This is a genomic window from Mesorhizobium sp. M1027 (assembly GCF_040318745.1).
Lineage (GTDB): Bacteria > Pseudomonadota > Alphaproteobacteria > Rhizobiales > Rhizobiaceae > Mesorhizobium.
Genome location: NZ_JAMYMW010000012.1, coordinates 1 through 113,249 on the forward strand (window position 1 = coordinate 1; position 113,249 = coordinate 113,249).

Genomic DNA, 113,249 nt, shown 5'->3' on the forward strand with positions numbered 1-113,249 from the left:
AAGCGCGGTAAAGCTGCCGGGGGTGACGTCGTGAGACGGTTCACCATCACAGGCCGCGTTCTGTCGCGCCCCCCTCTGTCCTGCCGGACATCTCCCCCTCCAGGGGGGAGATTGGCTGTCGTCTCGGCTTTCGCCAATCTCCAGCGTTGCAGGACTGAGCGAGGCGCCGAAGCTGCCAATCTCCCCACTAGAGGGGGAGATGTCCGGCAGGACAGAGGGGGGCGCTGTCCCGCCAACCTCAGCCCGGCAACACCGAAACTTTCAAATCCAGAAACAAAAAACCCGCCTCAAAGGCGGGTCGTCGGGCCGAATCAGCACCATACCGAATTTACTAGCATAGCTGCCGGCACAAAGCAAGAACAAAATGCGTTGCGAGCGATAAAAACCGAAGTCGGTGTTCAAGGACGATTGCAAAGTCGCGCTCCTTCGCGCGGAGACTTCCGATGACCTCACCCTCCTGGCTCACCGTCACCCAAGGCACAGCACCCCTGCTGGTTTCGATCCCGCATACCGGCATCGATCTCGCCGGCCTCGACAGCCGGCTGGTCTCGCCCTGGCTCGGCCGCCGTGACGCCGACTGGTGGATCGACAAGCTTTATGACTTCGCCGAGAGCCTCGGCGCGACGGTCGTGCATACGGCGATTTCGCGCACCGTTATCGACGTCAACCGCGATCCGTCCGGCGTTTCGCTCTATCCCGGCCAGACGACGACCGGGCTCTGCCCGACAGAGACCTTTGACGGCGATCAGCTCTACCTCAAGGGCGGAGAGCCGGAACCGTCTGAGATCGACGAACGCCGCGAGAAGTTCTTCGTACCCTATCATGCGGCTCTGCAGGCCGAGATCGACAGGCTGCGCGCTTTGCACGGAAAAATCGTCGTCTATGACTGCCATTCGATCCGCTCGGTGCTGCCGCGCCTTTTCGAAGGCAAATTGCCGGTCTTCAATCTCGGCACCAATGACGGCAAGAGCGCCGATCCGACGCTGCAAGCGACAGTTGGCCAGATCCTCGCCGAAACCGGCAAGAGCTACGTCGTCAACGGCCGCTTCAAGGGCGGCTGGATCACGCGCCATTTCGGCCAGCCGCAAGCCGGCGTCCACGCGCTGCAGATGGAACTCTCCAACCGCGGCTATATGCGCGAGCCCGAAGGCAAGGGCGAACCGGCTAACTGGCCGGTGCCTTACGAGGCCGAATTCGCGGCGCCGACCCGCGTCACGCTGAAGAAGATCCTGGAAACCGCGATCGCCTGGGCCGAACGCTGACGCGCGGTGCACCTCACTCGAAAGGGACAATCATGACCGATCCTCGCCACAACATCCGTGAAGTGCGCAGCCCGCGCGGCAGCGAGCTCAACGCCCGCACCTGGCTGACGGAAGCGCCGTTGCGCATGCTGATGAACAATCTCGACCCAGACGTCGCCGAAAACCCCAACGAACTGGTCGTCTATGGCGGCATCGGCCGGGCGGCGCGCACCTGGAACGATTTCGACCGCATCGTTGCCTCGCTGAAGACGCTTGGCGACGACGAGACGTTGTTGGTGCAATCGGGCAAGCCGGTCGGCGTGTTCCGCACTCATCCTGACGCCCCGCGTGTGCTGATCGCCAACTCGAATCTCGTGCCGCACTGGGCGACATGGGAGAAATTCAACGAGCTCGATAGAAAGGGCCTGATGATGTACGGCCAGATGACGGCCGGCTCGTGGATCTACATCGGCACGCAAGGCATCGTGCAGGGCACCTACGAGACCTTCGTCGAGGCCGGCCGCCAGCATTATGGCGGCAATCTCAGGGGCAAATGGATCCTGACCGGCGGCCTCGGCGGCATGGGCGGTGCCCAGCCGCTCGCCGCGGTGATGGCCGGCGCCTGCTGCCTGGCCGTCGAATGCGATCCCGATCGCATCGATTTCCGGCTGCGCACCCGCTATGTCGATGAGCGCGCCGACACGCTCGACGAGGCTCTGGAAAAGATCGAGCGCTGGACCAAAGCCGGTGAGGCGAAATCGGTTGGCCTGGTCGGCAACGCCGCCGACATCCTGCCGGAACTGGTGCGGCGCGGCGTGCGCCCCGACATCGTCACCGACCAGACCTCGGCGCATGACCCGCTCAACGGCTATCTGCCCAAGGTCTGGTCGCTGGCCGAGTGGCGCGAGAAACGCACCTCCGACCCGAAGGCCGTCGAAAAAGCTGCCCGCGCGTCGATGCGCGAGCATGTCGAGGCGATGGTGGCGTTCTGGAACGCCGGCGTGCCGACGCTCGACTACGGCAACAACATCCGCCAGGTGGCGAAGGAGGAGGGGTTCGAGAATGCTTTTGCCTTCCCGGGTTTCGTGCCGGCTTACATCCGTCCGCTGTTTTGCCGCGGCATCGGCCCGTTCCGCTGGGCAGCGCTTTCCGGCGATCCCGAGGATATCTACAAGACCGACGCCAAGGTGCGCGAGCTGACCCCCGGCAACACCCATCTGCACAACTGGCTCGACATGGCGCGTGAGCGCATCGCCTTCCAGGGCCTGCCGGCGCGCATCTGCTGGGTTGGGCTTGGCGATCGCCACCGGCTCGGCCTCGCCTTCAACAAGATGGTCGCCAGGGGCGAACTGAAAGCGCCGGTGGTCATCGGCCGCGATCACCTCGATTCCGGCTCGGTCGCCTCGCCGAACCGCGAGACGGAGGCGATGAAGGACGGCTCCGATGCCGTTTCCGACTGGCCGTTGCTCAATGCCTTGCTCAACACCGCGTCCGGCGCCACCTGGGTGTCGCTGCACCATGGCGGCGGCGTCGGCATGGGCTTTTCGCAGCATGCCGGCATGGTCATCGTCGCCGACGGCACGCCCGAGGCGGCCAAGCGCCTGGAGCGGGTTCTGTGGAACGATCCGGCGACCGGCGTCATGCGCCACGCCGATGCCGGCTATGAGATCGCGATAGAGTGCGCCCGGGAGAACCAGCTCAACCTGCCCGGCATTTTGGGCTGAGCCGCGCCTTGCACATCCTTCGGGCAGCCGAATACCGCTCGATGCCGTGGAAGAACGGCGGCGGGATGACGACGGAGATTGCCGTCTCGCCGCCAGGTGCCGGGCTCGACGATTTCGACTGGCGCGTCTCGATGGCGCGCGTCGAGAGCAGCGGCCCATTTTCCGGATTTGCCGGCGTCGACCGGACCTTGGCGTTGCTGGAAGGCGAGGGCATGGTCCTCGATATAGCCGGCCGGCCGCCGGTCGAAATCACCAAGGCTTCCGGCCCGCTTGCCTTTCCGGGCGACGTGCCGACGCAAGCCACGCTGATCGCCGGCCCGATCATCGACCTCAACGTCATGACCCGCCGCGCCCGGGCGACCCACACGGTCGAGCGCCTGCTGATTTCGGCTCCGACGGAGATCCAGGCCGAAGCCGATGAAACATTTATTCTGTGCGTCGACGGCGAACTCAGCGTGGCGGGCGCGGCGCCCATGCAACTTGGGCCGCTCGACGCGCTGTTGCTCGGGGCGCAAGCGCCGGAACTGCGCCTGGATGCGGTCCGGCCGGCGATGCTGTTCGTGATCCGCATCGACCGCACTGCCGGCAACGATTAACGTCTGTTTCCAAACATGATCGTGACGCCGGCCAAATATCGCGTAAGCTGGTGGCTGCATCACGAAAAAGCCTGAATCTTCCGCCGATCAGAAGCCGAAACGATGCTCATAGTGCTCGCCTGGAAGTTGTCGAGAGACGGCATCTTGTCGTGGTGCGGAAACAAACTTTCGGCCAAGTGTTGCGATGCAACCAATTGCATTTGGACCGGTTTTAGGGACATTGCCGTGGCGGTGACGCCGCACTGCGTCCCCAACACGGAACCTTAGATGAATATCCAGACCAATCTCGCACAGATCGAAAAGACGAGCGCCAGCTTCCCGGCTGTCACCGACGAGCCGATACGCTCCCATTTCCTGCCGGAAGATCGGCTCCGAGCGTTGGGCGCAGCCCTTGCCAATGGCGATGCCAAGGATTTGTTCGGTCTGACGCCTTTCGATTTTCAGGCGCGCATCCGTGACAGCGCCAGGAAGATTCTCGATGTCTACCGTTCCACCAACGCTGCCCAGGCGAGGGGCGAAACGATCACGCCCGCGGCGCAGTGGCTGCTCGACAACAATTATCTGGTCGAGGAGACCATTTTTCAGGTCAAGCGCGACCTGCCGCGCCGCTTCTATCGCCAGTTGCCGACGCTGAAACTGTCGGATGGATCCAGCGTGCCGCGCGCACTGGCGGTCGCGTGGACCTATGTCGCGCATTCCGACAGTTCCGTCTCGTCGGCCATGTTCAAGGCGATCGTCGAAGGCTTCCAGTCCGTCGAGCCGCTGAAGATCGGCGAATTATGGGCGCTGCCGTCGCTGCTGCGCTTCGTCCTGATCGAGAACCTTCGCCGCATCGCGGTCCGCGTCAATCGCACGCGGGAACTGCGCCAGATCGCCAACGAGGTCGCCGACCGTGTGCTGGCGACGGACGACAGCGCCGACCGGCAGGCGATACTTTCCCACTACAGCGCCCATGCGCAGGACACCACCTTCGCCACCCAATTGCTCTACCGGCTGCGTGACGGCTCGCAAAATGCCGGCAGGGCGCTGGAATGGCTGGAGGGCGAGCTGGAAAGGACCGGCTCCGACGCCGAGGAGATCATCCTCAGCGAGCACCACACGCTGTCCAGCGGCAACGTGACCACCGGCAACATCATCCGCGGCCTGCGCCTGATCAACGACGTCGACTGGACGGTGTGGTTCGAGGGCGTCAGCCGCATCGACACCTTGCTGCGCGAACGCACCGATTTCGCCGCCCTCGATTTCTTTTCGCGCGACCAATACCGGACTGCGATCGAGGAGCTGGCGCGCCGTTCCGACCTCTCCGAATTTCGCGTTGCCGAAAGGGCGATCGAGCTCGCCGGCCATGCTGCCGATGCACCGGGCTCCGAAAGCGGTCCGATCGCTCACACCGACGTCGGCTTCTTTCTGGTCGGCCCGCGCCGGCAGGAGCTCGAGCGGTCGATCGGCTACCGGCCGACCATCGGCAAGACGCTGAACCGGACGTTCCGCAAGACCGGATGGCTGGGCATCGTCGTGCCGGTGTTTGCGCTGACGGTCCTGCTTCTGGTCGTTTCCGGCAATGCGCTTGCCAATCTCGGCCTGTCGGTGCCGTCGATCGTCCTGATGCTGGCCCTGTTCGCGGTGCCGGCCAGCGAAGGCGCGCTCGCATTCTTCAACACCGTCGTCTCGCTGTTTTTGAAACCGACGCGTCTCGTCGGCTATGATTTCAGGCACGGTGTGCCGCCCGAGGCGCGCACGCTGGTGGTGGTGCCGTCGCTGATCGGCTCGCGCGACGATGTCGAGGAGAACATCCGCAACATCGAGGTGCATCACCTCGCCAATACGGCGGGTGAGGTCTATTTCGCGCTGCTTTCCGACTGGCCGGACTCGAAGACCGAGATCGATACGGCGGATGTCGAAATCCTCGAATTCGCCCGCGCCGAAATCGCCAGGCTGAACGCCCGCTATCCCTCGGAAGGCGCGCCGCGCTTTTATCTGCTGCATCGGCGCCGGCTCTACAACGCATCGCAAGGCGTCTGGATGGGCTGGGAGCGCAAGCGCGGCAAGCTGCACGAATTGAACCTTCTGCTGCGCGGCGACAGCGACACCACCTTCCTGCCGTTGGAAGTGCCATTGCCGGAGAGCGTCGTCCACGTGATGACGCTCGACGCCGACACCCGCACCACCCGCGACGCCGTCGCTGCGCTGGCCGGCAAGCTTTGCCACCCGCTCAACCGTCCGCATTTCGATGTCGCACGGCGCGAGGTTACTGCAGGTTATTCCATCCTGCAGCCGCGCATCACCGCGTCGCTGACCAGCGGCGACGAGGCATCGTTCTTTCAGCGTGTCTTTTCCGCCAATCGCGGGCTCGATCCATACGTCTTTGCGGTGTCGGACCTCTACCAGGACATCTTCGGCGACGGTTCCTTCACCGGCAAAGGTCTCTACCATGTCGACGCCTTCGAGGCGGCGCTGAAGGGCCGCATCGAGGAAAACACCATCCTCAGCCATGATCTGCTCGAAGGCGCCCTGGCGCGCTCGGCCTTGGTCACCGACGTCGAACTGGTCGAGGACTATCCGACCCGCTATTCGGTCGATGCGTCGCGCCACCATCGCTGGGCACGCGGCGACTGGCAGCTTCTGGGCTTCATCCTCGGCCCGCGCTCAAATGTGCCGGCGCTGTCGCGCTGGAAGATGGTGGACAATCTGCGCCGCTCGGTGACGCCGATCTTCTGGGTGATGGCCGCGATCGCCGGCTGGACGCTGCTGCCCTTCACGCAGGCGGCGCAATGGCAGGCGCTGCTGATCCTCACGCTGTTCATGGCGCCCACTTTCGATATCGTCAACGCCATCCTGCCGAAGAGCGGCGATCAGACGCCACGCGGCCATTTCTCGGCGCTGGCACGCGATGTTGCCTTCGGTACCGCCCTGGTGGCGCTGAAGATTGTCCTGATGGCACACCTAGCCTGGATGATGGGCGACGCAATCATCCGCACGCTCTACCGCCTGTTCGTCAGCCGCCAGAACCTGCTCGAATGGCGCACCGCCTCGCAGGCACACAAGGGCAGCGACAACGATCTCGGCTCCTACTACAGCATCATGTACGGCGCCGTGATCATCGGCGTCGTCGGCCTCGCCGTCCCGGTGCTGGCCGATTCCACCGGCGCCTTCGTCGCCTTCTTCTTTGCCTTGTTCTGGATCGGCTCGCCCGCCATCGCCTGCTGGATCAGCCGTTCGGCCGAAACCGAGGACCGCCTGCGCATATCGGCCGCCGACATCCACGCGCTGCGCACCGTGGCGCGGCGTACATGGCACTATTTCGAGACCTTCGTGACGTCCGAGCATCACCATCTGCCGCCGGATAATTTCCAGGAAAGCCCGGCCCCCGTGGTGGCGCCCCGCACCTCGCCGACCAATATCGGCGTCTACCTGCTGTCGGTGATTTCGGCACGCGATTTCGGCTGGATCAGCCTCTCCGACGCCGTCAACCGCATCGACGCGACCATGTCGACCATCGAGAGCATGCCGCGCGATCGCGGTCATCTCTTCAACTGGTACGACACCACGACGTTGAAGCCGCTCTATCCGCTTTACATTTCTGCAGTCGACAGCGGCAATCTCGCCGGCCATCTGGTGGCTGTGGCCGCAGCCTGCGCCGAATGGGCCGAAGCGCCGTCGGTGCATGTGCAGGGCGACTTCGAAGGCATCCTCGATACTGTCACCATCCTCGACGAAAGCCTTGAGGAACTGCCCGACGACCGGCGTCAATTGCGGCCCTTGCGCCAGCGGCTCGCCGACCGTCTCGATGGCATGCGGCGGGCGGTCGAATTGATCAAGGCGCAGCCGGAGATGGCGTCGATCCGTACCATCAACCTGGCCGTCCTGGCCGGCGAGATACGCAAGCTCGCGACAGCCATCCACACCGAGGCCGCGTCGACCCAGAGCGACACCATCGCCGATTGGGCGGCCAGGCTCGAAGCCACCTGCGAGGCGCATGTGCACGACGCGCACAGCGACGAAAACGCCGTCGCGGCATTGCGGGCCAAGCTTCTGACGTTGCGCGAGCGCACGCGCCGTTTCGCCTTCGAGATGGATTTCTCGTTCCTGATGCGGCCCGAACGCAAGCTCCTGTCGATCGGTTACCGGGTCGAGGAGCATCAGCTCGACGAAAGCTGCTACGATCTTTTGGCCTCCGAGGCGCGGCTGACCAGCCTGTTCGCCATCGCCAAGGGCGATTTGCCGACCGAGCACTGGTTCCGGCTCGGCCGGCCGATCGTCGAGATCGGCTTCCAGGGCGCACTGATGTCCTGGTCCGGCTCGATGTTCGAATATCTGATGCCGCCCCTGGTGATGAAGGAACCGCAAGGCAGCATTCTCAACCAGACCAGCAAGCTCATCATCAAGCGCCAGATCCAGTATGGCCGTTCGAAGAACGTTCCCTGGGGGATTTCGGAAGCGGCCTACAACGCCCGCGACCGTGAACTGACCTATCAGTACACCAATTTCGGCGTGCCCGGGCTCGGCCTGAAGCGCGGCCTTGGCCAAAATACGGTAATCGCGCCTTACGCGACCGTGCTGGCAGCGCAGTTCACGCCGCATGAATCCGTGCAGAACCTGGCCAGGCTGAGGCGGCTGGGCGCGCTGGGCCGGCACGGCTTTTACGACGCGGTGGATTTCACGCCGCAACGCGTCCCCGAGGGCACCGACCACGCCGTCGTGCTCAACTACATGGCCCACCACTCCGGCATGTCGATTGCCGCAGTTGCCGATGCGATCTTCGAAGGGCGCCTGCGCGATCGCTTCCACAGCGATCCGGTGATCGAGTCGGCCGAATTGCTGCTGCAGGAAAGGGCGCCGCGCGACATCCCGACTGCGACCGTCAGAACCGAGGCCGACGAGCGCTCGAAGGACGAGACCGAGCTGGAAAGCCCGGACACCCGCATCGTGCTCGATCCGCTCAGGGCGCTGCGCTCGACCAGTGTCATGTCCAATGGCCGCTACTCGGTCATGGTCACCGCCACCGGCTCCGGCTACAGCCGCTGGGGCGACCTTGCCGTCACGCGCTGGCAGCCGGATCCGACCGAGGACCGCCTTGGTTCCTATATTTTCCTGCGCGACGCCAGCAACGGCGACTGGTGGTCGGCCACCGCCGAGCCGAAGCGCGCCGCCGGCGAGCGGGCGCAGACGCTGTTTTCTGACGACAAGGCGAGCTTCGTCAAATCGGTTGGATCGCTGCGTTCGGAAGTCGAGTGCATCGTCATCTCGGAAGGCAATGGTGAGGGCCGACGGGTGACGCTCCACAATGATGGCCCCGCCGACCGGCATATCGAAGTAACCTCGTTTGCCGAACTGGTGCTGGGCTCCGAGCCCTCCGATAATGCCCATCCGGCTTTTTCGAAGATGTTCGTGGAAACCGAGATCGCGCCGAACAACGGCGCGATCTTCGCCACCAGGCGCAAGCGCGAAAAGGATGAACCCGACGTCACCATGGTGCACTTCGTCACCGACCCGTCTGGATCGGCGCGCGACGCCGAGGCGGAAACCGACAGGCGCGCCTTCATCGGCCGTGGCCGCACTATCACCGAGGCGGCTGCCTTTGATCCCGGCGCCAAGCTTGGCGGCCATTCCGGCTTCACCCTGGATCCGATCGCCTCGCTTCGCCGGCAGGTGCGCGTGCCGGCCAACAAGAAGATTTCGCTGACCTTCTGGACCGTCGTCGGTACCCATCGCGCCGAATTGGATGCCGCCATCGCCCGGCTCGACCATCCCGAAAGCTTCGCCCGCCAGGCGATGCTCGCCTGGACGCGCTCGCAGGTGCAGACCCGGCACCTTGGCCTCAGTCTGTCGGACGCCGCCAATGTGCAGAAGCTGGCGCGCTATCTGATCTATCCCGACCCGTTCCTGCGCCTTCCCGGCGAATCCATCGTCTCCGGGCTCGGCAGGCAGTCCAGCCTGTGGCCGACCAGCATATCCGGCGATTTTCCGATTTTCCTGGTCAGGATCGCCGATGTCGCCGATCTGGAGATCGTCGCCCAGGCGCTTCGCTTCCAGGAATACATGCGCGCCCGCGGCATGATGATCGATTTTGTCGTCGTCAACGAGCAGGCGTCATCCTACGTGCAGGACCTGCAGCGCGCGGTGGAGACGCTGTGCGAAAACAGCCGGTTGCGCGGCAAGGAACTCGGACCCCGCCAGCACATCTTCGCGGTGCGACGCGATCTGATGGAGGAAACGACCTACAGGACCTTGCTCGCCGTCGCTCGGGTGGTGCTGCATACGCGCAACGGCACCATCTTCGACCAGATCGAGCGCGCCGAGGCTGCGGCACTGCAGGCGCGGGACGCCGCCCTCCAGCCGGCAGACCTTGCAGCGCTTCGCGAGCCGTCCTTGCCGGTGCCGACGTCGCAAGCATCTGCCGCCCAGGCACTGATCGAGGGCCGCGTCGACGGCAGCGGGCTCGACCAATGGAACGGTTTCGGCGGCTTCGACGGCGACGGACGCCACTACGTCGTGCGTCTTGCCGGCCGGCGCACGACGCCGCAGCCGTGGATCAACGTGATCTCCAACCCATCGTTCGGGTTCCACATTTCGGCTGAAGGCGCTGCCTTCACCTGGAGCCGCAACAGCCGCGACTATCAGTTGACGCCATGGTCGAACGATCCGGTCACCAACCGGCCGGGCGAGGGCATCTATATCTACGATCATGCCAGTGGCAGGGCGTTCTCGCCAATGGCTGCCGTGGTGCGTGACCCGACAATGACCTACGAAACCTGGCACGGGCAGGGTTTTTCGACGTTCCGCTCACAACGCGGGCCGCTGACGATGGACCTGACCCATGTCGTCGATCCCGTTGATCCGGTGAAGATATCGCGGCTGCGCATCCAGAATTCGGGTTCGGTGCCGATGCGGCTGCGCGTCTACGCCTATGCGGAATGGGTTCTTGGCGGCCATCGCTCGCGCACCGCTGCAAGCATCGTTCCGTCGAGGGATGCCGCAACCGGCGCATTGCTGGCGCAAAATCCCTATGGACTCGATTTCGGCGAGCGAATCGCCTTTCTGGCCGCCGACGGTGCGGTGCATTCCGTCACCGCCGACCGCGGCGAATTCATCGGCAGGCAAGGCACGAGCGAGTTTCCGCATGCGGTGCTGAGCGGCGCCGACCTGTCGGGCCGCGTAGAGGCCGGCGACGATCCCTGCGCGGCCATCGCACGCGACATCGACATTGCTGCCGGTGGCGATGTCACGCTGCTCTGGCTGCTCGGCGACGCGGCCTCGCCCGACGAGGCCAGCGCGCTGGTGCAGACCCATCGCTCCAGGGATTTCGATCAGCGGCTGGCCGACAACGAGCGCACATGGCGCGGTTTTCTCGACACCATCCAGGTCGAGACGCCGGACAAAGCCCTCGACGCCATGGTCAATCACTGGCTGCCCTATCAGAGCCTGGCCTGCCGCATCCGTGCCCGCTCTGCGTTCTATCAGGCGAGCGGTGCCTTCGGCTTCCGCGATCAGTTGCAGGACACCTTGGCCTTGCTGGCGCATAACCCCAAGCTGGCGCGCGATCAGATCCTCAACGCGGCGCGGCGGCAATTCCCCGAAGGCGACGTACAGCATTGGTGGCTGCCGCGCACCGAGGCCGGCGTCCGCACCATGATCTCTGACGACGTGGTCTGGCTGGCCCACGCTACCGCGCGCTACCTGCTGGTGACCGGTGACACCGCGATCCTGAAGGAGCAACTGCCCTTCATCGAAGGGCAGGCGCTGAGCGAAGGCGAGCACGATGCGTTCTTCATCCCGGAAATCTCGAAAAAGACAGCCTCGCTCTACGACCACTGCGCAAGGGCGCTCGATCTTGCCGTCAAGCGCAGCAGCCCGGCCGGGCTGCCGCTGATCCTCGGCGGCGACTGGAACGACGGCATGAACCGCGTCGGCGAGCACGGCAAGGGCGAGAGCGTATGGCTGGGCTGGTTCCTGCTGAAGACGCTGGGCGAATTTGCCGCTGTCGCCAAGGCAGAGCGCGATGCCAAGCGCGTGCAAGCCTGGACGAAGCACGCCGAGTTGCTGAAGCGGGCGCTGGAAAGCACCGCGTGGGATGGCGAGTGGTATCGGCGCGGCAGCTTCGACGACGGCACGCCGCTCGGCTCGCGCAAGTCGGACGAGTGCAAGATCGACTCGATCGCCCAGTCCTGGAGCGTGCTTTCGGGCGAGGGCGACCCGGCGCGGTCGACCACGGCAATGGGGCAGGCGATGAAAGCGCTCGTCGACGACGAGCTCAAGATCGTCAAACTGTTCACTCCGCCCTTCTCGAAGACGGAAAAGGACCCGGGCTACATCAAGAGCTATCCGCCGGGGGTCCGTGAAAACGGCGGCCAATACACGCACGCCGCGACATGGTTCGTTATTGCGCTCGCCGAGATGGGTCGCACCGACGATGCCTACCGCTGCCTTTCGATGCTAAATCCGGTCAACCATGCGCACGATGAAGCCGCGGCAGAGCGCTACCGCGTGGAACCTTATGTCGTCGCGGCCGATGTTTATTCCGGGCAAGACAAGGGCGGCCGAGGCGGCTGGACCTGGTATACCGGGTCGGCGGGCTGGCTTTATCGTGCTGCGGTCGAGAGCATTCTCGGCATAGAGCGCCGCGGACAGCGCCTCCAGTTCACGCCGAGACTTCCCAGCCATTGGGACGGCTATTCGGCAACCCTGAAGATGCTGGGCGCCGAGATCAAGGTATGCGTCGTCCGCGACAAAAAGGCCCGGGCCATCTCACTTGAAGTGAATGGCACGAAGACCAAATCTTCGTCCTTCGAGCCAAAAGCCGGCGACAATGCCGAGGTGGTCGTTAGAATACCGACCTAGATTCAAGGACTTGGAGCGTCGCTCAGGGCTCCCCAGGGCACGCGCGGGCGCTCCAAGTGCCTCCACCGGTTATATTTGCGTTTGACCTTGCTGAATGCCTGCACACGACTTTAGACGTCGTGCCTGGGGTCTTGCTGATTAAAAATGTGGCAGTGCTTTCCAGTTGCCATGATTTTGCCGCAACGCTGACATTTCACCTTTTATCTCAAACTGTTAGACGATCACGGCAAATTTCGAAGCGTCGTCATCTTTTGTTCGCGGAATGGGAACGGAAGAGGTAGACGAGCATTGTTTTGCGACGCGTCAACCGATACGAGTCAAAAAATGACGCACTGCACCATAAATAATTGGCGGAGTAGCTGAAGTGTCACTTCTGCAAATCTACTGGCGAGCCCTTGGTTATCTCGCTGCCGACAGGAAACGCGTTGCGTTTATCTGCGGGGCGAATGTCGCGCTTGCCATTATCGCCATTCTCGAGCCGATTATGTTCGGCCGGGTGATCGATGCCATTTCGGACCGCGGCTCGGTATTCGCGACACTGGCAATGTGGGCCGGCCTCGGCGCGTTCAATATCATCGCCTTCGTTCTGGTAGCGCGCGGCGCCGACCGCTTTGCCCACCAGCGGCGCAGCGAGGTTCTCTGCCAGTCGTTCGAGCGCGTGATCACCATGCCGCTTGCTTGGCATCATCAGCGTGGCACCTCCAATTCCCTGCACACGCTCCTGCGCGCGGTCGAGACCCTGTTCAGCCTCTGGCTCGAATTCATGCGGCAGCATCTGTCGACCGCGGTTGCGCTGGTTCTGCTGGTGCCCACCGCGCTCAGCATGGATATCCGCATGTCGATGGTGCTGCTGGCGCTTGGCGCGCTCTATGTCGGCATCGGACGGCTGGTGATGCGGCGCACCAAGGAAGGCCAGGCGGCCGTAGAGCGGCACTACCACAAGGTGTTTGCGCATGTGACGGACTCGGTCAGCAACGTCGCCGTCCTGCAGAGCTACAACCGCATCGGCCATGAGACCGAGGCGCTGAAGCGCTACGTCAAGAACCTGCTCGACGCACAGAATCCGGTGCTCGACTGGTGGGCGATGGCCAACGCGCTGCACCGCCTGTCGTCGACGATTTCGATGATGGTGGTGCTCTTGATTGGCGCCTATCTGGTGACGCACGGCCAGTTGCGGATCGGCGACGTCATCGCCTTTACCGGCTTTGCCACGCTGCTGATTGCCCGGCTCGACCAGATGTCAGCGTTCGCCAACCAGATTTCCGAGGCGCGCGCCAAGCTCGAGGAATTCTATCATCTCGAGGACTCTGCATCCGACGCCGCCGAACCCGATGGGCTGCGCGAGCTCGTGAACGTCACGGGGCACGTCCGTTTCGAGAATGTCTGCTTCGAGTTCGGCAACTCCGGGCAGGGCGTCGACGACGCGTCGTTCGAGGTCCAGGCCGGCCAGACTGTCGCTATCGTCGGCCCCACGGGCGCCGGCAAGACAACGCTCATCAACCTTCTGCAGCGCGTCTTTACCCCGTCCAGCGGCCGTATCCTGATCGACGGCATCGACACCCGCACGGTGACCCGCAAGTCGCTGCGCCATTCGATCGCTACCGTGTTCCAGGATGCCGGCCTGCTCAACCGCTCGATCGAGGACAACATCCGCGTCGGCCGTGCGGAGGCGACCTATGACGAGGTCCATGCCGCGGCCAATGCCGCCGCCGCGCAGGATTTCATCCTGTCGAAGAGCGAGGGCTACGACACCGTCGTCGGCGAACGCGGCGGACAGCTGTCCGGTGGCGAGCGCCAGCGCATCGCGATCGCCCGCGCCGTGCTGAAGGACGCGCCCATCCTGGTTCTCGACGAGGCGACCAGCGCGCTCGACGTCGAGACGGAAGACCGCGTCAAGGACGCCATCGACGAGTTGCGGCGCGGCCGCACCACCTTCATCATCGCCCACCGCCTGACCACCGTTCGCGACGCCGATCTGGTCGTGTTCATGGACAAGGGCCGGGTGGTCGAGATGGGCGGGTTCACCGAACTGTCGCTGCGCAACGGTCGCTTCGCCAGCCTGCTGCGCGCCGGCGGTCTGCTCAACGACGAGGAAGTTCGCCGCCTCAGCCGCCCGGTGAACGAGGCCGCCTGAGCAGCGCGGTTTGCCTTCTCCCTGTGCGGGAGAAGGTGGCCTCGCGAAGCGAGGTCGGATGAGGGGTGCTCCGGCTTGGCTCAAATCTTCATCCAAAATCCAGACTTCGGCGCACGGCGATCATTGGCGCCTCACTCCGTCCAGCACCTCTCGTCCGGCTCGACGCTACGCGCCGATCCACCTTCTCACGCAAGGGGAGAAGAGAAGACGTACCGCCGCTGTGGTTGCCGCAACTCCGCCGGCGGTCTATGTAAGGCCGCATGAGCGACACGACCTCACGCCCCTCCGGCTGGATGGATATTGCCAACCCGACGCGGTTCGTCGGGCTTGCCGACAAGGTCGTGCCGTGGCTGGCGAGCGTCGCCGCCGTCGTCCTCGCTGTCGGTCTCTATATGAGCTTCACGGCGCCTGAGGACTTCCAGCAGGGCATCACCGTTCGCATTATGTATATCCACGTGCCTTTCGCCTGGCTTGCCATGATGTGCTACACGCTGATGGCGGTCTCGGCACTGGGCACGCTGGTCTGGCGCCATCCGCTGGCCGACGTGGCGCTGAAATCGGCGGCACCCATCGGCGCCGTGTTCACCGCCCTTGCGCTGATCACCGGTTCGATCTGGGGCAAGCCGATGTGGGGCACCTGGTGGGTGTGGGACGCCCGGCTGACCTCGGTTTTCATCCTGTTCCTGATGTATCTCGGCATTATCGCGCTGACCCGCGCGCTAGACGATGCCGGGCGTGCCGCCTGGGCCGCGGCCATCATAACGCTGGTAGGCTTTATCAACATCCCGATCATCAAATTCTCGGTCGACTGGTGGAACACGCTGCATCAGCCGGCGTCGGTGTTCCGGCTCGGCGGCCCGACCATCGACCCCAGTTTGTTGTGGCCGTTGCTGGTGATGGCGCTCGGCTTCACAGTATTGTTCTTCGCCCTGCATCTGATGGCGATGCGCACCGAGATCCGACGCCGCCGCGTCATTTCGATGCGCCGGGTTGCCGCGAGGCAGGCTGAACGGTAGCCAACCGATAGGATCAAGCCATACGCCCGCGTGCTGCCACCGGCAGCGTCTCGATCACCTTGTCGCCTTCGATCAGATGCACCTCGTCGAACAGGTTGGTGACGACGCAGCAATGGTCGGGTACGACGCGCACGCGCTCGCCGATGCGAAGCTCTGCGCCGCCCGAAAGCGTGACGTTGCCGTGCTCTTCGCTGAGGCTGGTCACTCTTGCGCCTGAAATGCCCAGCAGCTCGCCGAAATCGGCGAGCCCCAGCGTGTCGCTGGAGAGCGCCTTGCTGCCGGCGTCAAGGATGGCGCGTGTCGGCGTTGGACGGCTGACCACCGTCGACAGTACGGTCAGCGCACAATCGTCGAGGCTGCCGACGCCTTTGGCGATCTGGTAGCGGTCGAGATAGATGTAGGTGCCGGGCCGGTATTCGGTAACGACGCTATGCTCGCCGGAACGCCACATGTCGGGTGTGCCGCCGCTGGAGATGCGCTCGCAAGCAAGGCCGGCTGCGGCAAGTGCTTGCTGCGCATCGGCGAGCCACGCCTCGGTCTCGGCAGCGCGGCCAGCCCCCGGGTAGGTCATCAGGCCGCCGAACACGAGCCCTCGGACCTTGTCGATCTCGCTCGCCAGCGCGACTGCCTCGCCGGCCGACTGCACACCGCAGCGGCCCATGCCGGTGTCGCATTCGACCAGCACCGGCAGGCGGTGGCCGGGATCGGTAAAGGTGGCGGCAAGTCCCATCAGCGTGTCCATACTGTCCGTTGTCACCGACAGGGTTACGCGGCCGTGCAGCGCCTTGAGGCGTTCCAGCTTGGCCCGCCCGAGGATATTGTACGGCAGAAAGATGTCGGTCAGTCCGGCATCGGCCATGATTTCGGCCTCGCCGATCTTCTGGCAGGTGATGCCGATGGCCCCGGCCGCGACCTGCTTTTTCGCCCAGTAGGGCAGCTTATGGGTCTTGATGTGCGGCCGGAGCTTCAGCCCGTGCCGGTCGGCATGGGCCTGCGCCCGCGCGATGTTGGCTTCTGCGCGGCGAGCGTCGATCAGGATCGCCGGCGTATCGAGGTCGTCTATGCTGCGCATGGAATGTCACCTTTGGGAATTTGTCGGGACTTATGGCCCCGATCGTCGCCGATGTCATGAGGCCAGAATGCGGTTTACGTCGACACCGGATCGGTGTTCGGTTATGCGCTGTAGGCGCCGCCTGAAGAAGGGATCATGATCATGAAACGCTCCGCCATCAACGACATCATCCGCGACGCCGACGCCTTCATCCGTTCGTTCGGCTACATCATGCCGCCCTTCGCCTACTGGACCCCGGAAGAGATGAAGGCGCACCGGCAGGATTCGGCGGCCATCTTCTCGTCGCGGCTCGGCTGGGACATCACCGATTACGGCCAGGGCAAGTTCGACGAGCTCGGCCTGTTCTTGTTCACTGTTCGCAACGGCCGCTACGAGGACATGAAGAAGGGCATGGGCATGCTCTATGCCGAAAAGATCATGATCTCGCGCAAGGATCAGCTGTCGCCGATGCACCGCCACAACATCAAGGCCGAGGACATCATCAACCGTGGCGGCGGCAAACTGGTGCTGGAGCTGTTCATGCATGACCGCGATGGCGGCATCGATCCGAAGGCCGAAGTATCTGTGCCTGTCGACGGAACCATCCACAGACTGCCTGCGGGTGGATTGCTGAAGCTCGACCCAGGCCAGAGCGTGACGCTGCTGCCGGGCGTCTGGCACGCCTTCTGGGCCGAGGGCAAGGACGTGCTGATCGGCGAGGTCTCGACCGTCAATGACGATCTCACCGACAACGTTTTTCGCGAGCCGATCGGCCGCTTCGCGGACATCGACGAGGACACAGCACCGCTGCACCTCTTGGTATCCGATTACGAGAAGTGGGTGGGTTAAGGCAGGGTGGCGAGGAACACTTATGCTTGAGAGTGAAGGTTCTCGGCAATCAGCCGCTTCTGTCGCAAGTCGACCCGAGTCGTTGTGCACAGCTGATCCAGCGGCATTTTGACGTGGGCTTCGTCAAGCGGGATTAGCGCGTAGTAATTGCCCTCGCCCGGCTGTGGGATTGGCGCCGGGGCCGACTTGTCATCGTCGGGATCGACTCGTGAGGCGGCAATGATGACCCCTCGGGAATCGTATACCGCGTGAAGCGCTATTGGCATGTCTTGGCTCCTCAGGGAGAACTTATCGCCGCGAATCTTATTTGCATATCGTCTGATACGTTCGTCTGGATTACCTCGGTCTGGCCTGTCTCGTCGATGTAGGTATACAGGCTTTCCCAGCGCAAAGTGGCCGTGCGAAGGACAACCGCCGCACGTACCGAGTACCCCCAGTAGGCATCGCCTGTTCCGAGCTTCCAAAACCACACCATTTGGCTGCCAGCTCGTTGGAAAGTGGATTGAGTGACGAAAGTGGCCAAGGAAGTCTCCTTGAGGCTTGATTTCCGTAGAACCTGGAACTCTCGAGGAGTCTTCTTGCAACATCCGCTTGCGACTGCCAGAGGATAGGGAACACGAGCACCCTCGGACGGATAGGCATTTCAACCCCCGCGAGACTGAATTTGCGGGAGAAGATGGCACTGGTCAAGCGTCAATCTTCGGTGGCAATGGGCGGCTGCGCACGCTTTTCGTGCATTTCCACTCCTGGTCTAACGCGCATGCTTGTCGGCCCTGCGGTTGCCCAGCAGAAGCTTGCGCTCGAGATGCGCCCGCAATTCCCCGTAATACGCCGTCAGGAACGCGCGTGCGTCATGGGCTTGGGGTGCCGCGCCGATCTTGCGTCCGATCGTTTCGGCCACCGTCCGCAGGGCGAAATAGTCGTCGCGGCGCAGCACCTCCTCCAGCTTGTGGAGTTCGGCAATCCCGTAGGCATCGAGTTGGGCGTGGCTGAACCGGAAGGCGCCGGCCGCCGGATCCTGCCGTGCCGACAGGTCTTCAAGCAAGGCACGCTTCGGCGCCTCGACCACCCAGGTCCCCGCCAACAGGTCGCCGATCCGCATGCGGTCTCGATTGAACAGCGGGAACAAGGCAAACAGCAGCGTCCACACCAGGCCGAACACCGTCGTCAGCGTGTCGGCGAGGTCGGTCCCGCTGCGTCCAACGATGATCGACAGCGGCAGGAACACCTCGATCTCGCGCATCAGGTTGCGGGCAATGACCTGGTCGATCGACAGGCCGTCTCCGCTGCGCGACGCGACCCGGATGCCGACGATCCGCTTGCCGGGCGTAGCCGCGCGCCGGCCCGCTTCGAAGACGATGAAGTAGGCGTTGCGCAGAAAGAAGATCAGGATGATCCAGACGACGAAGAGCGGCTGAAATCCCTCGCTGCCAAGGCCTCCCACCCCGAATAGCGCGACGATCGTGATCACGATTGCCGCCACGGCGATGAACACGATGTCGAGCAGGAAGGCGGAGGCCCGCGTGCCGGCGTCGGCCAATTTTATCCGGAGATCGACGCCTTCGGGCGTGATCAGCGGCCGTATAGCCGCGAAGGCGGCGCGTTTAACGATCGCCATGCCGCACCGCCCGGAACAGATAGAAATAACCGATCCACAGCACCAGCATGCCACCGCCAATGCCGTAGCGCGTGACGTCGCTGGTGATGGTCTGCCTGCCAATGCCCTCGAGCAGCCCGGCAAACAGCAGCATGACCGAGACCCCGACCATGGCGTTCGCGGCAATGCGTCCGGCACGAGCCGCTGCCGCCATGCGTGTCAATTCGCCGGGAAAGGCGATGCTGGTGCCGATGCGCATGCCCGCCGCGCCGGCCAAAGAGATTGCGAACAATTCGGTGGTGCCGTGGATGGCCAGCCAGCCGCCGAGCTCCATGCCAAGCCCCTTGGACCAATAGACTTGGAACAACGCCCCGATCATGCAGCCGTTGAACAGCATCAGCAGCACCGTCGGCACCGCGAAGGCGAAGCCAAGGGCGAAGGCCAGGATTGCGACCTGGACGTTGTGCGTGAACAGATAGGCGGCAAAGCCTGAGAGAAAGCCATTGTCGCCATCATGAAGCATGCCTCGCAGCAGTTCGGCCGAGGTGTCGGGGCCGCGGCCTCCTGCCAGGCCGGGCGGGATGATCGCGTCGAACCAGCTCTTGTCGGATGCCACCAGCCAGGCGCCTGCACCAATGCCGATCACCATCAGCGCGACCGACGCCAATGTCTCGCGCCACAGGTCGCGAATGGCTTCGGGCCAGTCATGCAGGAAGAAATCGGCGAGGCGCTGCCGCAGCCCGCGGCGCGCGCCGTAGAGATAGAAATAACCGCGCAGCGACAACGCTTCGAGATAGCCGACCAGCGCATTATCGAGCGATGTCGCGCGCGCCACCGACAGGGAAGACAGCGCCGATCGATAGAGCAGCGGCAGCGACAGCAGCTCCTCTTCGGACAGCGTCCGCGGCGCACGCTTTTCGACACGCGCCAGCAGCGCCTCGAATGCCTTCCAGTCGGCCTCGCGCTCGCGGCGGAAGCTGGCCAGCGACTGGCGTACCGCGTCGCCGCACACCGCATTGCCGCGTACCGGCGCCGTCACAGCAAATCCTCCTGCTTGAACTGCAGATAGCGCTCGACCAGCGCCGGACCGAGCCGGTTGTGGTCGGCTTCGATCACATGCGCCCCGAGCAGGCGCAGCCGGCCGATGACGACCTGCCTTTCGCGCAAAAGCCCTCCGGCGACGACCGCGCGGGCAACGTCCTCGCCAGAGCGTGGCGGCATATCGGCCAGGCCCTCCAGTTCGGTGTCCTTCATCAGCATGAACAGCACGAGATGCCGTTCGGTGAGCCGGCTCACGGTGCGCAGCATCAATTCCGCGCTGATCGGATCGACAAAATCGGTGAAGATGATGACGAGCGAGCGGCGGTCGAGCCGCGCCGCGAGCGTCGTCAGCGCCAGCGTGAAATTGGTCTCCTCGCTGGAATAGTCGATCTCCGCCGCTCGTTTCTGGATCATCGCAAAGTTGGCGGGGCCGCGTACCGCGCCGCTCGAAACGCGCGGCCTTGCATCGAAGCCAAACAGGCTGACCATATCGCCGCCCTTCAGCGCGATGAACGCCGACAGCAAGGCGGCCGTCACGGCGCGGTCCACCTTAGGCACACCGTCGACCGGCTCGCACATCAGGCGTCCGCTATCGATGGCCAGCACGATGTTGTTGTTCTCCTCGATGCGGAACTCGCGCGCCAACAGCTTGCCGTGGCGGGCGCTGCGCTTCCAGTCGATCATCCGCCGGCCCATGCCCGGCTGGTAATCCTTGAGCGCGTCGAACTCGCGGCCTTGACCGGCGCGGCGCTGCGCATGGCCTTCGGCAAGCGCCGCATGTTGCAGAAGCGTGATCGCTTCGCCGCGAGCGCTGCTGACGTCGGGCAGCACCGCAATCTTGCTTTCCACCGGCAGCACGACCTGGTTCCAGACCAGCCCAAACGGCCCGCGCCAGCGCACCCAGAGACGGTCGAAGCTGGCGATGCCGCGCCGCAGCGCCTGGAAGCGGAGGTTGAGCGACCCGCCTCTGGCGGTCGGCTGCAAGGCCCCGCCGCTGCCGCTCACCGGCGCCAGACGCGCATCGTGGCCGACGCGAGCCTCGGCGGCGCGCGGCCCCGAGTGACGAGCGGTGATTTGCACGCCGAATTCCCCACCGACACCGACCTGCTGCGGCGCATCGATGCTGGCATTCAGCGATGCCCGTCCGCGTCCCGCCGCGGCATCCACCGCCAGGAAGGCAAGCGGCTCGACAAGGAGCTTGGCCAGATCATACTTCCGCCCCGCGCCGTGCAGCGTCAGATCGAACATCACCGGGCCGTCATCGGGCTGGAGCACGGCAATCAGCCCGAGCGCGGCTGCTGCCTTTTCGGGATCCTTGAGGGCGGCGTTGTTGATCAGGTCGGGGTCAGTCAGGATATAGAACGGCTTGTCGTCCAGTTCGGTAAGCACAGCCTTGTCATTGCCGGCTGCGATGAGAGGGTACTTGTCGGCCACCCACTGCAATTCTTCGGGTGCGGCAACCATGTTGCCTTCGATGTCGAGTTGCTTTGCCGTGCTCTGGCCGGCACCGATCTTCGCATCGGCGATGCGGCCAAGCCATTCGTTCACCACCGAACCGGGCAATCGCCCGAATTTCATGTTCCAGCCTTCATGCCCCTGCAGCGGCAGGATCTGCCATTTGGGAAGCACGAAGAGCGTGTTCTGGTCCTGGCGAAGATTGAGGATGCGGCGAAGCGCCTCCTGGTCGCTGTCGGGCGAGATGGTGACGATCAGCAGTATATCTCTGGCAAGATCGTCTTCGGTCCGCGCCATCAAGGGCGCTTCGCCGGTGAGCCGCAGCCATTCCACCAGACCGGCGTAGCCGACGCCGCTTTTCGACAGCGGCGTGGCGCCGCCATTGCCGGGTTGCCGGAAATCGGGAGCATAGGTGGACAGCAGGAAGAAACCGGCGGCCGCAAGCAGGCTGGCGAAAATCCCCCAAAACAGTGTCTTTCGATTGAACGGCTCCTGCGCCTCGACCGCCGGTGCGCTCACGTCCAGGCATCCCGGAAGGCGAAACGTTCATAGGCGCCGCGTGCTTGCCGCCAGCCTTCCGCGCCAACCGGCCGGCGCGCGAACAGCGCCGCCTCGACGATGCGGGCGATCTCGGTAAACGCATGGCGTGCCCTTCCCGGCAGGGAAGGGGCATTGGCGATGTCGCGCGCGGTGAGCGACGGGCGCAGGAAGTCCGGCAGCCGGCCGGCAATATCGGCGACGCTGCGCCGAAGCAAAAGGTGAACCGCCTCGTCATAGTCGCCGCGTGCGGCCAACGCATCCGCTTGCAACAACAGGATCTGCGCGGCGCCGGCGTCGGGGCGCCAGGCTTCTTCGTCTTCGACTTCGGGCCGCGCGCGCTGCCACGGCAGCCGCCAGGCGATGCCTTTCACCTCGAGGAAGACCAAAAGCAGGATGATTGCGACGCCCGATATCACCGCCCCCCAGAACAGATAGATCATGTAGGGGCCGAGCCACGACAAAAAATCCTGCAGCGGCTTCAGCCACTCGGGTGGCTTTGGCGGCATATAGGCCGGCAGGTCGAACTGGATCGACTCATCGGCGATCAGCTGCTTGTGAAGATTGGTCAGCCGTTCGGCTTCCGCTGTGCCTGGCTGTGCCACCGCCACCCGCTCCCCTGCAACCTGTGGTTCCCAGCCGACACTGACAATGCAGCACAAGAATTGCAAGTGGGCTGGACGGCGACCGTCAATCTTGGCAGAATTACTGTTAGGGCGCCGTGATACTGTTACGGCGAAACACGGGGGGAAATCATGGCTTCAACGACACTGGAACGGCCTGAGAAATTCGAGATCGGCAGGGTGTTCAACAACAGCTTCGCCGTAATCGGCCGCAACATCGGCTTGTGCGTTGGGCTCGCGCTGCTGTTTTCAGGCTTGCCGGCGATTATTCTTCGGCTGTGGAGCCAACCGCAAATAGATGCGGTTCTGCATGGCGACCCCGGCGCCGCGGCCGATCCCTCTATGGTGTTTCAGAATTCATGGATTACGGTTATTACGGGATTGCTATCGTTCGTTTTCGCGCTGCTGCTCCAGTCGGCGCTGGTGCGGGCGACGATCGAGGACTTGAATGGCAAGCGGCCGACGTTTGGCGACTGCATTCAGATAGCCATCCGCAATTTGCTGCCGACCCTTGGTATTGGCCTGCTCGTCGGCCTGGGTGTGGGCCTGGCGTCGATAGCCTTGCTGGTTCCCGGCATCATCTTATGGCTCGGATGGTGCGTGGCAGTGCCGGTTCTGATTCAGGAGCGGCTTGGCGTGTTCGGTTCGATGTCGCGCAGCCGTGTGCTGACCAAGGGCAACCGCTGGCCGCTATTTGGCCTCTTCCTGATCCTGATGGTCATCGCGATGGTCATCCAGTGGGTGATGCTGGCAGTCATCGTCATGTTTGGCGGGATCATTGCAGATGTGTTGGCAGCCTTGGTGTCGACCGTACTGTCGATGGTGCTGTCGGTGGCCACGGCGGTCAGCTATGTCGAGCTGCGTCAGGTCAAGGAAGGCACCAGCGTCGAAGAACTGTCGCAAATCTTCTCGTAGCGATCGTTCGCTCCGGCTTTTCACCGACGGCTCGGCTCTCGCGTTGCGCTCGAGCAGCCGAGCTTGGTCACAAGGCCTTTGTCTGCTGCGCCGGCAACGCTGCGGCCAGGCGGTGCGCCCATTCTTCGATGCTAGTGCGGCTCGCCAGCAGTTCGCCTGATCTCGATGAGGACAGCCGGAATGCAGCGATCGTCGCCATGGACCGGTATGGCCTAGTCGCCGTCGCGGCTGATCACGTAGGGCTCGTTTGCCGCGACATTGAGCTCAATGTCGGCGCGCAGGCCGGCAAGCGCTGTCTGGCCGAACTCGATTGCCTGGTCGTAAAGCACGCCGGCGTGCCAAGGCCGCGCAATGCGGAGAAAGTCCGGCGTGAAGGAGTGGATCGTCGCGATCCGCGTCGCTCTGCCCTGCTTCGCCCGGTCGTCGAGATGAGCGGCCACGCGGTCATGAAACGGTGCGAACATGATCTCGGCGCGCCGGTTCCGTTCCGCCGGGTCGAGGGCGATATTACGGGGGATTTCAATGTCCTCCGACAGCGCCGGAATGCTGCCGCTGGAACCAAGCGGCCGTCTTGGTCAGGCTCTGGATGATGGTGTGGATCACCTCGACGCCATTGGCCCGCGCCGCCGCCAGCAGGCGCTCCTGGTTGGGGATCGTCTGCGACGCCGTCTGCCGGTAGAAGTAGTGGTCGGGACCGCGCTCCGGATGCGCCGGATCGGCGCCGGGCTCGAGCCAGACACGTTGCATGTCGACCAGCAACAGCGCGGTTTCGCCGGCCCGGAACGGCTCGTTTCGTTTCGGCAGTGATGGCGTCATGCTTGGTCCTGTGTTGCTGATCACAATCCGGCTGATTTAGCTGATTTTGGTCCGCGCGTCCTGCGTGGCGGACACACTTATTGGGAGTATTCGAAGTCGCTAATTTGAGTTAAACTTTGTTTTCGGGCGTGGAGACGGGGGTCTCTGTCATGATCGATTCAGACGTGTTCGACTTTGTCGAACGCTGCAGGAAACACACAGCTACCGGGCCGCTGCTGAGCGACCTTCTTGATACCGTGAGGAATCTCGGTTTCGAGCACCTTATCCTGAGCGGTGTGCCCCTCAGCGGTCAGAAACTTGCGCCGATGGTTGAACTGAATGGCTGGCCGGCCGGCTGGTTCGAACGCTATGTCGAGGCCGAGCACGCCGCCGTCGATGGTGTTTGCATCTACTCGGCAAAAACCCTGAAGCCGTTCCTTTGGTCCGAAGTTCCGGCAAAGTGGTCGGATACGGAAGGTTCCCGACGCGTCGCCGGCGAGGCGACGGAGTTCGGCATCTGGAGCGGCTTCGCCGTGCCGATGCTCAGCATTCACCATTGGCAATCCGTGCTGTCGTTTGCGTCTTCCGCGAAATCCTGCACCCTGTCGCCGCGCCATCAAGTCCAACTGGTGACCATGGCGGTCTATGCCGGCATGTCGATCCAGGCGTTGTCGAATGGCGATGATGACGATGAAGGCGTGCTGACCGACCGCGAAAAAGAGGTGCTGCTCTGGGCCGCAGCCGGCAAGACCTCGTCGGAGACATCCCAAATCCTCGGCCTGACCGAGCGAACGGTCAAATGGCATTCGACAAGAGCCCGTGAGGCTTTTGGCGTCGCTACGACCACGCAGGCGGTCGTCGAAGCGGTGCGCCGGCGCCTGATCCACCCCTGAACGCGTCAACTGTCCCATCGGACAGGTGACGTATATTAGCGCGACTGCGAGTATCCCGTTGAGAACGATCGGGGGATCGCGCCATGATAACGGCCCACGTAGTCAACGCGCATAACAAGCATCTTTACGAAAACGAATTCGACGAATTTCTGCGCCGACGGCACGATTTCTTCGTGCATCAAAAACGTTGGCGCCCTCCGAGCCCGGACGGTCGCGAGCTAGACCAATTCGATACCGACGCGGCGACTTACCTGCTTGGTATTGAAGATGGTCGCGTGGTGACCTCGGCTCGATTGATCCCAACGAGCGAGCCGCACATGGTCTCGGAGGTTTTTTCTCACATGTGCGAAAAATCGGGCGTCCCGAGGCGTCCCGATTGGGCCGAATGGACCCGCACCTTCGTCGTTCCCGATAAACGAACTGCCGGACTGAGGGGCACGCTGACGCAGCTGTGCTGCGCGGTGATGGAGTACGCTCTCGACGAAGGCCTCAGCGCCATCGGCGGCATCCAGGAAACTTACTTCATGCCCCACCACGGCGCGCTCAAATGGCGGGCCGAGCCGATGGGCATGGCCAGGGAAGAAAACGGCGAGTGGTACATCGTCGCGTATATCGATGTGAACGAGGCGGCGCTGGCGAGTGTTCGGAAGATACTTGGGATTGAGCAGAGTTTGTTGGTGAGGCGGGGGAGGCAAGTGCCATTCATAAACGACAACCAGATGCCTGAGCGTGCCCTGATGTCAGGAACGCGGTAGTTAGCAGGAGTTCATCTGGTAGGAGTTCCGGGAGAACGGTGGATCGTTCTATGAATAAAATTCAAAACATGGGAGGACGAAATGAGGATGAAATACGTTGCTGCGCTGGTTTATTTGATCGTGTGCTCACCAGCGACCGCGCAAGATCAAAAGATGGAAGAAGCTGTGCCGAACAATACGGCTGTGACCGGAATGGGAGTTGTTATTGCCACGTCTGGACCATCGACAGGACCATGGACAAATGGCAATAGCACCGGATTGAGCCAAAGCGCTTGTCAGCCAGGCGAATACGCGGTCGGTGTTGAAGTGGATGGCGCGGATTCCAACATTCGATACTGCGTTGGATGCGTAGCGCGTCTGAGAGTCATCTGTCAGAGAATGCCATGAAGAAAGGGTGGCGGTTCTGCAGCCCGCTTGGACCGCCCCTTACCTGATTGGCTGTGCGCGTCTTGCATGATCGAGCTTGTCGACGCCCTGGCAGCTGTCAAGCCGTGCGCTTTTTCTGGCGAGATCGAAAATGATGAGATCATCACGGCCCTCGGCGATGATTGCGCTGTTTCCTTCGCCCCTTCCTCGTTTTTGGGGTTTCACGGCTTTGCCGATTTGCCGGCGATGCTCTCGGCACACGGGCGCATCGAAAGCCGCAACATTGGCGACGCGCCGATACTCGATGAGTAGTTCTTGTGAAACACCTAGTCTTCGGACGTGAGAAACACATTGCATAGAAGGAACCAGTTGGTTGCGCAAACTGGGGGTGGGTGGGATGAGGGGCGCCACGGTTCTTTGCTCAGTAGTATTGAGCTTATTGCAAGGCTGCGCATCTACGCAGTTTCAGAGCGACCCAAAGGCCACGCCAGTTGTGCCTCTTCACGAAGTTGTCGGTTCGATAAAGTGTGGACTTGCGAAGGCGATATATCGAGACAAGAGCGGTCGAACAGGCCTCTTGTCCGGTGTTGCCAAGGTTACTCTGAAGGTTAACGTCGTTGAGGGGAAAACTATAGGGGGAGGTGCCAGCGTAGGCATTCCTGTAGCCACTGCTGGAAGCCTTACGCCCGGCTTTACGGCATCGAATGACAGAACCCTTACAAACAATAGCGAAATTCACTTCAACGTCGATATGAGCGCCGCGAACCTGGATGTCTGCAACACTCCATGGGCTGTGGGCCATGATGCAGGATTCTCTGGTTGGATAGGGCAAGTAGTTGCGAGCCTGGATACCGCTGTAGCAGGCGCACCGAAAGTCTCGATGCAGAGCTACGAATACGATAGCGATTTCGTGGTCGTTCAAAAGGCTGGACTCAAAATTGGGTTCGACATCGTTCCTGTAAAGGGTAACGCGTCTTATGATTCTTCGCGGTCCGACATCCAACACCTGAACGTCAAGATTGACGCGGTTCATATTATCGGGGGAAAGGTCATTAGGACTGGAGGGGCTCCCTTTGGCGTCATTCCGAGCAAGCCGGAAAAACGCTCGCAAACACCCGAACAAACTCCCGATGTTCCGAACCAAGGATGCGTCACCCTTAGGGGCGGTAAAACGGGTCCGGGGGGCAAAATATTCCAGCTTCCGTCGGAATGCCTCTGAGCCAGCTTGTCGGCACTTTTTGGTGCTAGGATATGAGCTCGTTAAGGTGTGATTATGTGCCAAAACGTTGCGAGGCCCGTAAAGTAAGTTATCCGCAGGGCATCCGGTTGCTGGTACCAGCGATTACGGTGACAGTGCACTATTTTCTTTTCGCCGCCTGCCTCGTTTTCCGAATTTCACGGCTTTGCCGATTTGCCCGGCGATGCTCTTGGCCCACGGGTGCGTCGAAAACCGCGACATCGGCGACGCGGCAATACTCGATGAGCAGTTCTTGTGGAACACATAGTCTTCGGACGTGAAAACACTTTGGCTCGCCCGGACGGTGCTGGGGGATGCGGCGGACCGGGAACGCGGGCAAGGTGCACCATGCGGCGGCGGCGACATGGTAAAAAGTGCACTCACCGTAATTCTGATCTATACTCCGGACACCAGCCCGAACGCCTACGGCAAGGCGGATGAAGCGCTTGATAGAGTTCTCTTTTTAGTCATGTGGCGATGTTAAGATGTTAGCCTCCGACCTAACGAAATTCATCGAGCAGGATCATCTGGCTCTGGATGCCTTCGTAAAGGGCGATCCTGAGCCCTTGAAAAACCTCTACTCGCGACAGGACGACGTCATTATTGCCAATCCCTTTGGCCCGCCGGCGAAGGGATGGAGAAAGGCCGCTGAGACCATGGAACGGGCCGCCACCAATTACCGGCACGGCAAGGCCATCGGATTTGAGCGCATCTCCGAGTATGCGACAGCCGACTTAGGATACATCATCGAGGTCGAGCGGTTCCAATCCAAGGTCGGTGGTGGCAACAAGCTGGTGCCGATTGCGCTTCGAGTCACCACCATATTCCGGCGCGAGGAAGGCGCGTGGAGGATCGTCCTTCGTCATGCCGATCCGATAACCTCGGCACGCCCGCCGACGTCCATTGTCGGGGAGTAGAAGGGTTGCCGGAGAGGTTTTAGGAATTACGGTGACAGTCCGCTATTTTCTTTTCGCCGCGCGCCTCGTTCCGGGTTCTCACGGCTTTGCCGATTTGCCCGGCGATGCTCTCGGCCCACGGGTGCATCGAAAACCGCGACATCGGCGACGCGGCAATATTCGATGAGCAGTTCTTGTGGAACACATAGTCTTCGGACGTGAAAACACTTTGGTTCGCCGGTACGGTGCTGGGGGTGCGGCAGACCGGAAACGCCGGCAAGGTGCACCATGCGGCGGCGGCGGCATGGTAAAAAGTGCACTCACCGTAATTCTGATCTATACTCCGGACACCAGCGCGAACGCCTACGGCAAGGCGAAGGGCGGATGAAGCGCGTGATAGAGTTCTCTTTTCAGTCATGTGGCGATGTTAAGATGTTAGCCTCCGACCTGACGAAATTTATCGAGCAGGATCATCTGGCTCTGGATGCCTTCGTAAAGGGCGATCCTGAGCCCTTGAAAAATCTCTACTCGCGACAGGACGACGTCACTATTGCCAATCCCTTTGGCCCGCCGGCGAAGGGATGGAGAAAGGCCGCTGAGACCATGGAACGGGCCGCCACCAATTACCGGCACGGCAAGGCCATCGGCTTTGAGCGCATCTCCGAGTATGCGACAGCCGACTTGGGATACATCATCGAGGTCGAGCGGTTCCAATCCAAGGTCGGTGGTGGCAACAAGCTGGTGCCGATTGCGCTTCGAGTCACCACCATATTCCGGCGCGAGGAAGGCGCGTGGAGGATCGTCCTTCGTCATGCCGATTCTATAACCTCGGCACGCCCGCCGACGTCCATTGTCGGGGAGTAGAAGGGTTGTCGAAGAGGTTTTGGGAATTACGGTGACGGCGCAACATTTCTTTTTCGCCGCCTGCCTCGTTTTCCGGGGCTCACGGCTTTGCCGATTTCCTCGGCGATGCTCTCGGCCCACGGGTGCAAAAGCGCGACATCGGCGACGCGGCAATACTGGATGAGCAGGCGGGCGACACGGGAAAACGTGCACTGTCGCCGTAATTCCCGCCTTGAGCGGGGTTTCCGTTTCAGCTGGCGGACTTCAACACAGCTTCCGCCGCTTGCCGCCTAACGATCTGATCTTGGTATCTCTGAAAATTCAAGTACCACAACCACCCGCCGACAAATGCTACAATGAGCCCGAACCAAAAGCCGAACGTGAATATGGAAGCAGACATTAGGGCCGTTTTGACACTGGCCACACCTGCGCGTTGTTCGTTCAATACCTTTGTCCACTCAGTGAGGATCGCCTCGGACTCATTTCGAGCTTCGTCTAGACGCCGACGCGCATCAGCTGCGTCGACATTGGGTTGTCCAAGCTGTCGATCCATTTCATCGAGCCGTGTCATTAAATTATGCGCGCGCATATTCAGCGCGTCCTCGCCCGCGTGGATTGATGCAATGGTGGCTTGAGCATCACCGACATTGGTCATCATGGTCCACATCGAGAAAGCGCAAAGCAAGATGCCAAGTGTCGTCATGAATTTGTACAGATTGTCTGTTGGCAAAGCAGGTATTGGCATTTCGAATCCCACCAGTTGATTGGCGATTTTAGCATCACTCTATACAGCCACCGAAAGGAAGGTTGGGGATACGGGGCTTTTGCTATTTCGCCATGTTGCTATTCGCAGCCTCCGCCCGTTGCCCACGCCTGACAAATCAATCGCTTATGTTGCTATGGTTTCAGGCGTAGCAACATGGTTTTGGGCGGTTTGGTACTAAGTGCTTGATTTTGTGTGGCTGGGGAACCTGGATTCGAACCAGGACTAACGGAGTCAGAGTCCGTGGGTCTACCGTTAACCTATTCCCCAGCAGGCGCTTGTCGCGCAGGTGGGCCGCCAGGCAGCCGCGCGGCCCTTGTAGCCGCCGCCGGAAAATAGTCAACCCTGCCGTAGGCATTTCAATCGGCACACGATTGCTGCAGGTTTTTAATTCGCCTCCCATCCGTACACATTTCGGGGCGAGACAGTGAAATCATTGGATCGCTGCGCGCTTCGGCTACTGTAACGGCATGGATCCTAGGGGTCTCCGCGACGTCGCTTCGCTCCTGCTCCGCCCTAGGATGACGAACGGAGTGTTATTTCGGCCAATCTCCAGGATTGTGACTTGCGCCAGTTTCCAGACACTTGCGACTGTCCCAGTGCCAATTTCCAACAGCTGCGATTAGCCAAAAGCCAACACGCCCTCGTCATCCTAGGGCGGAGCAGGAGCGAAGCGACGTCGCGGAGACCCTAGGATCCATCCCGTGACCTTCGAGCTTCGCAGCAGGCCGCGCCTGGCCTTGCGACCCTCTGCCCATTCTTCACGCGCAGTCTGGAGCGCTTGCCCCCTGATGTCTCAATTCTCGCTGCGGCTGTATTGCGAGTGCTCGAAGAACAGCACGACGCCGAGCGCGATCAGCAGCGGGATAATCAGGTAGAACAGACGGAACACCAGCAGCGCCGCCAGTACGCCGACCTGGTCCATGTGCGACAAGCCGGCAAGGAACACCACCTCGAACACCCCGAGCCCGCCTGGCGCATGCGAGATCTGCGCGATCGAGAACGACACCAGGAACACGCCGAGCACGACGAAATAGCCGGGATTGCCTGATACGGGCAGGGCGAAGAAGATGATCGCCGCCGCCGCCAGCAGCTCGATCGGGCCGACCAGCAATTGCCGCGCCACGATCGGCAGCGCCGGGTAGTGCAGCTGAAAGCTGCCGATCCTCAGCGGCCTCAGATGCAGCCAGCTGCCGAAGACATAGGCCGCCACCGCGAGCAGCATGGCGAGCCCTCCCGCCTGCGCCAGCCGGTGATGCGGCGTGCCGGAAAACCGGTCGATCACCTCGGGCTCGAGCAGCAGGACGATGCTTGAGACGAACAGCGTCGACAGCACGAAGGTGATCCAGCAGATCGCCACCAGAATGCCGACGTCCTGCCCGGTCAGGCCCCTGGTGCCGTAGGCGCGGTAGCGGATCACCGCACCGGAAAACACCGAGCCGCCGATATTGTGCGACAGCGCGTAGGTGGTGAACGAGCAGAAGGTGACGAACAGCCACGAGACTTTTTTGCCGATGTGCAGCAGCGCGATGTGGTCGTAGCCGGCGAGCGAGGCATAGGCGATGACCGAGCTCAGCGCCGCCAGCACCCAGCCGCGCGCCGGGATGGCGATTATGCCGGCCCAGACATCGTCGAGCGAGATGCCGCGCAATTCGTGCAGCAACAGCCACAGCGAGAACACCACCGCGGCGACGCCGATGACGGGCCAGAAATAGCGGCTCCAGTTCATTACCTGACGATCATGCGTTGCAGCCCGTACCCGTTTTCCGGTTCGCAGCAGGAAAACCGCCGGCGGTCCCGAATGGTTCATTTCAGAAATGCCTCATTGAAGCCGGCTATTCAACCGGGAAGGCGCGCTGTGGCGCTGGCGTCTTTCCTTCTCCCACAAGAAGGGGAGAAGGGATCACCAACGTCGCCGCCTTCATGCCGTCGGCAAAATTCGGCCCTTGCACTCTTGGTGATCCGGCCCGGCGCTGATAGTCTGGCCGCAACTTGAACATGTAAAAGCGCCTGCTGCGTCCGGTCTCCGGTTCGCGCGGCGCCGGAAGGAACGACAGTGGAAGACCACGAAGCCGGCGCTGGCGCGCCGGAAGTGGGCGTGTCCAGGGGTTCGCCGCCGCCATCCGGCCAGGCAAACCCAGCCGCCGGACGCTACGGCCGTCAGGTGCAGCCCCGGTCCGGCAATGGACAGGCTGGCGACACGTCCCACGATCACAGGGGTCAGAACGGCCCGCATCAGAACGGCAAACCCAAGAAGCGGCGCAAGCGGCGGCGCGGGCGCAAGGTTTTCGCACGCGACGAGGCTCGTCCGGTGATAACAGGCGCTTCGGTGCCCGCCGCCGGCGGGGCCCCGGCCGCTCGCCAGCCCCAGCCAGCGGCTTCGATCGCGCCCCAGTCCTCGATCGCGCAATCGGCTTCAATCGCGCAATTGCCTCCAGCCTTGCCAAGGCCGGGGCAAGGTGCCCGCACACCGCCACCGCTGCAGGAATTGCCGGTGTTTGCCGCGCTCGACCTCGGCACCAACAATTGCCGTCTGCTGGTCGCGGTGCCGACGCGCCATGGCCAGTTCCGCGTCATCGATGCCTTCTCGCGCATCGTCAGGCTGGGCGAGGGCCTTACCGCCAATGGTCGGCTTGGCGAGGCTGCAATGGACCGCGCGGTCGAAGCGCTGAAGATCTGCAGCGACAAATTGCGCAACCGCAAGGTCAGGAAAGCAAGGCTGATCGCCACCGAGGCCTGCCGCACCGCCGCCAACGGCGTCGAGTTCCTCGAGCGCGTCGAGCGCGAGGCCGGCCTGAAGCTCGAGATCATCGACCGCCAGACCGAGGCGCGGCTGGCGGTTTCGGGCTGCGGCTCGCTGGTCGAGCGCGACACGCAAGGCGTCGTGCTGTTCGACATCGGCGGCGGCTCGTCCGAAATCGCGCTGATCGACCTCTCCGGCCACCGCTCGCCAAGGCTCGCCAACCACATCGTGTCGTGGACGTCGCTGCCGGTCGGCGTCGTCTCGCTGGCCGAGCGTTTTGGCGGCCGCACGGTGACGCGCGAGATCTTTGGCGCCATGGTCGACGATGTCGCAATGCGGCTGCGCGCCTTCGACGGGCGCGACCGGCTGAGCCACCTCCTGTCCAGCCCGAAATTCCATCTGCTCGGCACCTCGGGCACAGTGACGACGCTGGCCGGCGTCCACCTCGATCTCGAACGTTACGACCGCCGCCGCGTCGACGGGTTGTGGATGGATCGCGACAGCGTCGACCGCATGGTCGAAAAGCTGGTCGGCTGGGATTTCCAGCAGCGCGTCGCCAACCCTTGCATCGGCGCCGACCGCGCCGACCTGGTTCTGGCCGGCTGCGCCATATTGGAGGCGATCCGCGCCGTCTGGCCGTCCGAACGGCTGCGTGTCGCCGACCGCGGCCTGCGCGAGGGCATACTGAGCGAGTTGATTGCCGATGACGGCGTCTGGCGCAACAGCGGGCGAGGCAGAGCATGATCCCGAAAAGTGGCTGCCGGTTTTCGGACAAGATCATGCTCAAACAAGTAATCAAGCAATGACCAAAAAACCGGAAAGACCGAGCTCCGCCGGCATTCGCGTGCTGAAGACGAAGATCAAGAAGAAAAGCGGCTTGAAGGAATCGTCGCGCCGTTGGTTGCAGCGCCACATCAACGATCCCTATGTCCAGCGCTCGAAGGCCGACGGCTATCGCTCGCGCGCCGCCTACAAGCTGATCGAGATCGACGACAAGCACCATTTGCTCAAGCCCGGCATGAAGGTGATCGACCTTGGTGCGGCACCCGGCGGCTGGTGCCAGGTCGCCGCCGCACGTACCAAATCTACCGCGGAACACCCGAACGTCGTCGGCATCGATTGCCTGGAGATGGACGCGGTGCCGGGCGCGCCGGTGCTGCTGATGGATTTCCTCGATCCGCAGGCGCCTGAGAAGCTGGCCGAGACGCTGGGCGGTCAGCCGGACATCGTGCTCTCCGATATGGCCGCACCCACCACCGGCCACAAGCGGACCGACCACATCCGCACCATGCATCTGTGCGAGGTGGCGGCCGATTTCGCGCTGTCGGTATTGAAGCCGGGCGGACATTTCCTTGCCAAGACGTTTCAGGGCGGCGCCGAGAACGAATTGCTGGCGAGACTCAAGCGGAATTTCCGCTCGGTCCATCACGTCAAGCCGCCGGCCTCGCGCGACGAATCGGTTGAGCTCTATCTCTTGGCGAAAGATTTTAAAGGCGGAAACGGCACGGCGTGAAAGTCGCTCTGTAGCGATCCTTCGCACCCCCCTCTGTCCTGCCGGACATCTCCCCCTCAAGGGGGGAGATCGGATGTCATCGCGGCCTTCGCAAACCTTCGACCGTGAAGAGTGAGTGCAGTGCCGAAGCTGCCAATCTCCCTCCTTGAGGGGGAGATGGCCGGCAGGCCAGAGGGGGGTGCCGTCCCGCCGGCGGTGGAGGGCGCCACTCCTCAACTCCCCGGCGGGCTCACCGGCTCCAGCGTCTTCGGCGGCGTCAACCGGCCATGTCCAGACACGGCATTGCCGGCGTCCGGCGCCAGCCGCATGAACGACAGCGAGGCTGCCGCCGACACCGCCGCTACGATGAAGAAGGCGGTGTGGAAGTCGCTCAGCGTCAGCGGGCCGCCATGGATATTGGTCGACACTTCCAGGATGCCGCCGGCCAGCGCCACGCCGAGTGCGATCGCCAACTGCTGGAACACCGCCGTGATCGGCGTGGCCTTGCTGGTGTCGGCGGCCGAAATCTCGGCGTAGGCAAGCGCATTGATGCCGGTGAAGAACATCGACCGGATGAAGCCCCCGGCGAGCAGCATGGCGAGGATCAGCCCATAGGGCGTGTCGGGTGTGAACAGGCCGTTGATGGCGATGGACGCGGCTGCGATGAGCGAGCCTGAAATCAGCACCCGGCGGAAGCCGGCGACCCTGAAGATCAGGGCAGTGACGAATTTCATGCCTATCGCGCCGATCGCCGAGACGAAGGTGATCATGCCGGACTGGAACGGCGTCAGCCCGAAACCGATCTGGAACATCAGCGGCAACAGGAAAGGTACGGCACCAATGCCGATGCGGAACAGTCCGCCGCCGAGCACCGACGAGCGGAACACCCGATTGCGAAACAGCTCGAGCGCCAGCAGCGGATTCTTGGCGCGGCGCGCGTGCAGCAGGTAAAGCACCGCCGATGTCAGCCCGACGGCAACGGTGATAAAGCCGGCAACGGGCGGCAGAGCCGGCAGGCTGACCACCGACAGGCCGAACACAATGCCCGATGCCGCCAGCCCGCTCAGCACGAAACCGATGAGATCGAGCGGCGGCGTCTGCGCGGCGTCGGTCTTCGGCAGGAAACGCGTGGCCAACCAGATGCCGATCAGCCCGATCGGCACATTGATCAGAAAAATCCAGTGCCAGGAGAAATAGGTCGTGATGAAGCCGCCGACCGGCGGGCCGACCAGCGGGCCAACCAGAGCCGGGACAGTCAGCCACGACATGGCGGCGACGAGCTCGCTTTTCGGCGTCGCGCGTACCAGCACCAGGCGTCCGACCGGCGTCATCATGGCGCCGCCAATGCCTTGCAGGAAACGTGACACCACGAAAGCCGGCAGCGAATTGGAAATGGCGCACGCGACCGAACCGACGATGAACACGGCGATCGCGGCACGGAAGACATTCTTGGCGCCGAAGCGGTCGGCCATCCAGCCGCTGATCGGAATGAAAATCGCCAGCGATACAAGATAGGCGGTCAGCGCCAGCTTGAGTGCGATCGGGCTGGTGTGGATGTCGATGGCGATCGCCGGCAACGATGTCGCAATGACGGTCGAATCCATGTTTTCCATGAATAGAGCGACCGCCAGGATAAGCGGAATGGTGCGGTTCACGATGGATCCGGCCTTGAAATGTGCGTCGCGATTGCTTGCTGGCCCTGGGGGCCAAACCGACAGGTAGGGCGGTTATCATGGCTTGGCCCGGATGTCGCATTAATTTGCTGTCACGTTTGTGCGACCGCAAGTCCCGCAGCCCCTGAGGCAAAATGCAGCTTCGCCACTACACAACCATCGGCTTTTCAACGGCCACGGGACGTGTTACGAGCCAGCGCCAATCCTGAAAGGGAAGAAGACGAGTCGGCGCTGTCCATCAGGGCGAGCGCCTTTCCTGCATTCCGAGGGCTGGCCATGGCAAAAATCATCGAGACGTCCACCGGCGCATTGGCGCTGACCTTTGACGACGTGCTGCTGCAGCCGGGTCATTCCGAGATCATGCCCGGCGAGACCGACATCCGCACCCGCATCGCCGGCGACATCGACCTCAACGTGCCGATCCTGTCGGCCGCCATGGACACGGTCACCGAGGCGCGACTCGCCATCGCCATGGCCCAGGCCGGCGGCATAGGCGTCATCCACCGCAATTTCTCGCCGGCCGAACAGGCCGAGCAGGTGCGGCAGGTGAAGAAATTCGAATCCGGCATGGTGGTCAACCCTGTCACCATCGGTCCCGAGGCGACGCTTGCCGATGCGCTGGGTCTGATGCGCACCTACAGCATTTCGGGCATTCCGGTGGTCGAGAACGGCGGCACCGGCGGCCACACGGTCGGCCGGCTCGTCGGCATCCTGACCAACCGCGACGTCCGCTTCGCGTCCGATCCGGCGCAAAAGGTCTATGAGCTGATGACCCGCGAGAACCTGATCACGGTCAAGGAGAACGTCGATCAGGACGAGGCCAAGCGGCTGCTCCATCAGCACCGCATCGAGAAGCTGGTTGTGGTCGATCGGGACGGCAATTGCGTCGGGCTGATCACGGTCAAGGACATCGAGAAGTCGCAGCTCAACCCGCACGCCACCAAGGATGCGCAGGGGCGCTTGCGCGCCGCCGCCGCCACCAGTGTCGGCGATGACGGTTTCGAGCGGGCCGAGCGCCTCATCGACGCCGGCGTCGACCTTCTGGTGATCGACACCGCGCACGGTCATTCGCAGCGCGTTCTGGATGCCGTGACGCGGGCCAAGAAGCTGTCCAACTCGGTTCGCATCCTGGCCGGCAACGTCGCCACCGCGGAAGGCACCTTGGCGCTGATCGATGCCGGCGCCGACGCGGTCAAGGTCGGCATCGGACCAGGCTCCATCTGCACCACCCGCATCGTCGCCGGCGTCGGCGTGCCGCAGCTCTCGGCAATCATGTCGGCAGTCGAGACGGCACAGAAATCGGGCGTTTCGGTTATTGCCGATGGCGGCATCAAATATTCGGGCGATCTCGCCAAGGCGCTGGCCGCCGGGGCCAGCGCGGCGATGATTGGCTCGCTGCTGGCCGGCACCGACGAGAGCCCCGGCGAGGTCTATCTGCATCAGGGCCGCTCCTTCAAAGCCTATCGCGGCATGGGTTCGGTCGGCGCGATGGCGCGCGGCTCCGCCGATCGGTATTTCCAGGCCGAGGTGCGCGACACGCTGAAACTGGTCCCCGAAGGCATCGAAGGGCAGGTGCCGTACAAAGGACCTGTGTCTGGCGTGCTGCACCAGCTTGCAGGCGGCCTGAAAGCCGCTATGGGTTATGTCGGTGGCCGCGACCTTGCCGATTTCCGCGAGCGCGCCACTTTTGTGCGGATATCCAATGCCGGACTTCGTGAAAGCCACGCCCATGACGTCACGATTACCCGCGAAAGCCCGAATTATCCTGGCGGAGCCTGATCGCCATGCGTCTTGGCGCAATCTGGCGGCAATGATCCTGCGGCTGTCGCGCCACGCGGCCGCACTCAGTGTCGCCACAGTGGCGGTTTTCATCATCATGACGGCGATGGAGTTCCTCTATTTTCGCCGATTGAGCGGCGGTCTGCCGTCGCTCGACATGCGCTATGCCGGTTTCACCCCGGATGAGGGCATGGCCTGGCTAACGGCTCTCGGCCGGCGCGGCAGCGAGATTATCCTCGTCTGGCATTACCTGACCTTCGACCTGCTGTTTCCGGCGCTGCTGTCGCTGACGATGGTCAGCCTGATCCTGGCCACGGGCCGGCGGCTGAAGAATTTCCATGCACTGCCTGCGCAAACGCAGGCGGCATTTGCAGCTGTGCTGGTGCTGCCGTACACGCTTGCCGACTATGCCCAGAACATCGCCGTGGCTCGTCTTTTGTCCGATTTTCTGTCGGCCAATCCGGATTCGCTATCCTTCGCCTCGGCGCTGATCGTCACCAAATTCGCCCTGCTGGCGATACCAGTGACCGTCATTGCGGCTTTCATTCTGATGGCTCAGAAACGGCCTTGAAGGCTGGGTGACAACGACAGGGGGCGTCTTGAACCAGACCGCGATCTTCTGGCCGATGCTGGCGCAGGTGCTGCTGGTCTATATCGTCTATGTCGTAATGGGCCGGCGCCGCCATGGCGCGGTCAGATCGGGCGAAGCCAAGACCGGCCAGTTCAAGACGCGCTCGACGGAGCCTGGGTCCAGTATCACCGTCGCCAACAATCTGAGCAACCAGTTCGAACTGCCGGTGCTTTTCTACGTCTTATGCTTGACGCTGCACGTGACCAATGGCGTCAATTATCTGACTTTGGCACTGATGTGGATCTTTGTCGTCTCCCGCTATCTTCACGCATCGGTCCACTTGACCAGCAATCGGCTAATCCTGCGCAGCAGGGCATTCTACCTGGGCGCGGTCGTTCTCGCACTTGGCTGGATATGGCTGGCGCTGCATCTGCTCGGCTTAGTCTGAGCAAGCTCAAGGCTACAAATCGAACACCGCGATCTTGCGCTTGTCGAACCTGATGGCGAGTTCGCCGCGCACCAGCTTGAGCGCGGCCTCGCCGAAGACGGCACGCCGCCAGCCTTGCAATGCCGGCACGTCGGCTTCCTCGCCCTCGGCAGCGATGCGGTCGATGTCGTCACTGGAGGCGAGTACCTTGGATGCGACGCCCTCCTTTTCGGCGACGATCCGCAGCAGCACCTTCAGCAACTCCGCAGCGGCGCTCGACCCCTCCGGCGGCTGGAAGCTCTTCGGCAGCTTCGGCATCTCTTCCCTGGGCAGGGCAAGGGCAGCGTTTACCGCGCCAAGCAGTGCCGTCGCCGTCGACGAGCGCTCCCAGCCCTTCGGCGTGGTACGCAGCTTGCTCAGCGCCGCAGCGTCGCGCGGCGCCTGCTGCGCCACTTCGTAGATCGCGTCGTCCTTGAGCACCCGGCCGCGCGGCACGTCGCGCTCGCGCGCTTCGCGTTCGCGCCAGGCGGCCACCGCCTGCACGATCGCCAGTTCCTGGGGCTTGCGCAGCCGCATCTTGAGCCGCTTCCAGGCATCCTCGGGATGCGGATCGTAGGTCTCGCGCGAGGTCAGCACGTCCATCTCCTCGTTCAGCCAGTGGGCGCGGTTTTCCCGCACCAGCTCGGCGCTGAGATGCTTGTAGACCTCGATCAGGTGGGTGACGTCGGCGAGCGCGTAGTCGAGCTGCTTTTCGGACAGCGGACGGTGGCGCCAGTCGGTGAAGCGCGAGGACTTGTCGAGCCGCGCGCCGGTGATGCGCTGCACCAACTGGTCGTAGGAAACGCTGTCGCCGAAGCCGCAGACCATTGCCGCGACCTGGGTGTCGAACACCGGATGCGGCACAAGATCGCCGAGATGCACGATGATTTCGATGTCCTGCCGCGCCGCGTGGAAGACTTTGACGATCGCCTCGTTGGCCATCAGCCTGAAGAACGGTTTCAGGTCGATGTCGGGCGACAGCGGATCAATCAGCGCCGTCACCCCGGGCGCTGCCATCTGGATCAGGCACAGGATCGGCCAGAAGGTCGTTTCGCGAATGAATTCGGTATCGACGGTGACGAATTCCGCCTTTTCGAAAGCGGCAATAACGGTCTCGAGTTCTTTCTGAGTGGTGATGACGTGCATCAAATCGCTTTTGGCAAGGGATAGGGTCTCTTTCAATTTCAGCCGCGCGCGCTTTCGTCAAGCGCAAGCACCTCTATCCAGGCTTTGCGGGTTCATCGGGATCGGCATTCCGCTTCGCCAACCGGGCAAAAACCGTAGACGTGCGCAACAGCGCCGTAAAACGGCTGCGATGGGTGGCCGGCACGGCGGAGCGCGCCTGCATCCGGTAAAGGATGACGGCCACGAAGATCGCATAGACGGTGGCGCTGAACACGAACAGCGCGCTCGGCCCGAAAAATTGCATCACCGTCGAGGCTGCAAACGGCCCGCCGATGGCGCCGAAGGAATAAAACAGCATCAAGGCAGCGTTGATCAGCACGAACTCGCCCTTGTCGGCGCGGTCGTTGGAATGCGCCGCCGACAGCGAATAGAGCGGCATGGCGAAGCAGCCGAAGATGAAGACGAGCAGGAAGTTGAGGAACGGGCTGCCGCCTGCCACGAATGCCAGGGCCAGTGCCGCCACCATCGCACAGCACGTCGTCATCAGCAGCACCGAGCGCCGGTCCCAGCGGTCGGAGAGATAGCCGAGCGGGTATTGGATTATAGCGCCGCCGAAAATGCCGACGCTGACGAAGGTGACGACGTCGGCGACCGACATGCCGATCTGCTCGGCATAGACCGGCGACAGGGTGCGGAAGGCGCTGTTTGTGACGCCGACGGCGATACAGCCGAAGCAGCCGAGCGGCGAGATCCGCCAGACGCGCGCCAAATCGAGCTTGACGTCGTCCGGCGGCGTCGGATTGGAGCGGTCGCCGAGCGACACCGGCACCAGCGAAACGGTGATCATCATCGACATGATGGCGAAGATGGCAAAGCCGCCGGCGCCGAAGATCGGGATCAGGAACTGGGCGCCCGTCACCGAGCCGATGTCGACCATCCGGTAGATGGCAAGCACCCGCGCCCGGTCGGTGTTGGTGACGCCGGAATTCAGCCAGGCTTCCATGATTGTGAACAAGCCGGCGAAGCAGAACCCGCCAGCAAAGCGCACGGCGCACCACATCACCGGATCGATGACCAGCACCAGAAGCAGCGTCCCCGCCGAGGCGATCGCCGCCAGTGCCGAAAAGGCGCGCACATGGCCGACGGACTTCATGATGCGGGTAACGGCAAGGCAGCCAAGCAAGAAGCCGGCGAAATAGAACGTGCCCATCAGGCCGATCGACGAAGCGGGAAAACCCTCCTGCGCACCACGCAGCGCAATCAACGTGCTCTGCAGGCCGTTGCCGCCGAGCAGGATGCCGGCGGCGATCAGGAGGGGGATCAGCGGGCGGATGGAAGACATGAAGGAAAAGCCTGTCGTTGATCCCTTCTTGAACCATCGCCTTCGCCAATGCCAGCGGCAATTCCCGGCGGCGTTGGGGCCAGCCGGGGGCTGCCGCGTGGCCCCGGACCCTCCGTGTTGGAACCAAGGCGTATTTTTGTAGTTCAGTGCTGGTGGGCGAATACGCGTCTTGTGAGCTGCCGGTGTGCGGAGACGGTGTTGGGCATCGACGTGGTTTCTGATGCCCGGCCTGAAGCTCCAAAGGGAGGTGCGCCATCATGAAATTTCATTCCGCATTTGCGGCATTTGCCGTGGCCGCAGTTCTGGCGGCCGGGCCGGCGCGGGCTGTCGACCTCGCCATGGTGTCCGGCGATACCGGCAACGGCCAGAGAATCCTTCGCGAGATCCTCGATCAATACGAGACGAAGACCGGCAACAAGGTTAGCGTCGTTCCGCTGCCTCCGTCGGCGACGGACCAGTTTGGCCAATACCGGCTCTGGCTCGCCGCCGGAAGCAGCGACGTCGACGTCTATCAAACGGACATCATCTGGGCCCCCCAGCTTGCAAGGCAGTTCATCGACCTGACCGAAGCGACCAAGGATGTCGTTGGCACCCATTTCCCATCGATCATCAAATCGCAGACCGTGGACGGCAAGCTGGTCGCCTTGCCGATATTCACCGACGCTCCGGCGCTCTACTACCGCAAGGATCTCCTCGACAAATACGGCGCCAGGGTCCCGGCCAACTGGGCTGAACTTGCCGATACCGCCAAGCTTGTCATGGACAAGGAGCGCGCGGCCGGCAACAAGGACATGTGGGGTTTCGTTTTCCAGGGCAACGCCTATGAGGGGCTGACCTGCGATGCACTCGAATGGGTGAAGTCGAACGGCGGCGGCCAGATTATCGAGCCGGACGGCATGATCTCCATCAACAATCCGCAAGCAGTTGCGGCGCTGGAAATGGCGAGGAGCTGGGTGGGAACCATCTCGCCGCCCGGCGTTCTGGCCTATCAGGAAGAAGAGTCGCGCGGAGTCTGGCAGACCGGCAACGCCGTCTTCATGCGCAACTGGCCCTATGCCTACGCGCTTGGCAACAGCGAAAGCTCCCCCATCAAAGGCAAGTTCGAGGTGACCACGCTGCCGCCGGGGTCGGGCGAGGGCGCCCGCCCGGCAGCAACGCTTGGCGGCTGGAATCTCGCGGTTTCCAAATATTCGAAGAACCCGGATGCAGCGATCGGGCTGGTCAAATGGATCGCCTCGCCTCAGATGCAGAAGTACCGCGCCTTGAAGGGGGCATATCTGCCGACCATCCAGGCACTCTATGACGATGCCGACATCGCCAGCGCCCAGCCGGTGATTCCGCGCTGGAAGGAAGTCGTCCTCAACGCGTTGCCGCGTCCCTCGGCCCAAGCCAAGAGCAGGTACAATGAGGCATCGAGCGAGTTCTGGACCGCCGTCCACAACACCATTTCCGGCGAGGGCACGGCCGCCGACAACCTTGCCGATCTGGAGTTCTCCTTGACCAGGCTCAAAGGCACCGCCTGGTGACCTCGCCGCGCTCAGGCTCGATGCTGGCGCGTCAGCGTGCGCGCTCGGCATGGCTGCTGCTTGCCCCGATGCTCATCGTGCTCGCCGCCGTTGCCGGCTGGCCGTTGATGCGCACGATCTATTTCGGCTTCACCGATGCCTCGCTCGCCGACCTCGAAGCCCGCCGCTGGGTTGGCTTCGCCAACTATTTCTCCGTCGTGCAAATGCCGAGCGACCGCGTCATCTACGACGGGCTGCTCGCCGATCCGGTCTGGTGGCGCGCCGTCTGGAACACCGTGCGCTTCGCGGTGATTTCGGTGACCTGCGAGACGGTGCTCGGCATGATCGTTGCGCTGGTGCTCAACACGAGGTTTCGCGGCCGCGGTATCATACGCGCCGCGATTCTCATCCCTTGGGCCATCCCGACGATTGTGTCGGCTAAGATGTGGCAGTGGATGCTCAACGACCAGTTCGGCATCATCAACGACGTCCTGCTCAAGCTCGGCCTGATCAGCACAAAAATCGCCTGGACGGCAAGCGCCGACACGGCGATGGTCGCCGTCCTCGTTGTCGACATCTGGAAAGCGACCCCCTTCATGGCGCTTCTCATTCTCGCCGCCCTCCAGATGCTTCCACAAGAAATCTACGAGGTCGCCAAGCTCGACGGCGTCGGCGCGTGGAGAGTTTTCTGGAAGATCACCTTGCCGCTCATCCGACCGGCGTTGATGGTGGCCATGATCTTTCGCGGTCTCGATGCCCTGCGCATCTTCGATCTGATCTACGTGCTTACGCCAAACAACATACACACCAAGTCGATGTCGGTGTTTGCCCGCGAGAGCCTGTTTGAGTTCGACAAGTTTGCCTACGGTTCCGCCGCCTCGACGTTGCTCTTCCTTATCCTCGCTCTGCTGACCATGCTCGTTCTTTGGCTCGGCCAGATAAGGCTGGACAAGGATTATTGATCATGTGGGACCACTGACCATGTGGATCGTCAAGCGCACGGCTTTCTACCTCCTCGTCGCCGTTATCGTCGTCGTCGCGGTGTTCCCGTTCTACTACGCCATCATCACCAGCCTGAAATCTGGGACCGCGCTCTTCCAGGTCGACTATTGGCCGACGACGATTACCTTCATCAACTACAGGACCGTATTCACCGAGGGGACCTTCCTGCGCAATCTCGTGAACTCGCTGTTCATCTCGAGCGCGGTTGTCTTCATTTCGCTGTTCCTCGGCGTCACCGCCGCCTATGCACTGGCGCGCATCCGCTTCAGAGGCCGTTCGGCGCTGCTCCTCATCATCCTGTCCGTCTCGATGTTCCCGCAATTGGCGGTGCTTGCCGGGCTTTTCGAGCTAATCCGCATCTTCGGCCTCTACAATTCGCCGTTCGCGCTGATCTTGTCCTACATGATCTTCACCTTGCCGTTCACCGTCTGGGTGCTCACCGCCTTCCTTCGCGACCTGCCGATCGAACTGGAGGAAGCGGCGATCCTCGATGGCGCCACGCCCTGGATCATCATCAGCCGCGTCTTCCTGCCGCTGATGTGGCCGGCGCTGGCGACCACCGGGCTTCTCGCCTTCATCGGTGCTTGGAACGAGTTCCTGTTCGCCCTGACGTTTACCTCCAGCAACGAGCAGCGAACCGTGCCGGTGGCGATAGCGCTGCTCTCCGGCAGCTCGCAGTTCGAGATCCCGTGGGGCAACATCATGGCCGCATCGGTGATCGTCACCGTGCCGCTTGTCGTCCTCGTTCTCATCTTCCAGCGCAAGATCGTCTCCGGCCTCACGGCGGGCGGGGTGAAGGGATGAGTGCATAGTTGAACTGCCGGCACAGAGCAGCGAACTCAGATTGACGCCTCTGGCATAAATTGATGCCGGTGGGATAGGGGCGGGAAGAACGCGAACTCGACCCAGCCGCCGCTTGCCTTGACAAATGCACCCTCTCATGTGCTTTTCGCGCAAATTTTCAGGCTGGGCCATCATGCCTTGGCCACAACCCAACATCCGGACCTTAAGAATGACAATGCATCGTTACCGCAGCCATACCTGTGCCCAATTGAGGAAGGCCGACGTCGGCTCGACCGTTCGCCTGTCGGGTTGGGTACATCGCGTGCGCGACCATGGCGGCCTGCTGTTCATCGATTTGCGCGACCATTACGGTCTGACCCAGATCGTCGCCGATCCGGATTCGCCTGCCTTCAAGATCGCGGAGACCTTGCGTGGCGAATGGGTCGTCCGCGTCGACGGCGAGGTCAAGGCGCGCCTCGCCGACACCGTGAACCCCAATTTGCCGACCGGCGAGATCGAGATTTTCGCGCGCGAGATCGAAGTGCTGTCGGCCGCCAGGGAATTGCCGCTGCCGGTCTTCGGCGAGCCGGACTATCCGGAGGACATCCGCCTCAAATACCGCTTCCTCGACCTGCGCCGCGACACGCTGCACAAGAACATCGTGGCGCGGACGAAAATCATCGCCGAGATGCGCAAGCTGATGGGCGAGGTCGGCTTCACCGAATTCTCGACGCCGATCCTGACCGCCTCATCGCCGGAAGGCGCGCGCGACTTCCTGGTGCCGTCGCGCATCCACCCCGGCACTTTCTATGCGCTGCCGCAGGCGCCGCAGCAGTATAAGCAGCTGATCATGGTGTCCGGCTTCGACCGCTACTTCCAGATTGCGCCGTGCTTCCGTGACGAGGACCCGCGCGCCGACCGTCTGCCGGGTGAATTCTACCAGCTCGACGTGGAGATGAGCTTCGTCGAGCAGGAGGATGTGTTTACCACCATGGAGCCGGTAATGCGGGGGGTGTTCGAGACCTTTGCCGCCGGCAAGCCGGTGACGGAGAAGTTTCCGCGCATCGCCTATGATGTCGCCATGCGCAAATACGGCACCGACAAGCCGGACCTGCGCAACCCGATCGAGATGCAGGCCGTCTCGGATCATTTTCGCGATTCCGGCTTCAAGGTATTTGCCAACATCCTTGCCAACGATCCGAAGGCCGAGGTCTGGGCCATTCCGGCCAAGACCGGCGGGTCTCGCGCCTTTTGCGACCGCATGAACTCATGGGCGCAAGGCGAGGGCCAGCCCGGCCTCGGCTACATCTTCTGGCGCAAGGAGGGCGAGAAGCTCGAAGGCGCCGGGCCGCTGGCCAAGAATATCGGCGAGGAGCGCACCGAGGCGATTCGACAACAACTCGGCCTTGCCGATGGCGATGCCGCCTTCTTCGTCGCCGGCGATCCGAAGAAGTTCGTCTCCTTCGCGGGAGCGGCGCGCAGCCGCGCCGGCGAGGAGCTCAATCTTGTCGACCGTGATCGCTTCGAATTGTGCTGGATCGTCGACTTCCCGTTCTTCGAATGGAACGAGGAGGAGAAGAAGATCGACTTCGCGCACAATCCGTTCTCGATGCCGCAAGGTGGCATCGATGCGCTGAACGGCGAGGATCTGCTCGGAATCAAGGCGTTCCAGTACGACATGGTCTGTAATGGTTTCGAGATCGCCTCAGGCGGCATCCGCAACCATCTGCCCGAAACCATGGTCAAGGCGTTCGAGACGGTCGGGCTTGACCGCGAGACGGTCGAGGAGCGCTTCGGTGGCCTCTACCGCGCCTTCCAGTATGGCGCGCCGCCGCATGGCGGCATGGCGGCAGGCATCGACCGCGTCGTCATGCTTCTGGTCGGCGCGAGGAACCTGCGCGAAGTGACGATGTTCCCGATGAACCAGCAGGCCTATGACCTGTTGATGAACGCGCCGTCGGAGGCCAGCCCGCAGCAGCTTCGCGAATTGTCGCTGCGCGTCGTGGCGACGAAGAAAGAGGTTTAGGAAACGCTCCGAACCGATGCTGTTGATTCATAAAAAAGCCCGGCATCGCTGCCGGGCTTTTGCTTTGGGATCTCGGTCAGTCTTCGTTTGCCGTAACCGTCACGCCAAGCGTTTTCGGCAGGTCGAGCGGGTTGGACATGGCGCCCGCCATGATCAGCGCGAACGGCACCGCCGCCGGCGGCTCGGCCGAGACCTCGATGCTTTGCGGATCGTCGAGGAATTTGTTGACCGCGGCCGAAACCTGCGCCGTCAGTTCCGGATTGTTGAGCTGCGCCATGCCGAAGGGCACGATCGCCTTGGCCTGGTTGGCAATGTCCTTGCCGGACATGCCTTGCTGCTTGCCGGCATAATCGAGCACCTTTTTGGTCAGCGAATCATCATCGAAGCGGATCGAGGCGCTGTTGAACGAAAGCTGCTGCAGCAGCCCGAGCATGGCCATGCCTTGCGCCGAATTGTCGGCGCCTTCGGGCTGCGCCGCCATCTTCTTCTGTATCTCCTGCAGTGATTTGATGACGTCCAGCGTGTAGCCGCCGAGATCGAAGGTCATGCCGAGCGTGCCGGCATTGTCGACCGATATTTCGTATTTCGACAAGTCCATCCTGCCGTCGGTAGGCTGCCAGGTGCCTTCCATCTCAAGATTGCCCGATATGTTCTGGTAGCCGAGCGCGTTGATGACTTCCTTGGACTTCGGATCTTCGACCAGTGTCAGGTCGGCAGTGAATTTTTCCGTGGTGCCGGAAAACGCCAAGGCCTTGCCGTCGGCCGGCGGCGTGATTGCGATGGCAAGCCCGTCCATCGAGAAAGCGGTCTTGTCGGCCACCTTGACGGTCATGTTGTCGAGCTCGGCCGATTTGTAAATCATCAGCGAGCCCAGCGGGCCGCTTGCGCCTTCGGCCGGAACCGTCATGTCGTGGATGACGAAGGGGCTGAGATTGAGCGTGACGCCATCCTCGCTATGTTCGAACGGCGACGTCGACACGGTCGCGATTTGATAGCCACCATTGGCTTCGGTCACCCCTTCGAGCTTGACGTCGCCGATCTTGAGCGCCTCCTTTTCGGCCGCCGGTTTGACCGCCACGCCTTGCAGAACCATGCTGGAGGTGTCGCCGGTTACTCCGGTCCAGGAGAGGTCGACACCCTGGGCGGCGAGGGCAGCCTTCAGCCGGTCGGCGACCGCGGTATCCTGCGCGAATGCCGCATTCAGCGGCAGCGTCAGCAAAAAGGTCGAAAAAGCCAGTCTTTTAATAAGTGTCGAGTGCCTGATCGTCATCGAGAGCTCCCCTGAGAGTGTCCTGAAATTCTTTTCAAATCGTCGCGTCGTCACCATTCGGCGACGAACTGGACCGGAAAAAGGCGGGCCTCGGCACAATGATCGAAAATCGCGGCTAAAGGCAAACCCGATCCATCAGGCTTGCGATAGAAGCAGGATGTAACGGGTTGATGTTGGCCGGCGTCGCGACGCTCCCAATTCCCGTTGCATAATGGATGTCGCGCAAAGTGTGCAGCGGTTTTGCGATGACGACATGCATCAAAACAAGGACCTAAAGCGTCGCATGAGGCCGGTCGAACGCGACGCGCTTTAGGAGGAGGCATACTGGTGCCTCTTGCCGCGAATCACCCGCTCGGCTAGTGCCAGCCCATGGGAAAAAGGCTTTTGCCGCCCGAGAGTGGCGGCGGCGACAATATCGAGCCGGTCGATCTGAAGAAGGCGCTGGAAGAGCGCTATCTCGCCTACGCGCTGTCGACCATCATGCATCGGGCGCTGCCGGACGTGCGCGACGGATTGAAGCCGGTGCATCGTCGCATCATGCATGCTATGCGCTTGTTGCGGCTCAACCCCGACCAGGGTTTTGCCAAATGCGCCCGCATCGTCGGCGAGGTGATGGGCAAATTCCATCCGCATGGCGACCAGTCGATCTACGACGCGTTGGTGCGGTTGGCGCAGGATTTTTCGATGCGCTACCCGCTGGTCGACGGGCAGGGTAATTTTGGCAATATCGACGGCGATAACGCCGCCGCCATGCGCTACACCGAAGCGCGCATGACCGAAGTGTCGACGCTGCTTTTGGAAGGCATCACCGAGGATGCGGTCGATTTCCGCCCGACCTACAACGAGGAAGACGAGGAGGCGGCGGTGCTGCCCGGCGCCTTCCCGAATCTGCTTGCCAACGGCTCGTCCGGCATTGCCGTCGGTATGGCGACCTCGATTCCGCCGCACAATGCGGCCGAGCTTTGCGACGCCGCGCTTCACCTGATCGATCATCCGGATGCGCCCGTCACCAAGCTGATGGACTTCGTCCAGGGGCCGGATTTCCCGACCGGCGGCATCATCGTCGACAGTCGAGCCTCGATCCTCGAAGCCTACGAAACGGGTCGCGGTGGCTTTCGCGTCAGGGCGAAATGGAGCCAGGAGGATCAGGGCAGGGGCACCTGGAACATTGTCGTCACCGAAATTCCCTATGGCGTCCAGAAGGCCAGGCTGATCGAAAAGATCGCCGAGCTCTTGATGGCACGCAAGCTGCCGCTGCTCGAGGATATCCGCGACGAGAGCGCCGAGGACATCCGCGTCGTGCTGGTGCCGAAGAGCCGCTCGGTCGATCCCGGCATCATGATGGAATCGCTGTTCAAGCTGACCGAGCTCGAAAGCCGCTTTCCGCTCAACATGAACGTGTTGTCGCGCGGCAAGGTGCCGAACGTGCTGTCGCTGAAAGGTGTGCTCAAGGAATGGCTGGAGCACCGCCGCGACGTCTTGATCCGCCGCTCCAAGCACCGCCTCGGCGAGATCGAGAGGCGGCTGGAGATCCTCGCCGGCTATTTGATTGCCTACCTCAACATCGACGAGGTGATCAGGATCATCCGCGAGGAGGACGAGCCCAAGCAAGTGATGATGGCCCGCTGGTCACTCACCGACACCCAGGCTGAAGCCATCCTCAACATGCGTCTGAGGGCGCTGCGCAAGCTCGAGGAATTCGAAATCCGCGAGGAATTCAATGGTCTGACCGGCGAGAAGAAGCAGATCGAGGCACTGCTTGCGTCCGACGCCAAGCAGTGGGCGACGATCAAGTGGGAAGTCGCCAATGTTCGCCAGAAATACGGGCCCGAGACCGACATCGGCAAACGCCGCACCGAGTTCGCCGACGCACCCGAGCATGACCTGACCGATATCGCCCATGCCATGATCGAGCGCGAGCCGGTCACTGTGGTCGTTTCGGAAAAGGGCTGGCTGAGGGCCATGAAAGGTCATCTGACCGACCATTCGGCCCTGACCTTCAAGGAAGGCGACAGCCTCAAGCTCGCCTTCCATGCCCAGACCACCGACAAGGTGCTGGTCTTCACCACCGGCGGCAAGTTCTACACGATCGGCGCCGACCGGCTGCCCGGCGGGCGTGGCCATGGTGAGCCGATCCGCATCATCGTCGACATGGACAACGACCAGGATATCGTCACCGCCTTCGTCCATGATCCCAAGCGCAAGCTGCTGCTGGTGTCGCATGACGGCAACGGTTTCATCGTGCCGGAAGAAGAAGTCGTCGCCAACACCCGCAAGGGCAAGCAGGTGATGAACGTCAAGGCGCCAGACGAAGCCCAGCGCTGCGTGAGCGTCGCGGGCGACCATCTCGCCATCGTCGGCGAGAACCGCAAGATGCTGGTGTTCCCGCTGGCCGAGATCCCGGAGATGGGGCGCGGCAAGGGCGTGCGCCTGCAGAAGTACAAGGACGGCGGCGTCCTCGACCTCAAGACCTTCACGCTCGCAAGCGGCCTGTCCTGGCAGGATTCGGCAGACCGCACCTTTACCAAATCGCGTGACGAGCTTGCCGAATGGATTGGCGCCCGCGCCTCGGCCGGCCGCATGGTGCCGAAGGGGTTCCCGCGCACGGGGAAGTTCGGGTGAAGCGGTATCTCCCCCCTTGAGGGGGAGATGTCGCCGAAGGCGACAGAGGGGGTCGGAACGTCCAGACACGACCCTTATCGCAGACGGAGGGGACTGGCGCCTCACGTATCGCAGACAGAGGAGGCTGGCGTCTCACGCTCGGCGACCCCCCTGGCCTGCCGGCCATCTCCTCCTCAAGCGGGGAGATTAGCAGCTCTACCCAAACATTTGGAATGTCGTCACGATTGCTGCACTATATCAGTGCATAAGCGACGCTATGGGCCAGGGAGAATTGGGCGCTTGAAGGAAGTCAGGATACAGAAGCCGGAGCGGCAGCAGCGCCTGTTTGGCCTGTCGACGCCGCTCAGGGCCGCTGTCATTCCGCCGCTGTCGGCGGCGCGCTGGCTCCTGGTGCTGATCGTTGCCGCTGGCGTTTACTTCTTCCACGGCTTCCTGTTTCCGGTCCTTGCCGCCCTGGTGATCGCCTTCGCCAGCTGGCCGCTCTACCGACGGCTGCTCGCCGGCGTCGGCGGCAACCGCACCATCGCGGCGACGCTTGCGATCTTGTTCATCCTGACCTTCCTGGTGGTGCCGATCGCGCTTGCCGGCACCTACGCCATCAATGAGGTGCGCGAATGGGTCAACTGGTCGATCGAGACCAACCGCTACGGTGCGCCGACGCCGCACTGGATTGCCACCATGCCGGTGGTGGGCGAATGGCTCAATGAACAATGGACGGTCAACGTTGGCCACCCTGGCGGTATCGGCGAACTGATCCAGCTGATCAGCGGCGCCAATATCGGCAGCATCTACCGCGGCGTGCTTGCCGCGGGCGGCAGCGCCTTCGGCCTTTTGCTGACGCTGCTGTTCATGATGATCGCGCTGTTCTTCGCCTATCGTGACGGCGAGCATTTCGCCGGACAGGTCGATCGCCTCGGCGAACGCATCCTGCCGGCCAGATGGGAACGGATCTCACGCGTGGTGCCGGCGACGATCTCCTCGACGGTGACCGGCATGACCGTTATCGCCATCGGCGAAGGGCTGGTGCTGGGCATCGCTTACTGGTTGGCCGGCGTGCCTTCGCCGGTGACGCTCGGCGCGCTGACCGGCATCATGGCGCTGATCCCCGGCGGCGCGCCCCTGTCCTTCACGCTGGTCTCGATCTATCTCGCCGCCAGCGGCTCGCCGATGGCTGGGCTGGCACTGTTCGTCTGGGGCGCGGTCGAACTCTTCGTCGTCGACAAGACATTGCGCCCAAAGCTGGTCGGCGGGCCGATAAAGCTGCCCTTCCTGCCAACCTTTTTCGGCCTGATCGGCGGCGTCAAGACAATGGGCTTTCTCGGCCTGTTCATCGGCCCGGTGCTGATGGCCCTGCTCGTCGCAATCTGGCGCGAATGGCTGCGCGAAGTGGAACTGACCGATGAACTCGCTGCCGCCGAACCGGCGGAGCACGATGACGCGCCGCCGCAGATCGAAATTGTTGCCGAGCGCGCGGCCGCGAAAAAGAATCAGGCCGGGTGACTGACGGCGAACGTGGCGCGGCGTTTGCGCCCCTCGTGCAACTGCCAGAGCGAATGGCCGATCAAAGTCATGATTAGGATCGCGCCGCCGATCAGGCTGTTGCGCGACGGTGTTTCGGCGAAGATCATCCACACCCAGACCGGCGCCAGCACGGTTTCTAACAGGTAGAACATCGCCACTTCCGGCCCGGAGATGTATTTCGGGCCGTTGGCGAGGCAGAAGAAAGAGATCGGCATGATGACGGCACCGTTGAAGACGATCCACCACGGCGCGTTGACGTGGAAACCCACCTTGGAAACCATCAGGGTGGCGACGGCCAGCGGCAGGACCACTCCGATCAGCGCCGTGAAACCCATATCCTTGCCGCTTGCGCGCGAGATAGTGATGGCCGCTGCGATCATGAAAGCCGAGCATAGCGCCATCAGGTCGCCGAAGAGATGTCCGGTTCCAACGGAATCGCCGACAATGATCGTCACGCCGACGATCATCAGTGCCAGCGCTGCAAGCGTCAGGGGCCGTGGCCTCTCCTTCAGGAACAGCCATGACAAAAGGGCCGCGAACATGGTTGTGAAGGCCAGGATGAAAACGAGGTTGGCGGTCGAGGTGCTGTAGACGCCGGTGATGAAGGCGATCGAGCCGAGCCCGTAGAGGGCGGCAACGCTGAGCCCTGACCAGCCCGGGATAAGCTGCGGCGCCTTTGCGCTCAGCGAGCGCCAGACGGCCCAGACGATGAGCGTGGCGACGAAGGTTGTGCCGGTGCGCAACAGCAGGATCGTCCATGCCTCGCCATCGGCGAGCCGGATCAGCGGAATGTCGACGGTTAGCGTCAGGCCGCCGATGGCGGTGATCAGAAGGCCTCTCTGGTGGTCGTTGTGGGAAGACATGCGGCAATTCTCGCGTAGGCTTGGAGGCGCAAAATTGACCCGCCCGGTTTTCCAGCCGATCGGCCGGAAGCCCAGCGGCATCCTCCTCGAAACAATTTAAGAGCGAATACCGAAAGCGAAGATCAGCGCGAAACCGCTTCGTGATTGTAGCGTTCCCAACCTTTCGGGCCGAGATGCTCCTGCGGCTGGAAGCGCATCTTATAATTCATCTTGCGCGAGCCGTTGACCCAGTAACCCAGGTAGACATGGGGCAGGCCCATCGCCCTGGCGCGGGCGATGTGGTCGAGGATCATGAAGGTGCCGAGCGAGCGGTCCTCGAAGTCCGGGTTGAAGTAGGAATAGACCATCGACAGGCCATCGGCCATCTTGTCGGTGAGCGCCACAGCGATCAACTCGCCCTGGCCCTTGCCGGTGATGAAGCTGTCGGGTCCGCGGCGACGGTATTCGATGACCTTGGTGTCGACATGGGTATCCTCGACCATCATGGCGTAGTCGAGCACGGTCATGTCGGACATGCCGCCACGGCGGTGGCGGGCGTCGAGATAGCTGCGGAACAGCGAATACTGCTCGGTGGAGGGCTCGGCGTCGTGCATGGCGCCGACCAGATCCGAATTATGCTGTATGACGCGTTTCATGTTTCGGCTGGCGGTGAATTCCTGCGCCAGGATGCGTACCGACACACAGGCGCGGCAGGTCTCGCAAGCCGGCCTGTAGGCGATGTTCTGCGACCGCCTGAATCCACCCTGCGTCAACAGATCGTTCATTTCCGGGGCCTTGTCGCCGACCAGGTGTGTGAACACCTTGCGCTCGAACTGGCCCTCGAGATAGGGACATGGCGAGGGCGCGGTCAGAAAGAACTGCGGCGACTGGGTCGGGTGCTGCGTCATCGAGCCTTGGAAACACTCCTGCGAATCGCTCTACCTTTGGCGCGGACGCCGAAAAATTCAACAGGATTGTGAAAGCCTGGTTGATTGGACGTCTTCACATTTGTGCGCAAAGGCTGCGGCCGCGCTTCAAAAGTCTGCTCAGCGGCCGCTGCGGCTGACGACAGTGCCGAGCAGCAGGTCGTGCAGCGTGCGCTTGCGATCAGAAAACAGGCTCACCAGCAGGACCAGCGGCGAAAGGATGACATTGCCGGCCCAAAACAGCACCGAATGCACGACGGCGGTCAGCCCGTCGATGGGGCTGCCGTCGAGTCGGTCGAGCCGGATGCCCATTATCTTCATGCCGGTGGTGGCCTGGTCTTTACTGCCGAGCGTGTTCCAGATGTAGAGGATGGCGACGGCCGGCACGAGAATGGAAAACAGCATCCAGCCGAGGCCGAGCGTCAACAGCCCGAACAAGAACACCAGGATCGCGAATGGAATGGTGAGCAGCGCCACGATGAAATAATCGATGACGAAGGCGAGAATGCGCCGCGTGCGCACGCCCTCATAGGCGCTGATATCTTCGAGCCTGCTAGTGATGATTTCGCCGTCGAGAACGCGAGCGTTCATGTCATTTCCTCGTAATCGAACCCGGGTTAATGCACGGGGCCGCTTGTTGATGAAATGGTGAAGGTTCGCGGCGGAATCAAGATCGAGCCGTCCACCATGTAGATGGTGACGGAGCACTTGGCGCCGTCTGTGACTTGTTGAATTTGTGGCGCGGATAGCGTTAGCTTGCTGCGGCGCAACAAAAAGCGCCAAGCCGAGGGGACGGGGCGACATGGACTACGACATGCTGGTCATCGGCAGCGGCCCATCCGGGCGCCGCGCCGCGGTGCAGTCGGCCAAGTTCGGCAAGTCGGTGCTGGTGGTCGACAGAGGCCGGCGCCTCGGCGGCGTGTCGGTGCATACCGGCACCATCCCGTCGAAAACGTTGCGCGAGACGGTGCTCAACCTCTCAGGCTGGCGCGAGCGCGGCTTTTACGGTCGCGGCTACCGGGTCAAGCAGGACATTTCAGTTGGCGATCTGGTCGAGCGCCTGCATAAGACGCTCGACCATGAGGTCGAGGTGCTGCAGCACCAGTTCATGCGCAACACGGTCAAGAGTGCGCGCGCCGCGGCAAAATTCCTCGGCCCCAACAAGGTCAGCCTGACCACCGACACCGGCGACTACAGCGAGGTTGGCTTCGCCCATGCGCTGATCGCGGTCGGCACCCGGCCGCACCGGCCCCGCGACGTGCCGTTCGACAAGACACGGATCTTCGACAGCGACGAGATGCTGGAACTCGACCGCCTGCCGCGCACGCTGACGGTGATCGGCGCCGGCGTCATCGGGGTCGAATATGCGACGATCTTTTCGGCGCTCGACGTGCCGGTGACGCTGGTCGAGCCGCGCAATACCATGTTGGATTTCGTCGACCGCGAGATCGTCGACGACTTCATCCATCAGATGCGCGACCGCGGCATGACCATCCGCTTGGGCAGCGCCGTCAAGGAGATCGCCTCCAAACCCGATCATGCCGAGGTGATGCTGGCCGACGGCCGCACCATACGTTCCGAGATGGTGCTTTATGCTGCAGGGCGTACCGGCAATGTCGGCAGCCTGGGCTTGGAAGCGGTCGGCATTGAGGCCGATCCCAGGGGCCGCATCAAGGTCGATCCGCAGACGTTCCAGACAAGCGCGCCCAACATCTATGCCGCCGGCGACGTCATTGGTTTTCCGAGCCTGGCCTCGACTTCGATGGAGCAGGGCAGGGTGGCCGCCTGCCACGCGTTCGGCGTGCCGTTGCCGCCGCCGCCCGAAACCTTTCCCTATGGCATATATGCCGTGCCGGAAATCTCCACTGTCGGCCAGTCCGAGGAGCAGGTGCGCGAGAGTGGTGCAGCCTATGAGGTCGGCGTGGCGCGGTTTCGCGAGACCTCGCGCGGCCACATCATGGGCGTCAACACCGGCTTTCTGAAGCTTCTGTTTTCGATCGAAACACGCCGTCTGCTCGGCGCCCATATTGTCGGCGAGGGCGCGACCGAACTCATCCACATTGGCCAGGCGGTCATCAATCTCGGTGGCACTGTCGACTTCTTCGTCAACAACACCTTCAACTATCCGACGCTGGCCGAAGCCTACAAGATCGCCGGGCTGGACGCCTGGAACCGCATGGGGCGAGGCTAGCTTCGAGGCTTATCGATCTGACGTTGCAACGGCGGCTGCAGGATCTGCCAGCCACCGCCTGACGATCGCGGCGTCCGGATTGCCGATTTCATGGCCGGAGGCGACGGTGTGGGCCTCGACTTTGGCGCCATGCCGGCTGAGCAGTCCGACCAGCGCGAGTGCGAAGGGCCGGTAAATCAGGTCGTCGGCGCCGGATAAGATTACCACCCGTGCGTTGCTGAGATCCGCCGGCGGCACCTCGTCCAGAACCGGCATCGGGCGCAGCAAAGCCGCTTGGACGATCAGCCGCGGATGAAGCAGCATCACGCTTGAAACCAGGTTGGCGCCGTTGGAGTAGCCGATAAAGGAGGCTCGGGCGAGATCGAGGTCGTGGCGTTTCGCGGCCTTGGGGATGAAGTCAGCGAAAGCGTCCGCCTCTTTGCGGATGCTGTCCTGCTCGAATCGTATCGGCGAAATCCGCCTGAACCAGCGGAAACCGTCTTCCTGGGCGATGCGGCCACGCACCGCCACCAAGGTGGCGTGCGGCGAGACTTGGCGCCCCAGCGGCACCAGAGTCGTCTCGTCGACACCCGATCCATGCAGCAGAAAGAGGCACTCTCCGGTTGGTGCTGCGGGCCTGTAAACGCGATAAAAAAATGGCAGGTCGCGCCGCAAAAAGTCATCTTCCGGAGGTTTTTCGGACATAGTTGCATCCTTTTGTTTTCACGATGTTTTCATTCATTTGCCGGCTTCAAAACGGAATATTTTCAAGCTCCGCGAAAGTTGATTGAACCGGGCGCATTTCAGTCCGTTTCTTTGCCGATATAATCCCCGCGGGAGGGATTCGAAGCAGTGTGCGCCGGGTGGTCGCCCGGGTGGTCGCATACCGCGCATGAACAACCAGCTTTAAGGCCTTTTATCGATGACCATGCCAGTTTCGCCGGAACGCGATACGCGTATTGACGTGTTCCGGGCACTCGCCCTCCTGACCATATTCATCGACCACGTGCCGGGCACAGTTTTCGAAACCCTGACCTACAAGAATTTCGGGTTTTCGGATGCGGCCGAGGCCTTCGTGCTGATCTCCGGCATGTCCGTCGCTCTTGCCTACGGCACCAGATTCCAGCCGGGAAACCGGTTGGTCGCAACGCTGAAGATGTGGCGCCGCGCCGGCGTGCTCTATGTCACCCACATCGTCACGACGATGGTGGTCATGGCCATCTTCTGCGCAGCGGCGGTGTTTGCGAAACGGCCGGACCTTCTGACGCTGATCAACATCGAGCCGCTCGTCAGGAATCCGCCGCAAGTCCTGGTCGGTGTCGTCACGCTCGGCCATCAGCTCGGTTACAACAACATACTGCCGGTCTATGCGGTGCTGCTGTTGATGGCGCCGGCCTTCCTGCTGTTCATCAGCTACAGGCCACTGGCCGCGCTTGCCGTGTCCGCAGCCCTTTGGCTGGTTGCCGGAATCTACCAGATCGCGCCGCCGAACTACCCGGAGCCCGGGTTCTGGTTCCTCAATCCGCTGTCATGGCAATTGCTGTTCAATATCGGCATGGCCAGCGTGTTGCATGTGCGGCGCGGCGGCACCATTCCGGTCAATCGATGGCTGGTCGGCGCGGCGGCCGCCTATGTGCTGACGGCGCTCGTCTGGGTGCATAGCCCGCTGTGGGGGCATGTGTCATGGCTCGACCTGCCGGTGGTGCTGACCGGTTTCGACAAGACGTTCCTGTCGTTGCCGCGGCTGCTGCACATCCTGGCGATGAGCTATCTGGTCGTCGCCTTGCCTTTCGTCTCGAACCTGTTCCGCACCGGCCGCGACAATCCGCTCGCCATATTGGGCAAACGCTCGCTGCCGGTTTTCATTGCCGGCACGGTGATTGCCATGGCGGCGCAGGTGATGAAGCTGATCAACCCGGGCGGCATTGCCTATGACAGTCTGCTGCTCGCCGCCGGCATCGCCATGCAGTTCGCGCTCGCCTTTTATCTGGAGTGGCTGTCCGCAATCGGCTGGTCCGGCAAGGGCAAGCCGGTCCGCAACGAGGCGCTGCCTGTTCGTCCATCCTTTGGCATCGGTCCCATGGCGGCCAATAGATAAGATTTGGAGCCGATCTGCCCCAGTCAGCCTGTACTTGGCGGTGGTCCGGACGATGCCCTGACGACAAGTTCGACGTCGAGCGTTTCTCGCCGCACCGTGCCGTCGAAGTCGAGGATTCTTCGCGCTGCCCGGCGGCCGATCTCGGCGATCGGCTGGGCGATGGTGGTGAGCGGAGGCTCGCAAGTTGCGGCTTCAGGCACGCCGTCGAAGCCGACGACGGAAACATCGCGGGGAACCGCGATGCCCCGTGCGTTGAGCCATTCCAATGCCACCATTGCGATCCGGTCCGACATCGCCAGGATGGCGGTCGGCGGTTCCGCCGAGGCGAAGATGGTTTCAAGGCCAGCCCTTGTGCTCGCCTTATCGTTTTCGGTCTCGTAGACCGGCACTTTGGTGGTGTCGACACCAAACCGGGAAAGCTCTTCGAAATAGCCGAGGAGGCGATCACGGGTTCCGGTATAGGACGCCGTCCGGACCTGCTCGGGCGAGACAAGACCGGTGCTGTCGTCGGCGAAGGCCAGCGACAACACGGCGAAGCGGCGATGTCCAAGTTCCGCCAGATGGCGCGCCGCGAGCCGGCCGCCGGCAACATTGTCGATACTGATCGCGGAGACCGTGTCGTCCTGCGAGCCGAGCTCGAGCGCGACGAAGGGGAGCTTTCGTTCGCGCGTCAGCTCAACGAGACGCGGACCGCCCTCGATGCAGAACAGGATGAAGCCGTCCACGAGGGCGCTCTGGATATTCCAGGCAAGTTTTTCCTCGTTGCCAGCCGACACGAGGGCTATTCCCGCGCCGGTGGCGTCGCAGGCCTCCGAGATGCCGGCCATCATCACGCGGGCAAACGGGTCGTCGAAGAAATAAGACAGCGGCTCGGTTGTGGCGACGCCGATTGCATTGACCTTGCCGGCGCGCAGCAGGCGGCCCTTGGGATCCGGGCCGGCGTAGCCCAGCGCGTCGGCCGCCGCCTTGACCCGCTCGCGGACCTCCTCGCGCACGATTTCGGGACGGCTGAAGACATTGGAGGCAGTGCCGTGCGATACGCCCGCGGCCTTGGCGATGTCCGCCAGCCGGATGGGCCTCCTGCCGCCTTCGGTGAGTGATGCCATTTGTTTGTCTCCAGGACTCCTGTCCAACAGTATCGCCGATTACCTAACATCTTCCTTGGATCGATTCAAATTTCTGCTTGACATTTATAATGTGACGCGTATTCTTGAATCGATCCAAGAGCGGTTTTTATCCGCAGATTGGATCGATACAAGAGGAGAGCGCCATGCACCCCGTCAATTATCTGTTCGAGGACATTTACCGGAACGACTGGAGCATCCGCTCGGGCGCGGATGTCCGTAAGGGGCGCGACAGGACCGGTCCGTGGATTCGCGACCTGCGTTTCCTCGTAGGACGCAAGCGGAGCTGATCGGCGGCCTATTTTTGTCCCCGCGGGTTGGATCGATTCAAAAAGCTAGAGGAGATTAAGCCATGCATCCGATCAAGCATCTGTTCGAAGACATCTATCGCAATTATTGGGGCATCTCGCCGGCCACCGAACGGCTGGAGCGACGGCGTATAGTCAAGACGCCCAAGCGCGACGGCCAAGTCCGGCCCGAACGTCCGCGAGACTGAGCTGGCAAGACGGAGCTCGTGGATCGAGCGCGGCTGGCGAAAGAGCAGCGGCCGCCATTGGTTGCCGCATCAATGGCGGCGCGGGTGTACCAGCGCCGAGGCGGCCATCACGAGCCAGCCGCCGATGAGCAACGTGCCGCCGATCGGCGCCGACATCGGGAACAGCCGCGAGCCAAGGAAGTCGCGGGCCAAAAGATCTCCCGAGAACAGCAGAAGCCCGACGAGAAGGATGAGGCTTCCGGTTCGCAGGATTCTATTGCCACCGAGCAGCCCGACGGTAAGGAAGACCGGCGCATGCATGAGCAGGAAGGATGCGGCCGTACCGACGAAAGCGCCGCCGAGATGTGCCGCCGCCGCCGAAAGAGCCACGCCGGTTCCGCCGCATAGGGCGCCGGCAAAAATCAGAATGCGACTGCCCGCCGTCTGTTCAGCCATGCTCATTTCCACGCCTCCGCGATTCCTGGCGACCGCCTGAGATAGTGCGGCGAACCGTGTCAGGATTTGCCGGCTTCCGCCAGCATGGCGCGTTCGCGGCGTGACTGGACCAGCCAGTTATAGGCCGCTCCGCCCGCCATCAGCACGGATGTGCCGAGAAACACCGAGCGCATACCGAAATGGCCGCCGACGAAGCCGCCGAGCAACGGTCCGGCGACCTGGCCGACATATTGCGCCGAGATCGACAAGCCCAGCATACCGCCGCCGACGCCGTCTGGCACATTGTGGCGGATGACGCTGGTGATGCAGGGCACGAGACCGCCAAGCGCCAGGCCCATCAGGAAACGCAGCCCGACGAGTTGCCAGCCCTGCGTAACGAAGGCCTGCGGGATCAGGAGCAGCGCCGAGACGGCGAGTGCGGCAACGATTACGTTCCAGTGGCCGATACGGTCGGCGAGCTTGCCGAGCCGCGACGCCGACAGGATGGCGCCGAGCGCTGCCGCGGACATGACGATGCCGGAGATCAGCGTGACCTGGCTCTGATCTTCGATGAGCTGTTGGACATAGACGGTGATGATCGGCTCGATCGACATGGTGGCAAAACTCAACAGCATGCCGGTCGCCAGCATGGCGACGACGGGGCGCTTGTCGGGAATCTGCGACCAGCCGCCTCTCGCGTTTTCTTGTGAGGCCGCCTTGACGGCAACCGGGCGAGGGGCCTCCCTGATCAGCAAGGTGGTTGCCAGAAACGCCAGGAAAATGACGCCGCCGGCGAGCAGGAAGGTGGCGCGGATTCCAATCAGCGGCGGCAGCGCGCCGCCGAGCAGCGGACCGACCAGGGCACCGGCGGTTATGCCGGCCGACAGCACGCCCAGCGCCCAGCCGGAGCGATCCTTCGGCGTCTGCATGGCAACCAGGATGGTCGAGCCCGAAGAATAGCCGCCGGCAAAGCCGATCAGCAGGCGCAGGAGCACCAATTGCCAGACGGTCTGCACCATGCCGGTCAGCGACATGCACAGCGCCATGCCGAAACTGGCACGCACCAGCATCAGTTTGCGGCCGTAGCGGTCGCCTAGCCGCCCCCACAGCGGTGCGACCAGCGCGGCAGCAAGGAAGGTTGCGCCGTAGGCAATGCCCGACCACTGGACGATCGCCGCGTGACCCTCGGCGCCCAACTGCTCGACGTAAAGCGGCAGGAAGGGCAACAGCAGCGTCATCGCTACAAGCGTGCTGAACGAGCCGGCAAAACACACGGCGAGATTGCGACGCCAGTGGACGTTGTGCGTGCCTTGCGTGGCGAGGGTGGCGTCTTGCGGCATGTCCTGTCCTCTCCGGCCGGCTTGGATGAAAACTTGTTGTGGATCCCATTTTGGTATACCGGATTGGTATCCGTCATGGACGCAAGGCTGGTCGCTGTCAATGCGGCCGCTGCAAAGTGATCGGCAACAAATGGCCGGTGAACAGAGAGCCAATGAACCGGCTCCAACAAACGGAACGCCAATGTCGCAGATGCAAAACGTCGAAAGGCAGCTTCGCGAGATGATCCTCGGGCTCGAGATCGGTCCGGGCGAGCGGCTGACGGAGCGCTGGGTCGAAAGCCGTTTCGGCGCCTCGCGTACGCCGGTCAGGGCGGCATTGCTGCGGCTCGAGACCGAAGGCCTGATCTGCCGCGACGGCCGCGGCTGGACGGTCTCGCCTATCAATCTTGCTGAGCTCGAGCAGATTGCCGTCTATCGCGAGGCGGTCGAGGTCGCGGCACTCAGAATAACTTGCATCTTGCAGGACAGGAGTGCCGTCGAAATCGTCGAGGCGATGCTCGATTCTTGCGACGACAAGACGCCGCGCGAGGAATGGCATCGCGTCGGCATGGATTTTCATATCGAGCTGGCGCGACTGTCCGGCAACGAGTTCCTGTTCAGAGCGGTTCGCGACGCGATGACACGCCTGTCGCGCGCCCGCTGGCTCGAGGTTCGCGACGAGGCAGCACTTGGCCGTGCCTGGGCCGAACACCATGCCATTCTGTCGGCGGTACGGGCCGGCGATGCCGATAGCGCTGCCCGCCTGCTTTCAACCCATATCATCGGCAGCCGCGACCGGCTGGTGACCTCGCTGCGCAACGACCGGCGCGGCCTGCGCGCCCGGGGATTTGCCGTCGTCGCTTGAGTGAGGATCCGCGGCCATTGATGACGAAAAAGGGCAGATGAGCGAAGAATGCTACTTTCGGTCTCGCTTCGCAAATGCCGATGGCGTAAGAGCGGCGATGGAAAACAACCGATTTGACACACCCGTGACCGTCAAGGGCGCGGCAGGAAGCAATCAGCTCTTGCGTACGGCCCGCGAGGCTTCCGACTACCTCCTCAACAATTGGCCCGGCAAGCGCAGCCCCAAGCACCGCGAAGCGCTGCAGGCCTGTCATGATGCGCTGGCCGGCGACAAGCCGGCCATGAACGCAAGACGGGCCTTCATTGCCGCCGCTCGTGAAGTGAACGTCTTCGTCAGCGACAAGGCGCCCGCCTGAGGCATAGCGGGATTTGACCGAGGCCCGGACCGCCTGACAGGCCGGGCGTCATCACTCGGCCGTTTCGGTTTTGGTTTGGGACTCGCTCTCGCCCTCGGGCTTCGATCGCTCCTTGGCTGCGACCTTGGCAGCCTGCTTTTCCGCCTTCTTGGCAGCCTTCTGCCGGTCGCGTTCCTTGCGTTCCTGACCGTAGTTCGGTGCTCGTGCCATATCGGTTCCTTTCATTGTGCTTGGCCTTTGCCTAGGAGCATTGGGCCGCAAACACAACACCGCAAGGCACGATCGGCTCCATATCTCGGCGCAGTCCGGGAACCTGGCTTCAGGCTGTTTTCAGGCGCCGTCGCGGTCGAGGACGAGATCGGCCGGACCGAACCGGTCCTTTGCCGTGAATTGCTGGTGCCAGTAAGGATAGAGCACGGGCGGCCTGCTGACCGCGTCGAGGCGTGTGCGCTCCTCATCGCCAAGCACAAGGCTTGCAGCGGCGATATTGTCTTTGAAATGCGCTTCGGTTCGTCCGCCGATCACCAGCGAACTGACAGCGGGCCGGCCGAGCAGCCAGGCAAGCGCAACCTGCGCCGCCGACACACCGCGGTTGTTGCCAATGTCGATCAGCGCGTCGACGATCCGCCACAGCCGGTCCTCGTCGCGGATCGGCGGTTCCGACCATCCGCTGAGCTGGCGGGCGGTCGGCTGGTCACGGTGGTATTTGCCGGACAGCAACCCGCCGGCAAGCGGGCTCCAGACCAGCACGCCGAGCCCTTGGTCGACCGAGATCGGCAACAATTCATACTCGGCCTCGCGCGCTTCCAAGGTGTAATGGATCTGCTGGGTGACGAAGCGCGGCTGGTGATGACGGTCACTAATCCCCAGCCCCTTCATCACTTGCCAGCCGGAATAATTGGAGCAGCCGACATAACGGACCTTACCCTGTGCGACCAGAGTGTCGAGCGCGGCGATGGTTTCCTCAAGCGGTGTCAGGCCATCCCACTCGTGCAGGAAATAGATGTCGATGACATCGGTCCTGAGGCGCTTCAGGCTCCTCTCGCATTCGCGGATCAGATGGTAGCGCGACAAGCCCTCATCGTTGGGGCCTTTGCCGATCCGCATGCGCGCCTTGGAGGCGATCAGCACGTCGCCCTTGCGCTTGCCTCCGAGCGCCTCGCCGATGATCTCTTCCGACACGCCGTTCGAATAGACGTTGGCGGTGTCGATGACATTGACGCCGGCATCGATGCAAAGGTCGATCATCCGGCGCGCCTCGTCGAGGTCGGTCTTGCCGACCGCCGAAAACGCGCCGCCGCCACCGAACGTCATGGTGCCCATGGTCAGCGTCGAAACCTTCAGCCCGGAACGGCCGAGAGTGCGGTATTCCATGTCGTATCCTCACGATTTATCGGGAAAGGGCGTTGCAAACGACAGCCCTCAATGAACCGGGCATTTGTAGGATAATTCGTTCCGCTTGTCGCCAGTTCCGCAGGGCAAGCTCGATCACATCTTTCCGATTGAACGCACAGCCAGCGCAGCAGGTGGCTGCAATAAAAACCGTCATTGCCGGCCTATACTAACATCGGTTCAGCGCTTCGATTTCCGGCCGCCGGGCCGGGCGGCGGAGCGCCTGACAGCGGCCGGCAAGGACTGTAAGCGGAGCAGCGCAAATGACCGAGATAAAACAGAATTCTCCGGCCAGGGACTGGCTGGAAGCGGAACTCGCCGACACGCTCGACGAAGATTATGAGCTGGAAATCTCGGAGCCGGCGCTGTCGATGGAGATCGCCAAGATCTACAAGAATGCGCATTCGCCATCGATCGACCGCCTGCAGTATTTTCGCGATCTCATCACGCTGCAATCCGAATTGATCAAGCTGCAGTCCTGGGTCGCCTATCACAAGAAGAAGCTCGTCGTGGTCTTCGAGGGCCGCGACTCGGCGGGCAAGGGTGGCGCCCCGTGGTTCATCGTCGAGGGCAACGACAAGAAACGGGCACGGCTGAACTGCATCGACCAACTCCTCAAGCAGATGCCTTATGAGGAGGCGCCGCACGAAGAGATCACACTGCCGGAGCGCGTCTTCAATCCCGAATACAAGCGCCAGGTACTGCCGCGCGAACTGTATGTGCCGGAGAAGTACTGACTAAAGCGGCGAGGAGGGCGCTGCTCTGTGGCGCCCTGCGACAAGCTAGGTACGCTCGATGATGACGTGCGTGGCTTTCGGCGTCGCGACCTGCTCGCTGCAGCGATAGCCGAGCTTGGGCATGTCGATGCCGGCAAAAAGGTTCTCGCCGGCGCCCAGCAGGACCGGTGAGATCGCCAGATGCAATTCGTCGATGAGCTTTTCCTGGAGATATTGCCGGATCGTTGCGACGCCGCCGCCGAGCCTTATGTCCTTGCCGTCAGCCGCTGCTTTCGCCTTTTGCAGCGCTGAGTGGATGCCATCGGTCACGAAATAGAAGGTCGTGCCGCCCTCCATGACAATCGGATCACGCGGATGATGCGTGAGCACGAAGACCGGCACATGGTAGGGCGGGTTGTCACCCCACCAGCCTTTCCAGCTGTCATCCGGCCATTCGCCGCGGATTGGCCCAAACATGTTGCGGCCGAGGATCCATGCGCCGACGTTTTCGAAGCTGCGTGCGGCGAACGCCTCGTCAGTGTCCGTGGTCCCGCCATCCTTGCCGAGGACCATCTTGCGGAAAGTGCGGGTGCCAAACATCCATCCGTGCAGGGCTTCCCCGCCAACACCCAGCGGGTTCTTCAGGTCTTGGTCGGGACCGGCGCCGAAGCCGTCGATCGACAGGGTGAAAGCGCTGACGCGAAGTTTGGACATGAGAGCCTCCTCGATAACCAATTGTGACATGCAAGCAGTTATCGGGTTAGCTTAACTGATTGCATTTTGCAAGCGGTGTTTTTGGATCGCCGGCTAGCGATGAACGGCTGGGCCACAACCGCCAATCTCCCAACGCTGGCGATTGGCCATAACCAACCATCCCGTCGTCATCCTGGGGCGAAGCAAGGAGCGAAGCGACGCGGCGCAGACCCTAGGATCCATGCCGTGACATCGGCCGAAGAACACAGCGGCCCAGAACGACGAACCACGCGAACGGAGATCAAGAAGACCAATCCGGAATGGTTCGAACTTTTTCGGAGAACCGGATGGTTGCGTTCGGTTTTCGATCCGCCGGAGCACTGCCGCCAGGTCACGGCATGGATCCTGGGGTCTCCGCGACGGAGCTTCGCTCCTGCTCGCCCCGGGATGACGAGGGGGAGGGAGGATTCGGCCAATCCCGAAGGTTTACGACAGGCCCCATCCCATGCACCAAAGTCCCAAAACGATGCGATCACCTCCCCTTCAGCATCGCCGCTACTTCGGGCGCAAAGTAGGTGAGAATCCCGTCGCAGCCGGCGCGCTTGAACGCGAGCAGCGATTCCAGCATCGCCTTGTCGCCGTCGATCCAGCCATTGGCGGCGGCGGCCTTGATCATCGAATATTCGCCCGAGACCTGATAGGCGAAGGTCGGCATCTGCAACTCGTCCTTCAGCCGGCGGATGATGTCGAGATAGGGCAGGCCGGGCTTGACCATCAGCATGTCGGCGCCTTCGGCTAGATCCTGCTCGGCCTCGCGCACCGCTTCGTCGGAATTGGCGTGGTCGATGTAATAGGTCTTCTTGTCGCCCTTGAGCAGGCCGGCGGTGCCGACCGCCTCACGATAGGGGCCGTAAAAGGCGGATGCGAACTTGGTCGCATAGGACATGATCGCTACATCCTGAAATCCATTGGCGTCGAGCGCATCGCGGATGGCACCGATCCGGCCGTCCATCATGTCCGAGGGGGCAATGATGTCGGCCCCCGCCGCCGCCTGAATGACGGCCGCCGCCGACACCTGCTCCACCGTTTCATCATTGACGATAATGCCCTCGCGCAAGATGCCGTCATGGCCATGCGAGGTGAACGGATCCAGCGCCGCGTCGGTGATGATGCCGATCTCCGGCACCGCCCGCTTGATGGCGCGGGTGGCGCGGTTGATGATGTTTTCGGGATCGAGGATGTGCGAACCGGTCTGATCGCGCAGGCCGAGCTCCACATTGGGGAAAGTGGCGATCGCCGGAATGCCAAGCTTGGCCGCGCGCTCAGCCTCCTTGACGGCGAGGTCGAGCGACAGGCGGAACACGCCGGGCATGGCGGCGATCGGTTCGCGCACTTGTCTGCCGTCGACGACGAAGATCGGCCAGATCAGATCGTCGACCGAGAGCCGGTTCTCCTGGACAAGGCGGCGCGACCAATCGGCCTTGCGCATGCGCCGCAGCCGCCGGCTGCCGGTGATCTCGTCGACGCTGCGCGCGCCGGCAGGCTTTGCAGGTGTGAATTTGTTCATCGCCAAAACTCCGGACGGGCGGCTTTTACCACGAGCCTTCGCTGCTGACCAATGCGACACGATTGTGCCAGCGGTCCTGTTGGGCGTTATTCTGGTTGACCATTGCCCGACAGGATCTGCGCAGCACCCCGCATGGCGACGCGGAATGCCTCGTCGAAGCTGACACCGCGCACTTGCCACTTATAAGCCTTGCCGTTCATGGCAAGCCGCCAATCGGCGATCCAGCCCAACTCTTTGTCGCTCCAGATCAGGCTGCCGGCGAGCGCCTGATCGGCACCGGCCTTTCGGGCAAGCTGGTCCAGCGTCGCCATATCGGCATGGCGCAGGGCCCGGTCGTCAAGCTTCGAGGCCGACAGCATCGACGCTTCGGGAAACAAAATCCGCATGACCAGCGGACCGGTGGCATTGACGAAGGATTCGCGCATCGCCGCCCCGCGCTGGTCGTCGGCAGTCAGCGCGAAATGCCTTGTGCCTTGCTCCGCCGCCAGAAAAATCGCCAGGCGTGGCCGCTCGGCAAGCCATGGCTTGCTGCCAAGCGCGGCAAGCACCGGATCGATGACGTCGGGCCTGTATAGGCAGGTGAGATCATGCGGCCGGTCGTGCGTGCCTTGTTCGTCATGGACCGGAATGCCTTCAAGGCGGTCGTGGTAGCGGAATTCGGCAACGAAGCTGCCGGCCTTGTCGCGCAGCGCCGCCACCTCAGGTTTTTTCGCCAGCCGCTGATCACCGGAGACACGGACCAGCACCGCATCCAAACATGTCTTGAAACCGATCTGGCGATTGACCTCGCCCTGGCCGGTGACGATGGTCTGCGACTGGTAGAGACTATCCACGGTTTCGGCCGATACGGGAGGAGTGTTCGCAGCGATTAGGCCGACCACCACAACAGCAAGGCGTGGCAACCAAGGCATGGCCCAACCTTCCAGTTCAAAGCGCCAGCATTAGCACCGGCTGCGGCCACGGGCCAGCAGGCGGGATTGGCGCTGCCATTGACGTGGCTATGCGCCACGCATTAGCACTTCACTCCCGGCGGGCGCGGGAGGGATTCTCTGGCGATGGATTTTGGCGGAGGCGACGAGATTCGCTTCGAAAGGTTGGGCAGGGCCGGCGTCGTCACGCTGACGCGGCCGCAGGCGCTCAATGCCGTAACCCACCGCATGGTCAAGGCGCTGGACAAGGCGCTGCGCAGCTGGGAACGCGACGATGGTGTCGACGTCGTCGTCGTCAAGGCCGAGGGCAGGGCATTTTCGGCGGGCGGCGACATCCTCCACATCTACGAAGCCGGCCGGGCTGGAAAACCGCCGGTCGAGTTCTTCGCCGACGAGTACCGGCTGAACGCCCGCATCGCCCGTTTCAAGAAACCCTATGTCGCCCTGATCGACGGCATCGTCATGGGCGGCGGCGTCGGCATCTCCTTCCATGGCTCGCAGCGGGTGCTGACCGAGAACGCGCAATTTGCCATGCCAGAGGTCGGCATCGGCTTTTTCCCGGATGTCGGCGCCAGCCATCTGTTGCCGGATCTCGGCGGCAGCTTCGGCATGTATCTGGCGCTGACCGGCAACCGCATCCGCTATGGCGATGCTTTGTGGTCGGGCCTCGCCACCCATACGATCAAGGCGGAGGACCAGCCCGGCTTTCTCGACCGGCTGGCGGCAAGCGGCGACCCGGAATCGGTGCTGCGCGGCTGCTTCGTCCCGGCCAAACGCGAGACAGACAGGCCGACGCTGGAAGCCATCGCTCGGCATTTCGCGCAGCCGTCACTGGCCGATATGGTCGCCAGCCTGGAGCGGGCAGCCATCGCCGACGAGTTCGCGGCAAAGACGCTGGCCACCATCCGCACACGTTCACCGACCAGCCTGCATGTCGCGTGGCGCCAGATCAGCGCCGGGCAGACGTTGTCGATGGACGAGTGCATGAAAATGGAGTTCCGTATCCTCAACCGTATGCTTGTCGGGCACGACTTCTATGAAGGTATCCGCGCCGCCATCATCGATAAAGGCTCGACGCCGCAATGGCGGCCGGCAGGCATCGATGACGTCAGCGCCGCCGACGTCGATGCCTATTTCGCATCGCTCGGCGAACGGGAACTGAAGCTGTGAGCGAGGCCACCTCGAGACGCGTGGTGCTGCAGCCCTCGACGATCGAGGTCATCTTCGCCTGGTTCCAGCGCGTTATCGCCGGCTATTGTCTGCTGTTCGGCATCTTGTCCTGGATCCGGCTGATCGGCGTTTACCCCGGCCAGTTGTGGCGCTTCGATCTGATGCCGGTGCACTGGCAGGTGGCGGCGGTGGTGCTGGCGGTGTTTTTTCCATTCGCTGCCGCCGGCCTGTGGATGCTGGCGTCCTGGGGGCCGGTGATCTGGTTCATCTGCGCGGTGACCGAGTGCGTCATGTATGCTGGCTTCCCCGACTTGTTCGGCCGCCGGCCGCTGATCGTCGCCTCGCACCTTGCGGTGGCGCTGCTCTACATAGTGTTCCGCGTGGTGATCTGGATCCAGAAGCGGCAAGCCCGGCGATAGCAATTCCGGCCAGGATCGTTGGCTAAATCTTTAGGTTAATCATCCTTGCTCGGGTGACCGTCCGTTAAGCCTCTTTCGAAACCCCTTACCGGTAAGCTCTTGTTAGCCTTGGCGTTTAAGTCGAATTTTATGAGTATTCGATAGTGTCGCGATCAAGGTGAAGAACAAAAAAATCACCGGGCGACAAACGAGAGGCAAAGACAATGATCAATTCGCGTCCGGCGGCGAAGACCGCCAACGTATCCGATGACCGCCGCGAGGCGATCCGTTCGCTGTACATGGAATCGCTGCAGCTGGTCGAGCGGCTGCATCGCCGTCTGCTTGATGTGATCAAGGACGAATTCGACCGCAACGGTCGCTCCGACATCAACGCCATCCAGGCGCTGCTGCTGTTCAACATCGGCAATTCGGAGCTGACCGCTGGCGAACTGCGCTCGCGCGGCTATTATCTCGGCTCGAATGTCTCCTACAATCTAAAGAAGCTGGTCGATCTCGGCTTCATCAACCACCAGCGCTCGCGCATCGACCGCCGTTCGGTCCGTGTCTCGCTGACGCCGAAGGGCAACGAGGTGGCGGAAGTCGTCGCCGGCCTTTACGAACGCCATGTCGGCTCGATCGAGCAGGTCGGCGGCATCAACACGGAAGAGTTCAAGCAGATGAACCGCGCCCTGCAGCGGCTGGATCGGTTCTGGAACGATACCATCGCCTATCGGATGTAATCGCACCCGCCGCAGCAAGATCTGAAGTTGGACCACGGAAGTGCTGCCGCGGAGCAGACCAAAGACCGGTGCCGAAAAGCACCGGTCTTGCCGTTTCGTCAGGCCGGCCGATCCAAATTCGAGCAACAGCCACGTTGCCGCCATATTCGAATGGAACCGAAGATGCGGGTGATGCTGGGCCAAAGCCGTGCATTTGTCCTGTGCTCAAGTCACTTCCATGTGTTTTTACACCCATGTGTTTTTACACCGAAGTGATGCGGGCCATGGTTGGCTAATTGTTAAGAAGCCAACTCTAGAGTGCGGGCGAGACCGCCCGGTGGGTTGAATTGTAGCAAGAATGTCTGGACCATCCATGAGAACCAGCCGCCGTTTCTTCCTTTCAGGAGCCTCCGCGCTCGCAGCCGCAATGGTCGCCGGCCGCGCCAGTGCACAGGATGTGATCGGGGATATCCTGAAATCCTCGGCGCGTGGCAATTGGGACGACCAATTCGATGCGCGTGCCAGCGAAGGCGGCAAGGTTGCCTCAACGCTGCCGATCTTCAGCCTGCAGACGGTGTCCTTCACCGAGCAGGCGATCATGCAGTATCAGAATATCGTCGCGCAAGGCGGCTGGGAGCAGGTTCCAGACACCAAGAAGCTGCAGCTTGGCGTCGAGGATCCCGATGTGGTGCCGCTGCGCAGGCGCTTGATGATATCGGGCGATCTGGCGCAGAGCGCCGGGCTCTCGGAAGCGTTCGATTCTTACGTCGACTCGGCGCTCAAGCGCTTCCAGTTGCGTCACGGCTTGCCGGCCGACGGGACCACCGGCAAATATACTTTCGCGGCAATGAACGTGTCGGCGCCGGTTCGGCTTGGTCAGCTGCAGACCAATCTGCAACGGCTGCGTGAGCGGGCCGGCACGCTTGGCAACCGCTATGTGCTGGTCGACATCCCGGCGGCGCAGATCGAGGCTGTCGAGAACGACCGCGTTGTGCTGCGCCACACCGCGATCGTCGGCAAGATCGATCGCCAGACGCCGATCGTCAATTCCAAGATCAACGAAATCATCGTCAATCCGTACTGGAACGCGCCGGTCTCGATCGTGCGCAAGGACATCATTCCGCTGATGCGGAAGGACCCCAACTATCTCAAGGATAGCCATATCCGCCTGTTCGCGCCGGACGGCAGCGAGGTCGACCCAATGACGGTCGACTGGTCGACCGACGATGCCGAAAAATATCGCTTCCGCCAGGATCCCGGTTCCGGCAACGCGATGGCCTCGGTCAAGATCAATTTCCCCAGCCCGGACGGCGTCTACATGCACGACACGCCGCAGCAGAGCCTTTTCGGCAAGCTGATGCGCTTCGATTCCTCTGGCTGCGTGCGCGTTCAGAACGTGCGCGACCTCGTCACCTGGATTCTGCGCGACACACCGGGCTGGGATCGCCAGCATTTCGAGGCGGCGATCAAGACCGGGGAGAACACGCCGGTGCAGGTCACCAATCCGGTGCCGGTCTATTTTCTCTACGTCTCGGCCTGGTCAACAGGGCCGGGCGTGGTCCAGTTCCGTGACGACATTTACGGCCTCGACGGAGCCAACGAGCTGCAGATCACATCCGCGCTCTAAGCAGCTGAGTTCATTTGCAAAAGGCCGCCGGAAGGCGGCCTTTTTCGTTGCCGGATCTTTCGCTATAAGCTTTGCTGGGCCGATCGCCGGATGGGGCTGCGCTTCCTGTGGATCTGGGTCGGCGACATCGCGACGCGCGTCTCGGCGCGATACACAAGCGCAAGGCCTAGCCGTTCGGGCTGCGCGTCCGGATCGCCGGCTCTGTTGCCGGCGTGCGCGGCGCCATCACGCCGGCCAGATCAACGACCATACGATGCAGGCGCTGTTCACCGAGATCACGCTCACCGAAGCCTGCCGGCCCTTCAGCAGGGCAAGGAAATAGAGGCCTCCAGTCTCTCTGGCGCAATCCGGCCAGCAAATTTCGCGCTCCAAACGTGGCGGGCCGAAGGCAACTGTGTTAATGGCGCGACAGACCACGAACCTTGAGGATTTCAGCCCATGGCAACAGCAGCGGCAGTGTCGAACAAATTCGAATCCTTCTTCGAAACCACGCTTGCCGATGCCGATCCCGAGATTTTCGGCGCGATCCGAAACGAACTCGGCCGCCAGCGCCATGAGATCGAGCTGATTGCCTCGGAAAACATCGTCTCGCGCGCCGTGCTCGAGGCGCAGGGGTCGATCATGACCAACAAATATGCCGAGGGCTATCCAGGCAAGCGCTACTATGGCGGCTGCCAGTTTGTCGATGTCGCCGAGGAACTGGCCATCGAACGCGCGAAAAAGCTGTTCGGCTGCAACTTCGCCAACGTCCAGCCGAATTCCGGCAGCCAGATGAACCAGGCGGTGTTCCTGGCGTTGCTGCAGCCCGGCGACACCTTCATGGGCCTCGACCTCAATTCCGGCGGGCACCTGACACATGGCTCGCCGGTCAATATGAGCGGCAAATGGTTCAAGGTCGTCTCCTATGGCGTGCGCCGGGACGATCATCTGCTCGACATGGACGCGATCGAGAAGACCGCCCATGAGACCAAGCCGAAATTGATTCTGGCCGGCGGCACAGCCTATTCACGTGTCTGGGACTGGAAGCGTTTTCGCGAGATCGCCGATTCGATCGGCGCCTATCTGATGGTCGATATGGCTCATATCGCCGGACTGGTCGCCGGTGGCATGCATCCGTCGCCGCTGCCGCATGCCCATGTGGTCACCACCACGACGCACAAGTCGCTGCGCGGCCCGCGCGGCGGCATGATCCTGTGCAATGACGAGGACATTGCCAAGAAGATGAATTCGGCCGTCTTCCCCGGCCTGCAGGGCGGACCGCTGATGCATGTCATCGCCGCCAAGGCGGTGGCCCTGGGCGAGGCGCTGAAGCCGAGCTTCAAGGTCTATGCGGAGAGCGTCGTTGCCAATGCCAAGGCACTGGCCTCCAGCCTGCAGGAAACCGGTCTCGACATCGTCTCCGGCGGCACTGACAACCATCTGATGTTGGTCGACCTGCGCCCCAAGAACGCCACCGGCAAGCGCGCCGAGGCTGCCCTTGGCCGCGCCAACATCACCTGCAACAAGAACGGCATCCCCTTCGACCCGGAAAAGCCTTTCGTCACCTCGGGCGTTCGGCTCGGCACGCCGGCCGGCACCACGCGCGGCTTCGGCCAGGCTGAGTTCCGCGAGATTGGCAAGCTGATCGCCGAGGTGCTGGATGGACTGAAAGTCGCCAATTCCGACGATGGCAATGCGGCCGTCGAGGCAGTTGTGAAGACCAAGGTGGCGGCATTGACGGATCGTTTTCCGCTTTACCCGTACCTTGGTTGACCACGCCGAGTGTCCTCCATGTGTGCGACAATCCCGGTGCGACAGCAAGGCACTTGCGAAGAAGCTCAATGATGCAAACTTTCCGTTTCGCCGGCTTTGGCGCCTTGCTGGCATCGGCCATTTTGCAGCTGTCGGGCCTCGCCTTGGCGCAGACCGAGCCGACGCCGGCAGCGCCCAAGACAGAGACCTTCGGCAGGTGGTCCACCACGATGGACGAGGTCAACACCGGTGAGGATGTGCGCAAGACCTGCGCCGCCTCGACCGTCTTTTTCGACGCTAACGGGACCAGCGGCACCCTTACGCTGGCCATCTCGAATGGCGACGTACTGCCACCGGGAGGCTATCCGAGCCTCATCATCGCCGTGAGAAACAGTGACTTGCCCAAAGGTGACAACGTCCCGGCGGTGTTTCGCGACGTTAACGACAAGATCAAGGCTGGTTTTCATCTTATCGCCGACGGACAGTGGATGATGGACAACAAACCCGAGACCACGCTTGCCATACTGCGTGCCATGCGCCGTACGAGCGCCCTTGATGTCAGCTTCGCCGACAAGCCGGTCGCGACCATATCGATGGACGGCTTCACCAAGGCCTATCGCTATCTCGGCACGTCCTGCGGCTTCCCGACCGGCGACGTCGCTCCCTGATTGGCGTATTGCCGTTCAACTGATTGCCACTCTCGCAATTTTCCTCGTGCCTCGCTATCTCTGAGGCGCGATCGGTCATCGGCCATACTTTGCCATCGTGGCAAAAACCTCTAAGCCTTTCGCTCCACGAGAATCGCGAACCGAAGGCCCTCCATGCGCTGTCCCTACTGTCAGTCCGAAGATACGCAGGTGAAGGATTCGCGCCCTGCCGAAGACGGAGCGGCGATCCGCAGGCGGCGCGTCTGCCCGGATTGCGGCGGCCGCTTCACCACTTTCGAGCGCGTCCAATTGCGCGATCTCGTCGTCGTGAAGAAGTCTGGACGCAAGGTGCCGTTCGACCGCGACAAGTTGCTGCGCTCTGTCGAGATCGCGGTACGCAAGCGCAATGTCGACCCGGAACGTATCGACCGGGCCGTGACCGGCATCGTGCGCCAGCTCGAAAGCTCGGGCGAAACCGAAGTGGCTTCTGGCGAAGTCGGCCGGCTGGTCATGGAGGCGCTTAAGTCGCTCGATGATGTCGCCTATGTGCGCTTTGCCTCCGTCTACCGCAATTTCCGCGAGGCCAAGGATTTCCACGACGTATTGGGCGAACTCAAAGGCGACGAGCTCAAAACCGACGAGCCAAGGGGCGAAGAGCTGAAGAGCGAAGAGGACGCCAGCTGAGCATGGCAGGGTCCGAACGCAGCACGGCTGAGCAAGAGCTCCTCGATCGCCGCTATATGGCGGCAGCCCTCAGGCTGTCGCGCAAGAATGCCGGCCGGACCTCGACCAATCCTTCCGTCGGCACGCTGATCGTACGGGATGACGGCAACGGGCCGATGATCGTCGGCAGCGGCGTCACCGCCGTCGGCGGCCGGCCGCATGCCGAGACCGAGGCTTTGGCAGAGGCCGGCGAACTGGCGCGCGGCGCCACCGCCTATGTAACGCTGGAGCCCTGCGCCCATCACGGCCGCACGCCGCCTTGCGCCAATGCGCTGGTCAGTGCCGGCGTGGCGCGTGTGGTCGGCGCTGCCAGCGATCCGGACCCGCGTGTTTCCGGCAAGGGCTATGCAATCTTGCGTGCCGCTGGGGTCGAAGTGGTGGAAAAAGTGCTGGCGGCCGATGCCGCGGAGCAGATGGCCGGCTATTTGATTCGATCTCTGAAAAAACGCCCGGAAGTGATCCTGAAGTTTGCGCTTTCAAGCGACAACAAGATCGGCGTGAGAGGCGAGGGACAGGTCTCCATCACCGGCGATATCGCCCGGCGCGAAGTCTATCTGACGCGCGCCGAAGCCGATGGCATATTGATCGGCATCGGCACGGCACTGGAGGACGATCCGGCGCTGACGGTTAGGCTTCCGGGACTGGAGAGCCGTTCGCCGGCGCGCATCGTGCTCGACCGTCAGATCAGGCTAGCCGAGACTTCGAAACTGGTCGCCGGCGTCGACCGTGTGCCGCTCTATATCGCTGCCTGCGCCGAGGCCGATCCGCATCGGCGCGCCGCGCTCGAACGCGTCGGCGTTCGCTTCATCGGCACTGAGACGTATGAAGGCGATATTGCGCTGCCGGAACTGCTCGAGGATCTGGCGGCGCTCGGCATGGCCAGCCTCTTGGTCGAGGGCGGCGCCAGGGTGGCCAAGGCGTTCCTCGATGAAAAACTGGTTGATCGTATCGTGCTGTTCCAGGGGCCGGACGCGATCGGCGAGGGCGGCATTGTACCGCCAATCGATGCCAACAATATCCCGCCGGGATTTCGCAAATTGCGCAGCATGCGTTTCGGCGAAGACACATATGCGGAATGGATAAGAGACATCTAGGACCGAACTGATGTTCATGGGGCCAAACTAATGTTCACTGGAATCGTCACCGATGTCGGCACCGTCGCTGCCGTGAAGCCGCTCAGGGAAGGCGTCGGTTTGCGTATCGACACCGCCTACGATCCGCAGACCATTGCCATCGGCGCTTCGATTTCCTGTGGCGGCGTCTGTCTGACGGTAACGGGACTGCCGGAAGACGGCGCCAACGCACGGTGGTTCGAGGTCGAGGCCTGGGAAGAAGCACTCAGACTTACGACAGCTATGGCCTGGAAATCCGGCACGAGGATCAATCTGGAGCGGGCGCTGAAGATCGGCGACGAACTCGGTGGCCACATTGTATCAGGCCATGTCGATGGCATGGCCGAGATCGTGGCCCGCAAGGAGGAGGGTGACGCCGTGCGCTTTACCCTGGAAGCACCGCGCGAGCTTGCCAAATTCATCGCCCCCAAGGGTTCCGTCGCACTCGACGGCACTTCGCTCACCGTCAACAAGGTCGAAGGCACCCGCTTCGACGTGCTGTTGATCCACCATTCGCTGACCGTCACCACCTGGGGCGAACGCCAGGTCGGCGACTGGGTCAATCTCGAGATCGACACCATGGCCCGCTACGCCGCGCGGCTGATGGAGGCGGCGAAGGAGGGGCTTTGAGGCGGTCGTCCATAAAGCCCATTCCCTGATGCACCGCCACCGGGTTGGCCTTGAAAGTTCCTTCGGCAATCTTCCGCTTGCGATCAAACCGGCTTCGGCCTAAGTCACCGGCGATCCCCGGAGACATCTATGGCAGGCACATCCCAACACGGCAAAGCGTTCATCCGTCCGAAGAAGAAGGCACACCTTCTTGTCATCGAGGCGCGCTTTCACGACGATCTTGCCGACGCGCTGCTCGAAGGCGCGACCAGCGCGCTCGACGAAGCAGGCGCGACATACGATGTCGTCACCGTTCCTGGCTCGCTCGAAATCCCCGCCGTGATTTCCTTCGCGCTCGACGGTGCCTCCGAAGGCGGGACGAACTATGACGGTTTCGTCGCCCTCGGCACAGTCATCCGCGGCGACACCTATCATTTCGAGATCGTCGCCAATGAATCCAGCCGTGCCCTGATGGACCTGTCCGTGCAGGATTCGGTCTGTATCGGCAACGGCATCCTGACCACCGAAAACGACGAACAGGCGTGGACACGGGCCAGGCGTTCGGAAGGCGACAAGGGCGGCTTTGCGGCGCGTGCGGCGCTGACCATGATCGCTCTAAAGGAACAGCTGGGAGAGCGAACGTGAGCGAACCCGCTTCGCCCGGCCAGCCTGCGGTTCGCCATGCCAACAAGCGCGGTGCAGCCCGTTTGGCCGCTGTACAGGCGCTCTACCAGATGGACGTCGCCGGCAGCGGCGTGTTTGAGATCACCGCCGAATACGAGGCGTTCAGGCTCGGCAAGGAAGTCGACGGCGCGCTCTATCGCGAAGCCGATGCGCAATGGTTTCGCGCCATTCTTGCAGGCGTCGTCGAGCACCAGAAGACCATCGATCCGATCATCCGACAGGCACTGACCGAGGACTGGCCTCTGTCGAGGCTCGATTCCACATTGCGCGCCATATTGCGCGCCGGCGTCTACGAGCTGATGCAGCGCGAGGACGTGCCGGTGGCGGTCATCGTCTCCGAATATGTCGACATCGCCAAGGCATTTTACGAGGAAGACGAGCCGAAACTGGTCAATGCCGTGCTTGATCGCGTGTCGCGCCGGGTGCGCGGCGAGGGCCGCGGCAAGGACGCCTCATGACCGCCGTCGTGGCCGTTGAGGCGGGCAAGGAAGCGCGTCGCACCGCCTTCATCCTCGCAGCCTCGCAGGCGATCATCGGCTCGGCCGCACCCATCGCCATTTCCATGGGCGGATTGGCCGGGCAGTATCTGCTCGACGCTGACAAGTCGCTGGCAACTGCGCCGATCACCGGCTTCAATGTCGGCGTGGCACTCGGTTCCCTGCCGGCCGCGGCGATCATCCGCCGGCTCGGCCAGCGCGACGGCTTCATGACCGGAACGGCGGTGACAGCGCTTGGCGGCCTGATCGCCACGCTGGCGCTGTTTCATCCCAGCTTCTGGCTGTTCGCTTTCGGCTTGGCCGTGATCGGGATCGGGGGCGCCTTCGTCCAGCAATTCCGCTTTGCCGCCGCCGACAATGCTCCGCCTGAATTCAAGGCGCGTGCCATCTCCTTCGTGCTGGCCGGCGGCATCGTCACCGCCATACTCGGGCCGCAGATCGTCATCTTCACCGGCGATCTGTTCTCGCCGGTGAAGTTTGCCGGCTCGTTTGCGTCCATCCTGGTGCTGGCGGCGGTCGGCGCCGCCATTCTCTCTTTGTTGCGTATCCCAGCCAAGGCAACCGAGAAGGTGGAAATTTCCGACAGCGACGCCAGGCCGCTCTCAGAAATCGTCATCAGGCCACGCTTCGTCGCGGCGTTGTTTTGCGCCATCGGCAGCTACGCACTGATGAGCTTCGTGATGACCGGCGCGCCGCTGGCCATGGTCGGCTGCGGCCTTTCGACCGACGACGCCACGCTCGGCATTTCCTGGCACGTCATGGCGATGTTCGCGCCGAGCTTCTTCACGGGGTCGCTGATCCATCGTTTTGGCGCTGAACGGATCGTGGCTATCGGCCTGGTACTGCTCATTGGCTGCGGCATAGTCGCGCTGTCGGGGTTGGCACTGTGGCAGTTCTGGACGACGCTGATCCTGCTCGGCCTTGGCTGGAACTTCAGCTTCATCGGTGCCACCGCCATGGTGGCCGACAGCTACCAGCCATCCGAAAAAGGCAAGGTCCAGGGGTTCCACGATTTCGTCCTGTTCGGCTCCGTCGCCTTCGCCTCGCTGATGTCGGGCGCGGTCTACAATGCCTGGGGCTGGGAGATGCTGAACTGGATGATTTTCCCGGTCGTCGCGCTGTGCTTCGCGGCACTGGGCGTGTTGAAGATGACGGGCTTGCGGGCGGCCAACTGACGTCACGCTGTCGGGACGTCGCGGCAGCGGATTCACTCTCGGAACAAAATTATTGCGCCCATCCCCCCTCTTATGAAACCGTGTACCCCGACGGGGCATCGAAGCCATGCTCATATGCGGCAGCCGTATTCCGGTTCACAGCAAGGGATTTGTGAGATGTTTTCAATCAAGGTTCTGGCCGGCGCTGTACTAGCGCTCGGAATCACGTTTGCCTCGGCGAGTGCCCAGGTGGTGGTGTCGTCGAAGATCGACACCGAGGGCGGCGTGCTCGGCAATATCATCCAACTGGTGCTAAACGCCAATAATATCCAGACCACCGACCGTATCCAGCTCGGCGGCACGCCCGTGGTCCGCAAGGCGATTACAGCCGGCGAGATCGACATCTATCCGGAATACACCGGCAACGCCGCCTTCTTCTTCGAGAAGGCCGACGATCCGGTGTGGAAAGACGCCGCCAAGGCCTACGAGACTGCCAAGAAGCTCGACTACGACGCCAACAAGATCGTCTGGCTGTCACCGTCACCGGCCAATAACACCTGGGCGATCGCCCTGCGCAAGGAGGTCGCCGATACCAATAAGCTCGTCACCCTTTCCGACTTCGGCAAATATGTCTCGGGCGGCGGCAAGGTGGTGCTGGCGGCCTCAGCCGAGTTCGTCAATTCGGCGGCCGCGCTGCCCGCTTTCCAGAAGACCTATGGCTTCACGCTGAAGCCGGACCAGTTGATCACGCTGTCGGGCGGCGACACCGCGGCGACCATTGCCGCTGCGGCCAACCAGACCAACGGCGCCAACGCCGCCATGGTCTACGGCACAGACGGCGGCATCGCGCCCTCCGGCCTCGTCGTGCTTGAAGACGACAAGGGTGTGCAGCCGGTCTACCAGCCGGCGCCGATCATTCGCGAGGCGGTGCTGAAGGAGCATCCCGAAATCGAGACGCTGCTGAAGCCGGTCTTCGCCAAGCTCGATCTCGTCACGCTGCAGGAGTTGAATGGCCGCGTGCAGGTTGGCGGCGAGCCAGTCAAGGGCGTCGCTGAGGACTTTTTGAAAAAGAACGGCTTCCTGAAGTAAGGCGATTCCGGCGCTCCGCTTCAAGGTGCGCCGGATCGGCCGATGGGGGAGGGCGTGCGCATCCGGTTCGACAAGCTTGGCGTGGTCATCGCGGCGATATCGGCCTATGCGGCTTTCGCGGCGCCATTCGCCACCTTCCGCGCCAATCGCATCGTACCCGGCGAGGCGCGCTCGATCCTCGAATCTTTGCCCGCGGCGGTCGGTCCGCTATTGATGGCGATTGTTGTCGCAGCGGCGCTCATTGCGCTGCTGAAAACGCCGCTTGCTCTGCGCCTCGCCGCCAGTGTGGCTGCACTTGCGGCGCTGGCGCTGCTGATCGGCGTTGCCGGCAGCTTCCTGACGCCCGCCGGCAACACCTTCGCCCGTATCTCGCCGGCTTCGGGCTTCTGGCTGCTTATCTTCGCCTTCACCCTCCTGCTCGCCGACGTGCTTACAAGACTGAACTTGTCGCCGCAGGCACGGGTCGGCGTGCTTGTTGTCGCCGCAGCGGCGATCGGCCTGCTGCTCGTCTCGGGAAGCTGGAACAGCCTGTCGATCCTCAAGGAATATTTCAATCGCTCCGATAGTTTTTGGGCGGAAGGCTCCAAGCACATTACGTTGGCGCTGGGTTCACTGGCGGCTGCGGTGATTATCGGCCTGCCGCTCGGCATCCTCTGCCATCGCGTCGAGAAATTGCGGGCCGGCGTGCTCAACGTGCTGAACATCATCCAGACCATTCCTTCGATCGCGCTGTTCGGCCTCTTGATCGCGCCGCTCGGCTGGGTCGCTTCGCATGTGCCGGGTGTTGCTGCGCTCGGCATTCGCGGCATCGGCACAGCGCCGGCTTTCGTCGCCCTGTTCCTCTATTCGCTGCTGCCGGTGGTGGCCAATACCGTGGTCGGCCTTGCCGGTGTGCCGCGTGCCGCCAACGACGCAGCGCGCGGCATGGGCATGACCGACCGCCAGCGGCTGTTCGGCGTCGAGTTTCCGCTCGCCTTCCCGGTGATCCTCACCGGCATCCGCATCGTGCTGGTGCAGAATATCGGCCTCGCCACGATTGCCGCGTTGATCGGCGGCGGCGGCTTTGGCGTGTTCGTGTTCCAGGGCGTCGGTCAGACGGCGATGGACCTGGTGCTGCTCGGCGCCGTGCCGACGGTGGCGCTGGCCTTCGCCGCCGCCATCATCCTCGATGCAGTGATCGAAATGAGCGCCACCAAGCGCAGGGTTGAAACGGCATGATCGAGATCGAAGGCATCACCAAGCGCTACGGCGAGACGACAGTCGTCAACGACGTGTCGATGGTAATCGAGCCGCGCAGCATCGCCGTCATCGTCGGCACCTCCGGCTCCGGCAAGACGACGCTGCTTCGCATGATAAACCGGCTGGTCGAGCCGACATCGGGCGTGATCAAGCTCGACGGCGTCGACAACCGCTCGGTGCCGGATTATGAGCTGCGCCGCAGCATAGGCTATGCCATCCAGGGCCACGGCCTGTTTCCGCATCGCACGGTGGCGCAGAACATCGCCACTGTGCCGGTATTGCTCGGCTGGGACGCCAACCGCATCAAGGCCCGCGTCGACGAACTGATGACGCTATACCAGCTCGACCCGCAAGACTACGGGCCACGCTATCCGCACGAGCTTTCCGGCGGCCAGCAGCAGCGCGTCGGCGTCGCTCGGGCGCTTGCCGCGGAACCCAACGTGCTGTTGATGGATGAGCCGTTCGGGGCGCTCGATCCGATCATCCGCAACAAGGCGCAGGAGGATCTGCTGGCAATCCAGAAGCGCTTCGGCACCACCATCATCCTGGTCACCCATGACATGGAAGAGGCCGTTCACATGGGCGACAAGATCGCCGTGATGGACGGCGGCAAAGTGGTGCAATATGCCGAGCCGGCCGAAATACTGGCGAGACCCGCCAGCGCGTTTGTCGAAACCTTGGTAGGTGCCAGCGAAAAACCGTTCCGGCTGTTGTCGCTTGGCCGGGTCCGCGACGCGGTGGAAAACGGCACCGCCGAAGGCGAGGCGATCCCCGGTGACGCCAGCCAGCGCGACGCGCTCGCCGAACTCCTGTGGTCGGGCCGCCCTGCGCTGCCGGTGACAGATACCGACGGCAAGCCGCTTGGCCGCGTCACGGTGGACGGACTGGTTAAGCGCGCGGCGAGACCGGCATGAAAGAGGCTGGCTTAAAGGCTTGGCTTCCATCACTGCTCAGGCTTGCCCTGGTGGTGCTGCTTATCGCCTTCGTCACCAATCCCGGCTGGTTCGAACCGCTGCTGAAGCCGCTGACAGAGAACAATGCGCCGGTAATCTACAATCAGGGCAGCCTGTTGACGCTGACGATGCTGCATCTGCGGACCGTGCTGATCGCGACGGTTGCCGCGACGATCGTTGCGGTCGCGCTCGCCATTCTGGTCACCAGGCCAGCCGGCGCCGAATTCCTGCCGCTGTCGCGCAGCCTGGTCAATATAGGCCAGACCTTTCCACCGGTAGCGGTGCTGGCGCTTGCCGTGCCGGCGGTCGGCTTCGGCGAAAAGCCGACGCTGATTGCGCTGTTTCTCTATGGCCTGCTGCCGATCTTCGAGAACGCGCTGACCGGCCTGACCACGCTGCCGGCCAACGTCGTCGAGGCGGCGCGTGGCGCCGGCATGACTGGCTGGCAAAGGCTGGTCAAGGTCGAGCTGCCGCTCAGCGCGCCGATCATTCTCGGCGGTATCCGGCTATCGGTGGTGATCAGCCTTGCCACCGCGACCATCGGCTCGACAGTCGCGGCGAGGACATTGGGCGAGGTGATCATCGCCGGCCTACTGTCGAACAACCTCGCCTTCATCCTGCAGGGCGGCCTGATCGTCGCCGCCCTTGCCGTACTGATCTATGACGGGCTGTCGGCGATCGAGCGCTACACAGCGCGGCGCATGGGACGCGAGGCGGAGTAAGCCTCCGAGCGAGCTTCGTTCCGTTCAGCGGCCGATCGAACGCGCCGGATGATCAAGCGTCAGTTCGAGCGCCATACCCGTCCCGCTGGCGATCCAGCGGCGGCGGGTGACGGCGAAATCATGCTGTGTACCGGCTCTAACCACAGAGACCAAGTCGCCCACAGCGCAATCACTCTCGAGATCGAGGGCTTCGACAGTCTCGGCAATGTCTTGCTTGCCGGCATAATGTCTTGCAATGGCTGTGAGTACGATGATCACTGGGCCACCCGTTGCGCGATCTTCGGGACTCGGCGATTGATGAGTGCGATGCCCCGATCTTTCAGCAGGAGTTCTTGCCATGACCGCGCGTTTCTCCAAGATCGTCATGTGTTTGTGTCTGGCGGCTTTCGCCTTCCTCGTCGCCTTTGGCAACATCACCGATTACGGCTCAAACTTCGCCTTTGTCCAGCATGTGCTGAGCATGGACACGACCTTTCCCGGCAACGCACTGATGTACCGCTCGATCACCAACCCGGCCTTGTGGACGGCAGGCTACTGGCTGATCATCCTTGGCGAGGCGCTGACCTGCCTGCTCTACCTGATCGCCGCCTGGCAACTTTGGCAGGCGCGCAACGCCAGCGGACAGGCTTTCAACGATGCCAAGAAGTTCGCCATCATTGCCGCCACAATGGGCTTTCTCGTTTGGTGTTTCGGTTTCATGGTCGTTGGCGGCGAGTGGTTTGCCATGTGGCAGTCTTCGACATGGAACGGTCAGGAGGCGGCGTTCAAATTTTACATGACCATGCTGGTGGTGCTGGTCTTCGTCGTCCAGCCGGATGGCGACCCGCGCAAAGCTTGACGGCCCTTCGTCGATTTCAATCGATCTAACCGGATGGCGGTGTCGACAGGCGCACTGCCGTCCAGCCTTTTGGACGAAACCCGGGATCTTTTGGGCGAAAGCCGGACAAGAACCGAACAATATCTTGACGTTCCGAGCCCTGTTTCGCATAAGCCGCTGCGAAGGGACGGATTCCGGTTGCGGAAAATTCGTCCCCTGTCTCAACGGCCCGGGGAGGGGTTCTTTTGGGCCACCAATCGAGGAAAATTCGGCAATGACCATAATTTCAGCTGTCATCGCCTGCGGTCTGCTTTCAGTCCTTTACGCCATCTGGGCGACACGTTCGGTTCTCGCGGCCGATCAGGGCAATGCACGCATGCAGGAAATTTCCGCGGCCATCCGCGAAGGCGCGCAGGCTTATCTGGCGCGCCAGTACACCACCATCGCCATCGTCGGCGTCGTGGTCCTGCTGCTCGCCTGGTGGCTGCTTTCGATTACCGCCGCCATCGGCTTCCTGATCGGCGCCGTTCTGTCGGGTGCCGCTGGCTTCATCGGCATGCACGTCTCGGTGCGGGCCAATGTGCGCACCGCGCAGGCGGCTTCCAACAGCCTCGCTGCCGGCCTCGAGATCGCCTTCAAGTCGGGCGCCATCACTGGCATGCTGGTTGCTGGCCTGGCCCTTCTCGGCGTCTCCATCTACTACCTGATCCTGACCCAGTTCATGGGTCTGCAGCCAAACGATCGCGTCGTCATCGACTCGCTTGTTTCGCTCGGCTTCGGCGCCTCGCTTATCTCGATCTTCGCCCGTCTCGGCGGCGGCATCTTCACTAAAGGCGCCGACGTCGGCGGGGATCTCGTCGGCAAGGTTGAGGCCGGCATTCCCGAAGACGATCCACGCAATCCGGCCACCATTGCCGACAATGTCGGCGACAATGTCGGCGATTGCGCCGGCATGGCGGCCGACCTGTTCGAGACCTATGCAGTGACCGTGGTCGCCACCATGGTCCTGGCCGCCATCTTCTTCGGTGGCACCGCCGTTCTCGGCGCGGCCATGCTCTATCCGCTGGCCATCTGCGGTGCCTGCATCCTCACCTCGATCGTCGGCACCTTCTTCGTCAAGCTTGGTTCCAGCGGCTCGATCATGGGCGCGCTCTACAAGGGCCTGATCGTCACCGGGCTGCTGTCGATTGTCGGCCTTGCCGTAGCCACTTCGGCATGTATCGGCTGGGGGGAGATCGGCACCGTCGCCGGCATGGCTATTACCGGCACGAACCTGTTCATCTGCGGTCTTGTCGGCCTTGCGGTGACCGGCCTCATCGTGGTGATCACCGAATATTATACCGGCACCAACAAGCGTCCGGTGAACTCCATCGCCCAGGCCTCGGTCACCGGTCACGGCACCAACGTCATCCAGGGCCTCGCGGTCTCGCTGGAAGCGACGGCGTTGCCGGCGATCGTCATAGTCGGCGGCATCATCTCGACATACCAGCTTGCCGGCCTCTACGGTACGGCGATCGCGGTGACGACGATGCTCGGCCTCGCCGGCATGATCGTCGCGCTCGATGCCTTCGGCCCGGTTACCGACAATGCCGGCGGCATTGCCGAAATGGCCGGCCTGCCCAAGGAAGTGCGCCAGTCAACCGACGCGCTCGACGCGGTCGGCAACACCACCAAGGCGGTAACCAAGGGCTACGCTATCGGCTCGGCCGGCCTCGGCGCGCTGGTGCTGTTCGCGGCCTACTCTAACGACCTGAAGTTCTTTGCCGCCAGTGGCGACAAATACCCCTACTTCCAGGGTATGGGCGACGTCTCCTTCGACCTCTCCAATCCTTACGTCGTCGCCGGCCTGATCTTCGGCGGCCTGATCCCGTATCTGTTCGGCGGCATCGCCATGACCGCCGTCGGGCGCGCCGCGGGCGCTATCGTCCAGGAGGTGCGCAAGCAGTTCCGCGAGGATCCGGGCATCATGGCCGGCACCTCGAAGCCGAACTATGCGCGCGCCGTCGACCTTCTGACCAAGGCAGCGATCCGGGAGATGATCGTTCCGTCATTGTTGCCGGTGCTGGCGCCGCTGGTCGTCTATTTCGGCGTCCTCCTGATCTCCGGTTCGAAGGCATCCGCCTTTGCCGCCCTCGGTGCCTCGCTGCTCGGTGTCATCGTCAACGGCCTTTTCGTTGCCATTTCGATGACCTCCGGCGGTGGTGCCTGGGACAACGCCAAGAAGTCGTTCGAAGATGGTTTTGTCGACAAGGACGGCGTCAAGCATATGAAGGGCTCCGAAGCGCACAAGGCTTCGGTGACCGGCGATACGGTCGGCGACCCCTACAAGGATACTGCCGGCCCGGCGGTCAACCCGGCGATCAAGATCACCAACATCGTCGCGCTGCTGTTGCTGGCCGTTCTCGCGCACGGCTAAGCTCGGTCGCTACGACCTTAAGACAAAAACCCGCGGGATCGCTCCCGCGGGTTTTTCATTGCCTGAGATGTGCCGCTTCCGGGGAGGGAAGTAAAAGGAAAGAAGGAGCCGACCTCCGCCGGAATGGATCAGGTGCCGCCGAGCGTGCTGCCGCCGCCGCCGCCGGGAATACCGGGCGCCAGCTTGCTGGCGCCATTTATGATCTGGCTGAGGAAGTTCTGGTCCTTGCCGCCGGTCGGCGTGGTGCGCGAGATGAAGTCGAACACTTTGCCGTCCTTCAACCCGTAATTGGCTATCTGCGTGACGCGCCCGTCATCGCCGAAATAGACTGCCAGTACATGCTGGTCGACCAGCCGCGGCTTGTCGAAGGCGACGTAGCGCTTGCGCGTCTGCGAAATGTAATAAAAGGCCTCGTTGTCGAAGGTCGCTTTCGTCGAGGGAGTGCCGAGCGCCAGCAGCACCTGTTCGCGGCTTGAGCCGACCGGCACCAGGTCGATCGCCTGCTGGTCGATGACGTAGCCTTGCGTCAGCGTCTCGCTCGGATTGAGATCGCCGATCATCTTGGACGAATTGCAGGCGGAAAGCGCCGCAGCGATCACCAGTAGCGAAACCGCACCGGCGGGCAGGAAAGTCGACTTGAATTTCAGCGCGCGCAACTACAACTCCATAAGCTGGCCGCAACTTGCGCTGGGCCGCAAAACCGGTAAACCAGCTTGCTTGCCGATGCAACAAGGCCACTTCAACAAACGGTCCCGGGAGACCACCCTCAAATGTTCCAGCGCCTCTTTGGCCGCGAACGACATGCCAACCGCGCCATCACCGAGGCGCTTTACGCACAAATCGTGGCGGCGGCGCGGCAAACGGTGTTTTATTCCGCCTGGAACGTGCCGGACACGCCGCTCGGCCGCTTCGAGATGCTGTCGTTGCACATGTTCCTGTTCCAGCACCGGTTGCGCGGCGAGGGTGGTGCGGCGGCAGAGGTTGCGCAGGTGCTGATCGACGAGTTCTTCATGGATGTCGAACATTCGTTGCGGGAATTGGGCATTGGCGACGTCGGCGTGCCGAAGCGCATGCGGAAACTGGCGAAGATGTTCTACGGCCGCACCGCCGCCTATGACGATGCACTGCAACGAAATGACCATGATGCACTTGCCGGCGCCCTTGCCCGCAATGTCAGGCCCGATGCCGGCGCCTGGCCGCAAGCGTCGCAACTGGCACTCTATGCCGCCGATGCATCCAGGCAACTCACGGAACAGCCGACCGAATCGATCGTTTCCGGCACGGTGGTATTTCCCGTGGCCAACGCTTGAGCGGCGGCAGGCCGAATGAAGATGGCGAAGTGGAGGCGAACATGAAACGTCCTGATATCCACAGCCCAGTGTCATTCCGGGCAAATGTCGCTCGGCTGCCGCAAAAGGGGCTGCCGGTGGTGATCGATGCCGACGCCGGGCAGCGCGCCCTGCTGGCCGCCGAGCACGAACTGCTTTCGGTAGAAAACTATCGCGCCGAACTCCTGGTCGAGCCCTGGAAGCGCAACGGGGTGAAAGTCAGCGGCCATGTCGAGGCCGATGTAACGCAGGCCTGCATCGTCACCCTCGACCCGGTCAAGGCGCATATCGACGAGCCGGTCGAAGCGCTGTTCCTGCCGGAGCAATCCAAGCTCGGCCGGCAAGGTTTCGACGGCGGCGGTGAGATCCTGCTCGACGCCGAAGGGCCGGACAGCCCGGAGACCTTTTCCGGCGACGCCATCGACGTCGGGGCGCTTGCCGAACAGTTCTTTGGCTTGGCGATCGATCCCTATCCGCGCAAGCCCGGTGTGTCGCTGGAGGCCGCCGGCGATGCCGAGCCTGTGGAGAATGAATTCCAGCAAAAGCTCAGATCACTGTTGGGAAAATCCTGATAGCTGATCCAATTTGAGAAAAGTTGGTTGTGCGGCAGCCCAAAACCGTTATTTTCGCCGAACCTTCGCGAGCCCCGTACCTTGGCAAGCCCGCTGGCCAAGCAACCGTGAGATGAACACCGCGTGATCAGGATTTCCATCGATGCCATGGGCGGCGATCACGGGCCAAGCGTGGTCATCCCGGCGCTCATGACTGTCGCCACCCGCCGTCCGGACATACGCTTCGTCATTTATGGGCGCGAAGAAGTGGTACGGCCCGAACTCGCCAAATTCCCCAAGCTGGCGGACGTGAGCGAGTTCATCCACTGCGAGATCGCAGTCCGGATGGACGACAAGCCGAGCCAGGCGCTGCGCCATGGTCGATGGAAATCATCGATGTGGAAGGCCGTCGAGGCGGTCAAGGCAGGCACTGCCGACGCCTGCATCTCAGCCGGCAATACCGGGGCGCTGATGGCAATGTCCAGGTTCTGCCTTCGCACCATGGCGACCATCGATCGCCCGGCAATCGCAGCGCTCTGGCCGACATTGCGCGGCGAAAGCGTGGTGCTGGACGTCGGCGCCACCATCGGGGCGGATGCGCATCAACTGGTTGATTTTGCCATTCTGGGCACCGGCATGGCGCGCTCGGTTTTCGGCATCGAACGGCCTAGCGTCGGCCTGCTCAATGTCGGCGTCGAGGAGATCAAGGGTCAGGAGGAGGTCAAGGAGGCGGGCCGCATGCTTCGCGAGGCCAACATGGCCTCGATGAACTACCATGGCTTTGTCGAGGGTGACGACATCGGCAAGGGCAGTGTCGACGTCGTCGTTACCGAAGGATTTGCCGGCAACATCGCGCTGAAGACGGCGGAAGGCACGGTCAGGCAGATCGCCGGCTATCTGCGCGCGGCGATGAACCGGACGCTGATGGCCAGGATCGGCTATATCTTCGCGAAGACCGCCTTCAATCGCCTGCGCGAGAAGATGGATGTCGGCCGCTCCAATGGCGGCGTCTTCCTCGGGTTGAACGGCATCGTGGTGAAAAGCCATGGCGGGGCTGATTCGGATGGCTTTGCGGCGGCGATCGAGCTTGGCTACGACATGGTACGCAACAATCTGCTTGACCGCATCGAAGCCGATCTCGACCTGTTCCATGCTCGCAATCCGAATGCCCAGACAATCCGGAAATCCGACGTCGTCATCGACGCAAAGGAATAGGAAAGAGCATTGATCAGATCAGTCGTGCGCGGCACGGGCGCCGCGCTGCCCCGCCGCATTATGAAGAATGCCGATTTCGAAGGCATGGTCGAGACGTCGGACGAGTGGATCGTCCAGCGCACCGGTATTCGCCAGCGCCACATCGCGGCCGACGACGAGACGACGGCCTCGCTGGGCGAGGCGGCGGCGCGCGCAGCCCTCGACAGCGCCGGCCTGATGGCGGACGACATCGACCTGATCGTGCTGGCGACCTCGACGCCCAACAACACCTTTCCCGCGACCGCGGTCGAGATCCAGAACCGGCTCGGCATGCACCACGGTTTTGCCTTCGACCTGCAGGCGGTTTGCTCCGGCTTCGTCTATGCAGTGACGACCGCCGACCTCTATATCCGCGGCGGCTTGGCCAGACGGGTGCTGGTGATCGGCTCGGAAACATTTTCGCGCATTCTCGACTGGAACGACCGCTCGACCTGCGTTTTGTTCGGCGACGGCGCCGGCGCGATGGTGCTGGAAGCAGGCACGGGAGCAGGCGGCATCGCCGACCGTGGCGTTCTGGCGGCCAGCCTGCGCTCCGACGGCATCCACAAGGACAAGCTTTTCGTCGACGGTGGGCCGTCGACCACCGGAACCGTCGGGCACCTCAGGATGGAAGGCCGCGAAGTGTTCAAGCATGCGGTCGGCATGATCACCGACGTCATCGAGGCGACGTTCGCACAGGCCGGCATCAGCGCCGCCGATCTCGACTGGTTCGTGCCGCATCAAGCCAATAAACGAATTATTGACGCTTCGGCCAAAAAGCTCGGGATAGAGGAGCGGAAGGTGGTGGTGACCGTCGATCTGCACGGTAACACCTCCGCTGCTTCCGTGCCGCTGGCACTGTCCGCGGCCGTCGCCGACGGTCGCATCAAAAAGGGTGACCTGGTGCTGCTTGAGGCGATGGGCGGCGGCTTCACCTGGGGCGCCGTCCTGCTCCGCTGGTAAGTGCCGAACTATCGGGTTCGGGTCCTTGACCTTGACGGATCAATTACTTAGGTTCTGCCGTTGCTTGTATCGATTTATGTTTTTGAGCTGATGGGACGGTTCGTATGGGGGGAAAGACACTTACGCGCGCCGACCTCGCCGAAGCCGTTTACCGCAAGGTTGGGCTGTCGCGTACTGAATCGGCCGAGCTTGTCGAGGCGGTGCTGAATGAGATCTGCGAGGCGATCGTTCGCGGCGAGACGGTGAAGCTGTCGTCCTTCGCGACCTTCCACGTGCGCTCCAAAAACGAGCGCATCGGGCGCAATCCCAAGACCGGTGAGGAAGTACCGATCCTGCCGCGCCGGGTGATGACCTTCAAGTCGTCGAATGTGCTGAAGAACCGTATCCTGCGCTCCCATCAAAACAGCAAAGCCAAGGGCAGCAAGTAGACGCCCGATCCACTTTGCCGAGAATCATGCTCCAGGCTTCGGTTGAAAAACGAGCCCTGCTTTTGCGCCGGGCTTGAATATTGTTTCATAAACCGCTGAAATAAGATGCGATTCGGTAGGCCGGATCGGTATTTGGGTGTGATCCGTTCCGGCGGGACGGAAAGCTGCTTTCTTTGTTAAGCGTGATGTCCCCCGAACCCGGTTCCCGCCTTTCGCGATCATGCTCTAGCGTGAGGATTCGTCCATGGACAAGAGCCCTGATGCTTTCCGCACCATCAGCGAGGTCGCGGAGGATCTGGATTTGCCGCAGCACGTGCTGCGCTTCTGGGAGACGCGTTTCAACCAGATCAAGCCGATGAAGCGCGGCGGCGGCCGCCGCTACTACCGTCCGCAGGACGTCGAACTGATCAAGGGTATTCGCCATATGCTCTACGATCAGGGCTATACGATCAAGGGCGTGCAGAAGCTGTTGCGCGAGAACGGCAACCAGTTTCTGATCGCCGTCGGCAATGGCGACATGGCGGCGGTCGAGGCGATCTCGCAGCGCCGACAGGCCGACACGGTACCGCTGACGCAAGCGGCGCAGCCGCGCGGCCCGGACGACGAAATGCTGGTCGGCCAGCCGAGGGTGAAACCCAGCCGTCGTTTTTTCGGCATCGGCAAGACCGACGAGGAAGGTCCGGTTCCGCCGGACACGTCAAAACTTTCCCGTGACAATCGCGCATTGCTGCAGGAGGCGCTGTTTGACCTCCTGGAATGCAAGCGCCTGCTCGATCAGGTTCGCTAGAGCCCGCCGGGCTGACCGGAACGGTCTTGAGGGTCATGCGTTAGGCTTCCTTCTACAGATGAAGGAAGCACGTCATGGCATCGCTTTCGAGCATCTCCGACACCGATCTGAACAAGCAGGTCGCGGCCTTGGCCAGGGAACTGGCCACCTTGAAGAAAGCCGTGTTGAAGCAGGGCGGCGCCTTTTACGAAGACGGGCGCGATACCGCGTCGGATTATTATTCGGATATCACTGAGCGCCTCGGCGACGCCTTGCCGGCAATCAGAAGGCAAGGCCGGGCGATCGAGAAGACCGCCCGAGATCACCCGGCGACGGCGGCCGCTGTCGGGCTGGTTCTGGTCGGGCTCGTCGCCAGTCTGTTCCTCGGCGGCCGGCAGCAACAAGCACCGCGAGCGCGTTCAAGATCGGCACGTTGAGATAAGCAAATGGCGGTGGTCAGCGGACCGCCGCCATTTTTCGCCGACACGGAAAGCCCGGCAAGCGCGCCGCCCTTGATCAAGCACCAGAACGCCTGATTGCGGGTTGTTCGCCCGAGGGTGTTTTCAGTACTTCTTCGCCACAACCTTCTTGTGATGGTGGCGGTAGTGGTGGACGCGGTGATGGTAGTGATGGCGGTGATGCTTCTTGACGGTGGTGTGCATCGTCGTTGCATTCGCGCTGCTTGCGCCGATGATCGGCATCGAGAGGGCAAGTGCGATTGCAAGTCCAAGGGCGGAGAGAAGAGGCTTCTTCATGACATCGTTTCCTTTTTGCGCAGGCGGAATTTGAGCGTCACTGATTCAGGTCGGTGACTCGAGCGCTGCGGTTGGGACTATCGCCTTGGAGTTTTTCGGCAGTTTTTCCGGCCTGTAGAATTTTGTTTCCGAAGTGTGTCTGCTGACGATCCGGCCAGATGTCGGCGCGCCGGCATCCGCCATTCATTCCGGCGTCGGTTCACGATGCCGTGACGCTATCTTTGATGCTTGGCAAATCACCGGCGAGCGGGCATTCTCCCGATCGTCTCAGGCAACAACATGATTTGATCTAACTCTTTCATCCCACGGAGTTGCCAATGCCCCAAATAGCAAAACGCGAACCTTACTCCGAACTGGCGGCGAGCGCGGTTACGCCTGAACGCAGTGCCGTCCGAACCGCCCGGGAAGCCCGTGGATACAGCATCGAAGAGCTGTCCCTGGCGTGCGGGCTGGCAGCCTATGAGATTGCCGACATTGAAAGCGGCAAGGATGCCGATCCCTCGAAACGTCGGCGTATTGCCTCCGCGCTTCAACTTCCGGAAAGCGCTCTGTTTGACGAAGCCGTGTTGCCTGCCAAAAGGCGATCCGTGTCGTAGCGACCTGCCATGCTTTTATTCCACGAACTCGCCATGGGTTCCCCTGGGGGGCTTCGTTTTTTCGGCCACGTAGTGGACTTGCCGGCCGCCACGGCGACGCCAGACGGAAATTGCTGGAGATGAGCCTCGAATCCGTTCGCGCCTTTTTCGCCGCACACGCGCCCGACATTGAAGTCATCGTCACGGAGGCAAGCTCGGCGACGGTGCCTCTGGCCGCCGAAGCGCATGGCGTAGCGCCGGCGCAGATTGCCAAGACGATCTGCTTGCGCGCCGGCGACCAGACGATGCTGATCGTGGCCAGCGGGATCTCCAGGCTGGACAATCGCAAATTCAAGGACCGGTTTGGTGGCAAGGCGCGAATGCTGGACGCCGAGCAGGTGCTCGCCGCGACCGATCATCCCGTCGGTGGGGTGTGCCCGTTCGGCCTACCGGCGCCGCTCCCGGTCTACTGCGACATCTCGCTGCGCGCCTTTGACGAGGTCGTCCCGGCGGCAGGCGCGACGAATGCCGCCGTACGGCTCAGCCCGCAACGCCTGGCCGAACTCGTCGACGCCGAGTGGGTGGATGTGTGCCAGTAGCCATTTATCCGGGTCGTGGGATCCGCTGAGCGTTACCGCTACTCGGTCTTCTGTGGCTCTTCTTTCTTGATCGTCTGAGCGTCCGTGACAGTCGACATATCGGCCTTCTCGACGCTTGCTGTCTTCGTCTGCGTGTCGACCGATGCCTGGACCTTGGAATGCGCGTGGCAATCTGCAGAGGCAGCTGATATGGACATGGTCAGTGCCGCGGCTATTGCGAGGAATGTCTTCATGATCATTCTCCTCTTTCGTTCGATGGGTAAAGTTAGCCCGCCTGGCACCGACCGCAAAATCACATTTGTTCACAACGCGCTCCTGCGCACACGGAAGCCGACGCTGGGCCAGTAATTCAAATGGTTGCGCGGATAGCCGCTTGCCGTATCAAAGCCCACTGGCTCCGGCCGGAGGATTTTTGGCGTTAAAGATCTCGCCGCTCAGAGCCAGTCTCAAATCTTCGGCGCTGAGCTGACCACTTTCAAATAAATCCATCACCCTGCGGCCGAGCAGTTCTCTGCCTGGATCTCCATCAGCGAGGCCTAGTTCACGGCATCGGGCATCGAGTGCCTTGGTCAACATGGTCAGATCGGCAGGACAGGCAACCCCTTGAAGCGACATTGCATCTCTCCCGGAAAGGGCGAAAGCGCGTGGCATCTTCGAAGCGTCCGCTCGCCCTTACAACTGCGGACGACGGCAATTCAACTACAGCCAACCTTTTTCGAACTCAACATTCAAACGTACCAAAACGCCGCGCGCTCCAATGCCAGGATCCTGCTACAATACGGTATGGCCGTCCGAATAGCGGTTGTCCTCGCGCTTCTTTTCGCCTTCGCCTACGGTTTCGCAAAACTCGCGGAACATTATGGCAGCGTTGGCGACAGGCCCTCTCCGTGTGAAGAATTGCCCTATCCTGATTGTCCTGACCAAAAAGCTCCTCCCCGGGAAGAAACTGAGCCTTGAGCGCGCGCCTGCTCAGGCCGGGCCAGCCGTCGGGATTGAATTAGTTCTTTCCAACCGACGGTTGGTGGACGCATTGCAGCTGATGCGCCTAGGGTTCACTACGATCCGCGCGCACCGGGCATGCCCAACCCCCGAGTCACCCCTGCCTGATGCAAGGCGCCTGATCGAGTCCCGCCGTTCTGGCATGTGCGGCGGGACCTTTTCTTATTGAAGCTGGAATACGGGCTCACGATAAAGGTTGGCGTACGCAGCAAAGCTTACTAGCCATTACCGCGCGGGTTCTCGGTGGGCTTCTGGCTAGACGCCAGCCTCCGTGCCTCGCGCACGAGTGATGCGTGATCGATTCTTCGATGAGATCACGCCTGCGTATGTCGCGCTGGCTGCAGTGCGGCTATTGTCTGTACAGCCAGTTTGGGGGAAAACTGGCTAAGCCTTTGGATTTTAATGGTCGGAGTGGCCGGATTCGAACCGACGACCCCTTGACCCCCAGTCAAGTGCGCTACCGGGCTGCGCTACACTCCGGACCGGTCGCGATGTATCGTGATAGACCGGCTCCGGTCAACCGAATTCGGTTGCTGTCCTGCCTGAAGCAACAGCAACGGGCATTGCCGGTCGCTGCGCCGCCCGCAGTTGCCACTGGTGGCGGTATTCGAGCGCGATGGCACCCCAAATCAAGCCAAGCAGCAGGTAGACATGGCGCCAGTGGTCGATGTCGATGAAGGTGCCGAGCCCGATATTGCCGATGAAGGCGACGTAGGCGCATAGAAGATAAGGCTGCCACGGCCGGTCGCGCAGCAGAATGCGGAAGCCGGCGGCGATCGTCCAGCACGTCAGCGTCAGGAACGACACGAAGCCGAGCCAGCCGTAATCCATCAGCATCTTCAGCCAGATGTCGTGCGTGTCCTCGCCGAACATCTTGCCGAAGACGAGCGGGCCGATGCCGAACGGATGCTCCAGTGCCATCTGAAAGCCGATCGTATAGCGGGCGAAGCGGCCGAGCCGGGCGGTGTCGTAGCTTTGTTCGAGCTGTGCGCGGTTCGAGAACATCTCGGCGACGCCTGGCAGTTGCAGGATGACGATTATTGCGATGACCAGCAGTCCGACGGCGGCGATGGTCATGACGACGACGCGCAGCTTGAACTTGCCGCTGGCGCTCTGCAGGAACAAGGCACCGGTCAGCAGGATCGCCGAAACGGCGAACATGCCCCAGGCGCCGCGCGAAAAGGAAAAGAAGATGCCGGCGGTGATTATCAGCAACGGCACCGCCAATAGCGGCATGCGTGCGACCGAGCCGGTAAGCAGCAGGTAGAGCAGGTAGATGCCGGGCAGCACCAGGAACGGACCGAACACGTTCGGGTCCTGGAAGGCGCCGGCGGCACGGTCGTATTTGGTGAAGATCTCCGCTCCAGGAAAGGCATGGAAATAGCCGGCTATGCCGACCAGCGAAGTCAGCACTGCCGACGCCACATAGGCGACGAAGATCACCCGGTAGAGACTGGGCTGGACGGCCGTTACCGAAGCGAAAAAAACCGCGGTTAAGGCCAGGAACAGCGAGACGGCGAGATAGAGCGGCGTGCCGGCGAGGTCCGACATCTGCGTCATCGAGATCATGCCGCCGATGTTCATGATCAACAGCAGCACCAGAAGCGGCACCCCCGCGCGCTGTATGCGCATTCCGAACAAGGGCCACACCATGATCAGCCCGATCATATAGACGTCGTACGGCGCCGGCTCGGCAATGACGAAGCCGGACAGGAAGACGCCGAGGAAAACCGCCCCTGACGCAATCAGTGCGATCAGCTTGGCGTTGACCGCCGCCGCCGGCAATTCATAGGTGGTCGCGCTCAATATGCGTTTTCCGTGTTGAGCAGGCGGATCGGCGTCAGGAACAGGATTTTGAGGTCGAACAGGAGCGACCAGTTCTCGATGTAATAGAGGTCGTATTCCGTCCGCATGCGAATCTTCTCGTTGGTGTCCATCTCGCCGCGCCAGCCATTGATCTGCGCCCAGCCGGTCACACCGGGCTTGACCTTGTGACGGGCGAAATAGCCGTCGACCACCTCATTGTAGAGGAGGTTGTGCGACTGCGCGGCAATGGCGTGCGGGCGCGGACCCACCAGCGACAGCGACCCGAACAGCGAATTGAAGAACTGTGGCAATTCGTCGATCGAGGTCTTGCGGATGAAGCGGCCGACGCGGGTGACCCGCGGATCGTTCTTTGTCACGGTCTGCTTCGCCGTCGGGTCCGCCTTGTCGGTGTACATCGACCGGAACTTATAGACCTCGATGATCTCGTTGTTGAAGCCGTGCCGCTTCTGGTGGAAAAGCACCGGCCCCTTGCTGTCGAGTTTGATCGCGATTGCGGTCGCCAGCATCACCGGCGAGAACACGATGATGCCGATGATCGAAAAGACGATGTCGAAGGCGCGCTTGGCGACCGAATCCCAGTCGTTGATCGGCTTGTCGAAGATATCGAGCATCGGCACCGAGCCGATGTAGGAATAGGCGCGCGGCCTGAACTGCAGCGCGTTCGAATGCGCCGACAACCGGATGTCGACCGGTAGCACCCATAGCTTCTTCAATAACTGCAGCACGCGCGATTCGGCGGTCAGCGGCAGTGATACGATCAGCATGTCGATGCGCGCGATGCGGGCAAATTCGATGAGTTCGGAAATTGTGCCGAGCTTAGGATAACCGGCGACAACCGGCGGCGACCGCTTATCGCCGCGGTCGTCGAAGATGCCGCAGATGCGGATGTCGTTGTAGGGCTGCCTTTCGACCGAGCGAATCAGTACCTCCGCCGCCTTGCCGCCACCGACGATGACGGCGCGGCGCTCCATCCGCCCATCGCGCGCCCAGCGCCGGATCAGCTTCGACATCACCAGGCGGAGACCCAGGATCAGCACGAAGCCAACAACAAACCACGTGCCGAAGAGCAGGCGCGAATAGTCTTCCGACATTTTCATGGTGAAGGCGGTGAGCGCCATCAAGGCGAACGTTCCGGCCCAGACCAGCAGGAGCCGGCCAAAATTGGCGATCGGCCGCATTAGCGCGACGATCTGGTAGCAGTCGGTGACGTCGAGCAGAACGACCGCGAGGAACGAGGTGGCGGCGATCGTCAGGGAGTATTGCCAGGCAAGATAGTTGAAAAAGCCGACGTAGTAGAAATAGACGGCAAGACCTGACACCAACAGCAGCGCGAATTCCACCATGCGCAGCACGCCGCTCACCATGATCGGCGACATCGTATCGCGCCGGTATTGCGAGGCGACCTGGCGGGCGACGTCGTTCATGCCGCCGGCCGTGTTGTTCTCGGCAGGGGCGTTGAATTTGCGCACCGCGTCTAGCGAAAAACGGCGCGCGGGGTCGATTTCGTTCATGGGGTGTCCGCAGGTTTCCCTCAGGTGAATAGCAAAAGAGAGCTAAGAAACCCTTGAAACAACAGATGGCTTTGGAGACGCTTTCACCAGGTGCAGCCCGGTGGAACCCGTTGCCCTATTTTTTTTGCGCGGCGAAATAAGCCTTTTCGATTTCAGCGGCCATTACATCGGCGCCGAATCGTGCCTTGAGGTCGGCGATGCCGGGCATCAGGCCCTTGTAGGCGTCGAGATCGGCCAATGCGGCGCTTATCTTGTCGCCAAGTTCGCGCGGGTCGGGCCGGATCAGGGCAGGCGAGCTGGTGTCGAAGATTTCCGGTATGCCGCCGACCGACGTCGCGATGATCGGCTTGCCGGCGGCGAGCGCTTCCAGAACGATATAGGGCATGGCTTCCGCGCGCGAGGGAACGACGACCAGCTTGGCCAGCGTGAAGGCTAGCCTGGCCGGCATCGGCGCCAGGAAGCCGACGTCCAGGCCACGCTGACTCACCTGGGCGCGATAGCGCGGCAGGTCGTCGCCGTCGCCGACCATCAGCGCCTTCAATGGGTGGCCGAGCCGTGTTGCGGCTAGCCCCAGCGCATCGATGAAGATGTCCGGGCCTTTGAGGTCTCGCATCATGCCGATATAGAGGAGGTCAACCGCATCGTGCTCGGTCCGCACCGGCTCGAACTCGGCGGCGCGCAGGCCGTTGTGGACGAGAGCGTTCGGAATGGGCGGCTCGCCGACCTTCCTGCGATAAGTCCGTCGCTCATAGTCGGAAACAAACAGCAGGCAATCGGTGAAGCGAGCCATGAAGCGCTCGAGCGCGAAGAACAGCTTCCCCATGGCGGTGGTCTCGTCATAGTGAAGCGAGCCGCCATGCGGCGAATAAAGGCGGGCTACGCGAGACCTGGATACCCGCAACAACGAGCCGAACAGACGGGCATAGGCGCCACCTTTGGCGCCATGCCCGTGCAGCACGTCCGGCCGCAATTCTTTTATGATCCTATAGGTGCGCCGGGCCGAGGCGAGATCGCCTGGCCCGACATGCCGCTGCATCGGCGTGCGGTGAATGCCGAGCGCCAGGCTGCCCTTCATCTGTTCGAACAGCCGTTCCTCGAAATCGCCGCCCGTCGTCGAATCGCAGACGATGCCGACGGCATGGCCGGCGGCGACCTGAGCCTCGGTCAGGTCGCGCACATGCCGGAAGATGCCTCCGACCGGTGAGCGAAAGCAGTGGACGATCCTGAGTGTGTCCGCCACTTGGTCAGCACATCAAAACAGGCGTTCGCGAACATAGACTGTATCGCCGGGCAGTAGCGGGTCGGAGGTCACCACGCGTCCGGTTATCACCTTGCCGTTGATGTCGCGGGTAATGTCGACGCTCTCCTGGTTGGCGCGTGGCGTGAACCCGCCGGCGATGGCGACGGCCTTCTGCACGGTCAGGCCCGGAACATAGGAATACTGGCCCGCCGCACCCACTTCACCCATGACGAAGATCGGTCGGTAGCGATCGATTTCGACAGAAACGTCAGGATCCCGCAAATAGCCCTGGCGCAGTTTCTCGGCGATCTCGCCCTCGAGCTGCTGGGCGGTGTGGCCGCGCGCCGGCACGTTGCCGACGAGCGGCAGCGAGAGATAGCCGGATTGGTCGACACTGTAGGTGTTGGTCAATCCTTCCTGCTCGAACACTGTGACGCGGACGCGGTCGCCGGCGCCGAGGCGATAGGGCTGGTCGAGAACTTCATGGAATGCGGCCGGCGTCGGCCGGTAGCTGGAGCAGCCCGAAAGCATCGATACGGCAAGCAGCGCGCGGAAAAGGGGAGCAATGCTTTTCATGAGCGGACACGTACCTTTGAATAGCCGGCGACTCTGCGGCAAACCTTAACGATCGAGCTCGGTTATCGTCCTGTTAGGGTTAATGGCCGGTAAAGGCGCGCGGCCGGTACGGGCCGGATCGACAAATGCAGATCGTTTTCAGCCTCTTGTTTGCGGCTTGTTAGTAGAGACTAACAGGTTCTTACCGCGATATTAACGGCTGAGTTACCATAGTTGTTTACGGTGCATGCTGACTCAGTACCGGAGCAGGGATGCATGTCCGTTCAATCCGCGGCCGCAGATGTCGACATCGATCTCAGGCAGCTTTTCGCCAGCCTGGCGCGAAACTGGTTGCGCATCCTTGTCGTCGCGCTGGTTGTAACCGGCCTGGCCTTTGCGCTCGCCTGGCTTGCAACGCCCGAATACAAGGCGGCAGCCAAGCTGGAGATCGGGCCTCGAGAATCGGAGTTCACGCGGCCAGCCGGCGCCAACGGCAACGAGCGGTCGATTCCCGACGAAGAGGCTGTGGCCACCGAGGTCCAGATCATCTCGTCCCCCGACATCCTCAAGCAGGTAGCGGCGAAGCTCAACCTCGCAAAATTGCCCGAATTCGACGAGGCGCTGAAGATGTCGGCGCTGAGCCGCGCCCTTGTCCTCGTTGGCTTGAAAAGCGATCCCTTCGAGATCCCTCTGGAAGAGCGCGTGCTGGACGCAATGCATGAGAAGCTCAACGTCTATGGCGTCGAAAAAACCCGTGCGATCGCAATCGAGTTCTCGTCGGAGGATCCACAGCTTGCCGCCGCGATCCCGAACGCGATTGCAAACGCCTATATCGCCTCCAAGGGCAACGCCAAGCTCGAATCGAATTCCGCCGCCACCGACTTTCTGGCGCCGGAAATCGCGGATCTGCAGAATCGGGTGAAGGAGGCGGAAGCCAAGGTTGCCGCATTCCGTGCCCAGTCCGATCTTTTGATGGGCGGCAACAATTCGGTGCTTGCCACCCAGCAGCTGTCCGAATTGTCGAGCGAATTGTCACGGGTGCGCGCCAACCGCGCTTCAGCGGAAGCGACCGCCGACAGCGTGCGCAGGGCGTTGCGCAGTGGCGGCTCACTGGATGCCGTTCCGGAGGTGTTGTCGTCCGAACTGATCCAGCGCCTGCGCGAGCGCCAAGTCGAACTCAAGAACAACATCGCCGACCTTTCCACCACCTTGCTCGACAACCATCCGCGCATCCGGGCGCTGAGGTCGCAACTCGCCGATCTCGACCGCCAGATCCGCAACGAAGCGGAAAAGATCATGAAGGGTCTGATGGCGCAGGCCGAGACGGCGAAGGCGCGCGAGGCTCAACTCGTGGCCGACGTCAACACGCTGAAGGCCGCGTCCGCCCGCGCCGGCGAAGAGCAGGTGGAACTCGATGCGCTGCAGCGCGATGCCGCGACCAAGCGCCAGCAACTCGATCTCTACTCGTCCAGCTATCTCCAGGCGGCCGCACGCAAGGATCGCAACTACCTGCCTGTCGACGCTCGCCTATTTTCGGAGGCCCGGGCGCCGACCGAACCCTATTTCCCCAAGATTGGTCCGATTGTCGGCGCGGCCTTTGTCGGCTCGTTGCTCATCATGGCGATCGTCACGTTGCTGCAGGAACTGTTTTCCGGCCGCGCCATGCGTCCGGCCGCCGGTGCCCATTTCGAACACATCGAGCAGGTTGCGATGCCGGCTGTCCAGGCCGAACGCGCATTGGCCGAGCCCGACCCGCCGGTTGCCCGGTCCGAACCGGCAGTCGCCGAGATGGATGAGACCGACGACGACAGTATCATTGAAACCAAAGTGGAGCCGGAACCCGTCGCGGTGGCGGAAGCGGCTGCCGAGAAAATCGAACCGGAGTACTCTGAAATGGCTGCTGGAGACATTGAACCGGCACGTTCTATCCTCGGCGAGATCGACATCGACAAGGCCGCGGAAAAACTGATCGCCACCGGTGCAGCCCGGGCCATATTCGTGTCACCGGAAGGCGACGAGGCGGCTGCCTCGGCGGTGCTGGTGGCGCGCGCAGTCTCCGACGCCGGGCTACGCGTGCTGCTGCTTGATCTCACCGCTTCGGGTGCTGCCTCGCGGCCGATGCTGGACAGCGGGCTGTTTCCGGGCATCACCGATCTGCTCGCCTCGCAAGCGCAGTTCAGCGATGTGATCCACCCCGATCTTTATTCGGATTGCCACGTGATTCCCGTCGGCACAGCCGATCCGGTCCGTGCCATGCGCGCCGCCGACCGGCTGCCGATCATCATGCAGTCGCTAACCACGGCCTATGATCTGGTTGTGGTCGAATGCGGGCCGGCCGACGCGCAAGGCATCAGCCGCCTGGTGGGCGAGGGCACCGAGGTGCTGCTCTCCATGCTGGAGCCGGACGACCAGGTGACGCAAGCCGCAGTCGCGCTCATCGAGAGCGGCTATCCCGACCTAACGCTGGTCACGCCAATCGGCCATGTGGCGCCGGGGCCAATGCCGGGACGGCGCTCGGCGGCCTGAGGCATTTTTCTCAAATCGAAATCAGCTGTCGTCTTCGCCTGCGGCCGGTGCTGTCTGGCCCACGGCCTTGCGGCGCAGCAGCTTGGTCAGCTTCCAGACCATTGGGCTGTGCTTGATGAATGCTTTCAGGCTTGCGCCGTGCCTGAGCGCAAGCGCCAGCGCGCGACCTTTCAGCGTCAGCGGAACCAGCGCCTCGAAATGTTGCGTTTCGACATCGCACCACAATCGCTTGTAGGGTTCGTCACCGACCGAGAAATCATAGATTTCAAAACCCGCCTCGCAGGCTTCCTGGATGTTCTCGAAGAACAGGAAGTCGCCGGGGCTGGTGTGTGCGAGCTCGTCCTCGGCGATCGCCCCGAATTCGCAGATCAGCCGCTTGCCCGAGCGGCTCGATCCGGTGACCGCACGAAGCTTGCCGGCGACTTCCAGCCCATGCAGCACGAAGGACGGATCTTCCTCTTGGAGCGCGTCAGTAAACAGCGAGCGAAAAAAAACGCGCACCTCGGCCTCACCGAAAACATTGGCGATGCCCATCTTGCGGAAGCGGAATTCCTTCATCTCGAAAAATGCGTCGAGCAGCCTGTTCACCTCGTCCGCAGTCCTCGCCTCGATGCGGCAATGGCTGCCGACGGCCCCGAATTTGCGCGCCTGCGAGCGATGCTTCTTGCGCCTGCGCTTGCCGCTCACGCGGGTGAGCAATGCATCAAACCCTCCTACAAGACCGGCGGCCAGAGACAGATTGGGGCTTGAAAAATGCGGCAGGGCGGAGAGCGGGTTGGCAACGCCGTCGAGATCGGGCAGCAGCCGCTCTAGCGCGACAAGGTCGATATCACGCCGCGCCTTGGCAATCGCAGCCAGCATAGCGCGGATCGCCGCGTTATCGGCATTCGCCAGCCATTGCGGGTCGGCGGCGGCAAAATTGCCGTTGGCATGGCGGCCGCCCATGAACCGGGCGACGCGGAACGCTCCACTGCGAGTGACCTCCAGCGCCAACGAGAAAACCGGCCTGTTGTCGGCGCGCAGCGTCGCAACGACAACGTCGGCGCCGGTATGTGCGGCCCAGTTCAGGATCCAGCCTGCGCTCTGCGCCGGGGCAAAAAGCGCCGAACGGCAGAATTCGGCGTACGCCGCCAGCGCCGCACTATCGGCAACCGAGATCGACAAGCCGGCTTTGCCGGCCGGCAAGGTATACGGCGACGCCTCGCTGCTTGCCAGCCGATTGCCGTCAAATGACGCGGTGGCGTCAACCATACCTCAATCCTTAGGGCGTATTCGTCGCGATTGGGGGTCCGCGCAGGCGCATTCCATGCTTGATGAGCTTAGGCGCAAAAGGTGAATGAATGATCGACGGGGGCGAGGCAATTCGCAAACTGGCGCTCAATCTCGCCCGCTATTCAGGTCTCGCGCCGCTGGCCAAGCCGTTTATCGGCGGCCTTGGCGTCATCCTGATGCTGCATCGGGTCACCGCGGCGCCGGAAAAGCCGAATGGCGTCAACCGACACTTGAACATCGCGCCTGGGTTCCTCGATATCGTGATCGCCGACATGAAGGCGAACGGCTACAGGTTCGTCACGCTGGACGAGGCGATCGAGCGCATCAAGGCCGGCGACAAGGACGGCCAGTTCGCGACGATCACCGCCGACGACGCCTATCGAGACAACATGACCGAGGCGCTGCCGGTGCTGGAGAAGCACGGCGCGCCGATCACCATCTACGTCGCACCGGGACTGATCGACGGCGCTGCCGACCTGTGGTGGGACCTGGTTGAGGATATCGTCAATGCGCGCGATCGCCTGACGCTGACGACGCCGGACGGCCCGGTGACGATCGACTGCTCGAATCGGGGAAAAAAGGTCCAGGCCAATGCGCGCCTGCACGCCTATCTGACGCTGAAGGTGCGCGAGCGGGACCAGCGTGCGGTGTTGCGCGATCTGGCGCGCTCGAACGGCATCGAGTTGGGCGGTCCGCGCCCGAGCACGCTGATGAACTGGGACGAGATCCGCACCATGGCCGGGCACCCGCTGGTGACGATCGGCGCGCATAGCGTCAATCATTGCAATCTGAAGCGGCTTTCCGAGAGCGACGCGCGGCATGAGATCGGCGACGTCAAGCGCATATTGCAGGCCAAACTCGGCGAGGAGCCGCGCCATTTCGCCTATCCCTACGGTCATGCCAGCGCAGTCGGCCGCCGCGAAGTGGGCCTTGTCCGCGATGCCGGCTATGCGTCGGCGGTGACGACCCGCCACGGCGTACTGCGCGCCGAGCATGCCGGGTTCCTGCATGCCCTGCCGCGCATTTCAGTCAACGGCCGCTATCAGAGCATCGCCCACATCCGAACCATGTTGTCGGGCGTGACGACGCCGCTGGCCAATGCCGGCAAGACGGTGGTGACGATTTAGCTGTGGCCTCGGCCCTTCGGCCGCGGCTCCAGGATCAGCCACTTAATGATGCCCATCGCCGGCAGCACCCACAAAAGCCCGCTCAGCAGGAAGAAGATGAAGTGCGCCAGCGGCCCGGACTGCGACAGTTGGGCGACCGCGACGATCGAGGCGACCAGCGCATAGACGACGACCAGCACTACCAGCAGGAAGCTTCCGATCAGCTTTTTCAGGCGAATGGGCATGGCGCGATCTCGTTGATCGCTATCGCTTAGGCCGAACGGCGAATGCGCGCAACCCGCCAGAAACGGCGCGACGGCGTGCCGCGTCGCCCGGCCTTGCAAGCCGGGTTGCGATGGTTCACCAATCCGCGACTTCAACTGCCGGGACAAACCCATGGCTGCTGCCATATCCGACGACGCGCCCTTCGCCGCCCGCGATCGAGACCTTCGCAATCGTGCACTGGTGCGCGGTTGGCTCTATGTCGTGCTGGTCGTGCTGTTTGCGCTGGTGGTGGTCGGCGGCGCTACGAGGCTCACCGATTCTGGCCTGTCGATCACCGAATGGCAGCCGATTCACGGCGTCATCCCGCCGCTCAACGATTCCGAGTGGCAGGAGGAGTTCCTGCGCTACCAGCAGATCCCGCAATATGCCGAACTCAACAAGGGCATGAGCATCGAGGCGTTCAAGTCGATCTTCTGGTGGGAATGGGTGCATCGTATCCTGGCGCGTAGTGTCGGCGTGGTCTTCGCCCTGCCGCTGCTGTTCTTCTGGGTGACGCGCCGCATCGAGCGGGGCCTCGGCACGAGATTGTCGGGCATCCTCCTGCTCGGCGGGCTGCAGGGCGCGATAGGCTGGTGGATGGTGGCATCCGGCCTGGTTGACCGGGTTTCGGTCAGCCAATACCGGCTGGCGACGCATCTGACGCTGGCGGCGCTGATCTTCACGGCGACCATGGTTGTCGCGCGTGGGCTGGCGCCGCACTCGGAACCTGCCGCCGACCGCTCGACGCAACGTCTGGCCGGCTTTCTGGTGCTGCTGGCGCTGGTCCAGATCTATCTCGGCGGGCTGGTCGCGGGGCTTGACGCCGGCTTGAGCTACAACACCTGGCCGCTGATGGACGGCAAGCTGGTCCCTGGCGACCTGCTGCTGCTCGAGCCCGCGTGGCGCAATTTCTTCGAAAATCCGAAGACAGTGCAGTTCGTGCACCGGATCGGCGCCTACACGATCTTCGCGGTCGCGCTCTGGCACATGATTGCGACACGCCGGCGTCTGCCGGGTACGACGCATGCCCGACGCGCGACGCTGCTGTTCCTGATTGTCGTGGTGCAGGCATCGATCGGCATCGGCACCCTGTTGATGCAGGTGCCGCTGCACATGGCCCTGACGCATCAGGCATTCGCGCTGGTTCTGCTGGGCTTCGCCGCCGCGCATTGGCGCGGTACCAAGGGCGCTTACCCGCTGCCCCACGAGATCGCTCTCAGAGGCTGAGCCGCACCCGCCGGATTGCCGCGGCGATCGCCAGCTCGCGGCTTTCGTCGACCGCATTGCGATCTTCATGGTGCCATGCAGCCGACAGGCAGCCATAGGCAACGGCGTGGTCCAGTACGGCAGGCCCCGTCTGGCCGAGCGTGGCGCCAAAGACTTGCGCCATATGGGCGATCCGCCTCGGATCGAGGCAAAGATCATCTCGGTCGAGTGGGTTGTAGAACATGTTGGCGGCGTCGAAACCCGGGTCGCCGAGGACGCCCTTCGGATCGATCGCCAGCCAGCCGCGTGGACCGTGCATGATGTTGTCGTGATGCAGGTCGCCATGCAGCGGCCGTACGTTGTGCGGATTGGACAACAGCCGCTCCGCGATTTCGGCAGCTTCGACATACAGGCTCTTTTCGCCGGCGGCGCGATCGGCCTTCGCCTTTTTGAACAGGCTGGAAAACCGTCTCCGCAACGGCTGAAGGTCCGGCGGGGCGGCGTGCTTCGACGGCGAGACCAGTCTTGTCATCACCTCGGCCGCGATGGCGGTGGCGGCATTGTCGTCCTGATCCGCAATGATCTGTGACAGCGAGATCTCGCCGGCGTATTCGAGCAGCATGCGGTGGCCGTCGCGGCCGAGCAGCCGCACCGCGCCTTTGCCGCGTCGCCAGGCGAGGAAATGCTCGCCACGCAACTCGTCCTCCACATCGTCGAAAGGCTTTAGATCCTTGACGATTGCCGGTGAGCCGTCCTCGCGAACAACTTTCCAGATGCGGCTACTGAACGTTTCGGCAATGAGGTCCGGCGCGCCGACCTTCCAGCGCTTTGGAAATCTCGGCGCATCCATTCAAAGGCCGAGCATCAGATCCATGTTCTGCACAGCGGCGCCAGAGGCGCCCTTGCCGAGATTGTCGTAGACGGCAATCAGCAGCGCCTGCGCCCTGTTATCATTGGCAAAGACATAGAGCTTCATCCGGTTGGTGCCGTTGTAGATCTCCGGATCGATGTCGGGCATGCGTTCCTGATGCAGATACGGCGCCACCTCGACCACGCCGCCATCGATGGAAGCGAAATGATCGGCGATTGCCGCATGAAGCTCGGCGCCGGTCGGCACATGGTCGAGGCCGCCGAGTTGCAGCGGCACCACGGTGATCATGCCTTGCGCGAAATTGCCGACTGCCGGCTGCATGATCGGATCGTGCGAAAGCTTGGCATAGGTCCTGAGCTCAGGCACGTGCTTGTGCTGCAGCGTCAGCCCGTAGGGCAGGAATTCCGGCGCATCCTCGCCCTTGGCGACATAATCCTCGATCATCGGCCGGCCGCCGCCGGAATAGCCGGAAATGCCGTTGACGGTGACCGGAAAATTGGCCGGCAACAGCCCCGCCGCAACCAGCGGCCGCAGCGTCGCGATCGGTCCTTGCGGCCAGCAGCCCGGATTGGCGACGCGCTTCGCCGAAGCGATCTTCTTCGCCTGTTCCTTGTCCATTTCGGCGAAACCATATTCCCAGCCCTCGGCGACGCGATGCGCCGTCGAGGCGTCGATCACCTTGGTGGTGTCATTGGCGATCAGCGAAACGCTTTCCTTAGCGGCCGCGTCCGGTAGGCAGAGGATCGCTACATCGGCGGCATTGAGGAACTCGGCGCGCGCTGCCGTTTCCTTGCGGCGTTCGGCCGGGATGGAGATGATTTCCAGGTCGCCGCGCTCGGCAAGCAGCGCCCTTATCTGCAAACCGGTGGTGCCGTGCTCGCCGTCGATGAAGATTTTCGGTTTCATTGCCTGCCAAAATTCCTGTTATCTCAAAGCTATATGCCGCTTGCCTGATTCAATCCGGCAACGCTGTGGTTGCTCTGGTTCATGTCCTCGAGCCGGGCCTTTCGTTCCGCCAGCAGCCCGAGATAGTGCATGGCCACCATCGAGCCGGCAATTGCCGTTATATCGGCGTGATCATAGGCTGGCGCAACCTCGACGACGTCGGCGCCGACGATATCAACCTGGTTGATCTGGCGCAGCACCGACAGGATCTTTGCCGAAGACGGGCCTCCCGCGACCGGCGTTCCCGTGCCGGGCGCAAAAGCCGGATCCAGACAATCGATGTCGAAAGTGACGTAGGTCTTCTTGCCGCCCGTACGGTCGACGATGGCATAGGCGATATCGGACGCCCGCATTTCCTCCACTTCATGGCCATATAGGATCTTGATGCCGAACGTGTCGGGTGCATGGGTGCGGATGCCGATCTGGATCGAGCGGTCGGGATCGATGATGCCCTCCTTGACCGCACGGCCGACGAAGGAGCCGTGATCGATGCGCTTGCCGTCGTCGGGCCAGGTGTCCTGATGTGCGTCGAACTGCACCAGAGCCAACGGGCCGTGGATGGCGGCATGCGCCTTGAGCAGCGGCCAGGTGACGAAATGGTCGCCGCCGAGTGAAAGCAGAAAGGCGCCGGATTTTAAAATCTTTGCCGCTTCGCGCTCGATCGTGGCAGGCGTCTTCTGGTGATTGCCGCTGTCGAGCAGGCAATCGCCAAAGTCGATCACAGCAAGCTGTTCGAACAGGTCGCGCGAAAACGGATATTGCGGATCGTTGTCGAGGATGGCCGAGGCGCGGCGAATCGCCTGCGGTCCGAAACGAGCGCCCGGCCGATTGGTGACCGCCGCATCGAAGGGAATGCCCCACACCACTACATCGGCGCCCTTCACGTCCTTCGAATATTTGCGCCGCATGAACGACAGCGCGCCGGCATAGGTCGGCTCAAACGACGCGCCTGTCCTGGAGCGGGTGGTGAAGGCGTGATCGATGGTCCTTGGCGGCATGAAGCGATCTCCTGTGCGTCGACGCGCAACCTTATTGGACATAATTCTCAGAATTGCGACCCCTGCGGAGGATCATGGCCATTCGATCTGGTCACAAATCCTTGCTCGCCAGGCGAACCCCGGATGGCCGGCCCGGAGATTGCCTGGTAAATAACCGAAAGTAGCCGCCAACGGCTGCTTCGGCAGGCATTGATCTGATTTTCCTGCGTTTGCGAAGCCGGCTTCGTTCACCTGCCTGTCACGGGCATCGCTTAACCGGGGTGCGATCCCGGTACGGAGCGATTCTCGTGCGAACGACTTGCCTCATGCGAACGATTTGGCCGAGCCTTCTGCTTTCCGCGGCGCTGGCGGTCTCCCTTTGCCAGGCATCGGCAGGCGAAACGCGCGCCAGGCATATTCTCGACCGTTTCGAGCACGCCAACCAATGGCGCGACCATGTGATGGTGGCCGCGCACCGCGCCGGCGGCATGCAGGCCGGCAAGACGCTCTATCCCGAAAACTCGATCGCCGCCGTCGAGGCGTCGATCGCAATGGGCGCCGAAATCGTCGAGGTCGACATCAGGCGCTCGAAGGACGGAGAATTCGTCGTCATGCATGACAGCTGGCTTGACCGCACCACGACCTGCAAGGGCGAGGTGGTCAACCGCACATTGGCCGAACTCAAGACCTGCCGATTGGTGATCGAAGGCACCGGCGCCGTTACGGGCGAGACGGTCTCGACGTTGCGCGAGATGCTGGTGGCGACCAGGGACAGGATTCTCGTCAACCTCGACAACAAGCTCGACACCGGAAGCCTCGCCGGCATGGTCGCCGTCGCCCGCGATCTCGGCATGGCCGAACAGGTGATCGTCAAAGAGAACCTGTGGAATGCGGAGAGGATCGCCAGGGTCAAGGCTGCCATGGCCGAGATCGGCAGCGGCTTCCAGTTCATGCCGATCATCGCCGATGACGCGGTTCGCGACGCCATGTTTGCCGAGGAACTGAGCCGGGCCTTCCCGATGCGCGCAGTCGAGATGATCAACTGGCGCATGGGATCAGAGACGCTGACGGAGACCGGCGGCCCGCTGTTCAGCCCGCGCATGCGCGCGCTGGCGGTAAGGGGCGACTGGCACATCTGGGCCGACACCTATGCCATCGTCAACAAGCCGGGCGGCTTCCTCGCCGGCGGTCGCGGCGACGAGCTGGCGGTCGCGGCCAGCCTGCCGCGCGAGACCTACGGCTTCTGGGTCGAGCGCGGCGCCACCATCATCCAGACCGACGAACCGAAGGCGGCCATCGGTTGGCTGGCGGCGAACGGTTTTCGCGTGCCCTACGCCGGTGAGAAGCGCCCGGCCGAGCCGGCGAATACGGCCAGCATTAACTAACGCCGGGCACGAACCAGAGCGATTGCCGCGCTACGCGTGAGCGGGGACAGTTCCGGCGATACTGTCCAATTCCTCGATCGCATCTTCGGGCAACGCGAGATCGCCCGCGGCGAGGTTCTCCCTGAGATGCGCGACGGAAGACGTGCCTGGGATCAGAAGAATGTTGGGCGCGCGGCGAAGCAGCCAGGCGAGCGCGACCTGCATGGGCGTGGCGCCGAGGCGTGCGGCGACCTTGGACAAGGTCGACGACTGCAACGGATTGAAGCCGCCAAGCGGGAAGAACGGCACATAGGCGATGCCGTCGCGGGCGAGATCGTCAATCAAGGCATCGTCGCCCCGATGCGCCAGATTGTACTGATTCTGCACGCAGACGATCTTGCAAATCCTGCGGCCTTCGGCGATCTGCGCAGCGGTGACGTTGCTCAGCCCGATGTGGCGCACGAGGCCCTGTCGCTGAAGCTCGGCGAGCGTCGCAAGCGGCGCCGCGATCGACCCTTCGGCGGGGCCATGCGCGTCGAACATGATCCGAAGGTTGACCGCCTCCAGCACGTCGAGCCCGAGATTGTGCAGATTGTCGTGCACCGCCTGGGTGAGTTCTTGGGCCGAGAAGGCCGGCAGCCACGATCCGCCCTGGCCGCGCCTGGCGCCGATCTTGGTGACTATGACGAGGTCGTCAGGATAGGGTGCGAGCGCTTCGCGGATCAACAGGTTGGTCACGTGCGGGCCATAGAAGTCACTGGTGTCGATGTGATTGACGCCTTGTGCAACGGCTTCGCGCAGCACGGCCAATGCCGTGTCGTGGTCCTTTGGTGGCCCGAAGACGCCGGGCCCTGCGAGTTGCATGGCGCCGTAGCCGAGCCGTCTGACTTTGCGGTCGCCGAGGATGAATGTGCCGGACTGGTCGATACTGGACATGGTCTTTCTCCTTCAGGGATGGCGCACAGATAGACGCTGTCCGATCCAATGATAATTGGGTACAATCCGCACAGGCTGTGCGGAATGACGAACAATGAAGATCGATCTCGGGGATCTGAACGCTTTCGTGGCCGTAGCGCGCGCCAAGGGTTTTCGCGATGGCGCCCGCGCCAGCGGCGGCAGCGCGTCGGGGTTGAGCGAGGCCGTGCGGCGTCTGGAGACGCAGCTCGGTGTCAGGCTGCTCAACAGGACGACCCGCAGCGTCGTCCTGACGGAGGCCGGCGAAGGCCTGCTGGCGCGGCTCGGTCCAGCCTTGACCGAGGTGGAGTCGGCTCTCGACGTGGTGAACGGCTTTCGCGACAGGCCGGCGGGCTTGTTGCGCCTCAACGTGCCGGTCAGCGCGGCGCGGCTGGTCCTGCCCAGCATCGTCCCGCGGTTCCTTGCCGCCTATCCCGGCATCCGGCTGGAGGTGATCGCTGAGGAAAGCTTCGTCGATGTGCTGGCGGCCGGCTGCGACGCCGGCATCCGCTACGACGAGCGGCTGGAGCAGGACATGATCGCCGTGCCGATCGGACCGCGCGTGCAGCGCTTCGCCACCGCCGCCAGCCCTGCCTACCTGGATCGTCATGGCCGGCCGCAACACCCGAGCGACCTGCTCGGCCACGCCTGCCTGCGCGGCCGCTTTGCCAGCCGTGCGATGCCGCCGTGGGAATTCGAGCGCGACGGCGAGGTGGTGCGGGTCGACCCGACGGGGCCGCTTCTCGTGACCCTGGGCGGGGCGACGGACCTCAAAGTCGATGCAGCCATCGCTGGCACCGCATCATCAGCCTGTTCGAAGATTGGCTACGCCCTCATTTCGAGAGCGGGGCGCTCGAGCCGCTGCTTGAACCCTGGTGGCAGAGCTTCTCCGGGCCGTTCCTTTATTATCCCGGCCGGCGCCTCGTGCCGGCGCCGCTCCGGGCGTTTATCGACTTCATCAAGGCCTGAAGTCTGCCACGATGCGAGCGAGCCGCGCCTGCCGCCGGTGATTGGTGCCGCCATTCATGGAAAAGGCCGCCCGGAGGCGGCCTTTCGGTAGCGTGTAATTGCGCAGCGCTTAGCGCTTCGAGAACTGGAAGGAGCGGCGGGCCTTCGCCTTGCCGTACTTCTTGCGCTCGACGACGCGGCTGTCGCGGGTCAGGAAGCCACCCTTCTTGAGCACGGCGCGCAGCGCCGGCTCGTAATAGGTCAGCGCCTTGGAGATGCCGTGGCGCACGGCACCGGCCTGGCCGGAAAGGCCGCCGCCGATGACGGTGGCAACGATGTCGTACTGGCCGGCGCGGTTGGCAGCGATGATCGGCTGGTTGAGGATCATCTGCAGCACCGGACGCGCGAAATATTCGGCGAACACCTTGTCGTTGACGACGATCTTGCCGGAGCCGGGCTTCACCCAGACGCGGGCGATGGCGTTCTTGCGCTTGCCGGTGGCGTAGGCGCGGCCCGACTTATCGAGTTTCTGGACGTGGACGGGTGCGGCCGGCTGGGTGTTGGTATTGCCGGTGGCAGCTCCGAGTTCTGCGAGCGAGGAAAGCTCAGCCATCTTACGAAACCTTCTTGTTCTTGGCGTTCAGCTTGGCCACGTCGAGGACGACGGGCTGCTGGGCGACATGCGGATGTTCCGTGCCTGCATAGACGCGGAGGTTCTTCATCTGGCGACGGCCGAGCGGGCCACGCGGGATCATGCGTTCGACGGCCTTCTCGACGACACGCTCGGGGAAACGACCCTCGAGCAGCTGGCGCGCGGTGCGCTCCTTGACGCCGCCGGGGTGGCCGGTGTGCCAGTAATAGACCTTGTCGGTGAACTTCTTGCCGGTGAACACCACCTTGTCGGCATTGATGACGATGACGTTGTCGCCGTCGTCGACGTGCGGGGTGAAGGTGGGCTTGTGCTTGCCGCGAAGATGATTGGCGATGACAGTGGCGAGACGGCCGACGACGAGACCCTCGGCGTCGATCAGCACCCACTTCTTCACCACATCCGCAGGCTTCTGCGAAAAGGTTGCCATGAATTGTTGCTTTCGGTTCGGACCTTCAAAAGAAGGCGTTTCTTGTTGCTTGGATTGGCGAAAGGCGCTTGCCCGCCGCCAATAACAAAACGGCGGCCTTTGCGGGCCG

At 62.5% G+C, this 113,249-nt stretch carries 108 protein-coding genes, 2 tRNA genes and 1 pseudogene; 66 read left to right on the forward strand and 45 right to left on the reverse strand.

What is annotated here, in order from left to right; translation table 11 throughout:
• Positions 1–443: 443 nt before the first annotated feature.
• From hutG to NKH50_RS21980, 6 genes are all read left to right on the forward strand, one after another.
• Complete coding sequence (hutG, locus tag NKH50_RS21955; protein WP_352703211.1) at positions 444–1,262, forward strand: N-formylglutamate deformylase; 819 nt, start codon at positions 444–446, stop codon at positions 1,260–1,262.
• Positions 1,263–1,294: 32 nt separating this feature from the next.
• Entirely contained in the window at positions 1,295–2,965 is a 1,671-nt protein-coding gene (gene hutU / locus NKH50_RS21960; protein WP_352880966.1) for a urocanate hydratase, read from the forward strand.
• A gap of 8 nt (positions 2,966–2,973) precedes the next feature.
• Positions 2,974–3,561, forward strand: a complete 588-nt coding sequence (locus NKH50_RS21965; RefSeq protein WP_352703207.1) for a HutD/Ves family protein — start codon at positions 2,974–2,976, stop codon at positions 3,559–3,561.
• Between the two features lie 267 nt (positions 3,562–3,828).
• Positions 3,829–12,399, forward strand: coding sequence for a glycoside hydrolase family 94 protein (locus tag NKH50_RS21970; protein ID WP_352880968.1), 8,571 nt, complete (start codon positions 3,829–3,831; stop codon positions 12,397–12,399).
• A gap of 364 nt (positions 12,400–12,763) precedes the next feature.
• Positions 12,764–14,533 (forward strand): glucan ABC transporter ATP-binding protein/ permease, encoded by a 1,770-nt coding sequence (locus NKH50_RS21975; protein ID WP_254817502.1) that lies wholly within the window; start codon positions 12,764–12,766, stop codon positions 14,531–14,533.
• Between the two features lie 260 nt (positions 14,534–14,793).
• Positions 14,794–15,549: a heme ABC transporter permease gene (locus NKH50_RS21980; protein ID WP_352703203.1), complete on the forward strand. Its 756-nt coding sequence runs from the start codon at positions 14,794–14,796 to the stop codon at positions 15,547–15,549.
• A gap of 13 nt (positions 15,550–15,562) precedes the next feature.
• Here the strand turns inward: NKH50_RS21980 and NKH50_RS21985 are convergent, their stop codons facing one another.
• Complete coding sequence (locus tag NKH50_RS21985; protein WP_352778008.1) at positions 15,563–16,621, reverse strand: D-TA family PLP-dependent enzyme; 1,059 nt, start codon at positions 16,619–16,621, stop codon at positions 15,563–15,565.
• A 141-nt stretch (positions 16,622–16,762) separates the two neighbouring features.
• Between NKH50_RS21985 and NKH50_RS21990 the strand changes: the two genes are divergently transcribed.
• Entirely contained in the window at positions 16,763–17,449 is a 687-nt protein-coding gene (locus tag NKH50_RS21990) for a D-lyxose/D-mannose family sugar isomerase (protein WP_352703198.1), read from the forward strand.
• A 277-nt stretch (positions 17,450–17,726) separates the two neighbouring features.
• Here the strand turns inward: NKH50_RS21990 and NKH50_RS21995 are convergent, their stop codons facing one another.
• From NKH50_RS21995 to NKH50_RS22015, 5 genes are all read right to left on the reverse strand, one after another.
• On the reverse strand, positions 17,727–17,972 hold the full coding sequence (locus NKH50_RS21995; protein ID WP_031193474.1) for a hypothetical protein: 246 nt from the start codon (positions 17,970–17,972) through the stop codon (positions 17,727–17,729).
• Positions 17,973–18,200: 228 nt separating this feature from the next.
• Positions 18,201–18,989 carry an RDD family protein gene (locus tag NKH50_RS22000; protein ID WP_352457151.1) on the reverse strand — a complete coding sequence of 263 codons (789 nt, stop codon included), beginning with the start codon at positions 18,987–18,989 and terminating at the stop codon, positions 18,201–18,203.
• Positions 18,990–19,053: 64 nt separating this feature from the next.
• Positions 19,054–20,085, reverse strand: a complete 1,032-nt coding sequence (locus tag NKH50_RS22005) for a stage II sporulation protein M (protein WP_352880971.1) — start codon at positions 20,083–20,085, stop codon at positions 19,054–19,056.
• On the reverse strand, positions 20,082–22,061 hold the full coding sequence (locus tag NKH50_RS22010) for a DUF58 domain-containing protein (protein WP_352880973.1): 1,980 nt from the start codon (positions 22,059–22,061) through the stop codon (positions 20,082–20,084). Before NKH50_RS22010 ends, NKH50_RS22005 begins: the two co-directional genes overlap by 4 nt.
• A complete protein-coding gene (locus NKH50_RS22015; RefSeq protein WP_352689420.1) occupies positions 22,058–22,684 on the reverse strand; it encodes a DUF4129 domain-containing protein in 627 nt (208 codons plus the stop codon). The genes NKH50_RS22010 and NKH50_RS22015 overlap by 4 nt, the downstream gene beginning before the upstream one ends.
• A gap of 198 nt (positions 22,685–22,882) precedes the next feature.
• Between NKH50_RS22015 and NKH50_RS22020 the strand changes: the two genes are divergently transcribed.
• On the forward strand, positions 22,883–23,617 hold the full coding sequence (locus tag NKH50_RS22020; protein WP_352880975.1) for a hypothetical protein: 735 nt from the start codon (positions 22,883–22,885) through the stop codon (positions 23,615–23,617).
• A 212-nt stretch (positions 23,618–23,829) separates the two neighbouring features.
• Here the strand turns inward: NKH50_RS22020 and NKH50_RS22025 are convergent, their stop codons facing one another.
• Together NKH50_RS22025 and NKH50_RS22030 are read right to left on the reverse strand one after the other, a co-directional pair.
• Positions 23,830–24,162, reverse strand: a complete 333-nt coding sequence (locus tag NKH50_RS22025; protein ID WP_352738319.1) for an N-formylglutamate amidohydrolase — start codon at positions 24,160–24,162, stop codon at positions 23,830–23,832.
• Entirely contained in the window at positions 24,137–24,433 is a 297-nt protein-coding gene (locus NKH50_RS22030; protein WP_352738248.1) for an isochorismatase family protein, read from the reverse strand. The genes NKH50_RS22025 and NKH50_RS22030 overlap by 26 nt, the downstream gene beginning before the upstream one ends.
• A 149-nt stretch (positions 24,434–24,582) precedes the next feature.
• On the opposite strand from NKH50_RS22030, the gene NKH50_RS22035 reads away from it, so the two are divergent.
• The 8 genes from NKH50_RS22035 to NKH50_RS22070 all read left to right on the forward strand — a co-directional run bounded on the left by NKH50_RS22035 (position 24,583) and on the right by NKH50_RS22070 (position 29,423).
• Positions 24,583–25,305: a LuxR family transcriptional regulator gene (locus tag NKH50_RS22035; RefSeq protein ID WP_352880977.1), complete on the forward strand. Its 723-nt coding sequence runs from the start codon at positions 24,583–24,585 to the stop codon at positions 25,303–25,305.
• 83 nt (positions 25,306–25,388) lie between these two features.
• Positions 25,389–26,060 carry an acyl-homoserine-lactone synthase gene (locus NKH50_RS22040; RefSeq protein WP_352880979.1) on the forward strand — a complete coding sequence of 224 codons (672 nt, stop codon included), beginning with the start codon at positions 25,389–25,391 and terminating at the stop codon, positions 26,058–26,060.
• 87 nt (positions 26,061–26,147) lie between these two features.
• Entirely contained in the window at positions 26,148–26,447 is a 300-nt protein-coding gene (locus tag NKH50_RS22045) for a hypothetical protein (protein ID WP_352880981.1), read from the forward strand.
• Between the two features lie 66 nt (positions 26,448–26,513).
• A complete protein-coding gene (locus tag NKH50_RS22050) occupies positions 26,514–26,738 on the forward strand; it encodes a hypothetical protein (protein ID WP_352880983.1) in 225 nt (74 codons plus the stop codon).
• Positions 26,739–26,799: 61 nt separating this feature from the next.
• Complete coding sequence (locus tag NKH50_RS22055; RefSeq protein WP_352880985.1) at positions 26,800–27,645, forward strand: hypothetical protein; 846 nt, start codon at positions 26,800–26,802, stop codon at positions 27,643–27,645.
• Positions 27,646–27,940: 295 nt separating this feature from the next.
• On the forward strand, positions 27,941–28,147 hold the full coding sequence (locus NKH50_RS22060; RefSeq protein WP_352880987.1) for a hypothetical protein: 207 nt from the start codon (positions 27,941–27,943) through the stop codon (positions 28,145–28,147).
• 1 nt (position 28,148) lies between these two features.
• Complete coding sequence (locus NKH50_RS22065; protein ID WP_023674442.1) at positions 28,149–28,580, forward strand: YybH family protein; 432 nt, start codon at positions 28,149–28,151, stop codon at positions 28,578–28,580.
• A 363-nt stretch (positions 28,581–28,943) separates the two neighbouring features.
• Positions 28,944–29,423 (forward strand): YybH family protein, encoded by a 480-nt coding sequence (locus tag NKH50_RS22070; RefSeq protein WP_352880989.1) that lies wholly within the window; start codon positions 28,944–28,946, stop codon positions 29,421–29,423.
• A 229-nt stretch (positions 29,424–29,652) separates the two neighbouring features.
• Here the strand turns inward: NKH50_RS22070 and NKH50_RS22075 are convergent, their stop codons facing one another.
• From NKH50_RS22075 to NKH50_RS22085, 3 genes are all read right to left on the reverse strand, one after another.
• Entirely contained in the window at positions 29,653–30,105 is a 453-nt protein-coding gene (locus tag NKH50_RS22075; RefSeq protein ID WP_352880991.1) for a hypothetical protein, read from the reverse strand.
• A gap of 256 nt (positions 30,106–30,361) precedes the next feature.
• Positions 30,362–30,435 (reverse strand) — tRNA-Gln (locus NKH50_RS22080).
• Between the two features lie 526 nt (positions 30,436–30,961).
• Positions 30,962–31,894, reverse strand: coding sequence for a lysylphosphatidylglycerol synthase domain-containing protein (locus NKH50_RS22085; protein WP_352881175.1), 933 nt, complete (start codon positions 31,892–31,894; stop codon positions 30,962–30,964).
• Positions 31,895–32,221: 327 nt separating this feature from the next.
• Between NKH50_RS22085 and NKH50_RS22090 the strand changes: the two genes are divergently transcribed.
• Both NKH50_RS22090 and NKH50_RS22095 read left to right on the forward strand, forming a co-directional pair.
• Positions 32,222–33,652 carry a Ppx/GppA phosphatase family protein gene (locus tag NKH50_RS22090; RefSeq protein WP_352880993.1) on the forward strand — a complete coding sequence of 477 codons (1,431 nt, stop codon included), beginning with the start codon at positions 32,222–32,224 and terminating at the stop codon, positions 33,650–33,652.
• A gap of 58 nt (positions 33,653–33,710) precedes the next feature.
• The gene (locus NKH50_RS22095; protein WP_352880995.1) at positions 33,711–34,421 is read left to right on the forward strand and encodes an RlmE family RNA methyltransferase; all 711 of its coding nucleotides are present in this window, start codon (positions 33,711–33,713) and stop codon (positions 34,419–34,421) included.
• A gap of 212 nt (positions 34,422–34,633) precedes the next feature.
• Here NKH50_RS22095 and NKH50_RS22100 read toward each other — a convergent pair whose 3' ends face one another.
• The gene (locus NKH50_RS22100) at positions 34,634–36,055 is read right to left on the reverse strand and encodes an MFS transporter (RefSeq protein WP_352506538.1); all 1,422 of its coding nucleotides are present in this window, start codon (positions 36,053–36,055) and stop codon (positions 34,634–34,636) included.
• 294 nt (positions 36,056–36,349) lie between these two features.
• On the opposite strand from NKH50_RS22100, the gene guaB reads away from it, so the two are divergent.
• Genes guaB through NKH50_RS22115 form a run of 3 tightly spaced genes read left to right on the forward strand, consistent with a single transcriptional unit; the run spans position 36,350 to position 38,871 of the window.
• Positions 36,350–37,852: an IMP dehydrogenase gene (gene guaB, locus NKH50_RS22105; protein WP_352880997.1), complete on the forward strand. Its 1,503-nt coding sequence runs from the start codon at positions 36,350–36,352 to the stop codon at positions 37,850–37,852.
• A gap of 31 nt (positions 37,853–37,883) precedes the next feature.
• Complete coding sequence (locus tag NKH50_RS22110; RefSeq protein ID WP_352506536.1) at positions 37,884–38,423, forward strand: hypothetical protein; 540 nt, start codon at positions 37,884–37,886, stop codon at positions 38,421–38,423.
• A 28-nt stretch (positions 38,424–38,451) separates the two neighbouring features.
• Positions 38,452–38,871 (forward strand): MAPEG family protein, encoded by a 420-nt coding sequence (locus tag NKH50_RS22115; protein ID WP_352703171.1) that lies wholly within the window; start codon positions 38,452–38,454, stop codon positions 38,869–38,871.
• Between the two features lie 12 nt (positions 38,872–38,883).
• On the opposite strand, the gene rnd is transcribed toward NKH50_RS22115, so the two are convergent.
• Both rnd and NKH50_RS22125 read right to left on the reverse strand, forming a co-directional pair.
• Positions 38,884–40,035, reverse strand: a complete 1,152-nt coding sequence (gene rnd, locus NKH50_RS22120; protein WP_352506534.1) for a ribonuclease D — start codon at positions 40,033–40,035, stop codon at positions 38,884–38,886.
• Between the two features lie 73 nt (positions 40,036–40,108).
• Entirely contained in the window at positions 40,109–41,356 is a 1,248-nt protein-coding gene (locus NKH50_RS22125; RefSeq protein WP_352689404.1) for an MFS transporter, read from the reverse strand.
• Between the two features lie 257 nt (positions 41,357–41,613).
• Here NKH50_RS22125 and NKH50_RS22130 point away from each other — a divergent pair, with 257 nt between their 5' ends.
• The 4 genes from NKH50_RS22130 to aspS all read left to right on the forward strand — a co-directional run bounded on the left by NKH50_RS22130 (position 41,614) and on the right by aspS (position 46,672).
• Entirely contained in the window at positions 41,614–42,882 is a 1,269-nt protein-coding gene (locus NKH50_RS22130; protein ID WP_352881000.1) for an ABC transporter substrate-binding protein, read from the forward strand.
• Positions 42,883–42,902: 20 nt separating this feature from the next.
• A complete protein-coding gene (locus tag NKH50_RS22135; protein ID WP_352881177.1) occupies positions 42,903–43,823 on the forward strand; it encodes a carbohydrate ABC transporter permease in 921 nt (306 codons plus the stop codon).
• A 19-nt stretch (positions 43,824–43,842) separates the two neighbouring features.
• Complete coding sequence (locus tag NKH50_RS22140) at positions 43,843–44,667, forward strand: carbohydrate ABC transporter permease (protein ID WP_352881179.1); 825 nt, start codon at positions 43,843–43,845, stop codon at positions 44,665–44,667.
• A 214-nt stretch (positions 44,668–44,881) separates the two neighbouring features.
• The gene (gene aspS / locus NKH50_RS22145) at positions 44,882–46,672 is read left to right on the forward strand and encodes an aspartate--tRNA ligase (RefSeq protein ID WP_352506570.1); all 1,791 of its coding nucleotides are present in this window, start codon (positions 44,882–44,884) and stop codon (positions 46,670–46,672) included.
• A 76-nt stretch (positions 46,673–46,748) separates the two neighbouring features.
• On the opposite strand, the gene NKH50_RS22150 is transcribed toward aspS, so the two are convergent.
• The gene (locus NKH50_RS22150; protein WP_352881002.1) at positions 46,749–47,942 is read right to left on the reverse strand and encodes an aq_1923 C-terminal domain; all 1,194 of its coding nucleotides are present in this window, start codon (positions 47,940–47,942) and stop codon (positions 46,749–46,751) included.
• A 369-nt stretch (positions 47,943–48,311) separates the two neighbouring features.
• Between NKH50_RS22150 and parC the strand changes: the two genes are divergently transcribed.
• Entirely contained in the window at positions 48,312–50,564 is a 2,253-nt protein-coding gene (parC, locus tag NKH50_RS22155; protein WP_352881004.1) for a DNA topoisomerase IV subunit A, read from the forward strand.
• 279 nt (positions 50,565–50,843) lie between these two features.
• On the forward strand, positions 50,844–52,064 hold the full coding sequence (locus NKH50_RS22160) for an AI-2E family transporter (RefSeq protein ID WP_352506529.1): 1,221 nt from the start codon (positions 50,844–50,846) through the stop codon (positions 52,062–52,064).
• Here NKH50_RS22160 and NKH50_RS22165 read toward each other — a convergent pair.
• From NKH50_RS22165 to NKH50_RS22175, 3 genes are all read right to left on the reverse strand, one after another.
• Positions 52,052–52,948: a DMT family transporter gene (locus NKH50_RS22165; RefSeq protein ID WP_352881007.1), complete on the reverse strand. Its 897-nt coding sequence runs from the start codon at positions 52,946–52,948 to the stop codon at positions 52,052–52,054. The genes NKH50_RS22160 and NKH50_RS22165 overlap by 13 nt on opposite strands.
• A 122-nt stretch (positions 52,949–53,070) precedes the next feature.
• The gene (locus NKH50_RS22170) at positions 53,071–53,835 is read right to left on the reverse strand and encodes an arginyltransferase (RefSeq protein WP_023717252.1); all 765 of its coding nucleotides are present in this window, start codon (positions 53,833–53,835) and stop codon (positions 53,071–53,073) included.
• A gap of 138 nt (positions 53,836–53,973) precedes the next feature.
• Entirely contained in the window at positions 53,974–54,444 is a 471-nt protein-coding gene (locus NKH50_RS22175; RefSeq protein ID WP_352738270.1) for an RDD family protein, read from the reverse strand.
• Positions 54,445–54,655: 211 nt separating this feature from the next.
• On the opposite strand from NKH50_RS22175, the gene sthA reads away from it, so the two are divergent.
• A complete protein-coding gene (gene sthA / locus NKH50_RS22180; protein ID WP_352881010.1) occupies positions 54,656–56,044 on the forward strand; it encodes a Si-specific NAD(P)(+) transhydrogenase in 1,389 nt (462 codons plus the stop codon).
• 9 nt (positions 56,045–56,053) lie between these two features.
• Here the strand turns inward: sthA and NKH50_RS22185 are convergent, their stop codons facing one another.
• Positions 56,054–56,728, reverse strand: a complete 675-nt coding sequence (locus NKH50_RS22185; RefSeq protein WP_352689395.1) for an alpha/beta hydrolase — start codon at positions 56,726–56,728, stop codon at positions 56,054–56,056.
• Positions 56,729–56,945: 217 nt separating this feature from the next.
• On the opposite strand from NKH50_RS22185, the gene NKH50_RS22190 reads away from it, so the two are divergent.
• A complete protein-coding gene (locus NKH50_RS22190) occupies positions 56,946–58,121 on the forward strand; it encodes an OpgC family protein (protein WP_352506524.1) in 1,176 nt (391 codons plus the stop codon).
• Positions 58,122–58,144: 23 nt separating this feature from the next.
• On the opposite strand, the gene NKH50_RS22195 is transcribed toward NKH50_RS22190, so the two are convergent.
• Positions 58,145–59,227 carry a LacI family DNA-binding transcriptional regulator gene (locus NKH50_RS22195; RefSeq protein ID WP_352506523.1) on the reverse strand — a complete coding sequence of 361 codons (1,083 nt, stop codon included), beginning with the start codon at positions 59,225–59,227 and terminating at the stop codon, positions 58,145–58,147.
• Positions 59,228–59,391: 164 nt separating this feature from the next.
• Between NKH50_RS22195 and NKH50_RS22200 the strand changes: the two genes are divergently transcribed.
• Entirely contained in the window at positions 59,392–59,535 is a 144-nt protein-coding gene (locus NKH50_RS22200) for a hypothetical protein (RefSeq protein ID WP_352506522.1), read from the forward strand.
• A 62-nt stretch (positions 59,536–59,597) separates the two neighbouring features.
• Positions 59,598–59,741, forward strand: coding sequence for a hypothetical protein (locus tag NKH50_RS22205; protein ID WP_352649953.1), 144 nt, complete (start codon positions 59,598–59,600; stop codon positions 59,739–59,741).
• Between the two features lie 69 nt (positions 59,742–59,810).
• Here NKH50_RS22205 and NKH50_RS22210 read toward each other — a convergent pair whose 3' ends face one another.
• A complete protein-coding gene (locus NKH50_RS22210) occupies positions 59,811–60,182 on the reverse strand; it encodes a DUF423 domain-containing protein (RefSeq protein ID WP_352738276.1) in 372 nt (123 codons plus the stop codon).
• Between the two features lie 53 nt (positions 60,183–60,235).
• The gene (locus NKH50_RS22215; protein ID WP_352881013.1) at positions 60,236–61,495 is read right to left on the reverse strand and encodes a multidrug efflux MFS transporter; all 1,260 of its coding nucleotides are present in this window, start codon (positions 61,493–61,495) and stop codon (positions 60,236–60,238) included.
• A 181-nt stretch (positions 61,496–61,676) separates the two neighbouring features.
• On the opposite strand from NKH50_RS22215, the gene NKH50_RS22220 reads away from it, so the two are divergent.
• A complete protein-coding gene (locus tag NKH50_RS22220; RefSeq protein WP_352881015.1) occupies positions 61,677–62,339 on the forward strand; it encodes a GntR family transcriptional regulator in 663 nt (220 codons plus the stop codon).
• 97 nt (positions 62,340–62,436) lie between these two features.
• The gene (locus tag NKH50_RS22225) at positions 62,437–62,694 is read left to right on the forward strand and encodes a DUF982 domain-containing protein (protein WP_023674477.1); all 258 of its coding nucleotides are present in this window, start codon (positions 62,437–62,439) and stop codon (positions 62,692–62,694) included.
• A gap of 51 nt (positions 62,695–62,745) precedes the next feature.
• On the opposite strand, the gene NKH50_RS22230 is transcribed toward NKH50_RS22225, so the two are convergent.
• Together NKH50_RS22230 and NKH50_RS22235 are read right to left on the reverse strand one after the other, a co-directional pair.
• Positions 62,746–62,904 carry a hypothetical protein gene (locus tag NKH50_RS22230; RefSeq protein WP_254817539.1) on the reverse strand — a complete coding sequence of 53 codons (159 nt, stop codon included), beginning with the start codon at positions 62,902–62,904 and terminating at the stop codon, positions 62,746–62,748.
• A 120-nt stretch (positions 62,905–63,024) separates the two neighbouring features.
• Complete coding sequence (locus NKH50_RS22235) at positions 63,025–64,068, reverse strand: aldo/keto reductase (protein ID WP_352881017.1); 1,044 nt, start codon at positions 64,066–64,068, stop codon at positions 63,025–63,027.
• A 281-nt stretch (positions 64,069–64,349) separates the two neighbouring features.
• Here NKH50_RS22235 and NKH50_RS22240 point away from each other — a divergent pair, with 281 nt between their 5' ends.
• Positions 64,350–64,823 (forward strand): polyphosphate kinase 2 family protein, encoded by a 474-nt coding sequence (locus tag NKH50_RS22240; protein WP_352703161.1) that lies wholly within the window; start codon positions 64,350–64,352, stop codon positions 64,821–64,823.
• A gap of 45 nt (positions 64,824–64,868) precedes the next feature.
• Here NKH50_RS22240 and NKH50_RS22245 read toward each other — a convergent pair whose 3' ends face one another.
• The 3 genes from NKH50_RS22245 to NKH50_RS22255 all read right to left on the reverse strand — a co-directional run bounded on the left by NKH50_RS22245 (position 64,869) and on the right by NKH50_RS22255 (position 67,973).
• The gene (locus tag NKH50_RS22245) at positions 64,869–65,516 is read right to left on the reverse strand and encodes a dihydrofolate reductase family protein (RefSeq protein ID WP_352477155.1); all 648 of its coding nucleotides are present in this window, start codon (positions 65,514–65,516) and stop codon (positions 64,869–64,871) included.
• A gap of 511 nt (positions 65,517–66,027) precedes the next feature.
• Positions 66,028–67,062, reverse strand: coding sequence for a porphobilinogen synthase (hemB, locus tag NKH50_RS22250; protein ID WP_352881020.1), 1,035 nt, complete (start codon positions 67,060–67,062; stop codon positions 66,028–66,030).
• An 86-nt stretch (positions 67,063–67,148) separates the two neighbouring features.
• On the reverse strand, positions 67,149–67,973 hold the full coding sequence (locus tag NKH50_RS22255; protein ID WP_352738285.1) for a DUF8605 domain-containing protein: 825 nt from the start codon (positions 67,971–67,973) through the stop codon (positions 67,149–67,151).
• Positions 67,974–68,117: 144 nt separating this feature from the next.
• Here NKH50_RS22255 and NKH50_RS22260 point away from each other — a divergent pair, with 144 nt between their 5' ends.
• From NKH50_RS22260 to NKH50_RS22335, 16 genes are all read left to right on the forward strand, one after another.
• Positions 68,118–69,161 carry an enoyl-CoA hydratase/isomerase family protein gene (locus tag NKH50_RS22260; RefSeq protein ID WP_352506513.1) on the forward strand — a complete coding sequence of 348 codons (1,044 nt, stop codon included), beginning with the start codon at positions 68,118–68,120 and terminating at the stop codon, positions 69,159–69,161.
• Positions 69,158–69,580, forward strand: a complete 423-nt coding sequence (locus tag NKH50_RS22265) for a DUF6163 family protein (RefSeq protein ID WP_352881023.1) — start codon at positions 69,158–69,160, stop codon at positions 69,578–69,580. Before NKH50_RS22260 ends, NKH50_RS22265 begins: the two co-directional genes overlap by 4 nt.
• Positions 69,581–69,783: 203 nt before the next feature.
• The gene (ldtR, locus tag NKH50_RS22270) at positions 69,784–70,299 is read left to right on the forward strand and encodes a transcriptional regulator LdtR (RefSeq protein WP_023674486.1); all 516 of its coding nucleotides are present in this window, start codon (positions 69,784–69,786) and stop codon (positions 70,297–70,299) included.
• Positions 70,300–70,651: 352 nt separating this feature from the next.
• A complete protein-coding gene (locus tag NKH50_RS22275) occupies positions 70,652–71,905 on the forward strand; it encodes a L,D-transpeptidase family protein (RefSeq protein WP_352689388.1) in 1,254 nt (417 codons plus the stop codon).
• Between the two features lie 438 nt (positions 71,906–72,343).
• Positions 72,344–73,657, forward strand: coding sequence for a serine hydroxymethyltransferase (glyA, locus tag NKH50_RS22280; RefSeq protein ID WP_352881025.1), 1,314 nt, complete (start codon positions 72,344–72,346; stop codon positions 73,655–73,657).
• A 68-nt stretch (positions 73,658–73,725) separates the two neighbouring features.
• On the forward strand, positions 73,726–74,304 hold the full coding sequence (locus tag NKH50_RS22285) for a hypothetical protein (protein WP_352881027.1): 579 nt from the start codon (positions 73,726–73,728) through the stop codon (positions 74,302–74,304).
• 153 nt (positions 74,305–74,457) lie between these two features.
• Complete coding sequence (gene nrdR / locus NKH50_RS22290) at positions 74,458–74,967, forward strand: transcriptional regulator NrdR (RefSeq protein ID WP_023674492.1); 510 nt, start codon at positions 74,458–74,460, stop codon at positions 74,965–74,967.
• A gap of 2 nt (positions 74,968–74,969) precedes the next feature.
• The gene (ribD, locus tag NKH50_RS22295; protein ID WP_352881029.1) at positions 74,970–76,100 is read left to right on the forward strand and encodes a bifunctional diaminohydroxyphosphoribosylaminopyrimidine deaminase/5-amino-6-(5-phosphoribosylamino)uracil reductase RibD; all 1,131 of its coding nucleotides are present in this window, start codon (positions 74,970–74,972) and stop codon (positions 76,098–76,100) included.
• A gap of 30 nt (positions 76,101–76,130) precedes the next feature.
• Positions 76,131–76,748: a riboflavin synthase gene (locus NKH50_RS22300; RefSeq protein WP_352820786.1), complete on the forward strand. Its 618-nt coding sequence runs from the start codon at positions 76,131–76,133 to the stop codon at positions 76,746–76,748.
• Between the two features lie 129 nt (positions 76,749–76,877).
• Positions 76,878–77,372: a 6,7-dimethyl-8-ribityllumazine synthase gene (gene ribH, locus NKH50_RS22305; RefSeq protein ID WP_352477165.1), complete on the forward strand. Its 495-nt coding sequence runs from the start codon at positions 76,878–76,880 to the stop codon at positions 77,370–77,372.
• Positions 77,369–77,869 (forward strand): transcription antitermination factor NusB, encoded by a 501-nt coding sequence (nusB, locus tag NKH50_RS22310; RefSeq protein WP_352456584.1) that lies wholly within the window; start codon positions 77,369–77,371, stop codon positions 77,867–77,869. The genes ribH and nusB overlap by 4 nt, the downstream gene beginning before the upstream one ends.
• Entirely contained in the window at positions 77,866–79,083 is a 1,218-nt protein-coding gene (locus NKH50_RS22315) for an MFS transporter (protein WP_352881032.1), read from the forward strand. Before nusB ends, NKH50_RS22315 begins: the two co-directional genes overlap by 4 nt.
• 156 nt (positions 79,084–79,239) lie before the next feature.
• A complete protein-coding gene (osmF, locus tag NKH50_RS22320; RefSeq protein ID WP_352477167.1) occupies positions 79,240–80,151 on the forward strand; it encodes a glycine betaine ABC transporter substrate-binding protein OsmF in 912 nt (303 codons plus the stop codon).
• A gap of 42 nt (positions 80,152–80,193) precedes the next feature.
• Complete coding sequence (locus NKH50_RS22325; protein WP_352881034.1) at positions 80,194–81,369, forward strand: ABC transporter permease; 1,176 nt, start codon at positions 80,194–80,196, stop codon at positions 81,367–81,369.
• The gene (locus tag NKH50_RS22330) at positions 81,366–82,304 is read left to right on the forward strand and encodes an ABC transporter ATP-binding protein (protein WP_352477168.1); all 939 of its coding nucleotides are present in this window, start codon (positions 81,366–81,368) and stop codon (positions 82,302–82,304) included. Before NKH50_RS22325 ends, NKH50_RS22330 begins: the two co-directional genes overlap by 4 nt.
• Positions 82,301–83,065: an ABC transporter permease gene (locus NKH50_RS22335; protein ID WP_352881037.1), complete on the forward strand. Its 765-nt coding sequence runs from the start codon at positions 82,301–82,303 to the stop codon at positions 83,063–83,065. Before NKH50_RS22330 ends, NKH50_RS22335 begins: the two co-directional genes overlap by 4 nt.
• Positions 83,066–83,089: 24 nt before the next feature.
• On the opposite strand, the gene NKH50_RS22340 is transcribed toward NKH50_RS22335, so the two are convergent.
• A complete protein-coding gene (locus NKH50_RS22340; RefSeq protein ID WP_352881038.1) occupies positions 83,090–83,323 on the reverse strand; it encodes a hypothetical protein in 234 nt (77 codons plus the stop codon).
• A 79-nt stretch (positions 83,324–83,402) separates the two neighbouring features.
• Between NKH50_RS22340 and NKH50_RS22345 the strand changes: the two genes are divergently transcribed.
• Positions 83,403–83,903, forward strand: a complete 501-nt coding sequence (locus NKH50_RS22345) for a DUF2165 family protein (protein ID WP_352881040.1) — start codon at positions 83,403–83,405, stop codon at positions 83,901–83,903.
• Between the two features lie 253 nt (positions 83,904–84,156).
• The gene (locus NKH50_RS22350) at positions 84,157–86,298 is read left to right on the forward strand and encodes a sodium-translocating pyrophosphatase (RefSeq protein ID WP_352649987.1); all 2,142 of its coding nucleotides are present in this window, start codon (positions 84,157–84,159) and stop codon (positions 86,296–86,298) included.
• A gap of 128 nt (positions 86,299–86,426) precedes the next feature.
• On the opposite strand, the gene NKH50_RS22355 is transcribed toward NKH50_RS22350, so the two are convergent.
• Positions 86,427–86,954 (reverse strand): outer membrane protein assembly factor BamE, encoded by a 528-nt coding sequence (locus NKH50_RS22355; RefSeq protein WP_352881042.1) that lies wholly within the window; start codon positions 86,952–86,954, stop codon positions 86,427–86,429.
• 114 nt (positions 86,955–87,068) lie between these two features.
• On the opposite strand from NKH50_RS22355, the gene NKH50_RS22360 reads away from it, so the two are divergent.
• The 7 genes from NKH50_RS22360 to NKH50_RS22390 all read left to right on the forward strand — a co-directional run bounded on the left by NKH50_RS22360 (position 87,069) and on the right by NKH50_RS22390 (position 92,004).
• Positions 87,069–87,608: a ubiquinol-cytochrome C chaperone family protein gene (locus tag NKH50_RS22360; RefSeq protein WP_352881044.1), complete on the forward strand. Its 540-nt coding sequence runs from the start codon at positions 87,069–87,071 to the stop codon at positions 87,606–87,608.
• A 41-nt stretch (positions 87,609–87,649) separates the two neighbouring features.
• Positions 87,650–88,198: a YceD family protein gene (locus NKH50_RS22365; RefSeq protein ID WP_352477174.1), complete on the forward strand. Its 549-nt coding sequence runs from the start codon at positions 87,650–87,652 to the stop codon at positions 88,196–88,198.
• Between the two features lie 123 nt (positions 88,199–88,321).
• Positions 88,322–89,392 carry a phosphate acyltransferase PlsX gene (plsX, locus tag NKH50_RS22370; protein WP_352477175.1) on the forward strand — a complete coding sequence of 357 codons (1,071 nt, stop codon included), beginning with the start codon at positions 88,322–88,324 and terminating at the stop codon, positions 89,390–89,392.
• A 9-nt stretch (positions 89,393–89,401) separates the two neighbouring features.
• Positions 89,402–90,373 (forward strand): beta-ketoacyl-ACP synthase III, encoded by a 972-nt coding sequence (locus tag NKH50_RS22375; RefSeq protein ID WP_352477176.1) that lies wholly within the window; start codon positions 89,402–89,404, stop codon positions 90,371–90,373.
• Between the two features lie 104 nt (positions 90,374–90,477).
• Entirely contained in the window at positions 90,478–90,801 is a 324-nt protein-coding gene (locus NKH50_RS22380) for an integration host factor subunit alpha (protein ID WP_023717292.1), read from the forward strand.
• 244 nt (positions 90,802–91,045) lie between these two features.
• Entirely contained in the window at positions 91,046–91,588 is a 543-nt protein-coding gene (locus tag NKH50_RS22385) for a MerR family transcriptional regulator (protein ID WP_254817568.1), read from the forward strand.
• A gap of 74 nt (positions 91,589–91,662) precedes the next feature.
• Positions 91,663–92,004 carry a hypothetical protein gene (locus tag NKH50_RS22390; RefSeq protein ID WP_352681616.1) on the forward strand — a complete coding sequence of 114 codons (342 nt, stop codon included), beginning with the start codon at positions 91,663–91,665 and terminating at the stop codon, positions 92,002–92,004.
• A gap of 126 nt (positions 92,005–92,130) precedes the next feature.
• Here the strand turns inward: NKH50_RS22390 and NKH50_RS22395 are convergent, their stop codons facing one another.
• Positions 92,131–92,322 carry a hypothetical protein gene (locus NKH50_RS22395; RefSeq protein WP_023674514.1) on the reverse strand — a complete coding sequence of 64 codons (192 nt, stop codon included), beginning with the start codon at positions 92,320–92,322 and terminating at the stop codon, positions 92,131–92,133.
• A gap of 317 nt (positions 92,323–92,639) precedes the next feature.
• On the opposite strand from NKH50_RS22395, the gene NKH50_RS22400 reads away from it, so the two are divergent.
• Both NKH50_RS22400 and NKH50_RS22405 read left to right on the forward strand, forming a co-directional pair.
• Positions 92,640–92,918 (forward strand): helix-turn-helix domain-containing protein, encoded by a 279-nt coding sequence (locus tag NKH50_RS22400; RefSeq protein ID WP_023674515.1) that lies wholly within the window; start codon positions 92,640–92,642, stop codon positions 92,916–92,918.
• 119 nt (positions 92,919–93,037) lie between these two features.
• The gene (locus tag NKH50_RS22405; RefSeq protein ID WP_352622816.1) at positions 93,038–93,496 is read left to right on the forward strand and encodes a YbaK/EbsC family protein; all 459 of its coding nucleotides are present in this window, start codon (positions 93,038–93,040) and stop codon (positions 93,494–93,496) included.
• A 38-nt stretch (positions 93,497–93,534) separates the two neighbouring features.
• Here NKH50_RS22405 and NKH50_RS22410 read toward each other — a convergent pair whose 3' ends face one another.
• The 7 genes from NKH50_RS22410 to NKH50_RS22440 all read right to left on the reverse strand — a co-directional run bounded on the left by NKH50_RS22410 (position 93,535) and on the right by NKH50_RS22440 (position 99,649).
• The gene (locus tag NKH50_RS22410; protein WP_352881048.1) at positions 93,535–93,729 is read right to left on the reverse strand and encodes a hypothetical protein; all 195 of its coding nucleotides are present in this window, start codon (positions 93,727–93,729) and stop codon (positions 93,535–93,537) included.
• Positions 93,730–93,877: 148 nt separating this feature from the next.
• Positions 93,878–94,111, reverse strand: coding sequence for a hypothetical protein (locus NKH50_RS22415; RefSeq protein WP_352449320.1), 234 nt, complete (start codon positions 94,109–94,111; stop codon positions 93,878–93,880).
• Between the two features lie 787 nt (positions 94,112–94,898).
• Positions 94,899–94,975 (reverse strand) — tRNA-Pro (locus NKH50_RS22420).
• Positions 94,976–95,011: 36 nt separating this feature from the next.
• Complete coding sequence (locus NKH50_RS22425) at positions 95,012–96,301, reverse strand: O-antigen ligase family protein (protein WP_352881050.1); 1,290 nt, start codon at positions 96,299–96,301, stop codon at positions 95,012–95,014.
• On the reverse strand, positions 96,298–97,833 hold the full coding sequence (locus tag NKH50_RS22430; protein ID WP_352477292.1) for an undecaprenyl-phosphate glucose phosphotransferase: 1,536 nt from the start codon (positions 97,831–97,833) through the stop codon (positions 96,298–96,300). The genes NKH50_RS22425 and NKH50_RS22430 overlap by 4 nt, the downstream gene beginning before the upstream one ends.
• A gap of 115 nt (positions 97,834–97,948) precedes the next feature.
• Positions 97,949–99,073 (reverse strand): glycosyltransferase family 4 protein, encoded by a 1,125-nt coding sequence (locus NKH50_RS22435; protein WP_352477293.1) that lies wholly within the window; start codon positions 99,071–99,073, stop codon positions 97,949–97,951.
• Between the two features lie 12 nt (positions 99,074–99,085).
• A complete protein-coding gene (locus NKH50_RS22440) occupies positions 99,086–99,649 on the reverse strand; it encodes a polysaccharide biosynthesis/export family protein (RefSeq protein ID WP_352689375.1) in 564 nt (187 codons plus the stop codon).
• Positions 99,650–99,904: 255 nt separating this feature from the next.
• On the opposite strand from NKH50_RS22440, the gene NKH50_RS22445 reads away from it, so the two are divergent.
• Positions 99,905–102,154 (forward strand): GumC family protein, encoded by a 2,250-nt coding sequence (locus tag NKH50_RS22445; protein ID WP_352881053.1) that lies wholly within the window; start codon positions 99,905–99,907, stop codon positions 102,152–102,154.
• 21 nt (positions 102,155–102,175) lie between these two features.
• On the opposite strand, the gene NKH50_RS22450 is transcribed toward NKH50_RS22445, so the two are convergent.
• The gene (locus NKH50_RS22450; RefSeq protein WP_352881055.1) at positions 102,176–103,405 is read right to left on the reverse strand and encodes a GNAT family N-acetyltransferase; all 1,230 of its coding nucleotides are present in this window, start codon (positions 103,403–103,405) and stop codon (positions 102,176–102,178) included.
• A gap of 89 nt (positions 103,406–103,494) precedes the next feature.
• Here NKH50_RS22450 and NKH50_RS22455 point away from each other — a divergent pair, with 89 nt between their 5' ends.
• The gene (locus NKH50_RS22455) at positions 103,495–104,553 is read left to right on the forward strand and encodes a polysaccharide deacetylase family protein (protein WP_352881057.1); all 1,059 of its coding nucleotides are present in this window, start codon (positions 103,495–103,497) and stop codon (positions 104,551–104,553) included.
• Here the strand turns inward: NKH50_RS22455 and NKH50_RS22460 are convergent.
• Positions 104,550–104,777 carry a DUF2842 domain-containing protein gene (locus tag NKH50_RS22460; RefSeq protein WP_352650010.1) on the reverse strand — a complete coding sequence of 76 codons (228 nt, stop codon included), beginning with the start codon at positions 104,775–104,777 and terminating at the stop codon, positions 104,550–104,552. The two genes, NKH50_RS22455 and NKH50_RS22460, sit on opposite strands and share 4 nt — an antisense overlap.
• Before the next feature lie 151 nt (positions 104,778–104,928).
• Between NKH50_RS22460 and NKH50_RS22465 the strand changes: the two genes are divergently transcribed.
• Positions 104,929–106,023 carry a COX15/CtaA family protein gene (locus NKH50_RS22465; RefSeq protein ID WP_352650011.1) on the forward strand — a complete coding sequence of 365 codons (1,095 nt, stop codon included), beginning with the start codon at positions 104,929–104,931 and terminating at the stop codon, positions 106,021–106,023.
• Here the strand turns inward: NKH50_RS22465 and NKH50_RS22470 are convergent.
• Genes NKH50_RS22470 through speB form a run of 3 tightly spaced genes read right to left on the reverse strand, consistent with a single transcriptional unit; the run spans position 106,013 to position 108,816 of the window.
• Positions 106,013–106,852: an aminoglycoside phosphotransferase family protein gene (locus NKH50_RS22470; RefSeq protein ID WP_352881060.1), complete on the reverse strand. Its 840-nt coding sequence runs from the start codon at positions 106,850–106,852 to the stop codon at positions 106,013–106,015. The two genes, NKH50_RS22465 and NKH50_RS22470, sit on opposite strands and share 11 nt — an antisense overlap.
• Complete coding sequence (gene argC / locus NKH50_RS22475; RefSeq protein ID WP_352881062.1) at positions 106,853–107,779, reverse strand: N-acetyl-gamma-glutamyl-phosphate reductase; 927 nt, start codon at positions 107,777–107,779, stop codon at positions 106,853–106,855.
• 29 nt (positions 107,780–107,808) lie between these two features.
• Positions 107,809–108,816: an agmatinase gene (gene speB, locus NKH50_RS22480; protein ID WP_352477301.1), complete on the reverse strand. Its 1,008-nt coding sequence runs from the start codon at positions 108,814–108,816 to the stop codon at positions 107,809–107,811.
• Positions 108,817–109,121: 305 nt separating this feature from the next.
• Here speB and NKH50_RS22485 point away from each other — a divergent pair, with 305 nt between their 5' ends.
• The gene (locus NKH50_RS22485) at positions 109,122–110,180 is read left to right on the forward strand and encodes a glycerophosphodiester phosphodiesterase family protein (RefSeq protein ID WP_352881064.1); all 1,059 of its coding nucleotides are present in this window, start codon (positions 109,122–109,124) and stop codon (positions 110,178–110,180) included.
• A gap of 30 nt (positions 110,181–110,210) precedes the next feature.
• On the opposite strand, the gene NKH50_RS22490 is transcribed toward NKH50_RS22485, so the two are convergent.
• On the reverse strand, positions 110,211–111,095 hold the full coding sequence (locus tag NKH50_RS22490) for an aldo/keto reductase family oxidoreductase (RefSeq protein ID WP_352881066.1): 885 nt from the start codon (positions 111,093–111,095) through the stop codon (positions 110,211–110,213).
• A gap of 94 nt (positions 111,096–111,189) precedes the next feature.
• On the opposite strand from NKH50_RS22490, the pseudogene NKH50_RS22495 reads away from it, so the two are divergent.
• A pseudogene (locus NKH50_RS22495) lies at positions 111,190–112,082 on the forward strand (LysR family transcriptional regulator).
• 109 nt (positions 112,083–112,191) lie between these two features.
• On the opposite strand, the gene rpsI reads toward NKH50_RS22495, so the two are convergent.
• Positions 112,192–112,674 (reverse strand): 30S ribosomal protein S9, encoded by a 483-nt coding sequence (gene rpsI, locus NKH50_RS22500; protein ID WP_023674644.1) that lies wholly within the window; start codon positions 112,672–112,674, stop codon positions 112,192–112,194.
• A 1-nt stretch (position 112,675) separates the two neighbouring features.
• Complete coding sequence (rplM, locus tag NKH50_RS22505) at positions 112,676–113,140, reverse strand: 50S ribosomal protein L13 (RefSeq protein WP_023674645.1); 465 nt, start codon at positions 113,138–113,140, stop codon at positions 112,676–112,678.
• Positions 113,141–113,249: the final 109 nt, after the last annotated feature.

What these genes read in the sequence shown, in the direction of transcription:
- hutU (WP_352880966.1), top strand. Translation starts at nt 1,295, where the DNA reads ATGACCGATCCTCGCCACAACATCCGTGAAGTGCGCAGCCCGCGCGGC.
- NKH50_RS22325 (WP_352881034.1), top strand. Translation starts at nt 80,194, where the DNA reads ATGGGGGAGGGCGTGCGCATCCGGTTCGACAAGCTTGGCGTGGTCATC.
- NKH50_RS22300 (WP_352820786.1), top strand. Translation starts at nt 76,131, where the DNA reads ATGTTCACTGGAATCGTCACCGATGTCGGCACCGTCGCTGCCGTGAAG.
- NKH50_RS22095 (WP_352880995.1), top strand. Translation starts at nt 33,711, where the DNA reads ATGACCAAAAAACCGGAAAGACCGAGCTCCGCCGGCATTCGCGTGCTG.
- NKH50_RS22465 (WP_352650011.1), top strand. Translation starts at nt 104,929, where the DNA reads ATGGCTGCTGCCATATCCGACGACGCGCCCTTCGCCGCCCGCGATCGA.
- NKH50_RS21985 (WP_352778008.1), bottom strand. Translation starts at nt 16,621, where the DNA reads ATGCGCAGCATAGACGACCTCGATACGCCGGCGATCCTGATCGACGCT.
- NKH50_RS22175 (WP_352738270.1), bottom strand. Translation starts at nt 54,444, where the DNA reads ATGAACGCTCGCGTTCTCGACGGCGAAATCATCACTAGCAGGCTCGAA.
- NKH50_RS22490 (WP_352881066.1), bottom strand. Translation starts at nt 111,095, where the DNA reads ATGTCCAGTATCGACCAGTCCGGCACATTCATCCTCGGCGACCGCAAA.
- NKH50_RS22195 (WP_352506523.1), bottom strand. Translation starts at nt 59,227, where the DNA reads ATGGCATCACTCACCGAAGGCGGCAGGAGGCCCATCCGGCTGGCGGAC.
- NKH50_RS22485 (WP_352881064.1), top strand. Translation starts at nt 109,122, where the DNA reads ATGCGAACGATTTGGCCGAGCCTTCTGCTTTCCGCGGCGCTGGCGGTC.
- nrdR (WP_023674492.1), top strand. Translation starts at nt 74,458, where the DNA reads ATGCGCTGTCCCTACTGTCAGTCCGAAGATACGCAGGTGAAGGATTCG.
- rnd (WP_352506534.1), bottom strand. Translation starts at nt 40,035, where the DNA reads ATGCACGTCATCACCACTCAGAAAGAACTCGAGACCGTTATTGCCGCT.
- NKH50_RS22260 (WP_352506513.1), top strand. Translation starts at nt 68,118, where the DNA reads ATGGATTTTGGCGGAGGCGACGAGATTCGCTTCGAAAGGTTGGGCAGG.
- parC (WP_352881004.1), top strand. Translation starts at nt 48,312, where the DNA reads ATGGGAAAAAGGCTTTTGCCGCCCGAGAGTGGCGGCGGCGACAATATC.
- NKH50_RS22230 (WP_254817539.1), bottom strand. Translation starts at nt 62,904, where the DNA reads ATGGCACGAGCACCGAACTACGGTCAGGAACGCAAGGAACGCGACCGG.
- NKH50_RS22395 (WP_023674514.1), bottom strand. Translation starts at nt 92,322, where the DNA reads ATGAAGAAGCCTCTTCTCTCCGCCCTTGGACTTGCAATCGCACTTGCC.
- NKH50_RS22130 (WP_352881000.1), top strand. Translation starts at nt 41,614, where the DNA reads ATGAAATTTCATTCCGCATTTGCGGCATTTGCCGTGGCCGCAGTTCTG.
- NKH50_RS22330 (WP_352477168.1), top strand. Translation starts at nt 81,366, where the DNA reads ATGATCGAGATCGAAGGCATCACCAAGCGCTACGGCGAGACGACAGTC.
- NKH50_RS22455 (WP_352881057.1), top strand. Translation starts at nt 103,495, where the DNA reads ATGATCGACGGGGGCGAGGCAATTCGCAAACTGGCGCTCAATCTCGCC.
- NKH50_RS22050 (WP_352880983.1), top strand. Translation starts at nt 26,514, where the DNA reads ATGATCGAGCTTGTCGACGCCCTGGCAGCTGTCAAGCCGTGCGCTTTT.
- NKH50_RS22125 (WP_352689404.1), bottom strand. Translation starts at nt 41,356, where the DNA reads ATGTCTTCCATCCGCCCGCTGATCCCCCTCCTGATCGCCGCCGGCATC.
- NKH50_RS22345 (WP_352881040.1), top strand. Translation starts at nt 83,403, where the DNA reads ATGACCGCGCGTTTCTCCAAGATCGTCATGTGTTTGTGTCTGGCGGCT.
- NKH50_RS22275 (WP_352689388.1), top strand. Translation starts at nt 70,652, where the DNA reads ATGAGAACCAGCCGCCGTTTCTTCCTTTCAGGAGCCTCCGCGCTCGCA.
- NKH50_RS22400 (WP_023674515.1), top strand. Translation starts at nt 92,640, where the DNA reads ATGCCCCAAATAGCAAAACGCGAACCTTACTCCGAACTGGCGGCGAGC.
- ribD (WP_352881029.1), top strand. Translation starts at nt 74,970, where the DNA reads ATGGCAGGGTCCGAACGCAGCACGGCTGAGCAAGAGCTCCTCGATCGC.
- NKH50_RS22030 (WP_352738248.1), bottom strand. Translation starts at nt 24,433, where the DNA reads ATGACGCCATCACTGCCGAAACGAAACGAGCCGTTCCGGGCCGGCGAA.
- sthA (WP_352881010.1), top strand. Translation starts at nt 54,656, where the DNA reads ATGGACTACGACATGCTGGTCATCGGCAGCGGCCCATCCGGGCGCCGC.
- NKH50_RS22380 (WP_023717292.1), top strand. Translation starts at nt 90,478, where the DNA reads ATGGGGGGAAAGACACTTACGCGCGCCGACCTCGCCGAAGCCGTTTAC.
- NKH50_RS22440 (WP_352689375.1), bottom strand. Translation starts at nt 99,649, where the DNA reads ATGAAAAGCATTGCTCCCCTTTTCCGCGCGCTGCTTGCCGTATCGATG.
- NKH50_RS22075 (WP_352880991.1), bottom strand. Translation starts at nt 30,105, where the DNA reads ATGACGACACTTGGCATCTTGCTTTGCGCTTTCTCGATGTGGACCATG.
- argC (WP_352881062.1), bottom strand. Translation starts at nt 107,779, where the DNA reads ATGAAACCGAAAATCTTCATCGACGGCGAGCACGGCACCACCGGTTTG.
- NKH50_RS22405 (WP_352622816.1), top strand. Translation starts at nt 93,038, where the DNA reads ATGAGCCTCGAATCCGTTCGCGCCTTTTTCGCCGCACACGCGCCCGAC.
- NKH50_RS22255 (WP_352738285.1), bottom strand. Translation starts at nt 67,973, where the DNA reads ATGCCTTGGTTGCCACGCCTTGCTGTTGTGGTGGTCGGCCTAATCGCT.
- NKH50_RS22170 (WP_023717252.1), bottom strand. Translation starts at nt 53,835, where the DNA reads ATGACGCAGCACCCGACCCAGTCGCCGCAGTTCTTTCTGACCGCGCCC.
- NKH50_RS22240 (WP_352703161.1), top strand. Translation starts at nt 64,350, where the DNA reads ATGACCGAGATAAAACAGAATTCTCCGGCCAGGGACTGGCTGGAAGCG.
- NKH50_RS22315 (WP_352881032.1), top strand. Translation starts at nt 77,866, where the DNA reads ATGACCGCCGTCGTGGCCGTTGAGGCGGGCAAGGAAGCGCGTCGCACC.
- aspS (WP_352506570.1), top strand. Translation starts at nt 44,882, where the DNA reads ATGCATCGTTACCGCAGCCATACCTGTGCCCAATTGAGGAAGGCCGAC.
- NKH50_RS22285 (WP_352881027.1), top strand. Translation starts at nt 73,726, where the DNA reads ATGATGCAAACTTTCCGTTTCGCCGGCTTTGGCGCCTTGCTGGCATCG.
- NKH50_RS22085 (WP_352881175.1), bottom strand. Translation starts at nt 31,894, where the DNA reads ATGAACTGGAGCCGCTATTTCTGGCCCGTCATCGGCGTCGCCGCGGTG.
- NKH50_RS22235 (WP_352881017.1), bottom strand. Translation starts at nt 64,068, where the DNA reads ATGGAATACCGCACTCTCGGCCGTTCCGGGCTGAAGGTTTCGACGCTG.
- ldtR (WP_023674486.1), top strand. Translation starts at nt 69,784, where the DNA reads ATGATCAATTCGCGTCCGGCGGCGAAGACCGCCAACGTATCCGATGAC.
- NKH50_RS22390 (WP_352681616.1), top strand. Translation starts at nt 91,663, where the DNA reads ATGGCATCGCTTTCGAGCATCTCCGACACCGATCTGAACAAGCAGGTC.
- NKH50_RS22200 (WP_352506522.1), top strand. Translation starts at nt 59,392, where the DNA reads ATGCACCCCGTCAATTATCTGTTCGAGGACATTTACCGGAACGACTGG.
- guaB (WP_352880997.1), top strand. Translation starts at nt 36,350, where the DNA reads ATGGCAAAAATCATCGAGACGTCCACCGGCGCATTGGCGCTGACCTTT.
- NKH50_RS22445 (WP_352881053.1), top strand. Translation starts at nt 99,905, where the DNA reads ATGTCCGTTCAATCCGCGGCCGCAGATGTCGACATCGATCTCAGGCAG.
- rplM (WP_023674645.1), bottom strand. Translation starts at nt 113,140, where the DNA reads ATGGCAACCTTTTCGCAGAAGCCTGCGGATGTGGTGAAGAAGTGGGTG.
- NKH50_RS22460 (WP_352650010.1), bottom strand. Translation starts at nt 104,777, where the DNA reads ATGCCCATTCGCCTGAAAAAGCTGATCGGAAGCTTCCTGCTGGTAGTG.
- NKH50_RS21990 (WP_352703198.1), top strand. Translation starts at nt 16,763, where the DNA reads ATGAAACGCTCCGCCATCAACGACATCATCCGCGACGCCGACGCCTTC.
- NKH50_RS22245 (WP_352477155.1), bottom strand. Translation starts at nt 65,516, where the DNA reads ATGTCCAAACTTCGCGTCAGCGCTTTCACCCTGTCGATCGACGGCTTC.
- NKH50_RS22135 (WP_352881177.1), top strand. Translation starts at nt 42,903, where the DNA reads ATGCTGGCGCGTCAGCGTGCGCGCTCGGCATGGCTGCTGCTTGCCCCG.
- NKH50_RS22035 (WP_352880977.1), top strand. Translation starts at nt 24,583, where the DNA reads ATGATCGATTCAGACGTGTTCGACTTTGTCGAACGCTGCAGGAAACAC.
- NKH50_RS22065 (WP_023674442.1), top strand. Translation starts at nt 28,149, where the DNA reads ATGTTAGCCTCCGACCTAACGAAATTCATCGAGCAGGATCATCTGGCT.
- NKH50_RS22045 (WP_352880981.1), top strand. Translation starts at nt 26,148, where the DNA reads ATGAAATACGTTGCTGCGCTGGTTTATTTGATCGTGTGCTCACCAGCG.
- osmF (WP_352477167.1), top strand. Translation starts at nt 79,240, where the DNA reads ATGTTTTCAATCAAGGTTCTGGCCGGCGCTGTACTAGCGCTCGGAATC.
- hutG (WP_352703211.1), top strand. Translation starts at nt 444, where the DNA reads ATGACCTCACCCTCCTGGCTCACCGTCACCCAAGGCACAGCACCCCTG.
- NKH50_RS22070 (WP_352880989.1), top strand. Translation starts at nt 28,944, where the DNA reads ATGAAGCGCGTGATAGAGTTCTCTTTTCAGTCATGTGGCGATGTTAAG.
- NKH50_RS22450 (WP_352881055.1), bottom strand. Translation starts at nt 103,405, where the DNA reads ATGGTTGACGCCACCGCGTCATTTGACGGCAATCGGCTGGCAAGCAGC.
- NKH50_RS22430 (WP_352477292.1), bottom strand. Translation starts at nt 97,833, where the DNA reads ATGAACGAAATCGACCCCGCGCGCCGTTTTTCGCTAGACGCGGTGCGC.
- glyA (WP_352881025.1), top strand. Translation starts at nt 72,344, where the DNA reads ATGGCAACAGCAGCGGCAGTGTCGAACAAATTCGAATCCTTCTTCGAA.
- NKH50_RS22360 (WP_352881044.1), top strand. Translation starts at nt 87,069, where the DNA reads ATGTTCCAGCGCCTCTTTGGCCGCGAACGACATGCCAACCGCGCCATC.
- NKH50_RS22350 (WP_352649987.1), top strand. Translation starts at nt 84,157, where the DNA reads ATGACCATAATTTCAGCTGTCATCGCCTGCGGTCTGCTTTCAGTCCTT.
- NKH50_RS22215 (WP_352881013.1), bottom strand. Translation starts at nt 61,495, where the DNA reads ATGCCGCAAGACGCCACCCTCGCCACGCAAGGCACGCACAACGTCCAC.
- NKH50_RS22470 (WP_352881060.1), bottom strand. Translation starts at nt 106,852, where the DNA reads ATGGATGCGCCGAGATTTCCAAAGCGCTGGAAGGTCGGCGCGCCGGAC.
- rpsI (WP_023674644.1), bottom strand. Translation starts at nt 112,674, where the DNA reads ATGGCTGAGCTTTCCTCGCTCGCAGAACTCGGAGCTGCCACCGGCAAT.
- NKH50_RS22205 (WP_352649953.1), top strand. Translation starts at nt 59,598, where the DNA reads ATGCATCCGATCAAGCATCTGTTCGAAGACATCTATCGCAATTATTGG.
- NKH50_RS22220 (WP_352881015.1), top strand. Translation starts at nt 61,677, where the DNA reads ATGTCGCAGATGCAAAACGTCGAAAGGCAGCTTCGCGAGATGATCCTC.
- NKH50_RS22040 (WP_352880979.1), top strand. Translation starts at nt 25,389, where the DNA reads ATGATAACGGCCCACGTAGTCAACGCGCATAACAAGCATCTTTACGAA.
- NKH50_RS22415 (WP_352449320.1), bottom strand. Translation starts at nt 94,111, where the DNA reads ATGTCGCTTCAAGGGGTTGCCTGTCCTGCCGATCTGACCATGTTGACC.
- NKH50_RS22150 (WP_352881002.1), bottom strand. Translation starts at nt 47,942, where the DNA reads ATGACGATCAGGCACTCGACACTTATTAAAAGACTGGCTTTTTCGACC.
- NKH50_RS22225 (WP_023674477.1), top strand. Translation starts at nt 62,437, where the DNA reads ATGGAAAACAACCGATTTGACACACCCGTGACCGTCAAGGGCGCGGCA.
- NKH50_RS22140 (WP_352881179.1), top strand. Translation starts at nt 43,843, where the DNA reads ATGTGGATCGTCAAGCGCACGGCTTTCTACCTCCTCGTCGCCGTTATC.
- NKH50_RS22410 (WP_352881048.1), bottom strand. Translation starts at nt 93,729, where the DNA reads ATGAAGACATTCCTCGCAATAGCCGCGGCACTGACCATGTCCATATCA.
- ribH (WP_352477165.1), top strand. Translation starts at nt 76,878, where the DNA reads ATGGCAGGCACATCCCAACACGGCAAAGCGTTCATCCGTCCGAAGAAG.
- NKH50_RS21980 (WP_352703203.1), top strand. Translation starts at nt 14,794, where the DNA reads ATGAGCGACACGACCTCACGCCCCTCCGGCTGGATGGATATTGCCAAC.
- NKH50_RS22165 (WP_352881007.1), bottom strand. Translation starts at nt 52,948, where the DNA reads ATGTCTTCCCACAACGACCACCAGAGAGGCCTTCTGATCACCGCCATC.
- NKH50_RS22365 (WP_352477174.1), top strand. Translation starts at nt 87,650, where the DNA reads ATGAAACGTCCTGATATCCACAGCCCAGTGTCATTCCGGGCAAATGTC.
- NKH50_RS22185 (WP_352689395.1), bottom strand. Translation starts at nt 56,728, where the DNA reads ATGTCCGAAAAACCTCCGGAAGATGACTTTTTGCGGCGCGACCTGCCA.
- NKH50_RS21970 (WP_352880968.1), top strand. Translation starts at nt 3,829, where the DNA reads ATGAATATCCAGACCAATCTCGCACAGATCGAAAAGACGAGCGCCAGC.
- hemB (WP_352881020.1), bottom strand. Translation starts at nt 67,062, where the DNA reads ATGAACAAATTCACACCTGCAAAGCCTGCCGGCGCGCGCAGCGTCGAC.
- speB (WP_352477301.1), bottom strand. Translation starts at nt 108,816, where the DNA reads ATGCCGCCAAGGACCATCGATCACGCCTTCACCACCCGCTCCAGGACA.
- NKH50_RS22110 (WP_352506536.1), top strand. Translation starts at nt 37,884, where the DNA reads ATGATCCTGCGGCTGTCGCGCCACGCGGCCGCACTCAGTGTCGCCACA.
- NKH50_RS22190 (WP_352506524.1), top strand. Translation starts at nt 56,946, where the DNA reads ATGACCATGCCAGTTTCGCCGGAACGCGATACGCGTATTGACGTGTTC.
- NKH50_RS22210 (WP_352738276.1), bottom strand. Translation starts at nt 60,182, where the DNA reads ATGAGCATGGCTGAACAGACGGCGGGCAGTCGCATTCTGATTTTTGCC.
- NKH50_RS22385 (WP_254817568.1), top strand. Translation starts at nt 91,046, where the DNA reads ATGGACAAGAGCCCTGATGCTTTCCGCACCATCAGCGAGGTCGCGGAG.
- NKH50_RS22335 (WP_352881037.1), top strand. Translation starts at nt 82,301, where the DNA reads ATGAAAGAGGCTGGCTTAAAGGCTTGGCTTCCATCACTGCTCAGGCTT.